Source organism: Nocardia sp. MH4, assembly GCF_019266065.1.
Taxonomy (GTDB): Bacteria; Actinomycetota; Actinomycetes; order Mycobacteriales; family Mycobacteriaceae; genus Nocardia; species Nocardia canadensis.
Genome location: NZ_LPNR01000134.1, coordinates 1 through 81,828, shown reverse-complemented (window position 1 = coordinate 81,828; position 81,828 = coordinate 1). Strand labels below are relative to the sequence as shown.

Here is an 81,828-nt window from a genome sequence, read left to right as displayed (position 1 = left end):
CCATCGGCAGCCCGGGCGCCGCCGCGGGCGCGGCCTGGCCGTCCGGCGTCGGATGCCGCACCTCGGACAGGTCCGGCATGTCCTTGACCAGCTCGGGACGGGCGATGCTGCGGGTCGGTCCGTCGATACCGACGGACTTCACCATCGCCGCTTCCTTGCGGGCCGCCTTGGCCGCCAGGTCGGCGGTGGTCCTGGCATTGGACGCGCCGCTGCCCTTCAGCCCACCGGACGAGGGGCCCGCACCGCCAGAGGACGGACGCCCCTGGCTTGGGGCCTCACCGGGCCGGTACAGGTTCGACTGCGGCTCGCGCTGCGGCAGCTGCGCCCACCCGTCCTGGTAGGGCGACTTGCCCTTTCCGTTGCCGGCGGGCGGGGTGGGTTCGTTGCCCATCCGCACGGTCGACTGGTCGAACGATTCGCCCCCGGCGGCACCGGATTCCGGCGCTGCCGCGCCCTCGGCCGGACCGCCCTGGCGTGGGATCGGCCGCGGCTGGATCGGAGACGAGGCAATCCGCTCGGTGACGCCGTTGGTCTGGTTCCGATCGTCGTTCGACTGATTCGGTGTGGTCAATGGAATCCTCAGATCCGTTCGTTGCCGCCGCTGGTTGGGTTACTGCTCCGAAGCCGCGTCGCCGGTGAGCTGATCGGGATCGGGCTCGTCGGCGTTGCGCGCGATCGCTAGCAAGGTATCGCCATCCGCGAGGTTCATCAATCGCACGCCCTTGGTCTGGCGTCCAGCTTTCCGAACTTGCTTGGCTGCGGTGCGGATGACGCCACCACTGGAAGTGATCGCGTACAACTCGTCCTCGTCGTCGACGATGAGCGCACCGACCAGGCTGCCACGTTTCGGGTCGTACTGAATTGTCAATACGCCTTTTCCGCCACGACCCTGCGCGGTGTACTCCTCGATCGCCGTACGTTTGGCATACCCACCCGCGGTGGCCACCAAAAGGTAGGTGTCCTCGCGGACCACATTGAGCGAGAGCAATTCGTCGTCGGCGTTGAACCGCATGCCCTGCACACCGGAAGTGGCGCGGCCCATCGGACGCAGCGCCTCGTCGGTGGCGGAGAAGCGGATCGACTGACCGTGCGCCGAGACCAGCAGCAGATCGTCGTCGGCCGAGCACAGCACGGCGCCGACCAGCTCGTCGTCGTCGCGCAGGTTCACCGCGACGATGCCGCCGGACCGGTTGGAGTCGAAGTCGGTGAGCTTGGACTTCTTCACCAGGCCGGCGCGCGTGGCGAGCACCAGGTACGGCGCGTCCTCGTAGGTCTTGAGCTGGATGATCTGGGCGATCTTCTCGTCCGGCTGGAACGCCAGCAGGTTCGCCACGTGCTGACCACGCGCGGTCCGGTTGGCCTCGGGCAGCTCGTAGGCCTTGGCCCGGTAGACCCGGCCCTTGTTCGTGAAGAACAGCAGCCAGTCGTGGGTGGACGACACGAAGAAGTGCTTGACGATGTCGTCCTGCTTGAGGCCTGCGCCCTGCACGCCCTTGCCGCCGCGCTTCTGCGAGCGGTACAGGTCGGTCTTGGTGCGCTTGGCGTAGCCGGTCTCGGTGATCGTGACGACCACGTCCTCGCGGGCGATCAGGTCCTCGTCGGCGACGTCACCGTCGTTGGCGATGATCCTGGTCCGACGGTCGTCGCCGTACTTCTCGACGATCTCCGACAGCTCGTCGCGCACGATCGCGCGCTGGCGCTCCGGCTTCTCCAGGATGTCCTTGTAGTCGGCGATCTCGAGCTCGATCTTGGCCAGATCGTCGACGATCCGCTGCCGCTCCAGGGCGGACAGGCGGCGCAGCTGCATGTCCAGGATCGCGGTGGCCTGGATGTCGTCGATCTCGAGCAGCTGCATCAGGCCGGTGCGCGCGGTGTCGGTGTTGGCCGAGCGGCGGATCAGCGCGATGACCTCGTCGAGCAGGTCGAGCGCCTTGACCAGGCCGCGCAGGATGTGGGCCCGCTCCTCGGCCTTGCGCAGCAGGTAGCGGGTACGCCGGACGATGACTTCCAACTGGTGGTCGACGTAGTACCGGATCATCTGATCCAGGCGCAGCGTGCGCGGCACGCCGTCGACGATCGAGAGCATGTTCGCGCCGAAGCTGGTCTGCAGCTGGGTGTGCTTGTACAGGTTGTTCAGCACGACCTTGGCGACCGCGTCGCGCTTGACCGTCACCACGATGCGCATGCCCACCCGGTCGGAGGACTCGTCGTGGATATCGGAGATACCCGCGATCTTGCCGTCCTTGACCTGCTCGGCGATCGAGTTGATGAAGTTGTCGGTGTTGACCTGGTACGGCAGCTCGGTGATGACGATCTGGGTCTGCCCGCGGCTGCCCTCCTCGATCTCCACCACACCGCGCATGCGGATCGAGCCGCGGCCGGTGGTGTAGGCGTCGTGGATGCCCTGGCCGCCGACGATCAGGCCGTGGGTCGGGAAGTCCGGGCCCTTGACCCGTTCCATGCACGCGGCGAGGGTGGTCTCCTCGTCGGCGTCGTAGTTCTCCAGCGCCCAGTAGATGGCCTCGGCCAGCTCGTTGAGGTTGTGCGGCGGGATGTTGGTCGCCATGCCGACCGCGATGCCGTTGCTGCCGTTCATCAGCAGCGCGGGCACGCGCGCGGGCAGCACGGTCGGCTCCTGCGAGCGACCGTCGTAGTTGGGGACGAAATCGACGGTCTCGCTGTCGATATCGCGCAGCATCTCCATCGCGAGCGGCGTCAGGCGGCACTCGGTGTAACGCATGGCGGCCGCGCCGTCGTTGCCGCGGGAACCGAAGTTGCCCTGGCCGTCGACCAGCGGGTAGCGCAGCGACCAGGGCTGCGCCATGCGCACGAGGGTGTCGTAGATCGACGCGTCGCCGTGCGGGTGGTAGTTACCCATGGTCTCGGCGACCGGACGGGCCGACTTCACATAGCCGCGGTCGGGGCGGTAGCCGTTGTCGTACATCGCGTAGAGCACGCGCCGATGCACGGGCTTGAGGCCGTCGCGCACGTCGGGCAGCGCGCGGCCCACGATCACGCTCATCGCGTAATCGATGTAGCTGCTCTGCATTTCGTTCTGGATGTCGACCGGTTCGATCCGGTCGCCCGCACCACCGGAGGGCGGCAGCGTGGTCTCAGTCATCAAATCTCCTTCGAGGGCCTGACATGCTTCACGGGCGCGCGCTTACGGCGCTGCACCGGTTACACGTCCAGGAAGCGGACGTCCTTGGCATTGCGGGTGATGAAGCTGCGACGTGCCTCCACGTCTTCGCCCATGAGCACGGAGAACAGCTCGTCGGCCGCGGCCGCGTCGTCGAGCGTCACCTGACGAAGCACCCGCACCGACGGATCCATGGTGGTTTCCCACAGCTCCTTGGCATTCATCTCGCCCAGACCCTTGTAGCGCTGGACGCCGTCGTCCTTGTTGATCTTCTTGCCCGCGGCCAGACCGGCCTCGAGCAGCGCGTCGCGCTCGCGGTCGGAGTAGGCGAACTCCGGGTCGGTGCGCATCCACTTGAGCTTGTACAGCGGCGGCTGGGCCAGGAACACGTGCCCGTGCTCGACCAGCGGGCGCATGAACCGGAACAGCAGCGTGAGCAACAGAGTCGCGATGTGCTGGCCGTCGACGTCGGCGTCGGCCATCAGGATGATCTTGTTGTAGCGCAGCTTCGCGATGTCGAACTCGTCGTGGATGCCGGTACCGAACGCGGTGATGATCGACTGGACCTCGTTGTTCTTGAGGACGCGGTCGATGCGGGCCTTCTCGACGTTGATGATCTTGCCGCGCAGCGGCAGGATCGCCTGGTACATCGAGTCGCGGCCGGACTTGGCCGAGCCGCCGGCGGAGTCACCCTCGACGATGTAGATCTCGCACTTGCTCGGATCCTTGGAGCGGCAGTCGGCCAGCTTGCCGGGCAGGCCGCCCAGGTCGGTGGCCGACTTGCGGCGCACCAGCTCACGCGCCTTGCGCGCGGCCACGCGGGCCTGCGCCGAGGACACCGCCTTCTGCACGATGGTCTTCGCGTCGGCCGGGTTGGCCTCGAACCAGTGCGTCAGGTGCTCGTTGCAGGCGCGCTGCACGAACGACTTGACCTCGGTGTTGCCCAGCTTGGTCTTGGTCTGGCCCTCGAACTGCGGCTCGCCGACCTTGACGCTCACGATGGCGGCCAGGCCCTCGCGGATGTCGTCACCGGTGAGGTTGCCGTCCTTCTCCTTGAGGAGCTTCTTCTCCTTCGCGTACTTGTTGACCACCGTGGTCAGCGCCGCGCGGAAGCCCTCTTCGTGGGTGCCGCCCTCATGGGTGTTGATCGTGTTGGCGAAGGTGTGGACCGACTCGGAGTAACCCGAGTTCCACTGCATCGCGACCTCGAGCTCGTGGCCGGTGCCCTTACCGGTGAAGCCGACCACCGAGTTGTGGATGGCCTGCTTGGTGCGGTTGATGTGGCGGACGAAGTCCACCAGGCCGCCCGGGTAGTGGTAGGTGCGGGTCTTGACCTTGTGCTCGACCGGCTTCTCGACGCCTTCCTCGGCGTGCTTGGGCGCCTCGGCGGTATCGCTGACGACCTCGTCGGTGACGTCGGACTCACTGACCCGCTGGTCGGTGAGGGTGATGGTCAGGCCCTTGTTGAGGAACGCCATCTCCTGCAGGCGGCGCGCGACCGTCTCGAAGTTGTAGGTGGTGGTCTCGAAGATCTCCGGGTCGGCCCAGAAGCGGATCGTCGTACCGGTGCGCTTGGTCGGCTCACCCTGGATGAGCTTGCCCGGCTTGGCGTCCTTGTAGGTCTGGGCCCAGTGGTAGCCGTCGGTGTCGATCTCGGCTTCCAGCTTGGACGACAGGGCGTTGACCACCGAGATGCCGACACCGTGCAGACCACCGGAGACGGCGTAGGAGTCGGAGTCGAACTTGCCGCCGGCGTGCAGCTGCGTCATGACGACCTCGACGGTCGGAATGCCCTGCGCGTGCATGGCGGTGGGGATACCGCGGCCGTCGTCGATGACCTCGACACCGCCGTCCTCCAGCAGCGTGACGTCGACCCGCGTCGCGTAGCCGGCCATCGCCTCGTCGACCGAGTTGTCCACAACCTCCCAGATGAGGTGGTGGAGGCCGCGTTCACCGGTGGAACCGATGTACATGCCAGGGCGCTTGCGCACCGCTTCGAGGCCTTCGAGGACTGTGATGGAGGAGGCACCGTAGCCCTGCTTGTTGCCCGATGCGTTGGAGTCGTTGGCAGCCACTTGTCGGTAGCTCTCCTTACTTGCTGATCCCTGTCGCAGCGATCGGGCAGCACGCGGACTGCACAGCACGCGTCGAGGGTTCGCCGCTGGTTACGTCACCATCCTACTGGTAAGCCCAACTTACAGTGCACCTACGACACCCCTGACGCCGCCGTGAATGCAAGAAATCGGTCTACGGTGACAAGATTCCGCCTTCCGGAGATTTCCGCCCGGCAGAACTGGCGTGAGACTTGCGTTCGGCGGTTCCACGTGAAACGCGATCGACCGCCCCCGAGGCCGCTCCGAGTTATCCACAGGTTTTGTCCACATGTACAAAACTCGGGGCCCGAGAGCGTTGCGGCCACAAGGCAACTCGCCCCGGTCACCGCCCGGCTATCCGTAGGTGTCGCGTGGCCCGCGGCCCTTGATGTGTCGTTCGCCCTTGCGCCAGCTCGGCGCGGCGGGCCCGGTGATCCGCAGCGAGGTGACCACGCCCTGGCCGACCGCGGCATTGATCTTGGCCAGGATCTGGCCCTGCAACATGCGCAGCTGGGTGGCCCACGCGGTGGACTCGGCGGCGATCTTGAGCACGCCGCCCTCCAGCGTCACCGGGGTGGCATGCGAGGCGATATCCTCCCCGACCACGCTGGTCCACCGGCCGAACACCATGCCCTCGGCCACCTTGCCCGACCAGCCACGACTCTTCGCGATCGACCCGGTCAGGGCCGACAACAGCTGGGGATCACGGGGGTCGGGACCTGCGCCGGACCAGCCGGTGCGCCTGCGTCCACCCGCGCGCAGCTTGCGGACCGGGGACGCCCGGCCCTGGCCGACCGACTTGCCGCTGGCCTTGGCAGCGGCCCTGGCCTCCTCCAGCGCGCGCCGGGCCAGATCGATCCCGCGCAGCTCCGGTTCGGGCTCTTCGCTCACCTCGGTTCCTTCCGGTGTCGATGCTGGCCGAGTGCGGACTGAGTCTACGCCGGAGCGCCGACAGCACCGTCCAGGCCGATCCGGCATATGTCCAGCATGTTGCCGGTTTTCCACAGGCTGCTGTTGATAACTATCGCTATCTGTGCATATCTTCCGGTTGTTCGGCCACCTCGGTGACGATTCGTGAGGTACGCCGATCGGCTTCGCCGGTCGTTTGCACCCGCAGCGGTTCGGCGGCCAGCTCGGCCGGCACGTCCTCGGCCACCGCCGCGGTGATGAGCACCTGCTCCGCGCCGGCGGCCACCTCGGCCAGCGCGGTCCGCCTGCGCCGATCCAGTTCGGCGAACACGTCGTCGAGCAGCAGCACCGGCTCGGTGCCCGCGCTGCGCAGCAGTTCGAACGAGGCCAGCCGCAGCGCCAGCGCGAACGACCAGGACTCACCGTGACTGGCGAAGCCCTTCGCGGGCGAGCTGCCGAGAAGCAGCTCGAGGTCGTCGCGGTGCGGGCCGACCAGGCACACCCCGCGCTCGAGTTCCCGGCTCCTGGCGGCGGCCAGCTCGCGCAGCACGATCTCGTGCAGGTGCGCCACGTCGTCGGCCCCCGGCTCGCGCGCCGGATCGAGGAGTTCGGGCGGCAGATATCCCGAGCGATAAGCGATTGCCGCGGGCCGTGATTCGGGCGCGATCGACCGATATGCCTGTGCCAGATACGGATACAGGTCGTGGACCAGGCGCAATCGCTGGGCCAGCAGCACCGAGGCGTGCTCGGCCAGATGCCCGTCCCACACGTCGAGGGTGCTCAGATCGGCGCGGGAACGGACATGGCGGCCAGCGGTTTTCAACAGCGCCGAGCGCTGGCGCAGCACCTTGTCGTAGTCGGCGCGCACGCCGGCCAGCCTGGGCAGGCGGGCTGTGCACAACTCGTCGAGGAACCGTCGGCGCTCCCCCGGATCGCCGCGCACCAGCGACAGATCCTCCGGCGCGAACAGCACGGTCTGCAGAATCCCGAGGATCTCCCTGGACCGGCGCACCGGCGACCGGTTGATCTGGGCCCGGTTGGCGCTGCCCTGCTTGAGCTCCACATCGACGCGCAATTCGCGGCCCGTGTTCACCACGGTCGCCCCGATCCGGGCCTGGGTCGCCCCCATCCGGATCAGCGGCGCGTCGGCGGAGACCCGATGCGACCCCAGCGTCGCCAGATAACCGATCGCCTCGAGCAGATTGGTCTTGCCGTTGCCATTGGCCCCCAACAGCACCGTGCGCCCTGGGGACAACTCGAGCTCGGCGTGTTCCCACGACCGGAAATCACGGACCGACAGCGCACGAATGAACATGCCGGATTACGCGGGCGGGCCGGCTCAGCCGGGCAGCCGGACCGGCATCAGCAGGTAGATGTACTGGCTCTCCAGCGCCGCGAACGCACCCGACTCGAGCACCTTGGGCTCCTCGTCGGAGGCGGGCAGCAGCACGGCGGGACGGCTCGGGGTGGTGAACCCGAAGGTGACCCGCTCCGCGTGCAGCGCCGACAGTCCCTCGGTCAGGTAGCCGGGGTTGAAGGCGATGGTCAGCGGCTCACCGCGGAAATCGGCCTCCAGCCATTCCTCGGCGCGGCCCGCGTCGTCCCCACCCGCCGACAGCAGCACGCCGTCGGTGGAGAACTCCAGACGCACCTGGGCACCGCGCTCGGCCACCAGGGCGACGCGCTTGATCGCCTCGGACAGCGCCGCGACGGGCAGCGTGGCGATGGAGGTGTGCTCCTTGGGGAGCAACTGGCGGAACTTGGGGAATTCCGCGTCGAGCAGGCGGGTGGTGGTGCGCCGGCCCGCGTTGACGATGCCGAGCAGGCCGTCGGCCCCGCCACCGCTGCCCAGCGACAGCTGCACGGGCGCGTCGGCGGCACCGAGGGTCTTGGCGGCTTCGGACAGCGTGCGCGCCGGGATGAGCACGGCGGTCTCGATGTCGGAGCGGGTGGGCTGCCACTGCAGGTGCCGCACGGCCAGGCGGAAGCGGTCGGTGGCGGCGAGGACGACATCGTTGCCCTCGATCTCGACCCGGATGCCGGTGAGCATCGGGAGCGTGTCGTCGCGGCCCGCGGCGACGGCGACCTGACCGACCGCCTCGGCGAACACATCGACACCGAGCTCACCGGTCTGCTGCGGCACCTCGGGCAGCTGGGGATAGTCCTCGACCGGCATGGTCGGCAGGGAGAACTTGGCGCTACCGCAGGCGATGAGCACGCGGGTGCCGTCGACGGAGACATCGACCGGCTTGTTGGACAGCGCCTTGGTGATGTCGGCGAGCAGTCGGCCCGAGACCAGCACCTGGCCGGGACCGGCGACCTCGGCGGCCACCCGCATCTGCGCGGAGACCTCGTAGTCGAAGCCGGAGACCGTCAGGCCGTTCTCGTCGGCGACCAGCAGCACACCACCCAGAACGGGCACCGGAGGACGGGAGGGCAGGCTGCGCGCCACCCAGGCCACCGACTCGGCGAAATCCTCTCGGGCGACCCGAAACTTCATGCTCGCAAGCTCCATCGCCCGATTTGTCCTCTCCGAGTTTCGAATCCGTGTGCGGGGTGTTCAGCGGAGTTGAGGTGCTGCGTCGGCCGCGCACTGAGTCTCGCACAACAAGCCGACAACCAAACGGTACCTGGGCATCGCGGGAAGTCCGCATCGACCCTCCCTGCCCATCGAGCCCTCACTACCCATCGAGCCCTCACTACCCGTCCCCTCTCCTCCTTGCCGCTTGTGAGTGGAGCACCGACCGAGCCGAGCCTCTCCGACCGACTTTCCACACACCTTGTTTTGAAGAGATCTCTTCAAGAAATAGAACTGAAGTAGTAGTAGGCACTGTGGAATCTGTGGACTTCGGCCGAATCCGCAGGTCAGAGCGCACGTCGGCATGGGGATGGCCGTGGGGTGTCTCGAGGATGAACCGGGAGCGTCTGTGGACGCCCGAAGTTGTCCCATTTCCATCCTCGAGTAGTCCTCGAGTTGTTCCACCGGATTCACCCTGTTGTTCACACGCGGGGGCAGGGTGGTGGCAACCAGGTGGATTCCTCGAGGACTCCACACGGATTCCTCGAGGAATCCACAGGGCAGATCCGCCGACGTCGCAGGTCGGGGTGACCGTGGAGGTGTGAGTGGATCCGGCTGTGGACGATGTGGACAACTCCCTGTGAGCGAACACTCCCAGATCGCTCCCCAGCCCCTGTGCGCCGATCGGTGCACAACCGGTGAATTCCTCGAGGACTCCACAGGGATTCCTCGAGGAATCCACAAGGCAAAAAAGAACACCGCCCCAGGTCAGGGCGGTGTTCGAGGTGTGGATGAAATCAGCGCGAGCGCTGTTTGATCCGGGCTGTGAGTTCTTGCACCTGGTCGTAGACACGGCGTCGCTCGGTCATCTCCTTGCGCACCTTCTTCTCCGCGTACATCACCGTCGTGTGGTCGCGACCGAACGCCTGCCCGATCTTGGGCAGCGACAGATCGGTGAGCTCGCGGCACAGGTACATCGCGATCTGCCGGGCCTGCGCCAGCGGCCTGGCCTTGCCCGGCCCGGTCAGTTCCTCGAGCGTCGTGTTGAAGTACTCGGCGGTGACGGCCATGATCGTCGCCGCGTTGATCTCCAGCGCCGCGGTGTCGGGCATGAGATCGCGCAGCACGACCTCGGCCAGCGAGAGATCCAGCGGCTGACCGTTGAGCGAGGCGAATGCCGTCACCCGGATCAGCGCGCCCTCGAGCTCACGGATATTGCGCTCCACCCGGCTGGCGATCAGTTCGAGCACGTCGTGCGGCACATCGAGCCGGTCCATCCGCGCCTTCTTGCGCAGGATCGCGATGCGGGTCTCCAGTTCGGGCGGCTGCACATCGGTGATCAGGCCCCACTCGAAGCGGGTCCGCAGCCGCTCCTCCAGGGTCGCCAGCTGCTTGGGCGGGCGGTCGGAGGAGACGACGATCTGCTTGTTCGCGTTGTGCAGGGTGTTGAAGGTGTGGAAGAACTCCTCCTGGATGCCTTCCTTGCCCTCGATGAACTGGATGTCGTCGACCAGCAGGATGTCGGTCTCGCGGTAGCGACGCTTGAACGCGACCTTGCGATCGTCGCGCAGGCTGTTGATGAAGTCGTTGGTGAACTCCTCGGTGGAGACGTACTTCACCCGCATGCCGGGGAACAGTCGCTGCGCGTAGTGCCCCGCCGCGTGCAGCAGGTGCGTCTTGCCCAGACCCGACGCACCCCAGACGAACAGCGGGTTGTAGGCCCGGGCCGGCGCTTCCGCGATCGCGACCGCGGCCGCGTGCGCGAACCGGTTGGACGCGCCGATGACGAACGTCTCGAACGTGTACTTGGCGTTCAGGCTCGCCGAGGACGACGCCTGCGGCGGGGCCTCGGGCGACTTGTTGAAGTAGGTCGGCCAGTTGTTGCGGGCATCGACCACCGGCTCGTCGTCCGCGGGCTCGGCACCGGGCGTACCCGGCCGCAGCGGTTCCGGCGCGGCCTCGGTGGGTGCCTCCTCGGCCCGCGCGGCGATCGGCTCCTCCGACTGCGAACCCCGGGCCCGGCTCGGCGCGCGCTGCGGCGGCGGGTCGGGGGTGAACAGCGACTCCTGGCCGGGCGGGATGTGCTCACGCCGGGGCGAACCGGACTGCTCCCGCCGGGCGGGCGGGGCGGCGTCGGCCGGGCGCTGATCCGGGCGCGCGCCACGGAACTCCGCGCGACCGCCGAACTCGCCGTTGGCGAAGTCGGGAACCGGATAGACCGCGGTCGGTTCGAAATCGGTGCCGGGGAACTCGGCGCGCTCGGGCTGGAACTCCGGCGCCTGGCCGTATTCCGGCGCCGGCGCGTACTCCGGCTGCTGCTGGTATTCGGGCTGCGCCGGGTATTCCGGTTCGGGCTGCCGGTATTCCGGCTCGGCCTGGTACTCCCGATGACCGGCATAGTCGGGCCGCTCGCCGTACTCGCCCGGCTGCGCGGGGTACTCGCGCCCGCCGTAGCTGTTGCCGTAGTCACCGGTGGGCTGATATTCCTGCCCACCCTGGTAGTCGTTGCCGTACTCACCATTGCCCGCGGGGTACTCGCCGGCACCGTAGCGGGGCCGGCCGTACTCACCGCGCGCGGCGTAGTCGGGAACACTGAAATCGGGACCGGGATAACCGGTCGGCGGGCGCACCTGCTCGCGCGGGCGCTCCGGCCGGCTCGTCATCCTGGCGTGCCGCGGCGAATTGCCTGCCCGCTCCCCCGCGGCCGGGCTCGGCGCGGCGATGCGGACACCCAAACCCTCCACCTGCGGCCCGAGCCGACGCCCCAGCGATCGCAGGATCGGCTCGCGCAGATCACGCTCGATTGCTTCCTGGGCCAGCGAGGACGGAACCGACAGCAACGCGAAGCCCTGGGCGACGGTGAGCGGTTTGACCAGTTTCAGCCAGGCCTGCTGCGCGCGGCTGACCGCGGGGATGGCGCCGTCGGCCGAGCCGGTGGTGAGCTCGGCGACCACCTCAGGCCATACGGTGGCCAGCACATTCTGCTCGTCGTCCATGCAGCGTCCTCCCCGGACCGGTTTGTTGGGGCCCACGGCCGGGCGCACGCGGACAATCACCTGTGAACAGGTGGAATCCAGTGATCCTGCGTACAACCGAAGCCGGTTCGAACGCCGTGCGGTCCCAGAATCCGGACTGCGGCGCGGGCACCGTCGGCCCTACGAATATGCCACTCCGGCCGTCTTTCCACACAATTATCCACAGATGTGGACAAACCTGGGGATAGAGGGAATCTGCCAGCGTGTGGCAGTGAATGGGGCTGGACCTGCGGTTCTTCAGCAATCCCCCGGCTACAGAGGTTAGCCGCCCCCGCCGCAGAAGGCCAGAGGTGTGGACGAACTCACGAAAAGTCCCCGGATGCGTCAGTGCGTCCCGGGCGTGTCGCCCCAGGTCGGCCCAGCTCGGGGCGAGGCGGCGGGGTCCGGTAATCTGGACATCGTGCCTGGCGCACGTGCTTTGGGGGCCGAGTTTGACCCTGCGTAGCGGTATCAGTACCCTCGTACAGTCACCCCTTGGCGCGGTGGCGGCTGTGTGCTGCACGTCGATCGCCAAGGCTTTCTGCGTGTAGACCGCGGTCCGCTGCGCAGACATCCGAATCATTGAACAGACTTCGGGCGCCGAACGGTGCCCACCAACTCGAGGAGTGTTGACCGTGGCCAAGGGCAAGCGGACGTTCCAGCCGAACAACCGTCGTCGGGCGCGCGTGCACGGCTTCCGCCTCCGGATGCGCACCCGTGCGGGTCGCGCCATCGTTTCGGCGCGTCGCCGTAAGGGCCGTGCCGAACTGACTGCCTGATCGCGCGTAGTCGGACGCTCGGGTGTTGCCTGAGCCGTATCGGTTGCACCACCGTGCCGAATTCTCCCGCACGGTGCGCCGCGGTCAGCGAATCGGGAGGCGAGATCTCGTCGTACACGCGTTCACGCACACGTACGACGATGTCGCCGACGTCGATTCCCTGATCCGGGTAGGCGGTCCGCGGTTCGGGCTGATTGTGAGCAAGGCGGTGGGTAACGCGGTGGTTCGCCACCGGGTGGCCCGCCGCCTGCGTCATATGTGCGCCCAGATCGTCGACGAATTGCCAGCCGGTACCGATGTCGTGATTCGGGCGCTGCCCGGTGCGGCCACCGCCGACTCCGCCGAGTTGCTGCGCCAGCTGCGCACCGGACTACGCAAGCTCGGTTTGCGTAGTGCTCCGGAGCCCGCGCTCGGTCGCACCCCGGCCGGTGAGCGGCGATGAGGACCCTCACCCGCCTACCCGCGAACGTGCTGATCTTCCTGATCGAGCTGTACCGGACCTATGTCTCCCCCACCCGGATGCCGATCTGCCGGTTCACTCCCACCTGCAGTGAATACGCGGTGACCGCTCTGCGCACGCGCGGGCTGGTCGTCGGATCGGCACTGACGGTCGTGCGCCTCGCGAAATGCGCGCCCTGGCACCCTGGAGGGTGGGATCCCGTGCCAGAGCGCGGGTCGAATGCCTGCACAAAGTCATCGCCCGCGCTGATCGGCGATACGAACGACGGGAGTACCTAGAGCCGTGCTCGACATCATCTATTGGCCGGTATCCGCGATTCTGTGGTTCTGGCACAAAGCCTTCGGCTTCGTGTTCGGAGCCGACAGTGGGCTCGCCTGGAGCCTCGCCATCGTCTTCCTGGTCTTCACGCTGCGGCTCGTGCTGTACAAGCCGTTCGTGAAGCAGGTGCGCACCACCAAGCAGATGCAGGAGCTGCAGCCTCAGATCAAGGAGCTGCAGAAGAAGTACAAGAACGACCGCGAGACCATGGCGCGGGAGATGCAGAAGCTGCAGAAGGAACACGGCTTCAACCCGCTGATGGGCTGTCTGCCGGTCCTCGTGCAGGTGCCGGTCTTCCTCGGTCTCTTCCACGTGCTGCGTTCGTTCAACCGCACCGGCCACGGCTTCGGTCAGCTGGGGATGTCCGCGTACGACAACGCGCACACCCCGAACTACATCTTCAGCGCGGCCGACGTCCAGTCGTTCCTGAGCGCCCGTATCTTCGGCGCCCCGATCGCGTCGTTCATCACCATGCCGCAGAGTGAGCTGTCGGCCTTCGCCGAGTGGGGTGGCACGCCGACCAAGCTGAGCATCGCCCTCGTCGCGATCCCGCTGATGGTCATCGCCGGTCTGGCGACCCACTTCAACGCCCGCGCCTCCGTCCAGCGGCAGACGCCGGAAGCCGCCGCCAACCCGCAGGCCGCGATCATGAACAAGCTGTCGCTGTGGGTCTTCCCGCTCGGCGTGCTCGTCGGTGGTCCCTTCCTGATGATCGGCATCCTGATCTACTGGGTGGCCAACAACATCTGGACCTACGGTCAGCAGCACCTGGTGTTCGGCCGCATGGAGAAGGAAGAGGAAGAGAAGAAGGCGAAGAAGCTGGAGCTGCGCGCACAGAACGCGCCCAAGCCCGGCGCCAAGCCGGTCGACGTCCGCAAGAAGCAGGATGCCCCGGCCGACGACACCGCCTCGACGAACGGCACCGCCGCGACCAACGGCACCGCCAAGCAGGCCGCCAAGCAGGGTGGCGGCCAGCGCAGGCCGGGCGGTCAGAAGCGGCCGGGTAACCGCGGCCGCGCGAACCAGAAGCGTAAGCGCTGAGTGGCGATCAGATAGAGGAATCCAATGACTGTTGAGACCGAGACCGACGGAGGGGACGCCACTGTGGCGACGACTGTTGACGTCGTGAACGACGCCGAAGAAGCGTTGATCGAAGAGGGCGAGATCGCGGGCGACTACCTCGAGCAGCTGCTGGACGTGCTCGACTTCGACGGCGACATCGACCTCGATGTCGAGGGCGACCGCGCCGTCGTGAGCATCGATGGCGGCCGCGATCTGACCAAGCTCGTCGGACGCAACGGCGAAGTTCTCGACGCGCTGCAGGAGCTGACCCGCCTGGCCGTGCAGCAGGCGACCGGCGTCCGCAGCCGCCTGATGCTCGATGTGGCCGGCTGGCGCGCTCAGCGTCGCACCGACCTGAGCGAGCTCGGCGTCGCCGCGGCGAAGCGCGTGCTCGAGTCGGGCAAGCCCGAGGCACTGTCGGCGATGACTCCGTTCGAGCGCAAGATCGTGCACGACGCCGTCGCCGACATCGACGGTGTGGCGAGCGAGAGCGAAGGTGTCGAGCCGAATCGTCATGTGGTGGTAGTGCCCGAGTAGGCTGATTCCGCCGCGACCACGTTTGGTGTGATAGGGCCTCCGGTCTCGGACCGGGGGCCTTATTCATGCCCTATTGCGATCGACCACCACTCGGAAGGATGTTTCACGTGGAACTCGAACTGGGTGCGCTGTCCGCCGAGTTGGACCCGCCCGCCGCTGCCGTGCGGATCTTCGGCGACCGCCTGGACCTCGCCCGCCGCTACTGCGCGGCACTGGCCACCGCCGGCGTGGAGCGCGGCCTCATCGGCCCGCGCGAAGTCCCCCGCCTCTGGGAGCGGCACATCCTCAACTGCGCTGTGGTCGGTGAGCTGATCGACGAGGGCGCGTCCGTCGTCGATGTCGGCAGCGGCGCCGGACTCCCCGGCATCCCGTTGGCCATTGCCCGGCCCGATCTCCGTATCACCCTCGTCGAGCCGCTGCTGCGGCGCACGGTGTTCCTGGGTGAGTTCATCGAAGAAGCCGGACTCAAGAATGTGACCGTCGTTCGCGGACGGGCCGAGCAGTCCGGTGTCATCAAGGAAGCCGGCGGCGCGGACGTGGTCACCTCCCGCGCGGTCGCCCCTCTCGCGAAGCTCGCCCACTGGTCGCTCCCCCTCCTCCGTGATCACGGTCGGATGCTCGCTCTCAAGGGAACGAGTGCCGCCGAGGAACTCGAGCGCGACGGCGCCGAACTGATCCGCGATGGTGCCACCGATCTCCGCGTGGTCGGGTGCGGTGCCGGGATCGTCGAGGTGCCGACTCTGGTGATCAGCGCCGAGCTGCTCCCCCGCGCCGAGCGTCCGACGCGTCGGAGTGGGCGGAAGGTCGCGAGCGCGGAGAAGAAGTCGCGGAAGCGATAGTTCACATTTCGTAACGTGACGAAACTGCCCGAGGGTGGTTGCCTGCCGCCGACTCAGGCGGAAATTCGTTATCTGTGCCGAAGCGTCAAGAACTGCTCCGTCGCGTTGTTTCACGTGGAACGTGCAGCCGGTGGAACCGGATCTGGCGCAGTGCGGCCTGGGTAGTCGCTCGCCGGATTTCGTCTGTCGGATCGACTTCGTAGTAGGTCCGTGCAGTCGACGGGATTCTGGTCTATGAATTCTCGGTAGGGGTGGGCTTTGCTCCGCGTTCTCCGCGGCTCGATGGATTGCTTGATACGGTGCCGATCGGTGCGTTGCGGGTAGCCCGCCGTGGCGTGGTCGCCAGGCCGGGTGCGGGAGTTGGTGGGCGCGTGCGGGTCGGGGCGAGGTGCGGGATCGCTGGGGTGGTGCTGATCGTTGAAGCGCTGTGAATCGCGGGGTGTGGAATGGGGTGCTGCGCGCAGCGTGACTTGGTGGGAGTGGCGCGGGCTGGCCGGGGTGCGGGGCGAGTGGCTGGGGTGCGGGGTCGGATCGTCGGGTGCGGAGCGGGCCGTCGGGTGGGGCCGGATCGTCGGGGGCGGAGCAGATCGTCGGTCTGAGACCGGTTCGCCGGATGCGGTGCGGGCCGCCGAGTATGGAGTGGGCGGCTGAGTGCGGGGCGGCGGGGTGGGGTGCGGGCCGCTGGGGCGAGTGGATCACTGCCGCCCACCTCCCGAACTCATTGCCGGACCAGGTACTCCGAGACGATCAACCGCCGCATCGGCCGCTGGGCGGCTGCTGTCCAGACCGAACGCATCCACATCGAGTCGGCCCGCGAGCAGTGACTGTCGGCAGCACTGATCGATTCGTAGTGTGCGCCGCCAGTTCGGACGTTGAGCACCTCGCCCGGACCACATGCCCCGGACTCTTGTGGCGGACCGCCGCCGCGGTACTCGACGGGCAGCGGCAACCCAGCTCCCTGGCAGAACAGGATGCCCTGCATCGTCCGCGAGTCAGCGGCCGGCCAGATAGCCGATCGCGATCTATGCGATCTGCCAACTGCGAGGAGTCGATCGCCGAGTTCGATGCCGATCGCTATTCGGGATCGCGCCCTGCCCAGTCGCGGCCCACGCCGCCCGTGAGCGGAGAGCATGGTCGGTGGGTAGGAAGTCGCGGGGCAGAGTGCGTCGGTCGGACGATGCCAGTGATACGTCGTCGTCGGCGAAGTCGTGAGCGATGAGCCCGCCGGTCCCGGTCGCCCGAACGTTCTCGGTGGCTGCGGAGCGGGTGGGCCGCGGGATATGGAATGGACCGCCATGTGGGTGTGGGCCGCCGGGTGCGGTACGGAACGCCAGGTGTGGGGAGAAGACCGCTGCGCGCGGGTGCCGGACCACCGGGTGCGGTGCGGACCGGTGGGTGTGGTGCGGACCGGTGGGTGTGGTGCGGACCGGTGGGTGTGGAGGCGGGGTGCTGGGTGTGGTGTGGATGACGGGTGCGGAGCGCTGGGAGCCGATACGGGACTTAGGGCGCTGGTGCGGTGCGGGTGCGGACCGCCGGGCGTGGGTCGGGGGCTGGGGTGCGGTGCGGATGCCGGGCGTGGAGTGGACCGCTGGGTGTGTGGAGTGGACTGCTGGGTGTGCGGAGTGGCTCAGGAGGTGCGGGGTGGGACCTTGGGTGTGGAGTGGGTGGCTGCGCGCTGTGCGGGTTGTTGGGTGTGGAGTGGTGCGCTGGGTTACTCATTCAGTTCGGTCTCCGTGTAGGGACTCTCGTGGTGGGGTGAGAGTCCGGAGGTCTTTCGCTGGTGTCGGGTTCGATGTCGCCGAGGCAGGCGGTCGCTTGATCGGACAGGGCCGCCGTCGGTCGGTATCCGTAAAGACTGCTCCGAGGTTCCAGGTTTCATCTGCTCTGGTTGTTCGGTGGCGTCGACGGATTGGCGCCCATGCCAGCGCTCGCGGAGTGATTTGGGCCCCGAACACGGTGGGCGCAGTGGATGCGGGTCGAACAGCTCGGCTGCGGGAACCGCCGTCGGTCTCCGTGCGGTGGCCGGACATTCGACCGCCTCGACGTAGTAGTGGTGATGCCGCCATGGGTGCCGTCGTCTCAATCCCGCTGCGCGGCCAGAAGCTGTGGCATCCGTGGGGCGCGCGGACAGCTGGCATACGGACAGGCGGCCCGCAGCCTGGCGCCACGAAGACAGCGCACACCACGAAGACAGCGCATCACGGGGCGGCGTGCCACGGGGGCAGCGCATCACGGGGCGGCGTGCCACGAAGACGACGCGCGACGAAGGCTGCGCACCATGCGAACGCGCCGATCGAGATGGGAGATTGGATGTGTCGGCCATTCCGAGGACCGTGTGCCACGAGGACCGTGTGCCACGAGGACCGTGCGCCACGAGGACCGTGTGCCACAAGGACCGTGCGCCACGAAGACCGTGCGCCACGAAGACCGTGCGCCACGAAGACCGTGCGCCACGAAGACCGTGCGCCACGAAGACCGTGCGCCACGAAGACCGTGCGCCACGAAGACCGTGCGCCACGAAGACCGTGCGGCACGGGATAGCGCGGCACGGTATTGCGCGGCACGGTATTGCGCGGCACGGAGGTCACGCGCCACCAAGACCACTGCACGCGGACAGCACGGGTCCGGGGATAGCACGGGTCCGGGGATAGCACGGGTCCGGGGATAGCACGGCGTTGGGGACAGCACGGCGTTGGGGACAGCACGGCGTTGGGGACAGCACGGCGTTGGGGACAGCACGGCGTTGGGGACAGCACGGCGTTGGGGACAGCACGGCGTTGGGGACAGCACGGCGTTGGGGACAGCACGGCGTTGGGGACAGCACGGCGTTGGGGACAGCACGGCGTTGGGGACAGCACGGCGTTGGGGACAGCACGGCGTTGGGGACAGCACGGCGTTGGGGACAGCACGGCGTTGGGGACAGCACGGCGTTGGGGACAGCACGGCGTTGGGGACAGCACGGCGTTGGGGACAGCACGGCGTTGGGGACAGCACGGCGTTGGGGACAGCACGGCGTTGGGGACAGCACGGCGTTGGGGACAGCACGGCGTTGGGGACAGCACGGCGTTGGGGACAGCACGGCGTTGGGGACAGCACGGCGTTGGGGACAGCACAGCGTTGGGGACAGCACAGCGTTGGGGACAGGGCGGCAAAGTGTCGTGCCATGTCGTCGATCCGAAGAGGGCGGAGGCCGGTCGATGGAGCTCCGGCGGCTCTTGCCCGCCACCGACTCCCTTGGTCTCGGCGTCGAGTCCCGACTGCCGTGGCACACGCCTGTCCTCGCCGGACGTCGCGACACCGGTGTGGCCCGGCCGCAGTGGAGCCTCGGAGAGTAGGGATCTGATGAAGGACCGAGGGCCTGTCCCGACACGTCACCATCTCGCGAAAGGCCAAGGGGTGACGACACAGGGCCCAGGACCGGGTCGGAAACTCTGGTCGGCCCGACGATTTCAGACCCGCCACTCCCCCGTGTTTCCCGTGAAACATTGATCCGGAAAGTGATTTGCGCGAACTTGGGTGTGTCCTTCTCGGCGTGCCGCGATTCAGCTTTCCTATCGGTCGTAGTGCTGGCAAGCTGTTCAGAGTCGGGCGTGCGCGCCGGGAGCCACCGTGGCAGTGGCCGGACGCCGCCGATCTTGTTTGTGATGACACGGCGCCGACGCTCGGTCGGGAGAACGTGATCTGAAGTTTCTCGGGTTAGGAGCTGTCTATGTCGAGCGGTCCGGCGAATGTTTCACGGGAAACAGCGTCGCGGGTCCCGGGGATGCTGGATTCCAGCAACTTCGACGCGGAGACGTTCGGGAACACTCCTTTCGGGCACATCTCCCCGGCCGAGACCCCGATCGCGGCGGAAGCGCAACGCGCCAGCCAGATTCTGCATCCAGGAAAGGTCACTGTGCCGAAACCCCGCGAGCAACGGATCATCACCATCGCCAACCAGAAGGGCGGCGTGGGTAAAACCACGACGACGGTCAATCTCGCTGCGGCGCTAGCGCACCAGGGCATGACGGTTCTTGTCGTCGATCTCGATCCGCAGGGCAACGCGAGCACGGCGCTGGGCGTCGCGCATCACTCCGGGGTGCCGTCCAGCTACGAACTGCTGATCGGTGAGGTGACCGTCAAGGACGCGATTCAGCAGAGTCCGCACAGCGAGCGACTGCTGTGCGTGCCCGCCACGATCGACCTCGCCGGCGCCGAGATCGAGCTCGTCTCGATGGTTGCCCGGGAGGGGCGGCTGAAGGCCGCGATCCACGAAGCGGCGATGGCCGGGTACGACATCGACTACGTCCTCATCGACTGCCCGCCGTCGCTCGGCCTGCTCACGGTCAACGCGCTCGTGGCGGCCAAGGAGGTGCTGATCCCGATCCAGTGCGAGTACTACGCGCTGGAGGGCGTCGGTCAGCTGCTCCGCAATATCGGGCTGGTGCAAGCGCACCTCAACCCCGAGCTCCACGTCTCCACCGTCCTGCTGACGATGTACGACGGCCGCACCAAACTGGCCGACCAGGTGGCCGAGGAAGTGCGCAACCACTTCGGCGACGTCGTCCTCAAGTCGATGATTCCGCGCAGCGTGAAGGTCTCGGAGGCGCCGGGCTACGGGATGACCGTGCTCGATTATGATCCAGGCTCCCGCGGTGCGATGAGCTACCTGGACGCGGGGCGTGAGCTCGCCGCCCGCGCCCAGCTCCGCCAGGACGCGTCGTAGTGGTGTGTTGGAACGAGGAAGGGATCGGTAGCCGATGAGTCAGGCGAAAAAGGGCGGTCTCGGGCGCGGGTTGGCCGCACTGATCCCGACGGGTCCGGCAGCGACGGCGCCGGGCCTCAGCAGTGCCGCGGCGAGCGTCATCGGGATCAACCCGATCGGCCCGCAGCCGGCCGAGGCGTTCCTGCATCGCGTCCCGGATGCCGAGCCCGAACCGGAGGAAGACCTCGTCTCCCCCGGCGGCGCGGTCTACCGCGAGGTGCCTGCCGAGCAGATCGAGCCGAACCCGAAGCAGCCGCGGCAGGTCTTCGAGGAGGAGGCGCTGGCGGAGCTGGTGCACTCGATCCGCGAGTTCGGCCTGATGCAGCCGATCGTGGTGCGGCGGGTCGAGCCGGGTGTCGACAAGTTCCAGTTGGTCATGGGCGAGCGCCGGTGGCGCGCGTGCCAGGAAGCCGGACTGACGACGATTCCGGCGATCATCCGCGACACCGCCGACGGCTCGATGCTGCGCGACGCACTGCTGGAGAACATCCACCGCGTGCAGCTGAACCCACTCGAAGAGGCGGCCGCGTATCAGCAACTGCTCGAGGAATTCGATGTCACCCACGAGGAATTGGCCTCGCGAATCGGTCGTTCGCGACCGGTGGTGACGAATATGATCCGATTGCTGAAGCTGCCGATCCCCGTGCAGCGTCGGGTGGCCGCCGGGGTGCTCTCGGCCGGACACGCCAGGGCGCTGCTCGGCTTGGATGCCGGAGCCGACGCACAGGAAGTGTTGGCGGCGCGGATCGTCGCCGAGGGACTGTCGGTCCGGGCCACCGAGGAAGCGGTGACGCTGGCGAACCGCAATCCCTCGGAGGTCGCTCCCCCGGCGCCGAAGCGTAAGCCGATCCACATGCCGGGACTGCAAGAAGTGGCCGAACGGCTGTCGGGCTCCTACGACACCCGGGTCACGGTCAGCCTCGGAAAGCGTAAAGGCAAGATCGTTGTCGAGTTCGGTTCCGTCGAAGACCTCGAGCGCATTGTGGCGCTGATGGAGCAATCCGGCCCCGAAACGTCACTGTGACGGGGCACTCCCAGTCTTTCTACATAATTGAAAGAGGCGGCATTACTGTGGATAGTGATGTGGCGTGAGCGTGGATGAATCGGACAGCTGGAGGCTGAGCAGAGCGGTGTCGACCAGCGTCACGGCATTGACCCTCGATCGACTCGATCAGCTCCCGGCGCACACCCGGCGGTGTGTGTTCTGGGAGCTCGATCCAGCCGTCGCTGCCGACTCACACGCTTTCAGCGATCCGGTCTTCGAGAAGGAAGCCTGGCTCTCGACCGTGATGCTCGAGTGGGGCTCGTGCGGTCAGCTGGCGCATGTGGACAACAACATCGCAGGCTGCGCGCTGTACTCACCGCCGAGCGCGGTCCCCCGGTCGACCCTGTTCCCCACCTCCCCCGTGAGCCCGGACGCGGTCCTGCTGACCACGCTGCAGGCCGAATTCCCCTACGAGGAGGCCGATGTAGCCCATCGGCTGATTCAGGGCGTGGTGGCCGATCTGGTGCGTCGTGGTGTGCGTGCGATCGAGGCGTTCGGCATTCGCAACAGCCCGTCGACGAGCTCGCTGGCCGACCGCGGTCTCGGTTCGTCCATGCGACTGATGGAGCGGATCGCGGCCCCGCTGCGCGATCCGGCGGCGGCGACTCACTGCACCCCCGAAACCTGCATGATCGACGCCGATTTCCTGGCCGACGTCGGTTTCGAAGTGGTGGCCCCGCATCACCGCTTCCCCCGGCTGCGGCTGGAGCTCGACTCCGACCACGGCTGGAAGGAAGACGTGGAGCGCGCCCTCGACCAGCTCCTGGCGGCGGCGTCGATGGTGCCGCCGACCCGCGTCGGCGTGCACTGAACCGGACAGACGACAACGGCCCTGCGGAACCGCAGGGCCGTTGGCCGTTTCGGGGCTGCTATCAGACGCGCGGAGCGGGGACGTGGCCCGCGTCGGCGGCGGCCAGCTCCTCGGCGAGCAGCTCGGCGAAGGTGTAGGTGCCGGTGGGCTGGTCGTCCTGGCCGAGCAGGTACAGCCGCTTGACCGAGATGAGGATGGCTTCGGCGATCACGTCCCGCATGCGCGGGTTGGTGAGCACCGAGGCGTCGTACTCGTTGGTGAGGTAGCCGAGGTCCACCTGCACGGTCGGCATCTTGGTGAGCCGCAGCAGGTCCCAGGTGCGCTGGTGCGTGCGGCAGTCCTGCACCGAGGTGCGGGCGACGACCTCGCGCTGGATGAAGCCGGCCAGCACCTGGCCGATCATCGACACCGAGCCGTGCGAGTTGCCGAAGTAGAAGCCGGCCACGCCCTTCGCCGACGGATTGTCACTGGTGGCGCAGCGCAGCGAGATCATCAGGTCGGCGTCGAAGGCGTTGGACGTCTCGGCGCGTTCCACGTCGGTGGGGTTGGCGCCCCACGGGCGGGACAGGAACGTCTCCATGCCGGTGGCGGCCATCCGGCCCTCCAGCCGCGAGGCCAGATCCCACAGGATCTCCGACTCGTAGACGTCACCGAACTCGGTGGGCACCGCGAATCCCTTGTCGGCGCCGCCGAACCCGGGATCGATGACGATGCGCTTGCCGGTGAGCTGCGGGCCCGCCCGGTGCACCACCTCTTCCTCGGCGATGCGATGCGGGTTGCCGCCGGTGACGCGCGCGCCGAGCAGATCCAGCGAACGCAAGGTGTCGGGGCCGCAGATGCCGTCGGCGGACAGGCCGATCTCGCGCTGGAAGGCGCTGAGACCGTCGTGGGTGTGCGGGCCGAAATAGCCGTCGACCCGGTGCACGTAGAAGCCGAGGTCCTGCAGCTTGCGCTGCAGGGTCGCGACATCGTCACCGTAGAGCGGCGCGGACAGCTGGTAGATCAGTGTGCGGGCACCCAGGCGGTAGGAGGCTTCCTTCAGCGCGCGGTACGTGGCCGGACCGACCACGCCGTCGACGAGCAGACCGCGTTGCTGCTGGAACGCGCGGACCGCCGAGTCGAGCGGACGGTCGAACTCCGCGTCGGTGTCCTTCCAGTAATCGCCGTGCTGGGGATGCAGGAAGCCCAGGCTTGCGAGGGTGCTCCGAACCTCTGCTACGGCTGGTCCTGAATCGCCGTGACGAAGTCGGTGCATGCGTGAGAGCCCTTTCCTTCGGCCGGAGCGTCGCCTCGATTGTCTCAGACCCGGGCCGTATTACGGCAATCCCGGGTCCAGGCATCCTACGGCGCGTCGGCCGGTAGGAGGTGCTTTATCAGACCGCTGGTCAGATGAGACCGTCGAGTTCGCGCAGCAGTGCCGCCTTGCCCTTGGCGCCGACGATCTGCTTCACGGGCTTGCCGCCCTGGAACAGGATCATCGTCGGCAGGGACAGGATCTGGTAATCGCGGGCCGCGCCGGGGTTGGCCTCGGTGTCGAGCTTGGCGATCGTCAGCTTGTCGGCGTGGGTGCCCGCGATCTCCTCCAGCACGGGGGCGACCATCTTGCACGGACCGCACCAGTCGGCCCAGAAGTCGACCAGCACCGGCTTCTCGCTGAGCAGGACGTCATCGGCGAACGACTGGTCGGTGACGGTGATGGTGTTGGCGCTCTCGGCCATGGCTGTACTCCTTGCTGGGGTGGAACTCGACGTGCTCGAAATCAGTTGGTGGACACCGCTGCCGAGCCGTCGGCGTTTTCGAGGGTGTTGGCGGTGATGTCACCCTGTTCGGCGAGCCAGCGCTCGGCGTCGATGGCCGCGCGGCAACCGGTGCCGGCGGCGGTGATCGCCTGGCGGTAGGTGTGGTCGACCAGGTCGCCCGCGGCGAACACGCCGGCCACGTCGGTGGCGGTGCCCGGATCGGTCACCTGCACATAGCCTTCGCCGTCGAGCGCGACCTGGCCCTTGACCAGTTCGCTGCGCGGGTCGTGGCCGATGGCGACGAACAGACCGGTCGCGGCGAGCTCGGACTCCTCACCGGTGCGGGTGTCGCGCAGGGTCAGGCTGGTGACGCTCGTCTCGCCGTTGACCTTCACCACTTCGGCGTTGAGCCGGAACTTGATCTTCTCGTTGGCCTTGGCGCGCTCGAGCATGATCCGCGAGGCGCGGAACTCCTCGCGACGGTGCACGACGGTGACGCTGGCCGCGAACTTGGTGAGGAAGGTCGCTTCCTCCATGGCCGAGTCGCCGCCGCCGACCACCACGATGTCCTGGCCCTTGAAGAAGAAGCCGTCGCAGGTGGCGCAGGCGCTCACGCCGCGGCCGAGCAGTTCCTGCTCACCCGGCACGTTCAGGTAGCGCGCGGCCGAGCCCATGGCCAGCACGATGGCGTAGGCCTCGAAGGTCTCGTCACCGACGGTGACCTTCTTGATGGGGCCGGACAGGTCGATCGCGTCGACGTCCTCGGTGCGCAGGTCGGCGCCGAAACGCTTGGCCTGCTCGCGCATCTGCTCCATCAGGTCGGGGCCCATGATGCCCTCGCGGAAGCCGGGGAAGTTCTCCACCTCGGTGGTGGTCATCAGGGCGCCGCCGAACTGGGTGCCTTCGAAGACCAGCGGCTGCAGTTCCGCGCGGGCGGCGTAGACGGCTGCCGTGTAACCGGCGGGTCCTGAGCCGACGATGATCAGGTCGCGAACTGGCGTGCTCATGGGGCCCTTCCGAAAGACAAGCTGGGGACGTGTCGGTCAACAACAGCCTAAACGGTGTTGTTCCCGGGCTGACGGCGCTTCCCTCGAAGCGCTGTGTCAACCGATGTCGCGTAGCGCGAGCTGTTCGGGCGCGCCCGTGGTGCAGCCCGCGCCCACGACCAGCGCGGTGATGGTCGGCGGCTTGGGTCCGATGACGAGCACGAGGACCGCGTCGGTGCCGCGGAAGGTGATACTCGACGCACCCAGCACCGTGCGATCGACGCCGTTGGCCTGCACACAGCGGGCCAGCGCCGCTTCGTCGGCCAGCGGGCCGTTCACTTCGCGCTTGCCGAGAGCGCTGAGCGCGGCGGCGGTGGTGAGCTCGTCACCCGCGGAAGCCGGTTCGGTGAACGGCGCCGCGGTCGGGGTGCCGTCGGTGGTGTCGAGCGTGGTGACGACGGCGCCCGCGCCGGCGAGCACGGCGACGGAGGCGGCGGCCGCGGCCAGCCAGCCCCTTCGGCGGCGGGATCGGTACTGCGCCAGCGAGACCGGCGCGTCGACGGGCGGACGCGGTGGCGGCGGCGGGACGGCCATCGTCGACAGGCGGTCGGTGGGGCCGTCCGGCTGAGTGTGCGGCAGGGCCGTCAGCCGGACGGTGGGGCCGTCCGGCTGGGCTTGCGGCATGGTCGTCAGGCGCTCGGTGGGACCGTCGTCTGCCTCCAGGTCCAGATCGGCGACGAAACGGAACATGCGGTCTGCGACGTCGTCGGGCATGGGATGCATGACCCGCTCGTCGGTGGCCAGGGCGCGGAGGTGGACGTTCACCTCGTCGAGCCGGCTGAGGTAGTGCAGCGCGTCTGGGTCGGCGCTGACCTGTGGCAGCAGTTGCTCGCGCAGTTCGGCCGCGAGGTTGTCGCCGTGCAGATCGGCCAGCAGCTCCGACGGGAACGGAGGCTGCGGCACGGATCGAGACACCCTCGCACCTCCCCTGTTCTGTCGATATCGGATCGCAGGATTTACATCGCTGACTTGTTCGTCACTGTTAATGACGCATCCGGGCTAGGTCCGGTTCCCCGGATCCCGGAAAAATTCCAAACGTTCTTGCAAACGTACGCGCGCTCGGGAGCAACGGCTCTTGATAGTGCCCTCCGCCACGCCGAGCGCGGCGGCGGTTTCGGCCACGCTACGGCCTTCCATCTCGACCATGACCAGCGCGAGCCGCTGGTCCTCCGGCAGCGTGAACAGCGCCTCGCCGACGACGGTCGACAGTTCGTACTCGGCGAACTCGTCGCGCGGCTCGACCGCCTCGGGCATCGTGTCGGGTGTGATCGAGATCGCCCGCCGGGTCTTGTTGCGGCGAATCCGGTCCAGACACGCGTTGACGACGATGGCGTGCAGCCAGCTGCGGACCTCGGCCTCGGCCCGGAACGAGCCCGCGGTGCGATGCGCGGACAGCAGCGCGTCCTGCAGGGAATCGGCGGCGTCCTCGCGGCTGTAGGAGGTGCGCAGCGCGGTCTGCCACAGATGGTCCTTGTGCCTGCGCAGCAGTTCGGCGAAGGCATGCGGCACGCCACGGACGTGGGCGGCCAGCAGTTCCTTGTCGCTGCCGTTCTCCAGCACGAACGAGCGGTCGCGGTATGCGGCGACCTGCCGCGTTCTCCCCCCGCGGACCTGCTCGTTGACTTCCGGCGACACCTGACCCCTTGGACAGCGCTCATTACGGCGACTTCACGTCGGCGAACGAGGCCGATCCATCACCTGACTACTGCGGCGTCCAGGATCGACGTCGACAAATCCTGGGTAACTCTCTGCCGAGAGCGCGGCCCGATCATATCGTCGATAACAATTGCGCACCAACCGGACCGCAGTTCGATGAACGTCCGATCTCGGCGCGGAATGTGGCGGCCACCTGCGTTGATAGCGGTGGGAGATGGGTCGACGCGGAGCTAGGGCGCGGCGTCGAAGCGGACGTCGGCGATGGCGGTCTGGAATTGACCGCCCGAATTCGCGAGTCCGGTGATCCATACGAGCACGAAACGAGCGGCCTGGTCGGTCTGCACGGCGATGTCGGTGACGCCGTCGACGAGCTTGGCCGAGCCGATCAACTGGGTCTGGTCGAGCGTGGGCGTCTCGGTCGGCGAGGTGCGGATCTCGACGGTGCTGCCCGCGCTGGGCGAGGCGATCGAGACATTGGTCAGCTTCGCCGGCGTCGGCAGCGTGGCCAGCAGCCCCACGCCCTTCTTGAGGGCGGGGAACTGCTGGAAATACTGGTCGGTGCGCCACACCGTCGCCGGGTTCTGGTCGAGCACCGCGCCCGCGCCCGCCGCACCGTCCGGGGTGCCCTCCGGGGAGAACACCGCGGCACCGGTGACCGGCACCGGCACACTGGTCGGCGGCGCGGCCGGGGTCTGCCCGGCCGGTGGCGCCGCGCTCGGCGGCGCGACACTCGAGGTGAGCCCGATGTTGATCTGCTCGTCCAGCGGTTTGTCCGAGGCGCCGGGCGCGAAGATGCTGACCATCCACCAGATGAGAATGCCGACGACCAGCGCCGCGAGGACGCCGAGGCCGACCATGATCCACATCATCCGCTGCGAGCGTTCCCGCTCGGCGGCGAGCAATTCCGGATCGGCGAGCGAATCCGGTCCGCCCGCGACCGCGCGCTGACCCAGCCGCAGGACCGGGATGAAATCGGTCTTCTGGTCGACGACCGAGGCCTGCTCGAGCACGTGCTGCACCGTCGCGGCCGTCCGCACGCCCTTGTTCGACTCCAGCGAGCGAACCGCGACGGCCGAGATCTCGAAAGGGACCTCCGGCCGGATCTGCCGCGGCTCGACGGGGGTGCCGTCGGGGCCGAAATCGGCCAGGCGCAGGCCGCCGATGGTGGCCGCGGTCCCGGTGACACCGCCGACCCGGATGGGCCAGCGCGCGGTGATCAGGGCGTAGAGCATGGCGCCGAGACCACGCACGTCGCTCTGGGCGTCGGAATCGCCGAGGGTGCCGGGGAACGCCAGCACGGCGTCACCGGAGGCACTGATCCGGATCCGGTCGGGATGATCGATCGACAGCGAGCCGCCGCCGCGGTGGGCCAGTTCGGCCGCCGAGGCGAGGGCCCGGATGGCCCTGGCGGCGCCGATCGGCGAGGGGACGGTCTCGGCCATCTCGCGCAGCGAGCGACCGGGCGTCCACTCGGCGACGACGATGCCGCCGGAGCTGCCGCGGACCACGTCCAGGACCCTTGCCAGGCCGGGCGAATTGATCCGGCCCAGGCGCAGGGTGCGCGACAGGATCGCCTGGGGGCCGTCGTGCCCGGAGTTCTCGCCCGACTTCTGGTCGGCGTCGACGAAGGTCAGCGCCACCTCGCGGTCGAGCTTGATGTCGAGTGCCTGCCAGAACTTCAGGCCGCGAGCACCGCCGTGCCCGGCCAGCAGGCGATACCTGCCACCCGCCACGGACGCGCCGGGGATCAGCTTGGGGCCACGCTGGGCACGGTTCGCCGCGGCAGGCGGGACCTGCGGCGGGATCGGCAGCATGCCGGTGTCGTGCGTCGGATCGTGCGGCGGCATCGCGCGCGCGTCGTCCGCCGGTCCCTGGTCCTCTGCCGAGCTGTTATGCGGCGATTCGGCCTCGTCGGGCGTGTCGGCCTGCTCGGATCCTGTCGCGCCGGACGCGGCAGGATCGACATCGGTGGACATTCCTCCTGCTGCGCGCGCCGCAGAATCAGCGGCCGGGACGCCGCCCACCGCGTCATCGCTCACCCTCGGTCCTCCTTCGGCCTGATCTCGCGGAATCTTCCGCGTGCTGGCGTCATCGCCACCCATGTCGGTATGCCGAACAGCGTACGGGAACTGTGCCTGACCGGTGATGTCAACAGCGCCGGGCCGGATCACCGGTAGGACCATCGTCTGGGTGTCCATCGACGGCCCATACGACGGGAACGCGTAGGTGTCGGGCCTGCGCAGGATCGTGGTCGCGTAGATGTCCTCGGCGGGGGTCTCGTCCAGGCCGAGGTCCGGCGCGGGCGGAGTGATACCCAGCTTGCGCGACACGGCGACGGTGATCGCCACGACCTCGGGGATGCCTGCCAGACGCATGAGACCGAAGGCGACCGAGAACATCACCACCGAGTCGATGACCACGCGCAACAGCGAACCCGCGCCGCCGGAGACCCGGTCGAGCCCGGTCACCGTGTCGACGATGAGCATCACCGCGCCGCCGGCCACGGACGCGAGCAGTACGCGCGTCACCGTGCGGCCGACATTGGCCATCCGCAGGTCACCGAGGCTGCGGTGCAGCAGCAGGCCGCCGATCACCGCGCCCGCGGTGAACCCGAGGCCGGTGGCGACGCCGAGGATGATCACCACGTCGTCGCTGTCGCGGGCCAGCACCGGGGCCAGTGCCGAGAACAGGATCTTGATCGTGGTGATGCCGAGGATGATCCAGGTCGGCGTCCAGGCCTGCTCGCGGGCATAGAACACGCGCAGGTGGATCAGCACCAGGGAGTACGGGATCAGCGAGAACGCCGACCAGCTCACCGCGCTGCCGAGGCGTTCGGCGTCGCCGGAGAAGCGGGCGTAGCCGTAGAGCGCCTGGCCGATCTCCGGACCCGCGAGGGTCAGGAAGGTGACCACGGGGATCAGCGCGATCATCGTCAGGCGGGTGGCCACGGACAGGTCGTCGACCACGGCGGGGGTGTCGTCGTCGGCGGCGTTGCGGCTCAGCCTCGGCATGATCGCGGTGAGCAGGGTGACACCGAGCACGCCGTAGGGCAGTTGCAGCAGTGCCCACGCGTTGGCGAAGATCGCGGGACCGGCCTCGTCGGCCGAGGACGCGATGTTGTTCGCGACGACCAGGCCGATCTGGCTGATCAGCACGTACAGGATGATCGCGGCGCCCATCCTGCCGAACTGCTTGAGGCGCGCGTCGACGCCCCACAGCGGGCGCAGATTGATGCCGTGCCTGCGGATCGCGGGCAGCAGGCTCAGTGCCTGGGTGGCCACACCCAGAGTGATGCCGACGCCGAGGACCAGCAGTTTCGGGTCGCTCATCCGCACCGGATCGAGGGTGATCTCGCCGGGTGTCAGCGCGTAGACGGCCAGCACCGCCAGCACGACGACGTTGTTGAGCACCGGCGCCCACGCGCCCGGCTTGAACGCCTGCCTCGTGTTGAGGATCGCGGTGAACAGGGCCGACATGCCGTAGAAGAGGATCGCCGGCGCCAGCAGGTAGGTCAGCGCGGTGGTGAGGTGGGTGTCGACCTTGCCGTCGGAGGCCACCAGCACATGGCTGGCCAGGATCGGTGTCGCGGCCAGCGTCAGCACGGTCGCGGCGAACAGCACCGCGAAGGCGGCGGTCACCAGTCTGCGGACGAACGCGGCGCCGTTGTCGGCGTCCTCGTGTTCGGCGCGTACCAGGGTCGGCACGACGATGGCGGTCAGCACGGCGCCGAGTACCAGCTCGGCCACCATGTTCGGGATCAGGTTCGCCGAGATGAACGCACTGGCGATGGCCGGACCGAGCACCGTGAGCAGCAGCAGCTGCTTGGCGAAGCCGGTGACGCGGCTGACCAGCGTCGCGATCGCGATCGAGCCGGAGTCCTTGAGCAGTTTCGCGTTGGCGCTCTGCGGGGTCGCCGGCTTTTCGGCGGTCACCCGCTCGGGGCGGGCGATCTTCTGGGTCTTGGCGGCGGCCGGGTCGTCGACGACGGCCGCGCGGCGACCGCCCGTCGTCCGGCGGGTCGCGGGTTCGGCCTGCGCGCCGACCGGCGTGCCGGGCATCCCCGGATAGGACGGGCGCTGGGGCGCGTTGCGACGGCCCTCCGGTCGACGACTCGGGGCGTCGCCCGACGCGCCGGGCTGATCGCCGAAGTGCTGGTCGGGGCGACCCTGCCGCGGGATGGCGCCGGACTGCGGACCGCGCGGGCCACCCGGATTCCGGGAGAATTCCCCCGCACCCGGACCGGGCGGCGGCACCGAACCTTCCCGGGGACGCTGCGGACGGACACCCGCGTCCAGATCGGGACGCGCCTGGCGCGGAATCGCACCGGACGCCGACCCGTGCGGCGGCGCGGGCCGCTGCTGCGGGAACTCACCCGAGGCGGGCGTCCGCCCGGGCTGCCGCGGCCGACGGCCGTCGTCGGGGCGCGCGCCCGGACGCTGCTCGGCCGGGAAGTCACCCGCACGACTACCGGGGTGCTGCGAGGGGAACTCCTCGGCGCCCGACGCCGGACGCGGCGCGTGGCCCGGCCGCTGCTGCCGGGGAATCTCACCCGACTGGCCACCGGGACCGGCCACGGGACGCGGCGGCTGGCCCGGCCGCTGCTGTGGGAACTCTCCGGAACTCGGTCCGGGGCGTTGTGGACGGAGCTCGTCGGCGCGCGCACCGGGTCCGGGGTGGCCCGGCCGCTGCTCCGGCGGGAAACCACCCGAGCCGGGCAGCAGGCGCTGTCCCGGGAATTCGTCGGCACCGGGATGCGCAGGCGGGAAGTCTCCCGAGCGCCCGCGCGGCGGCTGACCCGGCCGCTGCTGCCGGGGAAATTCACCCGACTGACCACCGGGACCGGCCACGGGACGCGGCGGCTGGCCCGGCCGCTGCTGTGGGAACTCGCCGGAACTCGGTCCGGGGCGTTGCGGACGGAGCTCGTCGCCGCGAGGTCCTGGTTGGCCAGGACGTTGCTCCGGCGGGAAGTCCCCCGAGCGCCCGCGCGGCTGATCCGGTCGCGGCTGCCGGGGAATCTCCCCCGACTGACCACCGGGACCGACCACGGGACGTGGCGGCTGACCCGGCCGCAGCGGGTCACCGGACTGACCACGTGCCGGTTGGCCCGGTCGTGGTTGCAGCGGGAACTCCCCCGACTGACCGGCAGCCGGATAGGGCGGCTGACCGGGCCGCTGCGGCGGAACCCCCGGACGACCTGCGGTCCCGGGCCGCGGCGCGATCTCGCCGGGCTGCCCCGGCAACTGCACGCGCGGAACACCAGGATGCTGCGGACCGTCGGGCCGCTCGCCGTACGCCGCGCGCGACGGATCCGGCGCACGATTGTCGGGCCGATACCCGGGCGGCGGCTGGTCGGCGGGGCGATAGCCGGGCTGACCCGGCATCGGCGGACGTGGCCCACCCGGCTGGTCGACACCGGGATCGACGGGCTGATACGACCGACCCTCCGGCGCCCCCGGACGCGGCGCGGCGATGTTCCCCTCGTGCTCCCCGCCGGTCATGCCACGCTCCCACGGCGCGACCGGGGCCGGGCGTGCCGGTCCGTCGCGGCGATCGTCGTGGTCGTGCCGATGAGCGGAATCATCGTCGCCCATCATGCCTCCTGTACCCGGCGCAACCCGCGAATCCCGCCGGTCCGATGAGCGTTTCGCTCACCCGTGCCACTGTCGTCCTTGTCTGCCATGGTCCCCCGCCCGCGTCTCAGGCGTGGGCGTTCACTGCCGTTCGAACCCCTCGTCGGCGGGGTCGGGCTGCCCACGGAACCGGCGCAGGAGCCGGCGCCCGGCCAACAGCAACAGCAATATTCCGGCACATGCCGTAATTATGGCCAAGGCCTGTCCGTAGGCGTTCGAGCGGACCGAGACCGAGGTCGGCTCCCCTAGCGCTACGCCGTCCGGCGTGGTAAGGGAAATCGGAATCACCAGCTTACGGCTGTCGCTCACCTCGGTCGGAATCTGGAACGACCTGGTACCGGAGGGCGGAAGCAGCTGTTCGCCGATATCGGTGATGTTCGTCTCGGCGGGCGCCTCGATCCGGAATTGCACCCGGATGGCGACCGGCAGTTCGTTGCGGGCGACCAGCAGCAGCGGGCTCTGCTCGGAGGCCAGCGTGTACACCCCACCCGGCGGCAACACCGACACCGACGAGAACATGGTGTCGAGTTCCTTGGTGACCTGATCGATGCGACGCTGGGCGTGCAGATCGGCGAGCGTGTCGTCGTCGGCCCTGCGGTCGGACAGGCTGAGCGCGCGCAGCAGGTCTTCGCGGGCCGGGGTCAGGAAGGCGTGCGGGGTGAGCTCCGATTCCGGCAGCTCGACCAGCGCGCGCATCAGTTCGGTGATCCGGGCGCCCTGGTCGCGGACCGGTGGCACGAACCGCTCCGGCGCCGCGTCCTGGGCCGCACGCGGCAGGTATTCCAGCGCGTACGGGCGCGGATCGGGCGCCTGGGCGACGAGTTCGGCGAATCCGCGCGGGCTGGCGAGGTTGTTGCGGGTCAGCAATTCAACCTGCTTGAGCAGCGCGATGCCCTCTTCCCGATTGGCGCCCCACTGCTGCGGTGGCATCAGCAGCTGCGAGCGCGGCCGCTCCGGCGACGGGTTGAGCGCGGACCAGGCGATCGCGCCGAGCGCGTCCTGCAACCGCGCGGCGCGCGAGTCGTTGGTGACGTCGAAGCGCACTTTCGACGGGGTGAACGACGGCGTCGGCGGGTTCGAGCCGACGGCGGCGAGCGCGGTCGCCGACCAGATGTCGAAGGTGGTTACACGCAGCGCGGGGTCGGTGCCCGCCGGCGCGCCCGCGGGCGGTTCGACGCTCACGGTCGGCACGCGGACGACATCCGGCGCCGCCTGCTCCCCGCCCACGACGACGCCCGGCTCCAACGTCACCGGCGCGGAGGTCAGCGCGTTCTCGGTATCGCTGCTCGCGCCGTCGGTCGAGACCGCCGTGCTCGCCAGCACCGTCGTCCCGTAGCCGTGGTCGCGCAGCAGCTGCCCGGCCGGGTCGTCGATGCTGCCGGAGTCGGGCAGGCTGACCCCGCGCAGCGAACGGGTGCCCAGGATCGCGTCGACCACGTCGGCGGGCGCGGTCAGCGCGCGCGCGGACAGGCCGGGATCGTTCACCGCGGCCAGCGCCGACACGTCGACCTGCGCGAACGGCAGGGCGACGGTGCACATGGACCCGGCCAGGGCACGCAGCCGGTCGAGCCAGGCCTGCGCGCTCGCCGCCCCGGTCCCCTCCCTGGTCGCGCCGCTGGGGTCGGACGGGCTGGCCAGCACGCGGTAGCCGCGCGTCATCGTCTGCACGGTGGAGACCAGGTCGGGGTCGATGGCGATGCACACCGAACTCGCCACGCCGCGCTCGCGGCCGGGACCCGGCGCGACCGATTCCAGCGCGGCGACCAGTTGCTCGAGCCGCCCGCCCTTGCCGACGGAGACGGCCAGCTCGTCGTCGAGCAGTTCCGGCTGCCCGTTGACCGAGCCCGGTTTGCCCGCGACCATGCGCGGCCGGTCGGCCAGCGGCCAGATCAGCGTGGTGGCCACCGGCGTCGCGTCCGCGGGCGCGGGCACCGGCTCACTCGCCGCGCCGGTCGCGTCGCCACCGGCGCCGGGCAAACCGAGCACCGGCAGCAGGAAGCGGGCGTCGTCGAGCCGGGCCTGGGTGCCGTAGGCGGGTTCGCCGTTGACATTGAGCAGCAGCGGATACACCCCGGGGTCGGTCAGCCCCAGCGAGGCGCCCTCGCCCCCGGCGCGCAACGCGATGCGCACCGAGAACTGCTTGCGCTGACCGGGACTCAGTCGTTCCGCCACATCCTGGAACGGCCCGGTGATCTCGTAGTTCACCTGATCGAGCCGCAGCGAACTGCGCAGTCCGCTCGGGGACTGCACCGGCGCGGCCCGCTGGATCCGCACGCTCACGTCGTCGACGACGCGGTCGCCGATATTGGTGACCGTGCCCGACACCGTCAGCATCGGGTCGCTGCTCGTCGTGACCGTGCCCGGCGCGACGGCGTCCAGCGTCAGCTTGAGGAACTTCGGTGTGCTCGCGCCCGACCCGTTCGGCTGCGCGTGCGCGACCGAAGGCAGAAGCGTCACCGAACCCAAGATGGTCAGGACCGCCGTGATCAGCCGGAACAGTCCACCCGTCATCGCTTGCCGGTCTCCATCCGGTCGATCATTCGATTCGCCACTTCGGCCAGCCGCCGTTCGTCGGCGTAGGCCAATCGGGAATCCAACTCGCTCAACGGAACCCACGCAACCTGGGTGACTTCCACGTCGGCGTCGGACAGTTCACCGCCGAGCGAGCGCAGCAGGAAATGGTGCACGGTCTTGTGTACCCGCCTGCCCTCGGTCACGAACCAGTAATCGATACTGCCCAGTTCGGCGACGACTTCACCGTTGATCCCGGTTTCCTCGGCGACCTCGCGGATGGCGGTCTGCTCGGAGGTCTCGCCGGCTTCGATATGCCCTTTGGGCAGCGACCACAGCAGCCTGCCCCGGCGATCGGTGCGCCCGATCAGCGCGGCGGAGCGGTGCTCACGCGGGCCGTCGAGACCGTCGACGACCAGGCCGCCCGCGGAGGTCTCGCGGACCGTGCGCATCCGCGGCTTGCCGGCATTGCTCGCCGAACCGCGCCGCCGCGGCTGGCGGCGTCGACTGTTCGCGCGATCGGCCGGAGGAGACACCCCGCCAGCTTAGCTGGCCCGCCCCGCTCGCCCGCCTCCCCGGGAATTCAGCGTCTCTCCCGGTAGCACGGCCGCTGGCAGTCGGTCCCGCGATGGGTACGTGACGACTGGACGGCGGCTGCGGAGTTACCCATGTGCTCGCGTCATCCAGAACAGCAATGGGTGGCGACCAACGGATGGTCCGCCGGGTCGGGCTCGGGGATCGATTCGACGTCGTCGGTAAGCTGCCTCTTCGTGGTCTCTCCGAACGTTGTCCCTGATGCTGTGGCCGATCGGCGTGCGCGGCTGCTGGCCGCGGCGGCGGTGACACTGGGGCAGCTATCGGATGTGCTGACACCGCTGGGCGAGATGTTCGCCGAGCGTGGGCATTCCCTCTATCTCGTCGGCGGCAGTGTCCGCGACGCCGTGCTCGGTCGGCTGGGCAACGACCTGGACTTCACCACCGACGCGCGTCCCGAGGTCGTGCAGGAACTGATGCGCGGCTGGGCCGACCACCTGTGGGACACCGGCGGCCTGGCCTTCGGCACCGTGAGCGCGGCCAAGGACGATCAGCAGCTCGAGATCACCACCTTCCGCGCCGACACCTACGACCGGGTCTCGCGCAACCCCGAGGTCACCTTCGGCGACACCCTCGAGGGCGACCTGGTCCGTCGCGATTTCACGGTCAACGCGATGGCGGTGAAGATCGCCGCCGACGGCTCGCTCGAATTCGTCGACCCGCTCGACGGTCTCGACGCCCTGCTCGACGGCGTGCTCGATACCCCTGCCGCGCCGCAGGATTCGTTCGATGACGACCCGCTGCGGATGCTGCGCGCCGCCCGTTTCGTCGCCCAGCTCGGTTTCGATGTGGCGCCGCGGGTGCGGGCCGCGATCGTGGAGATGGCGGAGCAGATCGACCGGATCACCGCGGAGCGGGTGCGCACCGAACTCGACAAGCTGATCGGCGCCGCGCATCCGATCGACGGCATCAACCTCATGTGCGACACCGGCCTGGCCCAGCGCGTGCTGCCCGAGGTGCCCGCGATGAAGCTCGAGATCGACGAGCACCACCAGCACAAGGACGTCTACCAGCACTCGCTGACCGTGCTCTCCCAGGCGATCGACCAGGAGGAGGGCGACCCCGACCTGGTGCTGCGCTGGGCCGCGCTGCTGCACGACATCGGCAAGCCCGACACCAAGCGCAACGAGCCGGGCGGCGGCGTGAGCTTCCACCACCACGAGGTGGTCGGCGCGAAGATGGTGCGCAAGCGCCTGCGCGCCCTGAAGTATCCGAAGGTGTTCACCGAAGAGGTCGCGCGGCTGGTGTTCCTGCACCTGCGCTTCCACGGGTACGGCAAGGGCCAGTGGACCGACTCGGCGGTGCGTCGCTACGTCACCGACGCCGACGACCTGCTCGATCGCCTGCACAAGCTGGTCCGCGCCGACTGCACCACCCGCAACAAGCGTCGTGCCGCCGCCCTGCGCGCCACCTACGACGAGCTCGAGGAGCGCATCGCCACGCTCAGGGAGCAGGAGGATCTGGCGCGAGTGCGGCCGGACCTGGACGGCAACTCCATCATGGAGCTGCTCGGCCTGTCGCCGGGACCGCAGGTCGGCAAGGCGTGGAAGTACCTCAAGGACCTGCGGCTGGACCGGGGCCCGATGACCCGCGAGGAAGCCGAGGCCGCGCTGCTGGAGTGGTGGGCCGCCGAGAACGCCTGATCAGAACACGATCAGCGTCGTCCCGGCGACGATGGCCGCGCGGATCTGCGCCAGGTCGAACGAACCGGTGGTCTCGGGCAGTTCGATCCGGAAACGGACCTTGTCGCCGCGACGGTGCGCGTAGGTGATGCTCGCCCGGTTGGGCAGGTCGTCGAGCAGCAGCGCGGGGGCGGGCACCGCGCGCTTGGGCAGCCGGATGCCGTGCCAGGTGGCCTTGCGGATGTCGATGGTGAGCAGGTTGTCGTAGACCTGCGCGTCGACCAGGGCACGCATCTTGCGGGTGCGGTGGGTGGCGACGATGCGGCCGCGGTCGTCCAGGTGGACCCGCCAGTCGAGATTCTGGGCGTCCACCCACTCGACCAGGGCACCGATGCCGATGGTGCCCTCGATGTCGAGCTGCTGGACCCGGATCTTGGTCGGCACGCCGGGAATCAGCCGGACCCCGTGCGCGATGACGGTGACGGCGTCGAACGGATGCGAGTCCCAGACCAGGTCCGACAGCACCGTCTTGCTCTGGAAATGCGCGCCCCGCCTGCGCACCTTGAACACGTCCAGAGTGGCGGTGAGGTCGTGCCCGAGCAGGGTGGCGCTGACTTCCTGGCCGCCGAATCGGCTGAGGATGCCCTCGCTGAGCACGGTCATCAACACGTCGGGCATCAGCGCGGTCACGGTGCCGGAGCCCAGATCGGCGACGGGATCGGCCCAGGAGGTGGTGAAGCCGAGCCACTGATCGATCCATGACGGGTCGAGCAGGCGTTTGCCGAGATCGACAGCGCCCGACAGTGACCAGGACTTCGGATCGAAATACGTGGCCATGATGGTCCGAGCGTACTTGGCCGCGGGCGCGGCGGCCATGGTCGGCGGCGGGTTGGGGTCGCGTCACAACCGGGGGCCGCGCAACCGCGCCCCGGTGACGACGGCGCGAACGGAATCGTTCATGCTCGAAGACATGCCGCTGGACCTGAACAGTGACCTGGGCGAGGGCTTCGGCCCGTGGCGGATGGGCGACGACGCCGCGATGCTCGACATCGTCACCAGCGCCAACATCGCCTGCGGTTTCCACGCCGGCGACCCCTCCACCATGCGGCGGACCTGCGAACTCGCGGTCGCCAAGGGCGTGCGGATCGGCGCCCACGTCGGCTATCGCGACCTGGTCGGCTTCGGCCGCCGCGATATCGCCATCGCTCCGGCCGACCTGCGCGACGAGGTGCTGTACCAGATCGGCGGGCTGGCGGCCTTCGCCCGCGCGGCCGGCGACCGGGTGCACTATGTGAAGCCGCACGGCGCGCTGTACCACGCCGCCGCCCGGGACCGGCTGCTCGCCGACGCCGTGCTGGCGGCGGTGGCCGAGGCCGACACCGGGCTCGCGCTGCTCGGCCCGGCGGGCACCGAGCTGGAACGCGCGGCTGACCGGGTGGGTGTGCGTTTTGTCGGCGAGGGTTTCGCCGATCGCGCGTATACCGCGACGGGCACGCTGGCGTCGCGCGGAGTTGCCGGGGCGGTGCTGTCGCCCGACGACGCCGTGGCGCAGGCGGTTTCTCTTGCGCTGTCGGGCACCGCGCGTACCGTAGACGGTCCCGGTACGGTCGCCGTGTCCGTCGCGAGTGTGTGCGTACACGGCGATTCCCCCGCCGCTGTGGAGATGGCCCGCCGGATTCGACGGGCGCTCGACGACGCCGGAATACCGGTGGAGCCGTTCGGCTGAGGGTGGGAGGCAGGATGGACGAGGCAACGAGGGACTCCACGAACGACTGGAACGCGCGCATCCGGCCCGCGGGCGACCGCGCGATGCTCATCACCCTCGACGATCCACGCCCGGTGCAGCGCCTCGCCTCGGCCCTGCGCGTGCACGCCATCGCGGGCGTCCAGGATGTGCTGCCCGCCGCGGAAACCGTTCTGGTGACCATGCATTCGGTGAGTTACGGCGTCCAGGTGCGGCGCGAGCTGGTCGCTCTGCTGGACCGCCTGGATCAAGAACCGCCACAGCCGGATTCGCCCGATGTTTCCCGTGGAACACTGCCCGACAGCGAGTTTCCCGACGACGTCGTGGAGATTCCGGTCCGCTACGACGGGGCCGATCTGCCCGAGGTCGCCGACCTGCTCGGGCTCTCGGTACCCGAGGTGATCGCGGCGCACACCGGAACCGTCTGGCGGTGCGCGTTCGTCGGTTTCGCGCCCGGCTTCGGTTATCTGACCTCGCCCGACGGCCGGTTGTCCGTGCCGCGCCGGGCTCAGGCCCGCACCGCGATCCCGCCCGGCGCGGTGGCGCTGGCGGGCGGCTATTCGGCGGTGTATCCGCGGGGCACGCCGGGCGGGTGGCAGTTGATCGGCAATACCGATCTGCGGATGTGGGTGGTCGACCGCGATCCGCCCGCGCTGGTACGGGCGGGAACGGCGGTACGGTTCGTCGATACGGCGGCCGACGGGGACAAGGCATAACACCAGGCTGCTCAACGATGCGCCGCCTCGACAGCGAATCGGGGAGTGATCGCATGCTGATCTTCATCGAGCGGGTGGGGCCGCTCGCGACGATCCAGGACCTGGGGCGACCCGGCTGGTTCGATTCCGGGGTGGGCCAGGCGGGGGCCGCCGACCGCGCCTCACTGCGCCTGGCGAACCGGCTGGTCGGCAATCCGGAGGAGCTGGCCGCCATCGAGGTGCTGCTCGGTGGACTCGCCCTGCGCGCCGACGCCCATCTCACCGTCGCGGTCACCGGCGCCCCGGCCCCGGCCACCGTCGACGGCACCCCGGTCGGCCATGCCAGCGTGCTCGAACTCGCGGAGGGGCAGGTGCTGCGGCTCGGCCTGGCCCTGTCGGGTCTGCGCAGCTATGTGGCCGTGCGCGGCGGCATCGACGTGCCCAAGGTGCTCGGTTCGCGCAGCCGCGACACCCTGTCGGGCATCGGCCCCGAACCGCTGCGGACAGGTACGCAACTTCCGGTCGGACCGCCGCCGCGCACCCTGCCGACCGTCGAGTTCGCGCCGGTCCCGGTGCCGCCGGAAGTGCTGACCGTGCGTGCCCTGCCCGGCCCACGCGCGGAGTGGTTCACCGATCCCGGCGAGCTGTTCCACGGTTCCTGGGTGGTCTCCACCGACACCGACCGGATCGGCGCGCGCCTGGATCGCGCCGACGGACCGCCGCTGGGCCGCGCGATCACCCGCGAGTTACCCGCGGAGGGGGTCGCGCTCGGCTCGGTCCAGGTGCCGCCGAGCGGTCAGCCGGTCGTCTTCCTCGCCGATCACCCGATCACCGGTGGCTATCCGGTGATCGCCGTGGTGCTCGACGCCGATGTGGACCGGGTGGCCCAGGCACGGCCCGGCGAGCGCCTACGGTTCGTGCTCGCGCGCTGATCAGCGCGGCGGATTCAGCCGCGCGTGCATCAGGTACACGTTGTAGCTGTCCCACGCCGACATCGTGAAGTACAGGTCACGCGCGGTCGACCAGGGGTGGATGAACCCGCCGTACGCCTTGGGATAGTCGGCGGTGGAGACCAGCGGGACCGTCTCGGTCCACCTTCCCTGCGGTTGCGCCGCGGTGCGCAGCACGATCTGGTTCGCGGCGGGGTCGAGGTAGACCATCTGCCACTGCCGGCTCTCCTCGTCGAACCGCACCGACAGTTCGCTGGCCATGCCGAGCACCAGCGGCGTCGCCGAATTCTCCGCGGCCGGCGCCCAGTTGCCGTCCACCCAGTATTGATAGGCCGTCTTGTTGAGGACGTCGTCCTTGCGCACCCTGGCCAGGCCGATCACGCCGATCCGCCCGTTGGGCGTGCCGAACATGTAGACGTAGTCGCCGTGCGGCACCATTGCGGCCACCTGGAACCGGCCGACGCCGAACATGTTCTCCCAGCGAGCGTGCTGATCCTTGGTCCAGGTCTGCCCGCCGTCGTCGGAGTAGGCCAGCCCGCCGTAGTTCGTCAGCCACATTCCGGGCACCCTCGACCAGTGGTTGACCGACATGTAGCTCAGGAACTGACGCTTGCCGATCGCGAACCCCGAGGTCGGAATCGTGGTGGTCTCCCAGTTCCTGATCTTGCGGCTGCCCAGCAGTTCGGCGGCATGGCACGGGCTGTCCTGCACCATCGAATCGATGACCAGGCCGTCGTCGAGGTTCTTGTCGGTGCTGTAGGCGAGCACATTGGAGCGCCAGTCGGCACTGTCGGCGCCGGCGCCGCCGTAGGTCCAGCCCTCGCCGAAGGTGTCACCGAACACCATGGCCACCTTGCCCGGTTCGGTCTCCCAGAACAGGCCGAGGTCGGTGCCGTCGACCTGCCAGCGCATATCGGTCCGATTGCTCGACCCATGCCCGGTGACCTGCTCGACGAGCCGCACCGATTCCACCGTCCGGGCCGCGACCGCGGGCCGCACCGGACCCGGCTCGACCGGGCGCACCACGGGGGCGGGCGGCTCCTGCGCCGGTTCGCCCTCACCGCCCGGCACCGGGATCGGGATGGTCTCGATCTCGGGCCTGATCCGGATGCGCGGCAGCGAGATCGCCGACCCCGATCCGGACCCCGATCCCGAGCCGGTCGAGGTGCCGCCCGACTCGTCGATCCCGTCGTCGGGTTCGGGCGTGTCCCTGACCTCGGGGCACGGATTGCGGCAGGGATCCGACGGCAACGGCGCCTGTGCGACGCGGGTGTTGTCGTGCGGCGGATCGGGCACTGGAACCGGCGTCAGCTCCGGCACGATGACCGGGATGTCGATGGTGGGCGCGATGATCGGCGGCGGGGGCGCGGCGGGATCGGGCAGCCGGTTGAGCGGGTCGAATCCCGTCTCGCCACAGATGTTCACCGGCGGCGGTGTCCACGGGAACGGCGCCGCGAGCACGGGCGCGGCGAGCACTACCGCCAGCAGTGCACCGAGTGCGGTCGAACCGTGCGGTACCAGCGTTGTGCCCATGCCCAACAAATACCACTGATGTAGTTCGGATTTTCCGGAACCGGACGGCGTGCGCGCGCGTCCAACCCGTATGTGAACGACATCGAGTTCGTCTTCGGGACCGGCGACGGCATCGTGCATCACTGGTCGGGGCAGGCCGAGCTGGCCCTGGCCGACACCGGCGTCGCCGACGCGCTATGGCTCTCCTTCGACGGTGACACCGGCGTCGACGACGCCCCGTGGGACTCCGATCGCGACGGCGCGGCCGAGAGCGTCGTGCCCGACATCCCGCTGGTCGTGGTCGACCACCGCGCGGTGCTGGCCCAGGAACCGGCCGGCGCGCTCAGCAGGCCGCCCTGGCTCGATGGGCATTGAGCGCGATCGCCACGACCCCGAGCGCGTAGACGGCCGCGCCGGCGAGCACCACGCCGATCGAGCGGCCGTCGGCCGGGATCACCAGCGCGGTCACCGCGATCGCGAGCACGAAGGTGATGTTGAAAACAGTGTCCTGCAGGGCGAATACCTGCCCGCGGTGATCGTCGTCGATGTCGATCTGCATGCTCGCGTCGCCGGTCAGCTTGATCGTCTGGCCCGCCAGCCCGAGCCCGAAGGCACCGGCCAGCAGCAGGCGGTGCGCGTTGTCGACGGACGCGCCGGTGGCCAGCGCGATCGGGGTCACCAGCGTCAGCTGCACGGCGACCGCGGTCACCAGCCCGAGCAGGACCGTGCGCGGCCTGCCCAGGCGTGGGATCAGCACCGGCGCGAGGATCGCGGCCAGCAGCATGCCCGCCGCCGCGAATCCGATCGCGACACCGAATCCGACCAGTCCCCCGCTCATCTCGTCGTTGCCGGTGGGCTGGCGCAGGACCAGCACCATGATCAGGGTGTTCATGCCGAAGACGACGCGATGCGCGCCGATGCCGATCATCGCCGTCGTCACCGTCGTCGCGCGCCAGACCGCGACCGCGCCGGTGCGCAGACCGGTGGCGATCGCGTGCACGGTGCTCTCCGAAGTGGCCGAACCACTTTCGGGCCCGAGCACGCGGTGCCGGAAGCCCGCGGCCAGCACCGCGCCGACCACCGAGCCGATCCCGCTCAGCGCCACCGCGACCGCCGACGCGGCATCGCCGGCCCCGATCAGCGCGATCACCGCCACCGACGCCGCGGCGCCGACCCCGGCGCACACCGAGGCGACCGTCGCGAGCACCGAGTTCATCGGCACCAGCCAGCGCTGTTCGAGGACCCGCGGCAGCGCCGCCGACACCCCGGCCAGCACGAACCGGCTGATGCCGACGGTCGCCAGCGCCAGCAGCAACAGCGGCGTCTCGCCGATCCCCGCGAACAGCCCGATCGCGGCCAGCCCGATCAGCACCGCCCGCGCCACGCTGGCGATCAGCAGGACGTTGCGCCGGTCCCAGCGGTCGAGCAGCGCGCCAGCGTAGGGCCCGAGCAGCGAGTACGGCAGCAGCAGCACCGCGAAACCGGCGGCGATCGCCAGCGGATCGGTCTCGCGTTCGGGGTTGAACAGAATGGCGCCCGAGAGCGCGGCCTGGAACATCCCGTCACCGAACTGGGCCGCGAGCCGCAGCAGCGCCAGGCGCGGCATCTGCGGATTCCGCCGGAAGACACCCCGGCTCTCGCGCAGCAGATGTCGCAACGAGGCAGGTGACTCATCCGCCGGATTCGAGCCGTCAAGGCGATGAGTCGACACCTCGTGAGAATAGTGGTGCCAGAATTGAGGCGGCGGTACGGGTGCGAGCAGGAGGAACGTATGTCCACATCGACGACACCGCGGATCGAACTGCACCGCGGTGGTGACCGGATGAAGACCCGGATCTCATGGCTCGATTCCAAACACTCGTTCTCCTTCGGCGAGCACTACGACCCCGACAACACTCATCACGGGCTGCTGCTGGTGAACAACGAGGACGTGGTGCTGCCCGGCGAGGGCTTCGACACCCATCCGCACCGGGACATGGAGATCGTCACCTGGGTGCTCGGCGGCAGCCTGGTGCACCAGGACTCACTCGGCCACAGCGGCATCATCTATCCGGGGCTGGCCCAGCGGATGAGCGCGGGCACCGGAATCTTGCACTCGGAGAAGAACGACTCCTGGCGCCTCGACGGCAAGCTGCCCGAGCACGACGAACCGGTGCATTTCGTCCAGATGTGGGTGGTGCCCGACGAGCCCGGGGTCGATCCGGGCTATCAGCAGCTCGAAATCGATGACGAGCTCGCCGGCGGCGGCTTGGTGACCGTGGCCTCCGGGCTACCCCGGTATCGCGATCGCACCGCCATCGCGATCAACTCCTCGCATGCGGCCATGCATGTCGCCCGGTTGCCCGCCGACGGTCCGGGCGTCACCTTGCCGGAAGCCCCCTACCTGCATGTCTTCGTGGCGCGCGGGGAGGTCGAGCTCGAAGGCGTCGGCACCTTGGCGCAGGGCGACGCGGTCCGGTTGACCCGCTCCGGCGGCCAGCTGGTGCGGCCACACGGGGACGCCGAGGTCCTCGTCTGGGAGATGCACGCGCGCCTGGGCGGGCAGTAGCTCAGGCCGAACCGGGCTCCCGCAGCAGCGCCGCCGACCGCGCGTTCGTGCGGGTGGCGGCGACGATCTGGGCGAAATCGGGCCGGTAGTCGCCGTCGGGTTCCTGCATCCAGGTGCGGTAGCCGCTGCGTTCGTCGGCCGGCGAGGGCAGCACGATCTCGCTGCCGGGTAGGGCCACCGAGGCGCACACCCGGAACAGATCGGCGAACAGCACGGTGTCGAGGTAGGAATTGTCGGTGGGGCCGGTCAGGAAGGTCCAGCGGCCGGAGCGGGGATGGGCGATGATCGGCCCGCAGCGCTGGCCGCGGCCGATCAGCAGGCCGCGCACCCGTTCCCCCAGCGTGGACGGCATGACCACCGCCCCCACCGCGCCGATCTCCAGCATGATCCGTCCCAGCGTCGAGTCGACCACACCGTAGAGCCCGTTGTGCTTGCGGTAGTGACGGCAGCGCGCCAGCGCATCCTGAGTGGCCGAGTACTCCTCGGCCGCGGTATACCCGCCTTTGTCATCTGTGCGCGACGTGCTCATCACGACCTCGTCTCTGTCGACGGTGACTCGATGTAGCTGTGGATTCGCTCGATCGGAGTGGATCGTTTCATCACGAACGGGTGGAGCGGGAAACTTTTTCATAACGGCAGGACGTAAGGGAAAATTGCCGTTCTACACAGCCTAATGCCGCACAACCACGCTGACAATAGTCAGTAGCTAGCGTGTCGGTCGGCGTAGCATATTCGGACATGTCCCCCGTTTCGCCGACCGCCGCGCGCTGGGAACTGGTGCTGCGCCTGCGTGAACTGCGCGAGCAGCGTGGCTTCGACTCGGCGGGGTTCGCCCGCCGGGTCGGCTTCACGCCGGCCAATTGGTCGCACGTGGAGAAGGGCAGGCGCGTTCTCACCCGCACCACCATCGAACCGGTCCTCGACGTCCTCGATGTCACCGCCGACGAGCGCACCGAACTGCTCGCCCTGCTCGAGGCCAGCAAGCAGCGCGGCTGGTGGACCACGGCCTCGGCGCTGATCGGTCCCGAACTGCAGCGGCTCTACGGGATGGAGGCGGGCGCGCAGAGCATCCGCAGCTACGACAGCCTGATCGTGCCCGGCCTGCTCCAGACCGAGGCCTACGCGCGCGCCCTGATCAGCGCCGACGTGATGATCCGCCCGGTCCAGGTCGACCAGTTGGTCGCGATCCGGCTGCGCAGGCAGCAGCGGCTGCGCGGCCCGGAGCCGCTCGAGCTCACCGCGGTGCTCGGCGAGGCCACGCTGCGCCAGCAGACCGGCGGCGCCGAGGTGCTGCGGGGGCAGCTGCGACACCTGGTGGAGTTGATGCGCGAACTCGATTCCGTCGATGTGCGCGTCATCCCGTTCAGTGCACCCGAAGGGGCGGTGCTCGGCGGTTCCAGCTTCCATCTGATCGACTTCGCAAGCGATCAGCTACCTACCTTCGCGTGGGCCGAGAGCGCCGTCTTCGGTGGCCCGGTCGACGACGCCGAGCAGGTGCGCGATCTCGGCTTCGCGTATGTGCGGGCCAGGGAGCAATCCCTTTCCCGCGCCGAATCTCTCGCGCTGATCAGGGAGTATGCCAGCGTGTAAGATTCTGGGTATGTCCACCACCGCTCGTCGCCGCCCGGCCGATCACGGCTGGTTCACATCGTCGCGCTCCAATAACGGTAACCAGTGTGTCGAGGTCCGCTTCGACGGCGACATCGTTCAGATACGTGACAGCAAATTTCGTCGCAATCCGATGAACGCCGGCCTCGACGAGCCGATCATCACCGTCGAGACCGACCTGTGGACCGCGTTCCTGCACTGCCTGCTCAGCGACCGCCGCCACCCCACCCTGCTCGCCCAGGTAGCCGCCGACGGCTCCGCCACCCTCCGCCACCACGACGTCCGACTCCATTTCACCGCCGGCGAATGGGCGGCCTTCGTGGCCGGCGTCCGCGACGACGAGTTCGTCTGCGCCTGACGGCGGTACGCGGGTGCGGGGTCCGAGGCCGCCACACGCGTCGGAGGTTGTCGGCATACTGGAGCGCGTGACTTCCGATCCGATCAGTCCCTCCGGTATCGATCTGTCCTTCCGTGACCAGGCGGTGCGCGTCCAGGACGACCTGTTCGCGCACGTCAACGGGCAGTGGCTGGCCGGGTACGAGATCCCGGCCGACCGCGCGGTGGACGGCGCCTTCCGGACGTTGTACGACCAGGCCGAGCTCGACGTGCAGGCGATCATCCAGGACAGCGCGGCGAACGCGTCCGACGACGCCGACGCCCGCAAGATCGGTGACCTGTACTCGAGCTTCATGGACACCGACGCGGTGGCCGCGGCCGGTTTCGCGCCGGTCGCCGCCGAGCTGCGCGAGATCGCCGAGGTCGACAGCCCGAGCGCGTTCGCCGCGCTGCTCGGCCGCCTGCAGCGCACCGGCGTGCGCGGCGCGCTGGGCTACTACGTCGACACCGACGACAAGGACTCCACCCGCTACCTGGTGCACGCCACCCAGTCGGGCATCGGTCTGCCGGACGAGTCGTACTACCGCTCCGACGAATTCGCCGAGATTCGCGACGCCTACCAGGCCCATCTCGCGAAGATGTTCACCATCGCCGCCGCCGACCCGGCGCTGGCCGGGCTGGTGCCCGCCGATCCGGCCGACGCGGCCCGCCGCGTGTTCGAGCTGGAACGCACGCTGGCCGCCGGCCATTGGGACGTGGTGCGCCGTCGCGACGCCGAGAAGAGCTACAACCTCACCACTTTCGCCGACCTGGTCGCCGAGAACCCCGAATTCGACTGGGCCGCCTGGGTGGACGCCGTCGCCGCGGGTGTGGACCGCAGCGGGTCCGAGCTGTTCGCCGAGCTCGTCGTGCGCCAGCCCGACTACGCGCGCGCCTTCGCGCAGGCGTGGACCGCGGTGCCGCAGGCGGATTGGCGCGACTGGGCCGTGTGGCAGGTGCTGCACGCCAGGGCGCCGTTCCTGACCGACGAGATCGTCGCCGAGAACTTCGACTTCTACGGCCGCACCCTCACCGGCGCGCAGGAGAACCGCGAGCGCTGGAAGCGGGGCGTCTCGCTGGTGCAGGAGCTGCTCGGCGAGGCCGTCGGCAAACTGTATGTGGCCAAGCACTTTCCGCCGCAGGCCAAGGCGCGGATGGTGGAGCTGGTGGCCAATCTGCAGGAGGCCTATCGCCGCAATATCGCCGACCTGGAGTGGATGGGCCCGGACACCCGCGCCGCCGCGCTGACCAAGCTGGAGAAGTTCACCCCCAAGATCGGCTACCCCGACACCTGGCGTGACTACTCCGCGGTCGAGGTCGACCCGGCCGATCTGGTCGGCAACTACCGTCGCGGATATGCCGCCGATCATGACCGTGACCTTGGCAAACTGGGTGGCGAGGTGGACCGCGGCGAGTGGTTCATGACCCCGCAGACGGTCAACGCCTACTACAACCCGGGCATGAACGAGATCGTCTTCCCGGCCGCGATCCTGCAGCCGCCGTTCTTCGACATGAACGCCGACGACGCCGCCAACTACGGCGGCATCGGCGCGGTGATCGGCCACGAGATCGGCCACGGTTTCGACGATCAGGGCGCCAAGTACGACGGCGACGGCAACATGAAGGACTGGTGGACCGACGCCGACCGCGCCGAGTTCGGCAAGCGCACCAGGGCGCTGATCGACCAGTACAACGTGCTCTCCCCCGCCGACCTGGCCGACGAGCACACCGTCAACGGCGAGTTCACCATCGGCGAGAACATCGGTGACCTGGGTGGCCTGTCGATCGCCCTGGCCGCCTACAAGATCTCCCTCGACGGTGCCGAGCCCCCGGTCATCGACGGGCTCACCGGCCTGCAGCGCGTCTTCTACGGCTGGGCCCAGGTCTGGCGCACCAAGGCCCGCCCCGAGGAGGCCATCCGCCGCCTCGCCGTCGACCCGCACTCCCCGCCGGAGTTCCGCTGCAACGCCGTGGTTCGCAACATCGACAGCTTCTACGAAGCCTTCGACGTCACGCCCAGCGACAAACTCTTCCTGGCTCCCGACGAGCGCGTGACAATCTGGTAGACCACTGTCACCTGGTGCGATGATCTGGGCCGCGACCGATCACAGGCGCGTTCGCCGCGGCGGGTGCCGGACGTAGTGGTGGTCGGCTCCGAGGTCGGCGACCGAACTCGGCTGCGTGCCGAGCAGATCCAGGTGGCTATCGAGATCGCGACTTCTGGTGAATCCGCGGTGCGCGGCGAATATCGCATTACGCCGAGGGCGACCGGGTCGGTGACGTTGACCGACCCGTGCCCACTGACCATCGAGCTCGATGGGCTCGTCGGCGGACGGGTTGTTTGATCGCTACGGTAGTGGGGTGCGCTGGAAGCAGGTCGCTGACGATACGTTCGTGATTCGTGGGACCGATGTGAATATGGTTCTGCTGCGGGAGGGGTCGGCGCTCACGCTGATCGATGCCGGCTGGCTCGGTGATGCCGGGGTCATCGAGCAGGCGGTGCGTGAGCTCGGGCATCGGCCCGAGGACATCGTCGCGGTGTTGCTGACCCATGCCCATCTCGATCATGTGGGGGCGCTGAATCATCTGCACCGGCGCTACGGGATTCCCGCGTACACCAGTGCGGTCGAGGTGCGGCACGCACGGGGGGAATGCCATGAGTCGGCCACGCCCCTGGACGTGATCAAACGGCTCACCGATCGGAGCACGATCGCGTGGGCCGCACGGATCACCGCGGCGGGTGGTCTGCGCAAGAACACCGTCGCCCACATCCAGCCCTTCCCCACCGCCGGCGCGCTGGACTTCCCCGGCAACCCGATCCCGATCGCCTGTCCCGGCCACACCTCGGGCCATTCGGCCTTCCAGCTGCCCGCGGCCGGCGCCGTCGCCACCGGCGACTCCCTGGTCACCGCGCACCCGACCTCGAGAATCCAAGGGCCCCAGCTACTCCCGAGCTTCTTCCATCACTCCGTCCCCGACACCCTGGCGGCACTCGCCGCGCTCGAGTCCGTTCCGGCCGATCTGGTTCTGCCGGGCCACGGCCTCCCCTTCACCGGTGGTGTGGCCGAAGCCGTCGCTCGAGCCCGCGCGACAGCCGTCCGGTCCGGAACTGCCAACAGCGAGTAGTCGACTCATCGGTGGCATCTGAGCCAGTAAATGCGAATAGCCACCGAGCAAGTCGCGTTTTCGAGAGTGAAAGTACAGTAAGAGCAGATGAATTGGCCCGCTCATCATGTCGAGCAGCGACCGTGGGCGGCGCACGACGGATCACGGGCCGGGCCCGTGCCCGAGTGGGTGGCGGTGTCGATCCCGCCGCGCATCGCCGAACTCGAGTTCGACTCCAGGAGAACGACATCCGCGAGTGAGGCCGCGCTGATCGCGGTGACCCATCTCGAAGCGGGTCAGGGCCAGTACTCGACGTCGCTGCGCGAATTCCTGCTGCGCGCCGAGGCGGTCGCGTCCTCGCGCATCGAGCACATCGACGCGGGCTGGCGAGCTTTCGGCAAAGCCTTCGGTGGCGCGTCGACCCGCGCCGAGGCGGCGTCGCAAGTCAGTGCTGTGCGCGGCCTCGCGGGCCTGGTCGACGCCGCGGCGACCGGACAGATCACCGAGGCGAGCCTGCTCAGCGCCCACCGGGTGCTGATCGCGCCGGAGTGGGAGAAGGCGGGCCGTTTCCGCACGGTGCAGACCTGGATCGGCGGCAGCGATTACACGCCGCTCCACGCGCTGTACGTGCCACCGCCGCCGGAGCTCGTGCCCGAGTTGGTCGCCGATCTGCTGGCTTTCGTCGCGCGCACCGACCTGCCGATTCTCGTGCAGGCCGCGATTGCGCACGCGCAGTTCGTCTCGATCCACCCGTTCGTCAGCGGCAACGGCCGGATCGGCCGCGCGCTGGTGAGCGCGATTCTGCGCAGGCGGGGGCTGACCGACCGGGTGACAGTTCCCTTCTCCTCGGTCATGCTCGCCGACACCTCGCGCTATTTCGCCCAGCTGGATGCCTACCGGGGCGGTGCCGCCGACGAGTTCGTCGTGTACCTGGCGCTCGCGGCGGTGTACGCCAGCGAGGCCGCCATCGACTCCGCCCGCGCCCTGGCCGCGCTCCCCCAACGCTGGCGCGACCGTGCCCGTCCACGCGGCGGCTCCGCCGACGAGGCCCTGCTCGCGAACCTGCTCGAGCACCCGATCCTCACGATCGCGGTCGCGAACCGCCTCACCGCGACGACGGACTCGGCGACCTATCGCGCCCTCGAACGACTCGTCGACCGCGGCATCCTCGAAGTCGTCTCCGACTCCACCCGCAACCGCATCTGGGCGGCCACCGACGTCTTCGCCGAACTCGGCGCCCTCGACGCGGCGATCGGCCGCCGGACCACGGCGGGTCTGTCGTAGCGTGCGCCGTCAGCGCACGCGATTGCCCTGGTCGGCGTCGAAGAAGAAGATCTCGTCGAGTTTCGGTCGCAGGTGCAGGGTTTCGCCGAGGGTGGTCCGGAACCGGCGGTCGACGCGGACGACGATCTTGCCGGAGCGGGTGGACCAGTCGGTGCCGGCGCCGTGGGTGTAGACGAAGGATTCGGCGCCGAGTTCTTCGAGGAGCTCGGCGACGACGGTGATACCCGACGGGTCGGTGGTGACCTCCCACGCCTCGGGACGGATACCGAGGACCACCCTGGCACCGGAGACGCTGCGGGGCACTGGGATTCGCAGGCCGTCCAGGATCGCCGCGCCGTCGACCACCGGCGCCTCGAGCAGGTTCATGCCCGGTGAGCCGATGAAGCCGGCGACGAAGGTGTTCACCGGGTCGTCGTAGAGGCGGCGAGGGGAGGCGATCTGCTGGAGCGTCCCGTCGCGCAGGACCGCGACGCGGTGACCCATGGTCATCGCCTCGACCTGGTCGTGGGTGACGTAGACCGTGGTGGTGCCGAGTCGCTGTTGCAGCGCGGCGATCTGGGAGCGGGTGCTCACCCGCAGTTTGGCGTCGAGGTTGGACAGCGGCTCGTCCATGCAGAAGACCTGCGGGCGGCGCACGATCGCGCGGCCCATGGCGACCCGCTGGCGCTGACCGCCCGAGAGCTTGGCGGGCTTGCGGTCGAGCAGCGGATCGAGCTCGAGCATGGCGGCCGCCTCCTTGACCCGAACGAGGGTGTCGGCCTTGCTCATTCCCGCGTTGCGCAGGGCGAAGCCCATGTTCTCGGCGACGGTCATGTTCGGGTAGAGCGCGTAGCTCTGGAACACCATCGCCACGTCGCGGGCGCGCGGTGGCAGTCCGGTGACGTCGCGCTCGCCGATGCGAATGGTCCCCTCCTCGACCGACTCGAGGCCGGCCAGCATGCGCAGGCTGGTCGACTTGCCGCAGCCCGACGGCCCGACCAGCACGAGGAACTCGCCGTCGGCGATGTCGAGATCGAGCGCGTCGACAGCGGGGGTGTCGGCGCCGGGATAGCGGTGCGTGACACCGTCGAACTGCACTGTCGCCATGGGGGATTCTCCTGGGAACGAGGCGGGCCGGTGGTCGCCACGACCACCGGCCCACGGGGTGACTACTTCGGCAGCTTGGGCGTGATCTGCCGGTCGATGATCGCCTGCACGTCGGCGGCGACCTTCGCCAGAACCGTGGCGGGATCGGCGTTCTGCAGACCGATCTGCTCGTAGCCGGTGCCGATGATCTGGTCGGCGCCGGGTACGAACACGCGGGCGTAGTCCTGGGACTTGGTCACCGACAGCTGGTCGATGGCGACCTTCGAGTTCGGGTTCTTCGCCAGGAAGTCCACCTCGGACGGGTCGGTCACCGCCGACTTGCGCACCGGCATGTATCCGGTGTTCTGCGAGAAGTACGCGGTGTTGGCCGCGTTGGTGACGAACTCGATGAACTTGAGCGCGTTGGTCTTGCGCGCGTCCGAGATCCGCGACGGAATCGCCAGGCCTGCGCCGCCGGTGGTGACGCCGGGGCCGTTCGGGTGCGGCAGGAACGCGGTGCCCACCTCGAACTTGCCGTCGGCGTTCTTCTTGATGCCCTTGAGATCGCCGGTGGAGGCGATCGTCGAGGCGGCCACGCCGGTGCCGAAGTCGACCGCGATCTGCGGACGGATCGCCGCGTACTTCTTCACATTGATCGAATCGCGCAGGTAGGTGGCCGCCGCGATCGAGCCCGGATCGGTGAACTTCAGCTTCCACTGATCGGAGTAGGCGCCGCCGAAGGTCCAGTTCGGGCCCTGGAAGGTCCAGCCGAGGTAGTTCTTGGCGTCGCCCCAGGCGTGCGCGAACTTGTCGGCGCCGACGACGGACTGGAGCTTGGGGCCCCACTCGTCGAATTCCTGCCAGGAGTTCGGGCCGCGGTCGGGCAGACCGGCCTTCGCCCACACGTCCTTGTTGTAGTAGAACAGCGGGGTCGAGCGGGCGTACGGCAGCGCGTAGTGCTTCCCGTCGAACAGGTAGTCGGCGGCGAGCGAGTCGACGTAGTCGCCCAGCTGCACGCCCGCGGCGCCGAAGTGGCTGTCCAGTGGCTCGATCGCCTTGGTCAGCGCGTAGTTGAACCACCAGACATCGGAGAGCACGACCACGTCGGGCAGGTCACCACCGGTGAGCGCGGCGTTGAACTTCTGCGCCACCTCCTCGTAGTTCTTGCCCGCGTCGACCAGGTTGACCGTCAGGTCCGGGTACTTCGCCTGGAACCGGTTGATCAGCTCCAGCTCCAGCTCCTTGGAGGTGCCGGGGTGGTTGGACCAGAAGGTGATGGTCTTGGCGTCGCCGCCGTCACCGGATCCGCCGCCGGTGCCCGCGCAGGCGGTGAGCGCCAGACCCGCGGCGGCCGCGCCGGTGAGGCCGAGGAAGCCGCGGCGGCTCAGCGCCGGGAATCGTTGACTGGACACGTGGATCTCCTGTTCGAGAATCAACCCTTGACCGCACCGGAAGTGAGGCCTTTGATCATGTGACGTTGCAGCGCGAGGAACACGATGAGGATCGGCAGCATCGTCAGCACGGTGCCCGCCATCACCGGCCCCCAGTTGGTGACCGACGGGTTCTCGGTGTTCTGCAGCAGGGTCAGCCCCACCGGCAGCGTGGCGACCTCGGCGGAGTCGGCCATCAGGAACGGCCAGAGGTACTCGTTCCACTCGTTGACCAGCGTGACCACCGCGAACGCCACCATCGTCGGACCCGACATCGGCAGCACCACCCTGGTCAGCAGCCGCCACCAGTTCGCGCCGTCCATCCGCGCCGCCTCGATGACCTCACCAGGCAGCGACAGGAAGTGGTTGCGCATCAGGAACGTGCCGAACGCGACGCCGCACAGCGGGATGATGATGCCCTGGAAAGTGTTGCGCCAGCCCAGCTGCGCGATCAGCGCGTAGTTGGAGATGACGGTGATCTGGTTGGGCACCATCAGCGCCGCGATGATCACCAGGAACACGATGTTCTTGCCGGGGAAGCGCAGGAACACCAGGCCGTAGGCGCTGAACACGCCGAGCGCGAACTTCACCGCCGACACCACGCCGGTGACGATCAGCGAGTTGCGCAGGAAGGTCCAGAACGGCACCGTCGTGGTGGCCTCGCCGTAGTTCTCCGGGTGCCAGCTGTGCGGCCAGTACACCGCGGGCTGGGTGTAGATGTCGGCGCGATCCTTGAGCGAGGTGATCAGGATCCAGAACAGCGGCACGCCGACCAGGATCAGCACGCACGCCATCGCGGCGTAACCGAGCGCGGTGACGGCGCGTTCGCGGCGCCGGTACGACAGTGTCTGCGGGCCTACGTGTTTCACCGATCGCCTCGATCCATGACGCGCACCTGGATCAGCGTGACCACCAGCAGCACCACGAACATGATGGTCGCGACGGTGGCGCCGTAGCCGGCCCGGAAATTGCGGAACGATTCCTCGTACACCTGGAACACCATGGTCGTCGTGCCGTTGCCCAGCGGCCCGCCGCGGGTCATCACATTGATGATGTCGAAGACTTGCAGCGAGTTCAGCAATACCGTGATCGACAGGAAGAAGGTCGTCGGACGAAGTTGTGGCAGAAGCACTTTGGTGAATGTCGTCCACCGGCTCGCGCCGTCCATTTCGGCGGCTTCCAGCAACTCGGCGCGCACGCCCTGGAGCGCGGCCAGATAGATGACGAAGGTATAGCCGAGGTTCTTCCAGATGTAAGTGATCGTCACCATGAACAGGGCCCAGTGCGGGTCCTGGTAGAAATCCGGCACCTTGTCCACACCGACGCGATGCAGGACGTCTTGTACCAGACCGAAACTCGGATCGAAGATAAATTGGAAAGCCACGCCGATCGCCGCGCCGGAAATCACGAAAGGCGCGAAAATGGCCGAACGAACCACATTGCGGCCGAACAGTTTTCGGTCCAGCAGCAGCGCCAGCGCGAGGCCGAGCGCCATACTCACCGCGACCGCGGCGACGGTGAAGATCACCGTGTTGGAGACGACCTTCCAGGAATCCTCGCGCCCCCACCACTCGACGTAGTTGTCGAAACCGATCGGGGTGGCAACGGGATCCGCGATGTTCCAGTCGGTGAACGACAGCCGGATGTTGTCCGCCAGCGGCCGGTAAACGAACAGCGTCAGCAGCACCAGATTCGGCACGACCAGGACCAGGAACAGCGCATAGTCCTGCCACGGGCGGTTTTTCAGCCCGCGGCCTCGTGGTGCGGGGAGGACCCGCTCTGGACTGCTTCGCACCGCGGCAGTTTTACGGCGCATGGCGAACTGTCGGTTAACCCTGGCCGCCGTCTCTCTGAACATCGGGCGCACAAGGGCGAGTACAGCAAAAAGCCGAACAACACGATCGCGATTGATCGTATTGTTCGGCTTTTGTTCAGCGAATCAGTTCCAGTCGCCCAGTCCGTCACCGGAACTCAGGGTGCCGCCCTGGGTGTTGGTGATGACGACGGCGTCGCCCTTGCGCGAGTTCTCCAGGAACCACTTGGCGTTCTCGGTGCTCACGTTCAGGCAGCCGTGGCTGGCGTTGGAGTAGCCCTGCTGGGCGACCGACCACGGCGCGGCGTGCACGAAGATGCCGCTGTTGGAGATGCGGGTCGCGTACTCGACCTCGAGCTTGTAGCCCTCGGGATCGGTGACCGGGACGCCGTAGGTGGAGGAGTCCATGACCATCTTCTCGAACCGCTCGCCCACGATGTAGGTGCCGTTCGGGGTCTCGTGGCCCGGCTTGCCGAGCGAGGTCGGCATCTCCTTGACGACCTCACCGTTCACCGTCACGGTGATCATCTTGGTGTTGTCGTCGACGCTGGCGATGAACGCGTCACCGATGCGGAACGAGCTGGTGGTGCCGCCGGCCACGACGTTGACGTCGGTGTTGGCGGGCCAGAACTCGTTGGGCTTCCAGCGCACCTGCTTGTCGCCGGTCCAGTAGAAGTGGCCGGGCGCGGGCTGGCTCGAGGTGACCTTGATGGCCTTCTCGGCGGCGGCGCGGTCGCCGACCGGCTCCTTGAAGGTGATGATGATCGGCTGCGCGACGCCGACGGTCTCGCCGTCGGCGATGTTGATGTTCGGCGGGGCGAACGGCGCCTGCGGCGCGGGCTCGTTCACCGCGGGCTGGCTGGAACCGGAGCCCGGGAGGGTCGGCTGTGCCTGCGCGGGCATGACGATCAAAGCGCCCGCCGCCGCGACTGCCGCCGACAGCAGCAGACCCCGGCGAAGCCAGCGCGATTGCTGCATATTTGCCTCGTAGTGCATAGGTTTCTCGTCCATTCCATCTCTCGTTCCGCCTGCGGCGGCGCGAGATCTTCGTGATTGACGCGGAGTCCGCAACGGGTCTCCACGGGGTAACGACGCCCCGACCCTGACCGTCCATTCCTACCCGTCCGGGGTGACAACGTGCCAGCCGCGCCGCCGGGCGATCACGGATCGGCAACTCTGTGCGCCAGGTCACATAACGCGCTGTTATACACGGGCTTTCGTCAAACGCCGCGCTCACGTCGGCGAGTCGGCGGCGGTGATCTCGGGCCGGGTCGAAGTACAGGCGTGTGAGCTCCAAACGTGAAGTGACCGAAATCACCCGGTCCGTGTGAAGTGGATCGCTCGATCCGGCGCCGTCGCGAGATTTCGGGGCACGGCGCGTGGCCGCGCACCCAGCGCCAGGCCGGGGTCCAGGGACAACCGGACCGTGGTCAGCACGGTTGCCAGCACGATGCGGAGTTCGTGTTCGGCCAGCGTGGCGCCGATACAGCGGCGGTGTCCGCCGCCGAACGGAGCGAACTCGAACGGCGAGACCTTGCGGTCGAGGAACCGGTCGGGGTGGAACAGCCGGGGCGCGGGCCAGGCCGACGAGTCGCTGTGCAGCACGCCGACGGCGAGCCCGATCGTCTGCCCGGCCGCCACGTCCACCCCGCGCCACCGCAGCGGCTCCCGGAGCGTGCGCAGCACGATGGGGACCGGCGGATGCAGACGCAGCGTTTCCTGGCAGACCGCGCCGAGCAGCGGCAGCGCGGCGAGATCGGCGGGGTCCGCGCCCGCCGCCGCCAGCTCGGCGGTGACCCGGTCGAGCAGGCCCGGCTCGCGATGCAGGTGATACAGCGCCCAGGTCAGGGTGGTGGCCGTCGTCTCGTGACCGGCGACGAGCAGGGTCCGCAGGTGTTCGCACAGTTGCGCATCGGTGAGGGCGCTGCCGTCGTCGTAGCGGGTGGCCAGAAGCAGATCGAGCAGGTCGCCGGAGCCAGGACCGTCGCGGCGCCGCCGGGCGATATCGGCCAGGATCACCCGGTCCAGTGCCGCGCGGGTGGCGACGAAGCGCTCCCACGGCCCGAATCCGCCCATGCCACGGCGTAAGACGGGCGCCACCAGCAACGGCGTGGTGAAGGCGGCGAGGAAATCGGTGACGGCACCGGCGTATTCGGGCTCGCGGTCGAGCTCGGTGCCGAAGACCGCCGCCAGGATGACCCGCAGGGTCATGGAGCGCGCCGCGGCAAGCGCATCGATCCGGCCGCCCACCTGCCAGGAACCCGCCGTGCCGCAACCGGTTTCGATTTCGCGCAGGGTCGCCGCGCGAATCACCCCGGCCAGCGCCCGCACGCGCGGACCGTGCAGCGCGGGCGCCAGCAGGGCGCGATCGGTGCGATGACGGGCGCCGGAGCTCAGGATCAGCGAGGCCGCGCCGACCATCGGTTCGATCGGATTGGGCCGCGGTGGCTCCAGCAGCGGCGCGGGCGCGCGGAACAATTCGCGCGCGCCCTCGGCCGTCCCGGTGAACAGCACCGGCGGGAAGCCGGGGAAGCCGACCGCGAACGGATCACTGTGGGCCGCGCGTCGCCGCAGGTAACCCTCGAAATCCCGGCCCGCGGCCAGTCCGTGCAGCAGCGACCAGCGTGGTGTCGCCGGGGGCGGGCGCAGCGCTGTCATGTCCGTTACTACGGCGCGCGCCGACGGCTGGTTCGAACCGGCACCTAGGTCGGCCCGGCCCGCAGCCGGCGCACCGTGCCCTGCGCGATCGCCGACAGCTTGGCCAGGCGCGCGTCACCGAGCGCGGTGAAGGAGTTGCCCAGCCGGTTGGTGACGAACGCGATCGACATCCGCAGGTCGGGATCGGCGTAGGCGCCGGAACCGCCGATCCCGTAGTGGCCGAACGCATGTCGTGGCTGCTGCTTGGTCATCAGCACCGGGCGGTGATAGCCGAGCGTGAAGTGCAGCGGCAGACCGAGGACGTAGTCGCGGCTGTCGGTCTGCTGGGTCCGGTTGACCAGCTCGATCGTCTCCGGCCGCAGGAATTGCACCGCCGGGTTGCCGCGCGGCGGCCGGGGTGCGGCGTCGCCCGCGTACACCGCGCCACCGTTGGCCAGCGCGCCGTACATCCTGGCCAACGCCCTGGCCGAGAAGACGCCGTTCCAACCCGGCATGACCGCGTCGTGCACGCGCGGGTCACGCACCAGCTCGTCGAAGCTCTCCGGCATGCCCGCCTCGGCCAGTCCGCGCGCGGGCCGCACCCACGACAGCACCGAGGACGCGGTATTCCACCGGATGCCCGGCGGCGCCAGGTGCGGGAAGATCTTGGCGATGCGGTGCCGCTGGGCGGCGGGCACCTGGAACCAGAACTCGTCGGTTCCCAGCGGCTGGGCCACTTCTCGCTCGAGCACCGTGGTGAACGATTCACCGGTCACCCGCTGCACGATCTCGGCGACCAGCCAGCCGAAGGTGATCGCGTGATAGCCCGAGGTGCGGATGCGACGGGGGTCGGCCGGGCTCTCCGCCAGCGCGGTGACCACCTTGTCGTAGTCGAGGATCCCCTCGCGTCCCGGCACCAGCCCGCGCACCCGGTGCAGGCCGGCGCGGTGTGAGAGCACATCGCGCACGGTGATGTCGTGCTTGCCGTGCGCGGCGAACTCCGGCCAGTACCGGGCGACCGGCGCCTCGTAGTCGATCAGCCCGCGCTCGGCCAGCCGGTGCACGACCGTCGCCGCGACGCCCTTGCCGGTGGAGAAGGTGAGCGCGACGTTCTCGCCGTTCCAGCGCTGGTCCTTGGCGGCCCAGCCCGCCCAGATGTCGACGACGGGCCTGCCGTCCAGGTAGATGGCCAGCGCGCCGCCACCGCGGCTGGGCTGCGGGAAGAGGCCGAAGAAATGGTCGGCCAGCCGGATGAATCGGGGATCGACCAGCATTTGGCGCGGTGCCGTGATCGGCGTGCCGCCGGGCCGGGTCAGGGGGCCGAAATCTCCCGCCGTTGCTGCCACCATCGGGTTCACCTCCTGATGCAGGTACGGCCGGGGGGCCGGAATCCCAAGGGTAACCCAGCGCCCCGACCATCGGGATGGAGTCGACGCCGGTGGCTCCGGTGGTGTATTCACAGTAGGTGTTTGCAGACCTGTCCATCGGCCGGCTCGTCGGCGCGGTCGCCATCACGGTGACCGCCTTCGTCGCGAGTGGGTGCGGTGGCACCATCGACGGCCACGCGCAGCCCGCGATCGATGTCGTCCCGGCGACCAGCAGCGCCGGCCCCACCACCAAGCCCGGCAAACCCACCACGGGCAAGCCGACCGCCAGCAAGCCGGCCCAGACCTCGACCCGGGGCGGCAGCACCGACTTCCAGGCCAACATCGGCGACTGCGTCTCGCTCGGCGGCACCGTCGACGACGCCACCATCGACAAGGCGTCGTGCGGCAGCCGCTCGTCGAACTACAAGGTCATCGGCAAGGCCAAGAACAGCACCGGCTGCGTCAGCGACCGCGACAACTTCTACGCCGAGACCCTCAACGGCATCGAGACCGGCGCGCTGTGCCTCGACATCGACTGGGTGGTCGGCGGCTGCATGGATGTCGGCGGCGACGAGCCCAAGCGGATCGACTGCGGCGAGTCCGGTTCCGAGCCGGTCAAGGTCATCACGATCAAGAACAACACCGACAGCGTCGACGACTGCCCCGACGTGGCCGACTCGGGCTTCAAGTACCCCGAGCGCAAAGTCGTGGTCTGCGTCCAGAGCCTGTAGTCCGGCGAAAGACCAGCGCGACGGCTAGTTTGGGAAGGTGCCCCCGACCCAGACGGTTCGGCTGAACTCGGCCACGGGGCGGTGGATCCTGCTCGCCACCATCCTCGGCTCTTCGATGGCGTCGCTGGACGCCACCGTCGTGTCGGTCGCGTTGCCGCGCATCGGCGAATCCCTGCACACCGACGTCGCCGGTCTGCAATGGACCGTCAACGGCTACACCCTCACCCTGGCCTCGTTCATCCTGCTCGGTGGGTCGCTCGGCGACAAGCTCGGCCGCAAACGCGTGTTCGTCTGGGGCGTGGCCGGATTCGCGGTGACCTCGCTGCTGTGCGCGGTCGCGGTGAATATCGAGATGCTGGTCCTCGCCCGTCTGCTGCAAGGCCTGGCGGGGGCGCTGCTCACCCCGGGCAGCCTCGCGCTGATCTCGGCGTCGATCGACAAGGACGACCAGGGCAGTGCGATCGGGCTGTGGTCGGGCCTGGGTGGCGTGGCGGGCGCGTTCGGGCCGCTGCTCGGCGGCGGGCTCATCGACCTGGTCGGCTGGCGGGCGATCTTCCTGCTGAACGTGCCGCTGGCGCTGGTCGTCGCGGTGGTGGCGATCCGGTTCGTGCCGGAGAGCCGTGATCCGGATGCGCCGTCGCGCATCGATGTACCGGGGGCGGTGATCGTCGCGATCGCGCTCGGGGCGCTGACGCTGGGCCTGATCGAGGGGTACCCGGTGCTGATCGGCGTCGGGGTGGTGGCGCTGGCGCTGTTCGTGGTCGTCGAGCTGCGCAGCCCGAATCCGCTGGTCCCGCCGTCGCTGTTCGGTTCGCGGGTGTTCACCGCGGCGAATCTGGTGACGTTCTTCGTCTACGCCGCGCTGGGTGGCGTCTTCTTCCTGCTGGTGCTGCAACTGCAGCTGGTCTCCGGATACTCGCCGATGGCGTCGGGCGCGGCGAGTCTGCCGGTGACGGTGCTGATGCTGGTGCTGTCCGCTCCGGCCGGGCGCTGGGCGCAGCGGCACGGACCGCGGATCCCGATGACCGCGGGCCCGCTGCTGGCCGCGGGCGGGGTGTTCGCGCTGCAACGGGTCGGGGCCGAGGCGAACTACCTCACCGATGTGCTGCCGGGGGTCCTGATCTTCGGGCTCGGGCTCTCGGTCATGGTCGCGCCGCTGACCGGCGCGGTGCTGGCCGCGGTGCCCGCCGGCGACGCCGGCATCGCCTCCGGGGTCAACAACGCCGTCGCCAGGACCGCGCAGCTGCTGGCCGTGGCGGCGTTGCCGGGCCTGGCGGGATTGTCCGGCGCGTTCGACGATCCGATCGCCTTCGCCGCGGGCTTCGACACCGCGATGCGGTGGTGCGCGGCATTGCTGCTGGTCGGGGCGGTCGTCGCGGGTGTGCTGCTGCGGGTCCCGCGCCGCGCGCCGGAGCCCGATCGGGTCGATTGCCTGCCGCACTGCGCGGGTGCCGACGGTCCGGCGCTCGCGCCCCTGGGACAGAAATACCTCGGACAGAAATAGTGCGGACCACGGGGAGCGCAATCCCCGTGACCCGCACGACTTCCGGCGATCCGAGCGGCTGCGCTACACCGGATGGAACCCCGCGCCGACGCCCCCGCGGGCGTTGATGTCGTTCATGATCGTGCTCATGTTCGTGCCGACCTCGGGCCCGAAGCAGGCCACGGCCAGATAGGCGTTCACCATGCCCACCAGGGTCGAGCCGACGACCACCGGCGCGCCGGAGTCGCCCTCGATCACGCACATCTGGGCCCAGGTCTCGGTATTGGTCTGGAAGACGTCACCCCAGGTGATGCCGCAGGTGTTGCCGGTGGTCCGGCCTTCCTTGCAGACGATCGTCGGGAACTGGGCGGGCCCGCCGACGCCGGTGATGGTGACGTTGCCGATCCGGTTGACCGGGATGATCCGCCCCGGCGTGAACTCGATGACCGCGTAGTCGAGATCGGGGTTGCTGTAGGCGAACCGGCCGATCTCGCCGTAGCCGCGGTCCACCTCGGCGGTGACGGTGGATCCCGCGTCGCCGCAGTGGCCCGCGGTCAGCCCGACGAGTCTGCCCGCGCCGTCGTAGCCGACCGTGGTGACGGTGCACTCGAACATGCTGTCGATGACGATTCCGGAGCCGCCGCCGATCACCGGTGGGCCGGGTTGAGCCTGCGAAGCGCCCGCGCCGGTGCCGAGCAGTGCTGCACCGAGGGCGACGGCGAAGGCGGCGTTGGCCACCTTGGCGAGTGTGGTGAACATGTCCCTCCAGACGTCGGAAGCCCGCACGATATCAATTCGCTCTGCCTATCGTGCCTGTATTCCGTCCCGGGCGCGCCCCGCCCGCCGGGCATGTCACTGCCATAGCTAATATCTATCAATGGAATGATCAATTGACCAGTTTTGCCGGGCTCTGTGATCTTCCGGAGTATTCGGCCGGGGGGTTCGTTATGAATGACAGTTTTCCGCAATATTTATTCGGCGCAACCGCCAGTACTGGGAATCCATGGGGAAAACGACATCCGGAGCAATCGCCGATACCCCCACAATTGTGGGCTGTATGGTCCGACATGGCGGAACTCATAGCCGTTCTCGACCGTGACCTCTGTCTATGACCGCGCTCACATGTCGGTGGTGTGTTCTGCGCTACTCCGTAGTAAGGTGCGTCAAGCAAACAAGTCGTCGGGGTGTTGATGACCTGGCGTCGAGAGGGGTAATAGCAGTGCAGTCGACCGAGAGTCCACCCGCCCGTTCACGAGTCAGCGAAGCTGTCGACCGGACCAAGGGCCTTTGGGAAGACCATCCGAAGAAGTCCCTCGAGACCTTCGGTCGACAGATCACGATGGGTTTCGAAGCGATCACGGAGTTGATCGTCGCGATCTTCCGTCGCCGCTTCCCCTTCGACGAGTTCGTGCGGCAGTGCGCGTTCATGGCCAATGTCGCCGCGGCGCCCACCCTGCTCGTTGCCATCCCGATCGCGGTGATCGTCTCCATCCAGGTCGGCGCGGTCGCCGGTCAGGTCGGCGCGACCTCGTTCATCGGCGCGGCGAACGGCCTCGGCATCATCCAGCAGGGCGCGCCACTGGTCACCTCGATCATGATCGCCGGCGCGGTCGGCTCGGCGGTCTGCGCCGACCTCGGCTCGCGCACCATCCGTGAAGAGATCGACGCCATGAAGGTGATGGGCGTCGATCCGCTGCGCAGGCTGGTCGCCCCCCGGCTCGGCGCCGCGATGATCGTCAGCTTCCTGCTCTGCGGCTTCGTCGTCTTCGTCGGCTTCATCACCGGCTACATGTTCAACATCTTCGCCCAGGCGGGTACCCCCGGTTCCTACATGAGCACCTTCGCCTCGTTCGCGGTCACCCGCGACCTCGCGGTGGCGCTGCTCAAGTCGGTGATCTTCGGCATCATCGCCGCGATCATCGCCTGCGACTCCGGCCTCAACGCCCGCGGCGGCCCCGGTGGCGTCGCCAACGCGGTGAACTCGGCGGTGGTCAGCTCCATGGTGATGCTGCTCGGTGTCAACGTGGCGATCACGCAGATCTACGCCGCAGTCTTCCCCCCACAGGTGGTCTGAGCCATGTCATCAACGTACGTACCTCCGCTGCTGCGGCCGCTGCGCCAGCTCAAGGCGGTCGGCAAGGCGCCCGTCGACCTGCTCGCGCGGCTCGGACACCAGGTCTTCTTCTTCCTGCGTTCCGTCGGCTCGATTCCGCTGGCCTTCAAGCAGTACCCGAAGGAAGTCTGGCGGCTGCTCTCCGACGTCACCTGGGGTAACGGCAACATCGTCGTCGGTGGCGGCACCATCGGCGTCATCCTGATCATCAGCGCCTTCGGCGGCATGACCGTCGCCATCCAGGGTCACACCTCGCTGAACCTACTCGGCCTGAGCCCGATCACCGGCGCCATCTCGGCCTTCGCCACCACCCGCGAGCTCGGCCCGCTGCTGGCGGCCCTGGCCTTCGCGGCCCAGGCGGGCTGTCGATTCACCGCCCAGCTCGGCGCCATGCGCATCTCCGAGGAGATCGACGCGCTCGACTCGATCGCCATCCGCCCGCTGCCCTACCTGGTCAGCACCCGGATGATGGCCGCGGTCATCGCGATCGTGCCGCTGTACTGCATCGGCCTGGTGATGGCCTACGTGTCCTGCTCGATCACGGTGCAGCTGATAGGTGGCACCGCGGCCGGTACCTACTCGCACTACTTCTACCAATTCCTGGTACCGACCGACGTGCTGTACTCGCTGCTCAAGGCGGTCGTGTTCGTCATGATCACGACGTTCATCCAGTGCTACTACGGCTTCTTCGCCTCGGGCGGACCCGAGGGCGTCGGCGTCGCGGCCGGCCGCGCGATCAAGATGTGCATCATCCTGGTCGTGTTCGCCGACCTGTTCATGACTTTGGCGATCTGGGGCGTCAACCCCGGAATCAGGATCTCGGGGTAGGCGCGCGATGATCATCGATCCCAGTGGGCGCGGTCCCACGATGAAACAGCTGTACATCGCCGGCACCTGTGGCGTCATCGTCTTCGCGGTGATCCTCGGGTTCCTGATGGCGAGGTACCAGGGCTACTTCGTGCCCAAGGTCAATGTGGCCGCCAACCTGACGACCACCGGTGACGGCCTCCCCTCGGATGCCGACGTGAAGTTCCGCGGCGTGCTCGTCGGCGCCGTCAAGGACGTCGAGATCACCGACAAGGGCGCGACCCAGAAGGTGAACATCGAGCTCAAGCCCGAGTTCGCCGGCGACATCCCGTCCAATGTCACCGCCCGCGTCGTGCCGAGCAACCTGTTCGCCGTCACCTCGGTGGAGCTGGTCTTCAACGGCGCGTCCAACCAGTACCTGCACGAGGGCTCGCAGATCCCCGAGGACACCAGCCAGGGCACGATCGCGTTGCAGGACACGCTCACCACGGTGCGCGACATCCTCAACGAGGTCGACCCGGTGCAGCTGGGCCGGGTGCTCGGCACCCTGACCCAGGCGCTCGACGGCAGCGGCCGGGTCCCCGGCTCCACCATCCAGCGCCTCGACCACTGGCTGACCACCGTCGCCGACGCCGGTCCGAACCTGGGCGGCATGCTCGACAACTTCTCCGCCTCGGCGCACGCGCTCAACCAGTCGGCGCCGGAACTGCTCGATGTGCTCGGCAGCTCGGTGCAGACCGCCAACACCATCGCCACCAAGCGGGATCAGCTGATCGCGCTGCTGGCCGGTGCGAGTGCCACCACCGACCAGGTCAACGACCTGTTCGCGACCAACCCGGATGTCGGCAAGGAGGTCACCGTCGGGATGAACGCGACCCTGGGCGCGCTGGCCGCCGACCCGGGCTCGATCACCAAGACCTTCGAGGTCTTCGGCCCGTCGCTGGCCGCGCTGAACAGCACCATGCACGGCGGTCCGTCCAAGCAGATGGTCTGGAACGCGGGTCTGACGTTCACCCCGTACAAGCCGAACACCGTCGCGGACTGCCCGCGCTACGGCGAGCTGCTCGGCCCGAGCTGCTTCACCGCGCCCGCCGAGGTCAGCATTCCGCCGATGCCGGAGAGCGTGCGCCCGCGCAAGCTCGACGCCGCCGCCGGGCTGCCCCCGCTGGTCGCGATCCCGGGCATGCCCGCGATCCCCGGCCTCACCACGCCGGGCATCGCGCCGATGCAGACCGCCAACGGCACCGAGGTCAAGCCGTTCGCCGGCACGCCGCTCGAGGGCCTGGTCCCGTCGATCCAGATCCCGGGTCTGCCGGGTCTGCTCGGTGGCGGCGCCCCCGCGCCGGCGGCGGGCCCCGCTGCCCCGGCCGACGCACCGCAGCCCGCGGTGGCTCCGGCGGCGGCCAAGCCGATCTCCTACCAGGGCGAAGCGGCGATGACTCAACTGCTGGGGCGTAAGCCGACGGCATCCGAATTCCTGCTGCTCGGTCCGATTTTGAAGGGCGGAACCCTGCAAGTGTCCGAAAACGGGGGTGGCGCATGAGCATCCGCAAGCCACTGATCGGGTTCAGTATCTTCGCGATCGTTTCCATGCTGGTCATCGTGGTCGTGTGGAATACGCTCGCGCGCACGGTCGACGGAGACACCCGCAAGTACACCGCGATCTTCACCGATGTCCTGGGCCTGCGGCCCGGCGACGACGTCCGCATGGCCGGCGTGCGCGTCGGCAAGGTCGAGAAGATCGAGCTCGACGGCAAGAACGACGCCAAGGTGTCGTTCATCGTGCAGAGCGACCAGACGATCTTCGACGACACCAAGGCCCTGGTTCGCTACCAGAACCTGATCGGTCAGCGCTACGTCGCGCTGACCCCGGGCACGGCGCCGAGCCCGCAGGAGCTCGAGAGTGGGTCGGTCATCCCGATCGACCGCACCGAGCCCTCGTTCGACATCTCCGCGCTGCTCAACGGCTTCCAGCCGCTGTTCCAGGCGCTGGAGCCGGCCGAGGTCAACGCCATGTCGGAGACGCTGATCCAGGCGCTGCAGGGTGACGGTGTCTCGCTGTCGTCGTTCATCATCCAGGCCGCGCAGCTGGCCACCGATTTCCAGCGTCGGGACGCGATCCTGTCCGACGTGATCACCAACCTGTCCGGTGTGATGGCCGGGTTGGCCAAGCGAGGGGATGAATTGGAGACCCTGGTGACCCAGACCCGGGCGCTGATCGGCGGGCTCTACGAACAGGGTCAGTCGCTGCAGGCGTCCACGGCCACCCTGGCCGACGCGACCACGTCGCTGGTCGGCATGGTCGGCAAGATCCAGCCCAAGCTGTCGGCGGCGCAGAACTCGACCACCGCCGCGCTGAACCTGCTGCTGGCCAACGGCGCCAAGCTCGACCAGGCCGCGATCGACATGCCGTCGATGCTCGCCGACCTGGGCCGGATGACCTCCGAGGGCACGCACGCCAACGCCTACCTGTGCAGCCTGGACGTCTCGCTCTACGGGGTCCTGTTCCCGCGCGGTCTGTTCAGCCAGATCGGTGGCACCTCCCACTCGGAGGTCTGCAGATGAGCAAGCTCAAGACGACCTTCCTCGGCAACCGCAACTTCTGGCTCGGTGTCATCGGTTCGCTGGTGATCGTGCTGTTGCTGGTCGGTTCCACCGTCTACCAGTTCATCGGGCTGGGCAGGCAGTCGATCGACGCGGAGTTCGTGCAGGCCGCCGGCATCAAGACCGGTGACAAGGTCGCGGTCTCCGGCGTGCAGGTCGGCACGGTCACCGGCGCCAAGATCGAGGGCGATCACGTGGTGGTCACCCTCGACGTCGACAAGTCGCTGAAGTTCGGCCCCGACGCGCACGCCGCGATCAAGATGGCCACGCTGCTCGGAGCGCGCTACGTCGACCTGCAGCCGGGAGACGGATCGGGGCTCGAGGGCAAGACCATCCCGCGCAGCAACACCGACGTGCCGTACAACATCGCCGATGTCGTGCAGGTCGGTACGCCGAAGTTCGAGGAACTCGACACCAAGAAGCTGGCCGCCTCGCTCAACACGATCAACAGCCAGCTCGGTGACTCGCCGCAGCTCGTCGCGCAGGCGATCGACAGCGTCGGCGCGCTGGCCAAGGTCGTCGACCGGCGCAAGACCGAGGTCGACAGCCTGCTCAAGGATCTGAACCGGGTCACTCAGCTGCTCGCCGACAACCGCAACTCGATCCTGCTGGTCATCACCCAGGGCGAGGCCATCGCCAACCGGGTGATGGAGCGGCAGAACCTGCTGCGGCAGCTGCTCGACAACATCGCCACGCTGACCCGTCAGCTGGAGGAGATCGGCGCCGAGAACGGCAATCAGTTCGGCGGCACCATCGGTCAGCTCAACACCATGGCCGAGGGTCTGCAGAAGAACAAGGAAAACCTCGACCGACTGCTGCAGATCGGGCAGCCGACCGCGCGCTACTTCAACAACGCGCTCGGCAACGGCAACTACGGCGACGTCTCGCTGCCGTGGCTGTTCCCCGACAACTGGCTGTGCTTCGTTCAGGTGATTCAGGGGTGCGCAGGATGAAACTGACCTCGAGATTCCGCGGCGGCAAGACGCTGGCCCGAGCGCTGATGATCGGCGCCACCGCCTTGACCCTGGGCAGCTGCTCGCTGCTGCCCAATCAGGTGAACGACGCGCTCGGCATGTCGACCAAGATCACGGCCGACTTCGAGAACATCGCCGGCATGTACGAGGGCAACGACGTCATGGTCCTCGGCCTGGCCGTCGGCAAGGTCGACAAGATCGTTCCCAAGGGCACCTACGTCGAGGTCCACATGACCATCGACGGCGGGGTGAAGATCCCCAAGGAAGCGATCGCGGCGATCATCTCGCCCTCGATCGTGACCGACCGCCACATCGAGATCACCCCGCCCTACACCGGCGGTGAGTCGATGAAGTCCGGTGAGCATCTGCCCAAGGCGCGCACCAGGACCCCGGTCGAGCTGGACACGATGATCAAGACCATCGACCAGTTCTCCGCCTCGCTCAAGCCCGAACCCGGTCAGGAAGGACTCGGCCCGCTCTCGGGCCGGGTGCTCTACCCGGTGCTCAACGGCAACGGCCAGAAGATCCGGGAAACCCTCGACGCGCTGTCGAGCGCGTTGAAGATCGGTGTCGACAACAAGGACGCGATCTCCAACATCATCATCAAGCTCAACGAGCTGACGACGATGCTGGCCGACAACGACCAGTCGGTGCGCGACTTCAGCGATCGGGTGACCGCAATGTCGGGCCTGCTGGCCGAGCAGGCCCCCGGCCTGCAGGCCACGCTGGATCAGCTCAACGCCTTCCTGGCCAACACCTCGACGATGTTCGGCGAGCACGCCGACGAGCTGTCGGCCTCGCTGACGGGGCTGACCAACGTCACCAACCAGCTGCGCGCCAACTCCGGCGCCATGGTCGAGATCGTCGACATCGTGCCGCTGCTGATGCAGAACATCGACGGCGCGATGAACAAGGAAGGCCGCTTCGTCCGCCTGCACGGCCTGATCGGCACCGCCCTCTCCGGCGAGGTCGTCAGCGTCTTCTGCGAGCGGATCCAGATGAAGTCCGACGGCTGCCGCTCCGGGAACATGCAGGACTTCGGCCCCGACTACGGGCTCACCGCCGCACTGCTCGGACTGACGAAATGACCCTACGTATGACGATGAAAGCCCGCCGCGCGCTGGTCGCCGCGGCCGCGACGGCGACGGTGGCGATCACCTCCGGGTGTGGATTCACCGTGGAGGATCTGCCGCTGCCCAAGCCGGGCGCCGAAGGCGACACCTACACGATCCACGCGGAGTTCGACAACGCGCTGAACCTGCCCGATCAGGCGAAGGTGAAGATCGGTGGTTCCGATGTCGGGGTGGTCTCCGGCATCTCGACCAAGAACTTCCAAGCCAAGATCGATATGCAGATCAGCAAGGACATCCAGCTGCCCCAGGGCAGCACGGCCGAACTGCGTCAGGCGACGCCGCTCGGTGACGTGTTCATCGCGCTGTCCAAGCCGAAGAACGGCGCGCCCGCGGGCCCGCCGCTGGCGGACGGCGCCACCCTCACCCGCGAGTACACCTCGGCGGGCGCCACCGTGGAAGAGCTGCTGATCTCGGTGTCGATGCTGTTCAACGGCGGCGGCGTGGCCAGCCTCAGCCGGCTGGGCACCGAACTCGGCTCGATCCTCAACGGGCAGGGCGGCAACCTGTCGCACCTGATCACCGAGATGACCGGTGTCATCGGCGAACTGAACAACAACAGCGCCAAGGTCGACACGGTGCTGACCGAGTTCAACACCCTCGCCAACACCATCGAGAACAACAAGACCCAGCTGGGTCAGGTGGCCGACACGCTGCCGCAGGCCATCGGCGCGATCGCCGAGAACAACAAGGCGATCGGTGACCTGCTCACCAAGGTGGCCACGGCCAGCGCCGCGCTCGGCGACTACTCCAACACCACCGGCGATCAGCTCTCCGAGCTGCTCACCAACCTGGACAACCTGATGACCGCGCTCGCGGCCTCCGGCGACAACTTCGGGTACGTGCTCGATCAGCTGCACGCGATCCGGCCCGGCGCGAACGCCACGTTCCAGGGCAAGTCGCTGGCGCCGTACGCGACGCTGACCAACCTCGACATCGGGTTGCTCACCGATCCGGCCAACAGCAAGTTCCCCGATCTGAAGGACGTGAACGATTTCGTCGGCAGCTTCATCCAGGTGCTGCAGATCGTTCAGGGCCGAGTGGGAGGCCACCGATGAGCAAGGCGAAGAAGTTCTTCGGTAACAAGATCCTGCTCGCCAACGCGGCCCTGGTCGTGGTGCTGATCGTCGGCGCCACCTATCTGCTGGTCAACGTCATGCGGGTGAACCCGCTGCGGTCCGAGTACGCGGTGACGGTCAACCTGGACCGCTCGGGTGGTCTGCAGCCGGGCAACGACGTCACCCTGCGCGGGCACCGGATCGGCAAGGTCACCTCGGTCGAGCTGATCGACCAGGGCCAGTCGATCGCCGCCAAGGCGCAGATCGACACGAGCTACAAGATCCCGGTCGACACCATGATCCAGGTGGCGGCCCTGTCGGCGGCGGGCGAGCAGTACATCGACTTCCGTCCGAACACCGATGTCGGCCCGTTCCTCGGTGACGGCGCGGTGATCAAGTTCAACCCCGAGCAGATCAAGACCCCCACCCCGGTGTGGGCCGTGCTCGACGACACCAGCGCGCTGATCGCCCAGGTCAACCCGCAGCAGTTCAAGACGATCCTGGCCGAGCTCGACACCGCGCTCGGTGCCGGCCCGGATCAGCTGCGTGGCCTGATCAACGGCGTCAGCCTGGTGGTGGCCGGCCTGGACAACCTGCTGCCGCAGACGGTGAACCTCATCGCCAACCTGCGGGTGATCGCCGAGACCACCTCCAACGCGCAGCCGGATCTGCAGACCCTGACCCGCAACTCGGGCGCGCTGCTGACCCAGTTCAACAACGCCAACGCCGAACTGCAGAGCGTGCTCGACAACGCGCCCGCGCAGTTCGAGGCGCTCGGTGCGGTGCTGGACAAGACGGCCGATCCGATCACCGGTCTGGCGGCCAACTTCGTCGCCATCACCAGGGCGGCGCAGCTGCGTCAGCCGGCGCTGCGACTGCTGTTCCCGTCGCTGGCGCTGGGTCTGGAGTCGATCGCGGTGCCCGCCCACGACGGCGAGTTCCACACCGTCATCGACATCTGGCCGCGGCCGACGTGCTACTACGCCACGGAGTACCGTCGTAACGAGGAAGTCCAGGACGGGTCGATCCCGAAGTGGAACTATTGCGTGAACCCGCCCGCCGATCAGCAGATCCGCGGTTCGGCCAACGCGCCGCGCCCGAACGTGCCCAACAACGGCGCGCAGATGCCGCCGGGCGTCGATCCCAACGAGCGGACACCCATCCCGGTGAACTGAGTTGATGCCCGGTTCGGTCGCTCGCGCACCGCACCGGGCATACTCGCTGAGGAGAGCGTGTGGTCCGGCTCACGGGCCCACGAAGGAAATCGGTGCGATATGAGTGCCGGGAAAGAGCAGGATTGATTCGATGACCAGCGACGACGCCGAGAGCAAGAAGGACGCTGCCGCGGCGGACTCCCCCGATCTGGCCAAGGCCGACGCGACCGTCAAGGGCGCTGCGGCCACCCCCGAAACGGACGCGCCCACTGTCAAGGCGGCGACCGCGGCCGAAGCGCAGGCGCCGACGCCCGCGTCGGCCGGGAAATCGAGCTCGACGGGCTGGATCGCCGCCGGTGTCGCCGGCGTGGTCGCTCTCGGTGCGGCCACCGCGGCCGTGGTGTTCTTCCTGCAGAGCAGCGACAAGGGTGACAAGCTCGACGCCATCGCCGACTCGACGAAGGCGGCCTGCGACTACGGCAACATCCTCGCCAACTACGACTACTCCAAGGACCTCGACGGCTACATCGCCTCGATGAAGGCGGGGGCCACCGGCGACTACCTGAAGGAATTCAGCGACGCCAGCGAGGCGCTCAAGGGCGCGATGGTCCAGGCTCAGGTGAAGTCCCGTGGTGAGGACGTGCAGTGCGCCTACATCTCGGGCAGCACCGACGACGTCAAGGCCATGGTCACCATGACCCAGTACCGGACGAACTTCACCCAGACCGAACCGGACCGGATGATGTTCGCCATCGAGATGACCCTCGAGAAGTCCGACGACGGCAAGTGGCTGGTCAGCAAGCTGGATTCGCCGCTGCTCAAGAACGGCAGCCAGGTCCCCGGTGGCGCTGCCCCCGGTCAGACCGTGCCGACGCCGCAGGCGCCCGCGCCGACGCCCGGCAACTGATCGACGAGCATTTCCACAACGCCTCCGGCAGCAGAGCGAATCTGCCGCCGGAGGCGTTGTCGTGCGGACCAACTCCGGTCGCGTCGGCGCCTCAGAACAGGGTGAGTGTCCCGGACGGCGCTGCCGGCTCGACCGGCTTCCCCGTGGTCCGCGGTCTGGTGGGTTCGGCGACGGGCGCCGGGCGGGCGGCGGCTTCGCGGGCGGCCGCGCCTGCCAGAGTGTCGGCTTGTTCGTTGAAATAGTTACCGACGTGCCCGCGGACCCAGCGGAAACGCACCGGTCCCTCGCGGGTCGTGATGGCCCGATCGATCTGCTTGATGATCTCGACGTTCTTCACCGCGCCGCCGGTGGAGGTGCGCCAGCCGTTGCGCCGCCAGCTGGTGATCCACTCGGAGGCGCATTTGATGGCGTAGAGCGAATCGCTCTCGATGAGCATCGGCTCGGCGCCGGGGTGGGCGAGGATGGCTTCCAGCACGGCGCGGAGCTCGGCGATCTGGTTGGTTCCGGACGCGGCTCCCCCGCTGTCCGCCGGGCCCTGGTGATTCACCCAGGCCCAGCCGATGGCACCACCGGGATTGCGCAGGCAGGACCCGTCGGTGCTCACGATGATCATGACCGCCACCCTAGGCGATGCGGCCGACAAGATCGGTACCGTGGAATGCCTCTATCTCCCTTCGCAACCGCGACTCCGTGCGGCGCAGTGCCGATCTCGCGACAGCGTCGACGAGGCGATGGCACAGGCGGCCGAACACACCGCGTGGTGGTGGATAGTCGGCTTCGGAGGTCAGCACCGACCGTTCGTAGCCGAGCGGGTCGAACCGTAGTGTCACGGTTCCGTATACCCGCCCACGCAGGGTATACCCGATCACCGCATTGCGCCGATATTCGGTGATCTCGCAGGTCGAGCGGAGCGGAATCACCCCGAACAACCGGACTTTCAGCACGAAGGCGGCGCCGAGGCCCTGGTCGGGCTCGCCGTCCGGCTCGATGCCGGTGACACCCGACATCCAGTCCGGGACGAAGCGGAAGTTCTCGGCGTAGGCGAAGGCGGCGTCGACGGGTGCGCCGACGTCACACGCATACCTGATGTGGCCCATCGGCCCTCCCTGATCACGGATGGGCTCAAAATTACTACAAATATCCTCTTTATTTGCCAGATTGACGCTCAGAGCTGGTCGACGAGGTACTCCGCGATCGGCATCGCCGACGTAGCCGCAGGTGAGGGCGCGTTGAGCACATGGATCGAGCGCGGCGTCCGCTCGATCAGGAAGTCGTGCACCAGGGTGCCGTCGCGCAGCACCGCCTGCGCGCGGATGCCCGCGCGATGCGGCAGCAGGTCCGCGGTCGTGAGTTCTGGACAGTATCTGCGGCATTCGGCGAGATAGCCCCGCTTGAACACCGAGTTGCGCAGTTCGCGCGCCCCGGTCCGCAGATGTGCGCGGGCGACTCGGTGGACGCCGGGAAAGCGCAGCACCTCGACCGCGTCCCGCACGTTCACGCTCCCCTTCGGATACCCCTCCCTGGCCAGCCCGAGCACCGCGTTCGGCCCGACGGTCAGCTCCCCGTCGATGGTCGGGCTCAGATGCACGCCGAGGAACGGCAGCGCGGGATCGGGCACCGGATAGATCAGCGTGCGCACCAGCTCGGCCCGTTCGGGCGGCAGCCGGTAGTACTCGCCGCGGAACGGGACGATGCGGAAGTCGGTGCTAAGGCCCGCCATCCGCGCCATCCGGTCGGCCTGCAATCCGGCGCAAACCACCAGCGTGCGTGCGGTGAAGGACCCGGTGGGCCCGGAAATCGTGACCGCCGAACCGGTTTCGCTGATCGCCTCGATGACGGTGTCGAGCGCGATCCGCCCGCCCATCGCCACCACCTGATCGGCCAGCGCGGCCGTCACCTTCGCGTAGTCGATGATGCCGGTGGCGGGCACGAACAGCGCGCCGACGCCGGTGATCCGGGGCTCGCGGCGCACCAGCTCGGCCGCGTCGATCGCCGCCACGTCGACGCCGTTGGCGATGGAGCGCTCGTAGAGATCGAGCATCCGCGCGTGCTCGGCGGAATCGGTGGCCACCAGCAGCTTTCCGCAGACCTCGAACGGAATGTCGTTGGCGGCGGCGAACTCCTTGGTCCACCGCGCGCCCGCCCGGCACAGCCGTGCCTTCAAACTGTCGGGCGGGTAGTAGATCCCGGAGTGGATGACGCCGCTGTTGTGCCCGGTCTGGTGCGCGCCGAGACTCGACTCCTTGTCCACCAGCAGCAGGCTCGCGCCGGGACGGGTGCTCAGCAGCCGGTGCGCGGTCGCCACGCCGACGATGCCGCCGCCGAGCACGCAGAAGTCGTACGCACCGCGCGCGGTGCCGCCAGAACTCACACGCCGACGGTAGTCGGCGCCTCGTCGGCCGATGTGGTCGGTGCCGCGGCCTGCTCGTCGGCCTGCGCGGCGTCGACCGGCGCGGGCTCGGTGCCCGGCTTCTGCACCCGTTCCACGCGCAGCGTGTGGCTGCCGAGGCCGGGATCGGAGAGCACGAACACCACTTCGCCACGGCGGGTGTCGAGTTCGGTGCGCAACGCGGTCACCCCGGCCGGGTCGACGGTGATGCCCAGGTACTTCGACGCCATCGTCACCAGGTTGGTGTCGACCGTGAAGGCGATGGTGTCGGTGCGGGCGGGGGCGACCTGCGCCCCGACGTAGGTGGTGCCGATCTTGAGCCGACCGGCCAGCGCCGAATTGTCGGGTGTGGCCCCGACCCCGGACTGCTGCGCGGTCACCGGGGCCCTGGTCGCGGCGGGCACCGTGCGCTCGGTCGATACCGCGAGCTCGACGAGGTCGTAGGTGGCGCGCGGCGAGGAGTCCTCGGTGAGCGCGGGGCGGTGGTGTCCCGAGCCCGGTGTCGCGGCGGGGGCCGCGTTGTCATCGGCCCGCGGCGGCGCGAGATCGGGCATGTGGTTGACGATGTAGGCGCCCGCGGCGACGGTGAGGCAGAGGCTGGCGGCGCCGGCGATGACGGTGGCGGACAGACGCGCGATCTGAGCGGGTCGATGTGCGGTCACGATGCGGTCCTTCCTGTACCTGTGGGTGTACCCGAGGGGACGGGGCCCGCATCGTTGAAAGCCACGCGCTGATTTCCACGGTACGCCCGTGCTAGCTGTTGTTAGCACCCCCGCCCGGTGAGATCAGGACCACATCTGGACAGCTGACCTATCAGTGCGGGTCAGGGCGGTGTCGCGCGCCTTCTGTTGTTTCTCACAGCGCGCCGTGGGGTACCTCTACGAAGCAGGCGAGCGTCATTCACGACTGCCACGGAGGTCAACCCCCCGGCCAACGAAGTCCGGGGCAGTCGGCACGAATGGCGCTCAGAGACTGACGCTCGCCTGTTCGCAACGTGTGGTCAGGCGAACTGACCGGCTTCGCGGCCCGCTCCGGGCGGCCCGGCGAAGGCCTGCGCGATGCCGAGCCAATGTTCGGCGTCGGGGCCCTCGGTGACCAGGGCGGTGTCCTCGCGATGCCGACGCTGGGTCGCGACCAGGCAGAAGTCGACGGCCGGGCCGGTGACGCGCTGCGCGGCGTCCTCGGGACCCCAGGTCCACAAGCTGCCGTCGGGCGCGGTCAGTTCCACCCGGAATTCCTCGGCGGGCCCGGATTCGCCGTGCACCGTGTAGGCGTAGTTGCGGGTGCGGACGCTGATGTGGGCGACGGTGCGCAGCCGGGCGGTGGGCGTGCGCTCGACGCCGAGCGCGTCGGCGACGTCCTGTCCGTGCGCCCAGGTCTCCATGATCCGCGCGGAGATCATCGACGCCGGACTCATCGGCGGGCCGAACCAGGGCAGCTTGGTGCCCGCCGGGACGGCGGCCAGCGCGGCGATCAGCGCCTCGCGACCGGCGCGCCAGCGCACGAGCAGGTCGGCGGGCGGGGTCTGCGCGAGTTCCTCGGCAGCCTCGTCGACGAAGGTGAACATCTTGGGCGCGGCCTCGGCCAGCAGCTTCGCGAAGGTCTCACCGTCGGTGGCGGCCAGCTTGGAGACCTCGTCGGTCCAGGTCAGGTGGGCGATCTGGGTGGTGATATCCCAGCCTGGGGACGGGGTGGCGGTCTGCCACTGGGCGGCGGTCAGCGGTGCGACCAGGTTTTCCAGCTCCGCGCATTCGGCGGCGAAGTCGTCGAGGAGCGCTGCGAGGTCAGCCATCTGTTCCCTTGCCGATCGTGGCGCGACCCGGTACGGGTGCGCCTCGTCACCAAGAATCTCAGCGCCTCCAGAAAAATGCAAGCACGCGTGCTTGTTCTTGCGGCGCGCTACCAGCCGAAGGTCAGCAGGTGCAGCCCGCCGACGGCCACGCCGAGCACGCCGCCGTGCAGGTACAGCAGCCAGGCGTCCTGCTCGACCGCCGCGTAGAACATCTCCATGAACTCGCCCGGCGTCAGCTTCTGCAGCTTGCGATCGGCGAAGGCATCGATCTTCTTGGCCTGCTCGAGCACGAACTTCTCGTCGTCGACCATCTCCGGCGCCAGGCTCAGACCGGCGCCCGCGCCCGAGATCGCCAGGTTGTCGTAGCCCTTCTTGCCGATCGCCGCCCGCACCATGAACGCGGTCGGGCCCAGCTGCTGGTGGATCTCCTCGGCCACCACCCGCTCGATCAGCTGCCGGGTCTTGTCCCCGTTGGGGCCCTCGAGCAGTTCGTTGGACAGGTTCTCCACGGTCAGCACCTGGTAGGCCAGGATGTGCGCCAGGTCGGTCGCCGCCTGCGGCTGCCGCTTGGCCAGCAGGGCCTGGCGCCACAGGTACTTGTAGCGCGGCTGCGGATCGCCCGGCTCGAACACCATCTTGATCGCGATGACGTTGACGATCACGCCGATCGCGGCCGAGGCCAGCAGCACGATCACCCACGCGGGCACCGCGCCCCAGTACGGGATCTGCGAGTGCACGTGCAGGTACAGCGCCAGCACCAGACCGAACGGCGCGCCGAGCAGACCGACCCGCGCCATGAACTTCAGTTCCGGCGCCGCGATGGTGGTGGTCAGGTCCTTGAGGATGTTCGGGTTCTTCTCGAGGTACCTGATCACGAAGTTCTTGACGTCGAGCAACTGGTCGATGTTGTCGCCCAGGCTCGCGAACGCGCGCCTGCCCAGCGCGGGCAGCTGCCGGTCGACCCGCTGGTAGACGGCCTGCTTCACCGGCCGCGGCAGCGAACGCCACAGGTCGGGATTCTCCCGGTACATGATCTCGTCGACGATCGGCTGCACCTGATCGCGCGCCCGTTCGGCCAGGTAGTCGCCGATGCCGTCGAGATCGAGCTCATGGATGAAGTCGCGCGGGCTGCCGATCCGCATCAGCGCCTTGTCGACGCAGATGCTGGCCATCTTCTCGGCGCGAGCGGGAATGAAGCCCTGGAAACCGAGCCTGCGCCCGTCGCCGGAGAAGGTCGGCAGCACCTGGACCCGGCGCGGGAGATAGGGGTACAGCACGTGCAGCATCGGCACCCGGAAGCCCTTGAACTGCACCGGCCAGAACAGCATGAGCACGCCGGTCCAGTTGGTCAGCCAGCCGGCGAGCGCGCTGAAGATCGGGAAACTGATCAGATCGACCACGAATTTCGACTGCCCCGTCAGATCTTCCCAATCGATGAAGAGTCCGGAGGCCAGTGTGGTCATCGAGGAGCCCCCTAGTGCTGACGCGCGAAGAACGTGAAGAACGTGAGGATAAGGCAATCACATTCTGACCGGTCGCGACGGGGTGTCAACGGCGGATGGCGGTATTCGTCCCGAGTCGCGACCCGTTTGCCGACGACCGGCGATAGCCTGGAGGCGCAGATCCGTCGCGTCACCCGAGTTCTTCCCGTCACCTGCGTAGAGGGAGTCGTCGTGAGCAGTGTTCCGCAGAATCATCTCGATCGTCCGGTCGCCGTCATCGGGGCGGGCACGCTGGGCAGACGCATCGCGCTGATGTTCGCGACCAGGGGCGGGCTGGTCCGGATCACCGATCCCGGCGCCGAACAGGGCGCGGCGGCCGTCGCCTTCGTCGAGGAACAGTTGCCCGGCGTTGCCGCGTCGGTGCCCGGTGGGTCGCCCGGCACCGTCGAGTACGTGCCCGACCAGGCGACGGCCGTCGCGGGCGCGTGGCTGGTGGTCGAGGCGGTGCCGGAGGTCCTCGACCTGAAGAAGAAGATCTTCGCCCAGCTCGAGGGCGACGCCGACGCGGATGCGATCCTGGCCTCCAATTCGTCGTCGTACGCCAGCCGGTTGTTCACCGAGGGCCTGAAGACGGCCGACCGCATGCTCAATACGCACTTCTATATGCCGCCTCAGTCGACCGTGCTCGATGTGATGTCGGACGGCAAGACATCGCAGGACATCCTGGAATTCGTGCTGAAGACGTTCCCGGAGTTCGGCCTGCACCCGTTCCTGGTCCGCAAGGAGAGCACCGGCTTCATCTTCAATCGCATCTGGGCGGCCATCAAACGCGAGTCGCTCGAGGTGGTCTACGAGGGCGTGTCCATTCCGAAAGACGTCGACGACATGTTCGCGCGCAACTTCGGCACGAAGGCGGGCCCGTTCCGGATGATGGATCAGGTGGGTCTGGACGTGGTGCTCGATATCGAGGAGCACTACGCCGCGGAGAATCCGAATCTGCCCGCGGGGCCGCGCAAACTGCTGCACGAGTACGTCGACAAGGGCAAGCTCGGCGTGAAGACGGGTGAGGGCTTCTACGACGACTACCCCAAGCCGCGGTCATGACCGAGTTGCTCGCCCTCGACCTCAAAGCCGCTGCGATGCTGGCCGTCTCGCTCGACGACGGCTCGGTGCGCACGGTCGTCGACGGACTCGACGAGTTCCCCGACGGCGTGGTGGTCGATCAGCTGCGCGGCCATATCTACTGGACCAATATGGGCAAGCCCGACCCGGGCGCGCTTCCCGACACCGAACCGGAGTTCTTCACCCCCAACGGATCGATCGAGCGGGTCGATCTCGACGGCGGCAACCGCACCACGATCGTGCCGCGCGGCGCCTTCACCACCGGCAAGCAGTTGACCGCCGATTTCGAGGCGGGCCGGTTGTACTGGTGCGACCGCGAGGGCATGGCCGTGCTCACCTGCGATCTCGACGGCGCGGACCTGCGCCCGATCGTGGTGACCGGCCGGAGCGACGCCGACGCCGAGATCGCTCGGAACTGGTGCGTCGGCATCTGTCTCGATCTCGACCGCCGCCTCGTCTACTGGACCCAGAAGGGTGCCGCCAAGGCGGGCGACGGCCGGATCTTCCGCGCCCCGATCGACCTGCCCGCCGGTACCGATCCCGCCGACCGCCCCGACATCGAACTGCTCTGGCAGGGCCTGCCCGAGCCGATCGACCTCGAACTGCACGGCGTCGCCCACCTGGTGTGGACCGATCGGGGCGCCCGCCCCGAGGGCAACGCGCTCTACGCCGCGACCGTGCAGCCCGAGGTCGGCACCCCGAAGGTGCTCTCCACCGGGTATCGGGAGGCGATCGGCTTGGCCGGGCTCGGGACCTGCTTCTACGTCAGCGATCTCGGCGGTGGCATCAGGTTCGTCGACGTGGGTTCGGGCACCGACACCGAGTTGGCGCGGATCGGGAGCCCGTTGACCGGACTCGCGCTCGCCGACCTGTAGTCGGGCCGCAGCACGACGTGGACCGCGATCGTCACCCAGCGCCCGATCAGGAATTCCGGTGCCTTGATCCCGAGCTGCCTGCGGTCGAGCACGGCCTCCGCCCGGACGGCGACCGTGTCGCCGCCCAGGTCGAACCGGGTGACGGTGAACACCAGCGGCACGTCCCGGCCACGCACGGTGGCCACGCCCGCGACGCGCCACTCCCCGTCGGTGCCGGTGATGTCGTCGGCGACGAAGCTCATCCGCGGGTGCCGGTCCAGATCGAGCAGGCCCGGTTTGCGCAGGTCACGATCGCGTCGGGGGTGGCCGGTGTCGATCGCGGCCAGGTCGACGACGCCGGTGATCGTCTGGGGCTGCCCGTCGGGGCCGACCGTGAGACGGCCCGCCAGTACCGGCATCGACCCGTGCACGGTGCGCCGCCCGAAATGGCCGACCTGGAAGCGCGCGGTGCACCGCTGTGGCGCGGCCACCCACTCCGTGGGCCGTTGTTCGCCCACCATGATCCAGTTCATGACCGCGCCCCCTCGGCGTAGATGGCGGCGGTGTCGTGGTGGTGCAGGACCGGATAGATCTCCACCCGGTCGGGCCCGGGCAGCAGCGCCGGGTCCTCGCCCGGCAGCAGTTCGGTGGCGAGGATGGCCGCGCGCACCGCGTGCAGGGCTTCCTCGGTCTCGCCGATCCCGATCACCACGCCGGAGCCGTCGGGACGGCGCAGTTCGTAGTAGTCGAGCAGGCCCGGCACGGTGGCCAGGGCGGGGCGGATGCGGTGCGCGGCGGCGAAGTCGGCGGCCGCCAGTTCGTCGGCGGTGCGTGGCCGGTCGAACCAGACAAGGTGTGCGTACATGATTTTGAGCTCCTGACCTGGGGAATTGGGTGATTCCAGGATCGCCGCGCGCGGACGCGCCCGGATCAGTGCCGGTACGTATCCGCGGTACTGAATTCCGCCGTAGGCGCGATACTGGTGCGATGCAGACTCCGGCCGTCGGACGGCATCAGGAGATCGCGCGGCTGCGTGCGGCGGTCCTGGCCGCCGCCTCGGGTGCGGGCCGGTTCGTGCTGGTCAGCGGTGCGGCCGGGATCGGCAAGTCGTGGCTGGCCGAACGCGCGGTGGAGCTGGCCGACGAGTCGGGCCTGCGGGTGGCGCGGGGCAACGCGCTCGACGACGCCGGGACGCCGCCGCTGTGGCCGTGGCACCGGGCTGCCCGCGACCTGCCCGCACTCGCCGCCGCCCTGGCCACGGTGACCGAGCCCGGCGGCGGTGCGGCCGCGCGGCGATTCCGGATGTTCACCGAGGTCGCGGACGTGCTCATCGCGGCGGCCGCGGACACCGGTCTGCTGCTCGTCCTCGACGATCTGCACTGGGCCGACCCCACCTCCCTCGCGCTGCTCACCCACGTCGCCACCGAGACCGCTCGCGCCAAGCTGCTCATCGTCGGCACCGCGCGCGAACCGGCGGGCCGGACGCTGCTCGGTCACCAGTCCGACTGGCTGCGGCTGCCGCACACCCAGTCGCTGTCCGTACCAGGACTTTCCGAGCCGGAGGTGCGGTACTGGCTCGAGCAGCGCGGCCGGTCCGCCGATCTCGCCGCCCGCGTGCACGACCGCACGGACGGCAATCCCCTGCTGGTCCGCCTCGTGCTGGAATCCGGTGCGGCGGAATCCGATACCGGCGACGACGCCCTGCTCTCCACCCCGGCGGTGCGCCGATTGGTGCTGGCCCAGCTCGACCGTCTCGCGCCGGCCGACGTCGACGTGCTCAGTGCCGCCAGCGTGCTCGGCGAGCGCATCGACGCCGAACTGCTGGCGCGGGTCTGCGCCACCGCCCGGGTGCCGGACGCCGTCGACGCGGCCACCGCGGCGGGGATCGTCCGCCGCTTCGGCGACGGCACCACCGGTTTCACCCACGCCCTGATCCGCGACGCGGTGTACGCGGATCTGCCGCCGTCGCGGCGCACCGCCCTGCACCGCGCCGCGGCGGAGGCGCTGACCGACCGGGGCGGGCCGGATTCCGCTGTCGCGGGCGCGATCGCGACGCATTGGCGGCAGGC

70 protein-coding genes and 1 pseudogene are annotated in these 81,828 nt (G+C 68.6%); 36 read left to right on the top strand and 35 right to left on the bottom strand.

Annotation, left to right across the window (positions count from 1 at the left end; genetic code table 11):
* The 7 genes and pseudogenes from ATM97_RS33745 to dnaA all read right to left on the bottom strand — a co-directional run.
* A pseudogene (locus ATM97_RS33745) lies at positions 1–571 on the bottom strand (DUF3566 domain-containing protein); the annotation flags it as partial.
* Between the two features lie 39 nt (positions 572–610).
* A complete protein-coding gene (gene gyrA / locus ATM97_RS33740; protein WP_218722276.1) occupies positions 611–3,121 on the bottom strand; it encodes a DNA gyrase subunit A in 2,511 nt (836 codons plus the stop codon).
* A 59-nt stretch (positions 3,122–3,180) separates the two neighbouring features.
* Positions 3,181–5,214, bottom strand: coding sequence for a DNA topoisomerase (ATP-hydrolyzing) subunit B (gene gyrB, locus ATM97_RS33735; protein WP_218722275.1), 2,034 nt, complete (start codon positions 5,212–5,214; stop codon positions 3,181–3,183).
* A gap of 372 nt (positions 5,215–5,586) precedes the next feature.
* Positions 5,587–6,123, bottom strand: coding sequence for a DUF721 family protein (locus ATM97_RS33730; RefSeq protein ID WP_218722274.1), 537 nt, complete (start codon positions 6,121–6,123; stop codon positions 5,587–5,589).
* Between the two features lie 136 nt (positions 6,124–6,259).
* A complete protein-coding gene (gene recF, locus ATM97_RS33725; RefSeq protein ID WP_218722273.1) occupies positions 6,260–7,456 on the bottom strand; it encodes a DNA replication/repair protein RecF in 1,197 nt (398 codons plus the stop codon).
* A 24-nt stretch (positions 7,457–7,480) separates the two neighbouring features.
* The gene (gene dnaN / locus ATM97_RS33720) at positions 7,481–8,656 is read right to left on the bottom strand and encodes a DNA polymerase III subunit beta (RefSeq protein WP_218722272.1); all 1,176 of its coding nucleotides are present in this window, start codon (positions 8,654–8,656) and stop codon (positions 7,481–7,483) included.
* A gap of 800 nt (positions 8,657–9,456) precedes the next feature.
* A complete protein-coding gene (dnaA, locus tag ATM97_RS33715) occupies positions 9,457–11,655 on the bottom strand; it encodes a chromosomal replication initiator protein DnaA (protein WP_218722271.1) in 2,199 nt (732 codons plus the stop codon).
* A gap of 653 nt (positions 11,656–12,308) precedes the next feature.
* Here dnaA and rpmH point away from each other — a divergent pair.
* The 9 genes from rpmH (at position 12,309) to ATM97_RS33670 (ending at position 22,268) form a co-directional block, all read left to right on the top strand.
* Complete coding sequence (gene rpmH / locus ATM97_RS33710) at positions 12,309–12,452, top strand: 50S ribosomal protein L34 (RefSeq protein ID WP_005516618.1); 144 nt, start codon at positions 12,309–12,311, stop codon at positions 12,450–12,452.
* A 22-nt stretch (positions 12,453–12,474) separates the two neighbouring features.
* Positions 12,475–12,894 (top strand): ribonuclease P protein component, encoded by a 420-nt coding sequence (gene rnpA / locus ATM97_RS33705; protein WP_218722270.1) that lies wholly within the window; start codon positions 12,475–12,477, stop codon positions 12,892–12,894.
* Complete coding sequence (gene yidD / locus ATM97_RS33700; RefSeq protein ID WP_218722269.1) at positions 12,891–13,190, top strand: membrane protein insertion efficiency factor YidD; 300 nt, start codon at positions 12,891–12,893, stop codon at positions 13,188–13,190. Before rnpA ends, yidD begins: the two co-directional genes overlap by 4 nt.
* Positions 13,191–13,194: 4 nt before the next feature.
* Positions 13,195–14,271 carry a membrane protein insertase YidC gene (gene yidC / locus ATM97_RS33695; RefSeq protein ID WP_218722268.1) on the top strand — a complete coding sequence of 359 codons (1,077 nt, stop codon included), beginning with the start codon at positions 13,195–13,197 and terminating at the stop codon, positions 14,269–14,271.
* A gap of 24 nt (positions 14,272–14,295) precedes the next feature.
* Entirely contained in the window at positions 14,296–14,829 is a 534-nt protein-coding gene (locus ATM97_RS33690; protein ID WP_218722267.1) for a protein jag, read from the top strand.
* A 98-nt stretch (positions 14,830–14,927) separates the two neighbouring features.
* Complete coding sequence (gene rsmG, locus ATM97_RS33685; RefSeq protein WP_218722266.1) at positions 14,928–15,668, top strand: 16S rRNA (guanine(527)-N(7))-methyltransferase RsmG; 741 nt, start codon at positions 14,928–14,930, stop codon at positions 15,666–15,668.
* Between the two features lie 3,763 nt (positions 15,669–19,431).
* The gene (locus tag ATM97_RS33680) at positions 19,432–20,373 is read left to right on the top strand and encodes a ParA family protein (RefSeq protein ID WP_255588799.1); all 942 of its coding nucleotides are present in this window, start codon (positions 19,432–19,434) and stop codon (positions 20,371–20,373) included.
* Between the two features lie 34 nt (positions 20,374–20,407).
* Complete coding sequence (locus ATM97_RS33675) at positions 20,408–21,436, top strand: ParB/RepB/Spo0J family partition protein (RefSeq protein ID WP_218722265.1); 1,029 nt, start codon at positions 20,408–20,410, stop codon at positions 21,434–21,436.
* Between the two features lie 106 nt (positions 21,437–21,542).
* Positions 21,543–22,268, top strand: a complete 726-nt coding sequence (locus tag ATM97_RS33670; protein ID WP_218722285.1) for a GNAT family N-acetyltransferase — start codon at positions 21,543–21,545, stop codon at positions 22,266–22,268.
* A gap of 61 nt (positions 22,269–22,329) precedes the next feature.
* Here the strand turns inward: ATM97_RS33670 and ATM97_RS33665 are convergent, their stop codons facing one another.
* The 6 genes from ATM97_RS33665 to ATM97_RS33640 all read right to left on the bottom strand — a co-directional run bounded on the left by ATM97_RS33665 (position 22,330) and on the right by ATM97_RS33640 (position 30,767).
* Entirely contained in the window at positions 22,330–23,523 is a 1,194-nt protein-coding gene (locus ATM97_RS33665; RefSeq protein WP_218722264.1) for an N-acetylmuramoyl-L-alanine amidase, read from the bottom strand.
* A gap of 130 nt (positions 23,524–23,653) precedes the next feature.
* Entirely contained in the window at positions 23,654–23,986 is a 333-nt protein-coding gene (trxA, locus tag ATM97_RS33660) for a thioredoxin (protein WP_019050115.1), read from the bottom strand.
* Between the two features lie 41 nt (positions 23,987–24,027).
* A complete protein-coding gene (trxB, locus tag ATM97_RS33655; protein WP_218722263.1) occupies positions 24,028–25,014 on the bottom strand; it encodes a thioredoxin-disulfide reductase in 987 nt (328 codons plus the stop codon).
* A 96-nt stretch (positions 25,015–25,110) separates the two neighbouring features.
* On the bottom strand, positions 25,111–25,956 hold the full coding sequence (locus ATM97_RS33650; RefSeq protein WP_218722262.1) for a hypothetical protein: 846 nt from the start codon (positions 25,954–25,956) through the stop codon (positions 25,111–25,113).
* A 96-nt stretch (positions 25,957–26,052) separates the two neighbouring features.
* Positions 26,053–26,610, bottom strand: a complete 558-nt coding sequence (gene sigM, locus ATM97_RS33645; protein WP_218722284.1) for an RNA polymerase sigma factor SigM — start codon at positions 26,608–26,610, stop codon at positions 26,053–26,055.
* Between the two features lie 329 nt (positions 26,611–26,939).
* Positions 26,940–30,767, bottom strand: coding sequence for a murein biosynthesis integral membrane protein MurJ (locus ATM97_RS33640; RefSeq protein WP_255588812.1), 3,828 nt, complete (start codon positions 30,765–30,767; stop codon positions 26,940–26,942).
* A 459-nt stretch (positions 30,768–31,226) separates the two neighbouring features.
* Here ATM97_RS33640 and ATM97_RS33635 point away from each other — a divergent pair, with 459 nt between their 5' ends.
* Positions 31,227–32,348 carry a hypothetical protein gene (locus ATM97_RS33635; RefSeq protein ID WP_218722261.1) on the top strand — a complete coding sequence of 374 codons (1,122 nt, stop codon included), beginning with the start codon at positions 31,227–31,229 and terminating at the stop codon, positions 32,346–32,348.
* Between the two features lie 72 nt (positions 32,349–32,420).
* Here the strand turns inward: ATM97_RS33635 and ATM97_RS33630 are convergent, their stop codons facing one another.
* Positions 32,421–34,850 carry a DUF6049 family protein gene (locus ATM97_RS33630; RefSeq protein WP_218722260.1) on the bottom strand — a complete coding sequence of 810 codons (2,430 nt, stop codon included), beginning with the start codon at positions 34,848–34,850 and terminating at the stop codon, positions 32,421–32,423.
* Positions 34,847–35,302, bottom strand: a complete 456-nt coding sequence (locus tag ATM97_RS33625; RefSeq protein WP_255588811.1) for an NUDIX hydrolase — start codon at positions 35,300–35,302, stop codon at positions 34,847–34,849. The genes ATM97_RS33630 and ATM97_RS33625 overlap by 4 nt, the downstream gene beginning before the upstream one ends.
* 348 nt (positions 35,303–35,650) lie before the next feature.
* Between ATM97_RS33625 and ATM97_RS33620 the strand changes: the two genes are divergently transcribed.
* Complete coding sequence (locus ATM97_RS33620) at positions 35,651–37,087, top strand: CCA tRNA nucleotidyltransferase (protein ID WP_218722258.1); 1,437 nt, start codon at positions 35,651–35,653, stop codon at positions 37,085–37,087.
* On the opposite strand, the gene ATM97_RS33615 is transcribed toward ATM97_RS33620, so the two are convergent.
* Positions 37,088–37,903: a hypothetical protein gene (locus tag ATM97_RS33615; RefSeq protein ID WP_218722257.1), complete on the bottom strand. Its 816-nt coding sequence runs from the start codon at positions 37,901–37,903 to the stop codon at positions 37,088–37,090.
* Between the two features lie 133 nt (positions 37,904–38,036).
* Between ATM97_RS33615 and ATM97_RS33610 the strand changes: the two genes are divergently transcribed.
* Genes ATM97_RS33610 through ATM97_RS33600 form a run of 3 tightly spaced genes read left to right on the top strand, consistent with a single transcriptional unit; the run spans position 38,037 to position 40,437 of the window.
* Complete coding sequence (locus ATM97_RS33610) at positions 38,037–38,792, top strand: LamB/YcsF family protein (protein ID WP_218722282.1); 756 nt, start codon at positions 38,037–38,039, stop codon at positions 38,790–38,792.
* Between the two features lie 14 nt (positions 38,793–38,806).
* Positions 38,807–39,526, top strand: coding sequence for an allophanate hydrolase subunit 1 (locus ATM97_RS33605; RefSeq protein ID WP_218722256.1), 720 nt, complete (start codon positions 38,807–38,809; stop codon positions 39,524–39,526).
* A gap of 53 nt (positions 39,527–39,579) precedes the next feature.
* Positions 39,580–40,437, top strand: a complete 858-nt coding sequence (locus ATM97_RS33600) for a biotin-dependent carboxyltransferase family protein (protein WP_218722255.1) — start codon at positions 39,580–39,582, stop codon at positions 40,435–40,437.
* On the opposite strand, the gene ATM97_RS33595 is transcribed toward ATM97_RS33600, so the two are convergent.
* Entirely contained in the window at positions 40,438–41,988 is a 1,551-nt protein-coding gene (locus ATM97_RS33595; RefSeq protein WP_218722254.1) for a DUF4185 domain-containing protein, read from the bottom strand. It lies immediately after the preceding gene.
* A 72-nt stretch (positions 41,989–42,060) separates the two neighbouring features.
* Here ATM97_RS33595 and ATM97_RS33590 point away from each other — a divergent pair, with 72 nt between their 5' ends.
* A complete protein-coding gene (locus ATM97_RS33590; protein WP_218722253.1) occupies positions 42,061–42,342 on the top strand; it encodes a hypothetical protein in 282 nt (93 codons plus the stop codon).
* Here ATM97_RS33590 and ATM97_RS33585 read toward each other — a convergent pair.
* A complete protein-coding gene (locus ATM97_RS33585; RefSeq protein ID WP_255588809.1) occupies positions 42,311–43,573 on the bottom strand; it encodes an MFS transporter in 1,263 nt (420 codons plus the stop codon). The genes ATM97_RS33590 and ATM97_RS33585 overlap by 32 nt on opposite strands.
* Before the next feature lie 165 nt (positions 43,574–43,738).
* On the opposite strand from ATM97_RS33585, the gene ATM97_RS33580 reads away from it, so the two are divergent.
* Entirely contained in the window at positions 43,739–44,515 is a 777-nt protein-coding gene (locus ATM97_RS33580) for a pirin-like bicupin family protein (RefSeq protein WP_218722252.1), read from the top strand.
* Between the two features lies 1 nt (position 44,516).
* On the opposite strand, the gene ATM97_RS33575 is transcribed toward ATM97_RS33580, so the two are convergent.
* The gene (locus ATM97_RS33575) at positions 44,517–45,044 is read right to left on the bottom strand and encodes a hypothetical protein (protein WP_218722251.1); all 528 of its coding nucleotides are present in this window, start codon (positions 45,042–45,044) and stop codon (positions 44,517–44,519) included.
* Positions 45,045–45,253: 209 nt separating this feature from the next.
* On the opposite strand from ATM97_RS33575, the gene ATM97_RS33570 reads away from it, so the two are divergent.
* The 6 genes from ATM97_RS33570 (at position 45,254) to ATM97_RS33545 (ending at position 50,887) form a co-directional block, all read left to right on the top strand.
* Positions 45,254–46,105: a helix-turn-helix transcriptional regulator gene (locus tag ATM97_RS33570; protein WP_218722250.1), complete on the top strand. Its 852-nt coding sequence runs from the start codon at positions 45,254–45,256 to the stop codon at positions 46,103–46,105.
* A gap of 10 nt (positions 46,106–46,115) precedes the next feature.
* Complete coding sequence (locus ATM97_RS33565) at positions 46,116–46,481, top strand: DUF397 domain-containing protein (protein WP_218722249.1); 366 nt, start codon at positions 46,116–46,118, stop codon at positions 46,479–46,481.
* Between the two features lie 67 nt (positions 46,482–46,548).
* Complete coding sequence (locus ATM97_RS33560; protein WP_218722248.1) at positions 46,549–48,564, top strand: M13-type metalloendopeptidase; 2,016 nt, start codon at positions 46,549–46,551, stop codon at positions 48,562–48,564.
* 78 nt (positions 48,565–48,642) lie between these two features.
* The gene (locus ATM97_RS33555; RefSeq protein WP_218722247.1) at positions 48,643–48,843 is read left to right on the top strand and encodes a hypothetical protein; all 201 of its coding nucleotides are present in this window, start codon (positions 48,643–48,645) and stop codon (positions 48,841–48,843) included.
* A complete protein-coding gene (locus ATM97_RS33550) occupies positions 48,815–49,624 on the top strand; it encodes an MBL fold metallo-hydrolase (RefSeq protein ID WP_374104934.1) in 810 nt (269 codons plus the stop codon). The genes ATM97_RS33555 and ATM97_RS33550 overlap by 29 nt, the downstream gene beginning before the upstream one ends.
* Before the next feature lie 87 nt (positions 49,625–49,711).
* Positions 49,712–50,887, top strand: coding sequence for a Fic family protein (locus ATM97_RS33545; protein WP_218722245.1), 1,176 nt, complete (start codon positions 49,712–49,714; stop codon positions 50,885–50,887).
* Between the two features lie 9 nt (positions 50,888–50,896).
* Here the strand turns inward: ATM97_RS33545 and ATM97_RS33540 are convergent, their stop codons facing one another.
* The 7 genes from ATM97_RS33540 to ATM97_RS33510 form a co-directional block, all read right to left on the bottom strand.
* Positions 50,897–51,973, bottom strand: a complete 1,077-nt coding sequence (locus ATM97_RS33540) for an ABC transporter ATP-binding protein (RefSeq protein WP_218722244.1) — start codon at positions 51,971–51,973, stop codon at positions 50,897–50,899.
* Positions 51,974–52,035: 62 nt separating this feature from the next.
* Positions 52,036–53,364, bottom strand: a complete 1,329-nt coding sequence (locus ATM97_RS33535) for an ABC transporter substrate-binding protein (protein WP_218722243.1) — start codon at positions 53,362–53,364, stop codon at positions 52,036–52,038.
* A 20-nt stretch (positions 53,365–53,384) separates the two neighbouring features.
* Positions 53,385–54,176, bottom strand: coding sequence for a carbohydrate ABC transporter permease (locus ATM97_RS33530; RefSeq protein WP_255588806.1), 792 nt, complete (start codon positions 54,174–54,176; stop codon positions 53,385–53,387).
* Between the two features lie 71 nt (positions 54,177–54,247).
* Positions 54,248–55,198: a carbohydrate ABC transporter permease gene (locus ATM97_RS33525; RefSeq protein WP_218722280.1), complete on the bottom strand. Its 951-nt coding sequence runs from the start codon at positions 55,196–55,198 to the stop codon at positions 54,248–54,250.
* A 123-nt stretch (positions 55,199–55,321) separates the two neighbouring features.
* A complete protein-coding gene (locus tag ATM97_RS33520) occupies positions 55,322–56,206 on the bottom strand; it encodes a L,D-transpeptidase (RefSeq protein WP_374104933.1) in 885 nt (294 codons plus the stop codon).
* Positions 56,207–56,509: 303 nt separating this feature from the next.
* Positions 56,510–57,853, bottom strand: coding sequence for a cytochrome P450 (locus ATM97_RS33515; protein ID WP_218722241.1), 1,344 nt, complete (start codon positions 57,851–57,853; stop codon positions 56,510–56,512).
* 44 nt (positions 57,854–57,897) lie between these two features.
* Complete coding sequence (locus ATM97_RS33510) at positions 57,898–59,106, bottom strand: serine hydrolase domain-containing protein (protein WP_218722278.1); 1,209 nt, start codon at positions 59,104–59,106, stop codon at positions 57,898–57,900.
* A gap of 191 nt (positions 59,107–59,297) precedes the next feature.
* Here ATM97_RS33510 and ATM97_RS33505 point away from each other — a divergent pair, with 191 nt between their 5' ends.
* Together ATM97_RS33505 and ATM97_RS33500 are read left to right on the top strand one after the other, a co-directional pair.
* Entirely contained in the window at positions 59,298–59,930 is a 633-nt protein-coding gene (locus ATM97_RS33505) for a hypothetical protein (RefSeq protein ID WP_218722240.1), read from the top strand.
* 37 nt (positions 59,931–59,967) lie between these two features.
* The gene (locus ATM97_RS33500) at positions 59,968–61,434 is read left to right on the top strand and encodes an MFS transporter (RefSeq protein ID WP_218722239.1); all 1,467 of its coding nucleotides are present in this window, start codon (positions 59,968–59,970) and stop codon (positions 61,432–61,434) included.
* A gap of 63 nt (positions 61,435–61,497) precedes the next feature.
* Here the strand turns inward: ATM97_RS33500 and ATM97_RS33495 are convergent, their stop codons facing one another.
* The gene (locus ATM97_RS33495; RefSeq protein WP_218722238.1) at positions 61,498–62,172 is read right to left on the bottom strand and encodes a S1 family peptidase; all 675 of its coding nucleotides are present in this window, start codon (positions 62,170–62,172) and stop codon (positions 61,498–61,500) included.
* Between the two features lie 460 nt (positions 62,173–62,632).
* Here ATM97_RS33495 and ATM97_RS33490 point away from each other — a divergent pair, with 460 nt between their 5' ends.
* The 9 genes from ATM97_RS33490 to ATM97_RS33450 all read left to right on the top strand — a co-directional run bounded on the left by ATM97_RS33490 (position 62,633) and on the right by ATM97_RS33450 (position 72,160).
* Positions 62,633–63,487 (top strand): ABC transporter permease, encoded by an 855-nt coding sequence (locus ATM97_RS33490; protein WP_218722237.1) that lies wholly within the window; start codon positions 62,633–62,635, stop codon positions 63,485–63,487.
* A 3-nt stretch (positions 63,488–63,490) separates the two neighbouring features.
* Entirely contained in the window at positions 63,491–64,354 is an 864-nt protein-coding gene (locus ATM97_RS33485; protein ID WP_218722236.1) for an ABC transporter permease, read from the top strand.
* Between the two features lie 40 nt (positions 64,355–64,394).
* Entirely contained in the window at positions 64,395–65,876 is a 1,482-nt protein-coding gene (locus ATM97_RS33480; RefSeq protein WP_218722235.1) for an MlaD family protein, read from the top strand.
* Positions 65,873–66,898 carry an MCE family protein gene (locus ATM97_RS33475; protein ID WP_218722234.1) on the top strand — a complete coding sequence of 342 codons (1,026 nt, stop codon included), beginning with the start codon at positions 65,873–65,875 and terminating at the stop codon, positions 66,896–66,898. The genes ATM97_RS33480 and ATM97_RS33475 overlap by 4 nt, the downstream gene beginning before the upstream one ends.
* Positions 66,895–67,890 (top strand): MCE family protein, encoded by a 996-nt coding sequence (locus tag ATM97_RS33470; protein WP_218722233.1) that lies wholly within the window; start codon positions 66,895–66,897, stop codon positions 67,888–67,890. Before ATM97_RS33475 ends, ATM97_RS33470 begins: the two co-directional genes overlap by 4 nt.
* Entirely contained in the window at positions 67,887–68,999 is a 1,113-nt protein-coding gene (locus ATM97_RS33465) for an MCE family protein (RefSeq protein WP_218722232.1), read from the top strand. The genes ATM97_RS33470 and ATM97_RS33465 overlap by 4 nt, the downstream gene beginning before the upstream one ends.
* 8 nt (positions 69,000–69,007) lie before the next feature.
* A complete protein-coding gene (locus tag ATM97_RS33460; protein WP_218722231.1) occupies positions 69,008–70,099 on the top strand; it encodes an MCE family protein in 1,092 nt (363 codons plus the stop codon).
* Positions 70,096–71,274, top strand: a complete 1,179-nt coding sequence (locus ATM97_RS33455; RefSeq protein WP_218722230.1) for an MlaD family protein — start codon at positions 70,096–70,098, stop codon at positions 71,272–71,274. The genes ATM97_RS33460 and ATM97_RS33455 overlap by 4 nt, the downstream gene beginning before the upstream one ends.
* Before the next feature lie 130 nt (positions 71,275–71,404).
* Positions 71,405–72,160, top strand: a complete 756-nt coding sequence (locus tag ATM97_RS33450) for a hypothetical protein (protein ID WP_218722229.1) — start codon at positions 71,405–71,407, stop codon at positions 72,158–72,160.
* A 91-nt stretch (positions 72,161–72,251) separates the two neighbouring features.
* Here ATM97_RS33450 and ATM97_RS33445 read toward each other — a convergent pair whose 3' ends face one another.
* The 6 genes from ATM97_RS33445 to ATM97_RS33420 form a co-directional block, all read right to left on the bottom strand.
* On the bottom strand, positions 72,252–72,773 hold the full coding sequence (locus ATM97_RS33445) for a ribonuclease H (protein WP_218722228.1): 522 nt from the start codon (positions 72,771–72,773) through the stop codon (positions 72,252–72,254).
* Positions 72,774–72,783: 10 nt separating this feature from the next.
* Entirely contained in the window at positions 72,784–73,257 is a 474-nt protein-coding gene (locus ATM97_RS33440) for an SRPBCC family protein (RefSeq protein ID WP_218722227.1), read from the bottom strand.
* 68 nt (positions 73,258–73,325) lie between these two features.
* Positions 73,326–74,531, bottom strand: a complete 1,206-nt coding sequence (gene lhgO, locus ATM97_RS33435) for an L-2-hydroxyglutarate oxidase (RefSeq protein WP_218722226.1) — start codon at positions 74,529–74,531, stop codon at positions 73,326–73,328.
* Entirely contained in the window at positions 74,528–75,211 is a 684-nt protein-coding gene (locus ATM97_RS33430; protein WP_218722225.1) for a hypothetical protein, read from the bottom strand. The genes lhgO and ATM97_RS33430 overlap by 4 nt, the downstream gene beginning before the upstream one ends.
* Before the next feature lie 338 nt (positions 75,212–75,549).
* Complete coding sequence (locus ATM97_RS33425; RefSeq protein ID WP_218722224.1) at positions 75,550–76,341, bottom strand: TIGR03084 family metal-binding protein; 792 nt, start codon at positions 76,339–76,341, stop codon at positions 75,550–75,552.
* A gap of 107 nt (positions 76,342–76,448) precedes the next feature.
* Positions 76,449–77,804: a hypothetical protein gene (locus ATM97_RS33420; RefSeq protein WP_218722223.1), complete on the bottom strand. Its 1,356-nt coding sequence runs from the start codon at positions 77,802–77,804 to the stop codon at positions 76,449–76,451.
* Between the two features lie 210 nt (positions 77,805–78,014).
* Between ATM97_RS33420 and ATM97_RS33415 the strand changes: the two genes are divergently transcribed.
* Complete coding sequence (locus tag ATM97_RS33415) at positions 78,015–78,887, top strand: 3-hydroxyacyl-CoA dehydrogenase family protein (RefSeq protein WP_308248713.1); 873 nt, start codon at positions 78,015–78,017, stop codon at positions 78,885–78,887.
* The gene (locus ATM97_RS33410; protein ID WP_218722222.1) at positions 78,884–79,780 is read left to right on the top strand and encodes a hypothetical protein; all 897 of its coding nucleotides are present in this window, start codon (positions 78,884–78,886) and stop codon (positions 79,778–79,780) included. Before ATM97_RS33415 ends, ATM97_RS33410 begins: the two co-directional genes overlap by 4 nt.
* Here the strand turns inward: ATM97_RS33410 and ATM97_RS33405 are convergent.
* Positions 79,666–80,292 carry a YceI family protein gene (locus tag ATM97_RS33405; protein ID WP_218722221.1) on the bottom strand — a complete coding sequence of 209 codons (627 nt, stop codon included), beginning with the start codon at positions 80,290–80,292 and terminating at the stop codon, positions 79,666–79,668. The two genes, ATM97_RS33410 and ATM97_RS33405, sit on opposite strands and share 115 nt — an antisense overlap.
* Positions 80,289–80,624: a hypothetical protein gene (locus ATM97_RS33400; protein ID WP_218722220.1), complete on the bottom strand. Its 336-nt coding sequence runs from the start codon at positions 80,622–80,624 to the stop codon at positions 80,289–80,291. Before ATM97_RS33400 ends, ATM97_RS33405 begins: the two co-directional genes overlap by 4 nt.
* 122 nt (positions 80,625–80,746) lie before the next feature.
* Here ATM97_RS33400 and ATM97_RS33395 point away from each other — a divergent pair.
* A partial coding sequence (locus ATM97_RS33395) for an AAA family ATPase (protein ID WP_218722219.1) occupies positions 80,747–81,828 on the top strand: 1,082 nt, incomplete at its 3' end.

Coding starts and splice junctions, on each gene's coding strand:
- ATM97_RS33475 (WP_218722234.1), top strand. CDS start 65,873: ATGAGCATCCGCAAGCCACTGATCGGGTTCAGTATCTTCGCGATCGTT.
- rsmG (WP_218722266.1), top strand. CDS start 14,928: ATGTTTCACGTGGAACTCGAACTGGGTGCGCTGTCCGCCGAGTTGGAC.
- ATM97_RS33630 (WP_218722260.1), bottom strand. CDS start 34,850: ATGACGGGTGGACTGTTCCGGCTGATCACGGCGGTCCTGACCATCTTG.
- ATM97_RS33470 (WP_218722233.1), top strand. CDS start 66,895: ATGAGCAAGCTCAAGACGACCTTCCTCGGCAACCGCAACTTCTGGCTC.
- ATM97_RS33680 (WP_255588799.1), top strand. CDS start 19,432: ATGCTGGATTCCAGCAACTTCGACGCGGAGACGTTCGGGAACACTCCT.
- ATM97_RS33675 (WP_218722265.1), top strand. CDS start 20,408: ATGAGTCAGGCGAAAAAGGGCGGTCTCGGGCGCGGGTTGGCCGCACTG.
- trxB (WP_218722263.1), bottom strand. CDS start 25,014: ATGAGCACGCCAGTTCGCGACCTGATCATCGTCGGCTCAGGACCCGCC.
- ATM97_RS33400 (WP_218722220.1), bottom strand. CDS start 80,624: ATGTACGCACACCTTGTCTGGTTCGACCGGCCACGCACCGCCGACGAA.
- ATM97_RS33600 (WP_218722255.1), top strand. CDS start 39,580: ATGCTGATCTTCATCGAGCGGGTGGGGCCGCTCGCGACGATCCAGGAC.
- ATM97_RS33410 (WP_218722222.1), top strand. CDS start 78,884: ATGACCGAGTTGCTCGCCCTCGACCTCAAAGCCGCTGCGATGCTGGCC.
- ATM97_RS33545 (WP_218722245.1), top strand. CDS start 49,712: ATGAATTGGCCCGCTCATCATGTCGAGCAGCGACCGTGGGCGGCGCAC.
- ATM97_RS33480 (WP_218722235.1), top strand. CDS start 64,395: ATGAAACAGCTGTACATCGCCGGCACCTGTGGCGTCATCGTCTTCGCG.
- ATM97_RS33570 (WP_218722250.1), top strand. CDS start 45,254: ATGTCCCCCGTTTCGCCGACCGCCGCGCGCTGGGAACTGGTGCTGCGC.
- ATM97_RS33440 (WP_218722227.1), bottom strand. CDS start 73,257: ATGGGCCACATCAGGTATGCGTGTGACGTCGGCGCACCCGTCGACGCC.
- ATM97_RS33520 (WP_374104933.1), bottom strand. CDS start 56,206: ATGGACGAGAAACCTATGCACTACGAGGCAAATATGCAGCAATCGCGC.
- dnaN (WP_218722272.1), bottom strand. CDS start 8,656: ATGGAGCTTGCGAGCATGAAGTTTCGGGTCGCCCGAGAGGATTTCGCC.
- dnaA (WP_218722271.1), bottom strand. CDS start 11,655: ATGGACGACGAGCAGAATGTGCTGGCCACCGTATGGCCTGAGGTGGTC.
- ATM97_RS33640 (WP_255588812.1), bottom strand. CDS start 30,767: ATGCCCGGCACGCCGGTCGGCGCGCAGGCCGAACCCGCGACCCGCCGG.
- ATM97_RS33485 (WP_218722236.1), top strand. CDS start 63,491: ATGTCATCAACGTACGTACCTCCGCTGCTGCGGCCGCTGCGCCAGCTC.
- yidD (WP_218722269.1), top strand. CDS start 12,891: ATGAGGACCCTCACCCGCCTACCCGCGAACGTGCTGATCTTCCTGATC.
- ATM97_RS33495 (WP_218722238.1), bottom strand. CDS start 62,172: ATGTTCACCACACTCGCCAAGGTGGCCAACGCCGCCTTCGCCGTCGCC.
- ATM97_RS33455 (WP_218722230.1), top strand. CDS start 70,096: ATGAGCAAGGCGAAGAAGTTCTTCGGTAACAAGATCCTGCTCGCCAAC.
- ATM97_RS33405 (WP_218722221.1), bottom strand. CDS start 80,292: ATGAACTGGATCATGGTGGGCGAACAACGGCCCACGGAGTGGGTGGCC.
- ATM97_RS33615 (WP_218722257.1), bottom strand. CDS start 37,903: ATGGCCACGTATTTCGATCCGAAGTCCTGGTCACTGTCGGGCGCTGTC.
- ATM97_RS33525 (WP_218722280.1), bottom strand. CDS start 55,198: ATGCGCCGTAAAACTGCCGCGGTGCGAAGCAGTCCAGAGCGGGTCCTC.
- ATM97_RS33565 (WP_218722249.1), top strand. CDS start 46,116: ATGTCCACCACCGCTCGTCGCCGCCCGGCCGATCACGGCTGGTTCACA.
- ATM97_RS33515 (WP_218722241.1), bottom strand. CDS start 57,853: ATGACAGCGCTGCGCCCGCCCCCGGCGACACCACGCTGGTCGCTGCTG.
- ATM97_RS33540 (WP_218722244.1), bottom strand. CDS start 51,973: ATGGCGACAGTGCAGTTCGACGGTGTCACGCACCGCTATCCCGGCGCC.
- ATM97_RS33665 (WP_218722264.1), bottom strand. CDS start 23,523: ATGCACCGACTTCGTCACGGCGATTCAGGACCAGCCGTAGCAGAGGTT.
- ATM97_RS33690 (WP_218722267.1), top strand. CDS start 14,296: ATGACTGTTGAGACCGAGACCGACGGAGGGGACGCCACTGTGGCGACG.
- ATM97_RS33425 (WP_218722224.1), bottom strand. CDS start 76,341: ATGGCTGACCTCGCAGCGCTCCTCGACGACTTCGCCGCCGAATGCGCG.
- ATM97_RS33460 (WP_218722231.1), top strand. CDS start 69,008: ATGACGATGAAAGCCCGCCGCGCGCTGGTCGCCGCGGCCGCGACGGCG.
- trxA (WP_019050115.1), bottom strand. CDS start 23,986: ATGGCCGAGAGCGCCAACACCATCACCGTCACCGACCAGTCGTTCGCC.
- ATM97_RS33530 (WP_255588806.1), bottom strand. CDS start 54,176: ATGGCGTGCGTGCTGATCCTGGTCGGCGTGCCGCTGTTCTGGATCCTG.
- ATM97_RS33510 (WP_218722278.1), bottom strand. CDS start 59,106: ATGCTGGTCGATCCCCGATTCATCCGGCTGGCCGACCATTTCTTCGGC.
- gyrA (WP_218722276.1), bottom strand. CDS start 3,121: ATGACTGAGACCACGCTGCCGCCCTCCGGTGGTGCGGGCGACCGGATC.
- ATM97_RS33445 (WP_218722228.1), bottom strand. CDS start 72,773: ATGATCATCGTGAGCACCGACGGGTCCTGCCTGCGCAATCCCGGTGGT.
- ATM97_RS33575 (WP_218722251.1), bottom strand. CDS start 45,044: ATGAGCACGTCGCGCACAGATGACAAAGGCGGGTATACCGCGGCCGAG.
- ATM97_RS33605 (WP_218722256.1), top strand. CDS start 38,807: ATGGACGAGGCAACGAGGGACTCCACGAACGACTGGAACGCGCGCATC.
- ATM97_RS33465 (WP_218722232.1), top strand. CDS start 67,887: ATGAAACTGACCTCGAGATTCCGCGGCGGCAAGACGCTGGCCCGAGCG.
- recF (WP_218722273.1), bottom strand. CDS start 7,456: ATGTTCATTCGTGCGCTGTCGGTCCGTGATTTCCGGTCGTGGGAACAC.
- ATM97_RS33420 (WP_218722223.1), bottom strand. CDS start 77,804: ATGACCACACTGGCCTCCGGACTCTTCATCGATTGGGAAGATCTGACG.
- ATM97_RS33580 (WP_218722252.1), top strand. CDS start 43,739: ATGTCCACATCGACGACACCGCGGATCGAACTGCACCGCGGTGGTGAC.
- ATM97_RS33610 (WP_218722282.1), top strand. CDS start 38,037: ATGCCGCTGGACCTGAACAGTGACCTGGGCGAGGGCTTCGGCCCGTGG.
- ATM97_RS33450 (WP_218722229.1), top strand. CDS start 71,405: ATGACCAGCGACGACGCCGAGAGCAAGAAGGACGCTGCCGCGGCGGAC.
- ATM97_RS33550 (WP_374104934.1), top strand. CDS start 48,815: ATGGGCTCGTCGGCGGACGGGTTGTTTGATCGCTACGGTAGTGGGGTG.
- ATM97_RS33625 (WP_255588811.1), bottom strand. CDS start 35,302: ATGCGCACGGTCCGCGAGACCTCCGCGGGCGGCCTGGTCGTCGACGGT.
- ATM97_RS33585 (WP_255588809.1), bottom strand. CDS start 43,573: ATGCCGCGCCTGGCGCTGCTGCGGCTCGCGGCCCAGTTCGGTGACGGG.
- ATM97_RS33595 (WP_218722254.1), bottom strand. CDS start 41,988: ATGGGCACAACGCTGGTACCGCACGGTTCGACCGCACTCGGTGCACTG.